Annotated in this window: 104 protein-coding genes (1 of these 104 running past the window's edge); 73 read left to right on the top strand and 31 right to left on the bottom strand. The window is 67.3% G+C overall.

Annotated features, from left to right (window positions below; all coding sequences use genetic code 11):
* A protein-coding gene (locus AVAK2825_RS14260) for a LysR family transcriptional regulator (RefSeq protein ID WP_284399837.1) crosses the window boundary here: on the top strand, positions 1-74 show its 3' portion. It extends 853 nt beyond the left edge of the window; only the last 74 of its 927 coding nucleotides appear in the window; its start codon lies off the left edge, out of view; the stop codon is at positions 72-74.
* Here the strand turns inward: AVAK2825_RS14260 and AVAK2825_RS14255 are convergent.
* On the bottom strand, positions 61-489 hold the full coding sequence (locus AVAK2825_RS14255) for a nuclear transport factor 2 family protein (RefSeq protein WP_284399835.1): 429 nt from the start codon (positions 487-489) through the stop codon (positions 61-63). The two genes, AVAK2825_RS14260 and AVAK2825_RS14255, sit on opposite strands and share 14 nt — an antisense overlap.
* Before the next feature lie 98 nt (positions 490-587).
* Here AVAK2825_RS14255 and AVAK2825_RS14250 point away from each other — a divergent pair, with 98 nt between their 5' ends.
* The 7 genes from AVAK2825_RS14250 (at position 588) to AVAK2825_RS14220 (ending at position 6,810) form a co-directional block, all read left to right on the top strand.
* Entirely contained in the window at positions 588-1,475 is an 888-nt protein-coding gene (locus tag AVAK2825_RS14250) for a LysR family transcriptional regulator (RefSeq protein ID WP_284399832.1), read from the top strand.
* Between the two features lie 90 nt (positions 1,476-1,565).
* Positions 1,566-2,855 (top strand): M20/M25/M40 family metallo-hydrolase, encoded by a 1,290-nt coding sequence (locus AVAK2825_RS14245; protein WP_284399830.1) that lies wholly within the window; start codon positions 1,566-1,568, stop codon positions 2,853-2,855.
* A gap of 114 nt (positions 2,856-2,969) precedes the next feature.
* A complete protein-coding gene (locus AVAK2825_RS14240; protein ID WP_284399827.1) occupies positions 2,970-4,283 on the top strand; it encodes a type II toxin-antitoxin system HipA family toxin in 1,314 nt (437 codons plus the stop codon).
* Between the two features lie 31 nt (positions 4,284-4,314).
* A complete protein-coding gene (locus AVAK2825_RS14235) occupies positions 4,315-4,638 on the top strand; it encodes a helix-turn-helix domain-containing protein (protein WP_284399824.1) in 324 nt (107 codons plus the stop codon).
* Positions 4,639-4,800: 162 nt separating this feature from the next.
* Complete coding sequence (locus AVAK2825_RS14230; RefSeq protein WP_284399823.1) at positions 4,801-5,361, top strand: sugar O-acetyltransferase; 561 nt, start codon at positions 4,801-4,803, stop codon at positions 5,359-5,361.
* A 77-nt stretch (positions 5,362-5,438) separates the two neighbouring features.
* On the top strand, positions 5,439-5,900 hold the full coding sequence (locus AVAK2825_RS14225; RefSeq protein ID WP_284399819.1) for an Rrf2 family transcriptional regulator: 462 nt from the start codon (positions 5,439-5,441) through the stop codon (positions 5,898-5,900).
* A complete protein-coding gene (locus AVAK2825_RS14220; RefSeq protein WP_284399816.1) occupies positions 5,890-6,810 on the top strand; it encodes an NAD(P)/FAD-dependent oxidoreductase in 921 nt (306 codons plus the stop codon). Before AVAK2825_RS14225 ends, AVAK2825_RS14220 begins: the two co-directional genes overlap by 11 nt.
* A 133-nt stretch (positions 6,811-6,943) precedes the next feature.
* Here AVAK2825_RS14220 and AVAK2825_RS14215 read toward each other — a convergent pair whose 3' ends face one another.
* Both AVAK2825_RS14215 and AVAK2825_RS14210 read right to left on the bottom strand, forming a co-directional pair.
* Positions 6,944-7,096 carry a hypothetical protein gene (locus AVAK2825_RS14215; protein ID WP_272569550.1) on the bottom strand — a complete coding sequence of 51 codons (153 nt, stop codon included), beginning with the start codon at positions 7,094-7,096 and terminating at the stop codon, positions 6,944-6,946.
* A 233-nt stretch (positions 7,097-7,329) separates the two neighbouring features.
* Positions 7,330-9,165 carry an ABC transporter ATP-binding protein gene (locus tag AVAK2825_RS14210; protein ID WP_284399811.1) on the bottom strand — a complete coding sequence of 612 codons (1,836 nt, stop codon included), beginning with the start codon at positions 9,163-9,165 and terminating at the stop codon, positions 7,330-7,332.
* Between the two features lie 261 nt (positions 9,166-9,426).
* Between AVAK2825_RS14210 and AVAK2825_RS14205 the strand changes: the two genes are divergently transcribed.
* Positions 9,427-10,692: an SLC13 family permease gene (locus AVAK2825_RS14205; RefSeq protein ID WP_284399810.1), complete on the top strand. Its 1,266-nt coding sequence runs from the start codon at positions 9,427-9,429 to the stop codon at positions 10,690-10,692.
* 45 nt (positions 10,693-10,737) lie between these two features.
* Here the strand turns inward: AVAK2825_RS14205 and AVAK2825_RS14200 are convergent, their stop codons facing one another.
* Complete coding sequence (locus tag AVAK2825_RS14200; RefSeq protein WP_284399807.1) at positions 10,738-11,409, bottom strand: hypothetical protein; 672 nt, start codon at positions 11,407-11,409, stop codon at positions 10,738-10,740.
* Between the two features lie 177 nt (positions 11,410-11,586).
* Between AVAK2825_RS14200 and AVAK2825_RS14195 the strand changes: the two genes are divergently transcribed.
* The 3 genes from AVAK2825_RS14195 (at position 11,587) to AVAK2825_RS14185 (ending at position 13,993) form a co-directional block, all read left to right on the top strand.
* On the top strand, positions 11,587-11,886 hold the full coding sequence (locus AVAK2825_RS14195) for an iron uptake protein (RefSeq protein WP_284399802.1): 300 nt from the start codon (positions 11,587-11,589) through the stop codon (positions 11,884-11,886).
* A gap of 87 nt (positions 11,887-11,973) precedes the next feature.
* On the top strand, positions 11,974-13,656 hold the full coding sequence (locus tag AVAK2825_RS14190) for a PepSY-associated TM helix domain-containing protein (protein WP_284399800.1): 1,683 nt from the start codon (positions 11,974-11,976) through the stop codon (positions 13,654-13,656).
* Positions 13,649-13,993, top strand: coding sequence for a DUF3325 domain-containing protein (locus tag AVAK2825_RS14185; protein ID WP_284399799.1), 345 nt, complete (start codon positions 13,649-13,651; stop codon positions 13,991-13,993). Before AVAK2825_RS14190 ends, AVAK2825_RS14185 begins: the two co-directional genes overlap by 8 nt.
* A gap of 215 nt (positions 13,994-14,208) precedes the next feature.
* On the opposite strand, the gene AVAK2825_RS14180 is transcribed toward AVAK2825_RS14185, so the two are convergent.
* Together AVAK2825_RS14180 and AVAK2825_RS14175 are read right to left on the bottom strand one after the other, a co-directional pair.
* Positions 14,209-14,607, bottom strand: coding sequence for a VOC family protein (locus tag AVAK2825_RS14180; protein WP_284399796.1), 399 nt, complete (start codon positions 14,605-14,607; stop codon positions 14,209-14,211).
* 60 nt (positions 14,608-14,667) lie between these two features.
* A complete protein-coding gene (locus tag AVAK2825_RS14175; protein ID WP_284399794.1) occupies positions 14,668-15,138 on the bottom strand; it encodes a CopD family protein in 471 nt (156 codons plus the stop codon).
* Positions 15,139-15,378: 240 nt separating this feature from the next.
* Between AVAK2825_RS14175 and AVAK2825_RS14170 the strand changes: the two genes are divergently transcribed.
* From AVAK2825_RS14170 to AVAK2825_RS14125, 10 genes are all read left to right on the top strand, one after another.
* Positions 15,379-18,531 (top strand): bifunctional diguanylate cyclase/phosphodiesterase, encoded by a 3,153-nt coding sequence (locus tag AVAK2825_RS14170; RefSeq protein ID WP_284399793.1) that lies wholly within the window; start codon positions 15,379-15,381, stop codon positions 18,529-18,531.
* Between the two features lie 76 nt (positions 18,532-18,607).
* Positions 18,608-18,940 (top strand): YnfA family protein, encoded by a 333-nt coding sequence (locus tag AVAK2825_RS14165; protein WP_284399792.1) that lies wholly within the window; start codon positions 18,608-18,610, stop codon positions 18,938-18,940.
* A gap of 210 nt (positions 18,941-19,150) precedes the next feature.
* Entirely contained in the window at positions 19,151-22,675 is a 3,525-nt protein-coding gene (gene smc, locus AVAK2825_RS14160) for a chromosome segregation protein SMC (protein WP_284399791.1), read from the top strand.
* Positions 22,676-22,703: 28 nt separating this feature from the next.
* On the top strand, positions 22,704-23,810 hold the full coding sequence (locus tag AVAK2825_RS14155; RefSeq protein ID WP_284399790.1) for a cell division protein FtsZ: 1,107 nt from the start codon (positions 22,704-22,706) through the stop codon (positions 23,808-23,810).
* Positions 23,811-23,842: 32 nt separating this feature from the next.
* Complete coding sequence (locus tag AVAK2825_RS14150) at positions 23,843-24,379, top strand: hypothetical protein (protein ID WP_284399789.1); 537 nt, start codon at positions 23,843-23,845, stop codon at positions 24,377-24,379.
* Positions 24,369-26,600: an NAD-dependent DNA ligase LigA gene (gene ligA / locus AVAK2825_RS14145; RefSeq protein ID WP_502870541.1), complete on the top strand. Its 2,232-nt coding sequence runs from the start codon at positions 24,369-24,371 to the stop codon at positions 26,598-26,600. The genes AVAK2825_RS14150 and ligA overlap by 11 nt, the downstream gene beginning before the upstream one ends.
* A gap of 96 nt (positions 26,601-26,696) precedes the next feature.
* Positions 26,697-29,273 carry a penicillin-binding protein 1A gene (locus AVAK2825_RS14140; RefSeq protein ID WP_284399788.1) on the top strand — a complete coding sequence of 859 codons (2,577 nt, stop codon included), beginning with the start codon at positions 26,697-26,699 and terminating at the stop codon, positions 29,271-29,273.
* A 96-nt stretch (positions 29,274-29,369) separates the two neighbouring features.
* Positions 29,370-29,900 (top strand): type VI secretion system amidase effector protein Tae4, encoded by a 531-nt coding sequence (locus tag AVAK2825_RS14135; RefSeq protein WP_272569527.1) that lies wholly within the window; start codon positions 29,370-29,372, stop codon positions 29,898-29,900.
* Positions 29,897-30,121, top strand: a complete 225-nt coding sequence (locus AVAK2825_RS14130) for a hypothetical protein (protein ID WP_272569525.1) — start codon at positions 29,897-29,899, stop codon at positions 30,119-30,121. Before AVAK2825_RS14135 ends, AVAK2825_RS14130 begins: the two co-directional genes overlap by 4 nt.
* A 187-nt stretch (positions 30,122-30,308) precedes the next feature.
* Entirely contained in the window at positions 30,309-31,091 is a 783-nt protein-coding gene (locus AVAK2825_RS14125; RefSeq protein WP_442867380.1) for a transporter substrate-binding domain-containing protein, read from the top strand.
* 135 nt (positions 31,092-31,226) lie between these two features.
* On the opposite strand, the gene AVAK2825_RS14120 is transcribed toward AVAK2825_RS14125, so the two are convergent.
* Both AVAK2825_RS14120 and AVAK2825_RS14115 read right to left on the bottom strand, forming a co-directional pair.
* The gene (locus tag AVAK2825_RS14120) at positions 31,227-31,775 is read right to left on the bottom strand and encodes an NUDIX hydrolase (protein ID WP_284399787.1); all 549 of its coding nucleotides are present in this window, start codon (positions 31,773-31,775) and stop codon (positions 31,227-31,229) included.
* Positions 31,776-31,869: 94 nt separating this feature from the next.
* The gene (locus AVAK2825_RS14115) at positions 31,870-32,565 is read right to left on the bottom strand and encodes a fumarylacetoacetate hydrolase family protein (RefSeq protein ID WP_272552681.1); all 696 of its coding nucleotides are present in this window, start codon (positions 32,563-32,565) and stop codon (positions 31,870-31,872) included.
* A 159-nt stretch (positions 32,566-32,724) separates the two neighbouring features.
* Between AVAK2825_RS14115 and maiA the strand changes: the two genes are divergently transcribed.
* Together maiA and AVAK2825_RS14105 are read left to right on the top strand one after the other, a co-directional pair.
* Positions 32,725-33,393, top strand: coding sequence for a maleylacetoacetate isomerase (gene maiA / locus AVAK2825_RS14110; protein WP_272569521.1), 669 nt, complete (start codon positions 32,725-32,727; stop codon positions 33,391-33,393).
* Positions 33,394-33,407: 14 nt separating this feature from the next.
* A complete protein-coding gene (locus tag AVAK2825_RS14105; RefSeq protein WP_284400102.1) occupies positions 33,408-34,304 on the top strand; it encodes a purine nucleoside phosphorylase YfiH/LACC1 family protein in 897 nt (298 codons plus the stop codon).
* Here AVAK2825_RS14105 and AVAK2825_RS14100 read toward each other — a convergent pair.
* Positions 34,212-34,559, bottom strand: a complete 348-nt coding sequence (locus tag AVAK2825_RS14100; protein ID WP_284399784.1) for a hypothetical protein — start codon at positions 34,557-34,559, stop codon at positions 34,212-34,214. The two genes, AVAK2825_RS14105 and AVAK2825_RS14100, sit on opposite strands and share 93 nt — an antisense overlap.
* A 133-nt stretch (positions 34,560-34,692) precedes the next feature.
* On the opposite strand from AVAK2825_RS14100, the gene AVAK2825_RS14095 reads away from it, so the two are divergent.
* The 3 genes from AVAK2825_RS14095 to phbB all read left to right on the top strand — a co-directional run bounded on the left by AVAK2825_RS14095 (position 34,693) and on the right by phbB (position 38,664).
* Positions 34,693-36,417 carry a PHA/PHB synthase family protein gene (locus tag AVAK2825_RS14095; protein WP_284399782.1) on the top strand — a complete coding sequence of 575 codons (1,725 nt, stop codon included), beginning with the start codon at positions 34,693-34,695 and terminating at the stop codon, positions 36,415-36,417.
* 109 nt (positions 36,418-36,526) lie between these two features.
* The gene (locus AVAK2825_RS14090) at positions 36,527-37,708 is read left to right on the top strand and encodes an acetyl-CoA C-acetyltransferase (protein WP_284399781.1); all 1,182 of its coding nucleotides are present in this window, start codon (positions 36,527-36,529) and stop codon (positions 37,706-37,708) included.
* A 218-nt stretch (positions 37,709-37,926) separates the two neighbouring features.
* Positions 37,927-38,664, top strand: coding sequence for an acetoacetyl-CoA reductase (gene phbB / locus AVAK2825_RS14085; protein ID WP_272569516.1), 738 nt, complete (start codon positions 37,927-37,929; stop codon positions 38,662-38,664).
* A 409-nt stretch (positions 38,665-39,073) separates the two neighbouring features.
* Here the strand turns inward: phbB and AVAK2825_RS14080 are convergent, their stop codons facing one another.
* From AVAK2825_RS14080 to dapC, 6 genes are all read right to left on the bottom strand, one after another.
* Entirely contained in the window at positions 39,074-41,122 is a 2,049-nt protein-coding gene (locus AVAK2825_RS14080; protein ID WP_284399778.1) for an ABC-F family ATP-binding cassette domain-containing protein, read from the bottom strand.
* Positions 41,123-41,266: 144 nt separating this feature from the next.
* On the bottom strand, positions 41,267-42,208 hold the full coding sequence (gene prmB, locus AVAK2825_RS14075) for a 50S ribosomal protein L3 N(5)-glutamine methyltransferase (protein ID WP_284399776.1): 942 nt from the start codon (positions 42,206-42,208) through the stop codon (positions 41,267-41,269).
* Complete coding sequence (gene dapE / locus AVAK2825_RS14070) at positions 42,205-43,380, bottom strand: succinyl-diaminopimelate desuccinylase (protein ID WP_284399774.1); 1,176 nt, start codon at positions 43,378-43,380, stop codon at positions 42,205-42,207. The genes prmB and dapE overlap by 4 nt, the downstream gene beginning before the upstream one ends.
* Positions 43,381-43,420: 40 nt before the next feature.
* Positions 43,421-44,581: a PilT/PilU family type 4a pilus ATPase gene (locus AVAK2825_RS14065; RefSeq protein ID WP_092745801.1), complete on the bottom strand. Its 1,161-nt coding sequence runs from the start codon at positions 44,579-44,581 to the stop codon at positions 43,421-43,423.
* 82 nt (positions 44,582-44,663) lie between these two features.
* On the bottom strand, positions 44,664-45,488 hold the full coding sequence (gene dapD / locus AVAK2825_RS14060; protein ID WP_272569511.1) for a 2,3,4,5-tetrahydropyridine-2,6-dicarboxylate N-succinyltransferase: 825 nt from the start codon (positions 45,486-45,488) through the stop codon (positions 44,664-44,666).
* An 8-nt stretch (positions 45,489-45,496) separates the two neighbouring features.
* Positions 45,497-46,699: a succinyldiaminopimelate transaminase gene (dapC, locus tag AVAK2825_RS14055; protein WP_284399763.1), complete on the bottom strand. Its 1,203-nt coding sequence runs from the start codon at positions 46,697-46,699 to the stop codon at positions 45,497-45,499.
* Between the two features lie 212 nt (positions 46,700-46,911).
* Here dapC and AVAK2825_RS14050 point away from each other — a divergent pair, with 212 nt between their 5' ends.
* Positions 46,912-48,408 carry a methyl-accepting chemotaxis protein gene (locus tag AVAK2825_RS14050; protein ID WP_284399760.1) on the top strand — a complete coding sequence of 499 codons (1,497 nt, stop codon included), beginning with the start codon at positions 46,912-46,914 and terminating at the stop codon, positions 48,406-48,408.
* Between the two features lie 64 nt (positions 48,409-48,472).
* On the opposite strand, the gene rsxB is transcribed toward AVAK2825_RS14050, so the two are convergent.
* From rsxB to AVAK2825_RS14025, 5 genes are all read right to left on the bottom strand, one after another.
* Positions 48,473-49,147, bottom strand: coding sequence for an electron transport complex subunit RsxB (gene rsxB / locus AVAK2825_RS14045; protein WP_284399757.1), 675 nt, complete (start codon positions 49,145-49,147; stop codon positions 48,473-48,475).
* Complete coding sequence (locus AVAK2825_RS14040; RefSeq protein ID WP_284399755.1) at positions 49,144-50,571, bottom strand: polyhydroxyalkanoate depolymerase; 1,428 nt, start codon at positions 50,569-50,571, stop codon at positions 49,144-49,146. Before AVAK2825_RS14040 ends, rsxB begins: the two co-directional genes overlap by 4 nt.
* A 214-nt stretch (positions 50,572-50,785) precedes the next feature.
* The gene (locus AVAK2825_RS14035; protein ID WP_284399750.1) at positions 50,786-51,856 is read right to left on the bottom strand and encodes a GTP pyrophosphokinase; all 1,071 of its coding nucleotides are present in this window, start codon (positions 51,854-51,856) and stop codon (positions 50,786-50,788) included.
* A gap of 125 nt (positions 51,857-51,981) precedes the next feature.
* Positions 51,982-52,977 carry a tRNA dihydrouridine(20/20a) synthase DusA gene (dusA, locus tag AVAK2825_RS14030; RefSeq protein ID WP_284400100.1) on the bottom strand — a complete coding sequence of 332 codons (996 nt, stop codon included), beginning with the start codon at positions 52,975-52,977 and terminating at the stop codon, positions 51,982-51,984.
* Between the two features lie 211 nt (positions 52,978-53,188).
* Positions 53,189-53,641 carry an Lrp/AsnC family transcriptional regulator gene (locus AVAK2825_RS14025; protein WP_272569505.1) on the bottom strand — a complete coding sequence of 151 codons (453 nt, stop codon included), beginning with the start codon at positions 53,639-53,641 and terminating at the stop codon, positions 53,189-53,191.
* Positions 53,642-53,802: 161 nt separating this feature from the next.
* Here AVAK2825_RS14025 and AVAK2825_RS14020 point away from each other — a divergent pair, with 161 nt between their 5' ends.
* Together AVAK2825_RS14020 and xopAP are read left to right on the top strand one after the other, a co-directional pair.
* Positions 53,803-54,924 carry a saccharopine dehydrogenase family protein gene (locus AVAK2825_RS14020; protein WP_284399742.1) on the top strand — a complete coding sequence of 374 codons (1,122 nt, stop codon included), beginning with the start codon at positions 53,803-53,805 and terminating at the stop codon, positions 54,922-54,924.
* 382 nt (positions 54,925-55,306) lie between these two features.
* Positions 55,307-56,335, top strand: a complete 1,029-nt coding sequence (xopAP, locus tag AVAK2825_RS14015) for a XopAP family type III secretion system effector (RefSeq protein ID WP_284399740.1) — start codon at positions 55,307-55,309, stop codon at positions 56,333-56,335.
* Here xopAP and AVAK2825_RS14010 read toward each other — a convergent pair.
* Positions 56,332-58,410, bottom strand: a complete 2,079-nt coding sequence (locus tag AVAK2825_RS14010) for a sensor domain-containing diguanylate cyclase (protein WP_284399736.1) — start codon at positions 58,408-58,410, stop codon at positions 56,332-56,334. The two genes, xopAP and AVAK2825_RS14010, sit on opposite strands and share 4 nt — an antisense overlap.
* A gap of 158 nt (positions 58,411-58,568) precedes the next feature.
* A complete protein-coding gene (locus AVAK2825_RS14005) occupies positions 58,569-59,204 on the bottom strand; it encodes a GntR family transcriptional regulator (protein ID WP_284399734.1) in 636 nt (211 codons plus the stop codon).
* A 124-nt stretch (positions 59,205-59,328) separates the two neighbouring features.
* Between AVAK2825_RS14005 and scpA the strand changes: the two genes are divergently transcribed.
* From scpA to bioB, 8 genes are all read left to right on the top strand, one after another.
* The gene (gene scpA, locus AVAK2825_RS14000) at positions 59,329-61,494 is read left to right on the top strand and encodes a methylmalonyl-CoA mutase (protein ID WP_284399732.1); all 2,166 of its coding nucleotides are present in this window, start codon (positions 59,329-59,331) and stop codon (positions 61,492-61,494) included.
* A gap of 61 nt (positions 61,495-61,555) precedes the next feature.
* On the top strand, positions 61,556-62,020 hold the full coding sequence (locus AVAK2825_RS13995) for a GNAT family N-acetyltransferase (protein ID WP_349817172.1): 465 nt from the start codon (positions 61,556-61,558) through the stop codon (positions 62,018-62,020).
* A 128-nt stretch (positions 62,021-62,148) separates the two neighbouring features.
* Positions 62,149-63,186: a methylmalonyl Co-A mutase-associated GTPase MeaB gene (meaB, locus tag AVAK2825_RS13990; RefSeq protein WP_502870544.1), complete on the top strand. Its 1,038-nt coding sequence runs from the start codon at positions 62,149-62,151 to the stop codon at positions 63,184-63,186.
* A 33-nt stretch (positions 63,187-63,219) separates the two neighbouring features.
* The gene (locus AVAK2825_RS13985) at positions 63,220-64,752 is read left to right on the top strand and encodes an acyl-CoA carboxylase subunit beta (protein ID WP_272569492.1); all 1,533 of its coding nucleotides are present in this window, start codon (positions 63,220-63,222) and stop codon (positions 64,750-64,752) included.
* Positions 64,753-64,766: 14 nt separating this feature from the next.
* Positions 64,767-65,306 (top strand): NYN domain-containing protein, encoded by a 540-nt coding sequence (locus tag AVAK2825_RS13980; RefSeq protein WP_272569491.1) that lies wholly within the window; start codon positions 64,767-64,769, stop codon positions 65,304-65,306.
* A 75-nt stretch (positions 65,307-65,381) separates the two neighbouring features.
* Positions 65,382-67,430: an acetyl-CoA carboxylase biotin carboxylase subunit gene (locus AVAK2825_RS13975; protein WP_284399726.1), complete on the top strand. Its 2,049-nt coding sequence runs from the start codon at positions 65,382-65,384 to the stop codon at positions 67,428-67,430.
* Between the two features lie 170 nt (positions 67,431-67,600).
* Positions 67,601-68,077: a VOC family protein gene (locus AVAK2825_RS13970; protein WP_284399723.1), complete on the top strand. Its 477-nt coding sequence runs from the start codon at positions 67,601-67,603 to the stop codon at positions 68,075-68,077.
* 353 nt (positions 68,078-68,430) lie between these two features.
* A complete protein-coding gene (gene bioB / locus AVAK2825_RS13965; protein WP_284399720.1) occupies positions 68,431-69,489 on the top strand; it encodes a biotin synthase BioB in 1,059 nt (352 codons plus the stop codon).
* Positions 69,490-69,508: 19 nt separating this feature from the next.
* Here the strand turns inward: bioB and ligD are convergent, their stop codons facing one another.
* Positions 69,509-72,058 carry a DNA ligase D gene (ligD, locus tag AVAK2825_RS13960; protein ID WP_284399718.1) on the bottom strand — a complete coding sequence of 850 codons (2,550 nt, stop codon included), beginning with the start codon at positions 72,056-72,058 and terminating at the stop codon, positions 69,509-69,511.
* A 284-nt stretch (positions 72,059-72,342) separates the two neighbouring features.
* Here ligD and AVAK2825_RS13955 point away from each other — a divergent pair, with 284 nt between their 5' ends.
* From AVAK2825_RS13955 to AVAK2825_RS13940, 4 genes are all read left to right on the top strand, one after another.
* Positions 72,343-74,865: a type VI secretion system Vgr family protein gene (locus tag AVAK2825_RS13955; protein WP_284399714.1), complete on the top strand. Its 2,523-nt coding sequence runs from the start codon at positions 72,343-72,345 to the stop codon at positions 74,863-74,865.
* Positions 74,866-74,902: 37 nt separating this feature from the next.
* Positions 74,903-75,334 carry a DcrB-related protein gene (locus AVAK2825_RS13950; RefSeq protein ID WP_284399712.1) on the top strand — a complete coding sequence of 144 codons (432 nt, stop codon included), beginning with the start codon at positions 74,903-74,905 and terminating at the stop codon, positions 75,332-75,334.
* Positions 75,335-75,399: 65 nt separating this feature from the next.
* Positions 75,400-80,295 (top strand): RHS repeat-associated core domain-containing protein, encoded by a 4,896-nt coding sequence (locus tag AVAK2825_RS13945; RefSeq protein WP_284399709.1) that lies wholly within the window; start codon positions 75,400-75,402, stop codon positions 80,293-80,295.
* Positions 80,296-80,721, top strand: coding sequence for a hypothetical protein (locus tag AVAK2825_RS13940; protein ID WP_284399707.1), 426 nt, complete (start codon positions 80,296-80,298; stop codon positions 80,719-80,721).
* A 7-nt stretch (positions 80,722-80,728) separates the two neighbouring features.
* Here AVAK2825_RS13940 and AVAK2825_RS13935 read toward each other — a convergent pair whose 3' ends face one another.
* The 3 genes from AVAK2825_RS13935 to AVAK2825_RS13925 all read right to left on the bottom strand — a co-directional run bounded on the left by AVAK2825_RS13935 (position 80,729) and on the right by AVAK2825_RS13925 (position 85,345).
* The gene (locus AVAK2825_RS13935) at positions 80,729-81,739 is read right to left on the bottom strand and encodes a Bug family tripartite tricarboxylate transporter substrate binding protein (protein WP_284399705.1); all 1,011 of its coding nucleotides are present in this window, start codon (positions 81,737-81,739) and stop codon (positions 80,729-80,731) included.
* Between the two features lie 352 nt (positions 81,740-82,091).
* Positions 82,092-84,692, bottom strand: coding sequence for a MobH family relaxase (mobH, locus tag AVAK2825_RS13930; protein WP_284399703.1), 2,601 nt, complete (start codon positions 84,690-84,692; stop codon positions 82,092-82,094).
* Between the two features lie 65 nt (positions 84,693-84,757).
* Entirely contained in the window at positions 84,758-85,345 is a 588-nt protein-coding gene (locus tag AVAK2825_RS13925) for a hypothetical protein (RefSeq protein WP_284399700.1), read from the bottom strand.
* Between the two features lie 145 nt (positions 85,346-85,490).
* Here AVAK2825_RS13925 and AVAK2825_RS13920 point away from each other — a divergent pair, with 145 nt between their 5' ends.
* From AVAK2825_RS13920 to AVAK2825_RS13780, 29 genes are all read left to right on the top strand, one after another.
* A complete protein-coding gene (locus tag AVAK2825_RS13920; protein WP_284399698.1) occupies positions 85,491-85,883 on the top strand; it encodes an XRE family transcriptional regulator in 393 nt (130 codons plus the stop codon).
* A gap of 35 nt (positions 85,884-85,918) precedes the next feature.
* Entirely contained in the window at positions 85,919-86,185 is a 267-nt protein-coding gene (locus tag AVAK2825_RS13915; RefSeq protein WP_284399696.1) for a hypothetical protein, read from the top strand.
* 64 nt (positions 86,186-86,249) lie between these two features.
* Complete coding sequence (locus AVAK2825_RS13910; protein ID WP_284399694.1) at positions 86,250-86,570, top strand: hypothetical protein; 321 nt, start codon at positions 86,250-86,252, stop codon at positions 86,568-86,570.
* Positions 86,570-86,848 (top strand): hypothetical protein, encoded by a 279-nt coding sequence (locus AVAK2825_RS13905; protein WP_284400093.1) that lies wholly within the window; start codon positions 86,570-86,572, stop codon positions 86,846-86,848. Before AVAK2825_RS13910 ends, AVAK2825_RS13905 begins: the two co-directional genes overlap by 1 nt.
* Before the next feature lie 50 nt (positions 86,849-86,898).
* Positions 86,899-87,423, top strand: coding sequence for a hypothetical protein (locus AVAK2825_RS13900; protein WP_284399691.1), 525 nt, complete (start codon positions 86,899-86,901; stop codon positions 87,421-87,423).
* Positions 87,420-87,680, top strand: a complete 261-nt coding sequence (locus tag AVAK2825_RS13895) for a hypothetical protein (protein ID WP_284399687.1) — start codon at positions 87,420-87,422, stop codon at positions 87,678-87,680. The genes AVAK2825_RS13900 and AVAK2825_RS13895 overlap by 4 nt, the downstream gene beginning before the upstream one ends.
* Before the next feature lie 790 nt (positions 87,681-88,470).
* Entirely contained in the window at positions 88,471-89,031 is a 561-nt protein-coding gene (pilL2, locus tag AVAK2825_RS13890; RefSeq protein ID WP_284399686.1) for a PFGI-1 class ICE element type IV pilus protein PilL2, read from the top strand.
* Complete coding sequence (locus tag AVAK2825_RS13885) at positions 89,015-90,022, top strand: hypothetical protein (protein WP_284399681.1); 1,008 nt, start codon at positions 89,015-89,017, stop codon at positions 90,020-90,022. Before pilL2 ends, AVAK2825_RS13885 begins: the two co-directional genes overlap by 17 nt.
* Before the next feature lies 1 nt (position 90,023).
* On the top strand, positions 90,024-90,590 hold the full coding sequence (locus tag AVAK2825_RS13880; RefSeq protein ID WP_284399679.1) for a hypothetical protein: 567 nt from the start codon (positions 90,024-90,026) through the stop codon (positions 90,588-90,590).
* Positions 90,590-91,348, top strand: a complete 759-nt coding sequence (locus tag AVAK2825_RS13875; RefSeq protein WP_284399676.1) for a transglycosylase SLT domain-containing protein — start codon at positions 90,590-90,592, stop codon at positions 91,346-91,348. Before AVAK2825_RS13880 ends, AVAK2825_RS13875 begins: the two co-directional genes overlap by 1 nt.
* A 25-nt stretch (positions 91,349-91,373) precedes the next feature.
* A complete protein-coding gene (locus AVAK2825_RS13870) occupies positions 91,374-91,901 on the top strand; it encodes a PFL_4695 family integrating conjugative element protein (protein ID WP_284399668.1) in 528 nt (175 codons plus the stop codon).
* Positions 91,898-94,189: a type IV conjugative transfer system coupling protein TraD gene (gene traD / locus AVAK2825_RS13865; protein ID WP_284399666.1), complete on the top strand. Its 2,292-nt coding sequence runs from the start codon at positions 91,898-91,900 to the stop codon at positions 94,187-94,189. The genes AVAK2825_RS13870 and traD overlap by 4 nt, the downstream gene beginning before the upstream one ends.
* A gap of 10 nt (positions 94,190-94,199) precedes the next feature.
* Entirely contained in the window at positions 94,200-94,994 is a 795-nt protein-coding gene (locus tag AVAK2825_RS13860; RefSeq protein ID WP_284399663.1) for a TIGR03747 family integrating conjugative element membrane protein, read from the top strand.
* Positions 94,995-95,013: 19 nt separating this feature from the next.
* Positions 95,014-95,352 (top strand): integrative conjugative element protein, RAQPRD family, encoded by a 339-nt coding sequence (locus tag AVAK2825_RS13855; protein WP_284399660.1) that lies wholly within the window; start codon positions 95,014-95,016, stop codon positions 95,350-95,352.
* A gap of 13 nt (positions 95,353-95,365) precedes the next feature.
* Positions 95,366-95,596, top strand: a complete 231-nt coding sequence (locus AVAK2825_RS13850) for a DUF3262 family protein (protein WP_284399655.1) — start codon at positions 95,366-95,368, stop codon at positions 95,594-95,596.
* 46 nt (positions 95,597-95,642) lie between these two features.
* A complete protein-coding gene (locus AVAK2825_RS13845) occupies positions 95,643-96,068 on the top strand; it encodes a DUF2976 domain-containing protein (RefSeq protein ID WP_284399652.1) in 426 nt (141 codons plus the stop codon).
* A gap of 18 nt (positions 96,069-96,086) precedes the next feature.
* Positions 96,087-96,578, top strand: coding sequence for a TIGR03750 family conjugal transfer protein (locus tag AVAK2825_RS13840; protein ID WP_284399649.1), 492 nt, complete (start codon positions 96,087-96,089; stop codon positions 96,576-96,578).
* Between the two features lie 29 nt (positions 96,579-96,607).
* Positions 96,608-97,423, top strand: coding sequence for a PFL_4703 family integrating conjugative element protein (locus AVAK2825_RS13835; protein ID WP_284399647.1), 816 nt, complete (start codon positions 96,608-96,610; stop codon positions 97,421-97,423).
* Between the two features lie 14 nt (positions 97,424-97,437).
* Positions 97,438-98,526, top strand: coding sequence for a TIGR03749 family integrating conjugative element protein (locus tag AVAK2825_RS13830; protein WP_284399645.1), 1,089 nt, complete (start codon positions 97,438-97,440; stop codon positions 98,524-98,526).
* 66 nt (positions 98,527-98,592) lie between these two features.
* Positions 98,593-98,805 (top strand): hypothetical protein, encoded by a 213-nt coding sequence (locus tag AVAK2825_RS13825; RefSeq protein WP_272563667.1) that lies wholly within the window; start codon positions 98,593-98,595, stop codon positions 98,803-98,805.
* A 14-nt stretch (positions 98,806-98,819) separates the two neighbouring features.
* Positions 98,820-100,391 (top strand): TIGR03752 family integrating conjugative element protein, encoded by a 1,572-nt coding sequence (locus tag AVAK2825_RS13820; RefSeq protein ID WP_284399630.1) that lies wholly within the window; start codon positions 98,820-98,822, stop codon positions 100,389-100,391.
* Positions 100,378-100,908 (top strand): TIGR03751 family conjugal transfer lipoprotein, encoded by a 531-nt coding sequence (locus AVAK2825_RS13815; RefSeq protein ID WP_502870540.1) that lies wholly within the window; start codon positions 100,378-100,380, stop codon positions 100,906-100,908. The genes AVAK2825_RS13820 and AVAK2825_RS13815 overlap by 14 nt, the downstream gene beginning before the upstream one ends.
* A gap of 49 nt (positions 100,909-100,957) precedes the next feature.
* Complete coding sequence (locus tag AVAK2825_RS13810) at positions 100,958-103,858, top strand: conjugative transfer ATPase (protein ID WP_284399627.1); 2,901 nt, start codon at positions 100,958-100,960, stop codon at positions 103,856-103,858.
* Positions 103,859-103,863: 5 nt separating this feature from the next.
* On the top strand, positions 103,864-104,379 hold the full coding sequence (locus AVAK2825_RS13805; RefSeq protein WP_284399624.1) for a TIGR03757 family integrating conjugative element protein: 516 nt from the start codon (positions 103,864-103,866) through the stop codon (positions 104,377-104,379).
* A gap of 47 nt (positions 104,380-104,426) precedes the next feature.
* Positions 104,427-105,776, top strand: a complete 1,350-nt coding sequence (locus tag AVAK2825_RS13800; protein WP_284399619.1) for a TraU family protein — start codon at positions 104,427-104,429, stop codon at positions 105,774-105,776.
* 40 nt (positions 105,777-105,816) lie between these two features.
* On the top strand, positions 105,817-107,208 hold the full coding sequence (locus tag AVAK2825_RS13795) for an integrating conjugative element protein (protein WP_284399611.1): 1,392 nt from the start codon (positions 105,817-105,819) through the stop codon (positions 107,206-107,208).
* On the top strand, positions 107,205-107,645 hold the full coding sequence (locus tag AVAK2825_RS13790; RefSeq protein WP_284399609.1) for a hypothetical protein: 441 nt from the start codon (positions 107,205-107,207) through the stop codon (positions 107,643-107,645). The genes AVAK2825_RS13795 and AVAK2825_RS13790 overlap by 4 nt, the downstream gene beginning before the upstream one ends.
* A gap of 118 nt (positions 107,646-107,763) precedes the next feature.
* On the top strand, positions 107,764-108,036 hold the full coding sequence (locus AVAK2825_RS13785) for a hypothetical protein (RefSeq protein ID WP_284399606.1): 273 nt from the start codon (positions 107,764-107,766) through the stop codon (positions 108,034-108,036).
* A 25-nt stretch (positions 108,037-108,061) separates the two neighbouring features.
* Complete coding sequence (locus AVAK2825_RS13780; protein ID WP_284399605.1) at positions 108,062-109,714, top strand: conjugal transfer protein TraG N-terminal domain-containing protein; 1,653 nt, start codon at positions 108,062-108,064, stop codon at positions 109,712-109,714.
* A 5-nt stretch (positions 109,715-109,719) separates the two neighbouring features.
* On the opposite strand, the gene AVAK2825_RS13775 is transcribed toward AVAK2825_RS13780, so the two are convergent.
* Positions 109,720-110,130, bottom strand: a complete 411-nt coding sequence (locus AVAK2825_RS13775) for a hypothetical protein (RefSeq protein WP_284399603.1) — start codon at positions 110,128-110,130, stop codon at positions 109,720-109,722.
* A gap of 160 nt (positions 110,131-110,290) precedes the next feature.
* Positions 110,291-110,506: a hypothetical protein gene (locus AVAK2825_RS13770; protein WP_284399601.1), complete on the bottom strand. Its 216-nt coding sequence runs from the start codon at positions 110,504-110,506 to the stop codon at positions 110,291-110,293.
* Between the two features lie 81 nt (positions 110,507-110,587).
* Here AVAK2825_RS13770 and AVAK2825_RS13765 point away from each other — a divergent pair, with 81 nt between their 5' ends.
* Positions 110,588-111,367 (top strand): SprT-like domain-containing protein, encoded by a 780-nt coding sequence (locus AVAK2825_RS13765; protein WP_284399598.1) that lies wholly within the window; start codon positions 110,588-110,590, stop codon positions 111,365-111,367.
* A 333-nt stretch (positions 111,368-111,700) separates the two neighbouring features.
* On the opposite strand, the gene AVAK2825_RS13760 is transcribed toward AVAK2825_RS13765, so the two are convergent.
* The 3 genes from AVAK2825_RS13760 to AVAK2825_RS13750 all read right to left on the bottom strand — a co-directional run bounded on the left by AVAK2825_RS13760 (position 111,701) and on the right by AVAK2825_RS13750 (position 113,091).
* Positions 111,701-112,270, bottom strand: a complete 570-nt coding sequence (locus tag AVAK2825_RS13760; RefSeq protein ID WP_284399596.1) for a GNAT family protein — start codon at positions 112,268-112,270, stop codon at positions 111,701-111,703.
* A 131-nt stretch (positions 112,271-112,401) separates the two neighbouring features.
* The gene (locus AVAK2825_RS13755; RefSeq protein WP_284399593.1) at positions 112,402-112,683 is read right to left on the bottom strand and encodes a hypothetical protein; all 282 of its coding nucleotides are present in this window, start codon (positions 112,681-112,683) and stop codon (positions 112,402-112,404) included.
* 18 nt (positions 112,684-112,701) lie between these two features.
* The gene (locus AVAK2825_RS13750; RefSeq protein ID WP_284399590.1) at positions 112,702-113,091 is read right to left on the bottom strand and encodes a hypothetical protein; all 390 of its coding nucleotides are present in this window, start codon (positions 113,089-113,091) and stop codon (positions 112,702-112,704) included.
* Positions 113,092-113,216: 125 nt separating this feature from the next.
* Between AVAK2825_RS13750 and AVAK2825_RS13745 the strand changes: the two genes are divergently transcribed.
* Positions 113,217-113,495, top strand: a complete 279-nt coding sequence (locus AVAK2825_RS13745; protein ID WP_284399588.1) for a hypothetical protein — start codon at positions 113,217-113,219, stop codon at positions 113,493-113,495.
* Positions 113,496-113,552 lie beyond the last annotated feature (57 nt).

Genomic DNA, 113,552 nt, shown 5'->3' with positions numbered 1-113,552 from the left:
ACTACCTGCAGGACTTCGTTGGCGTGATCCGCGAGACGAGCTTCGTCGCGCTCAAGGCCGTCACGCTGCTGTAGTCGGCGGCGGTGCCGGTGCGTATTTGTCGCCGACCTGTTCGCGCAGGGGATGCGTGTCGTAGACGATCTGCATGGCCCGGATGCGTGGGCTGCCTGGGTCAAAGGTGAAGACATCGACGCAGGTGAAGGTCACCTCGCGGCCGTCGCTCAAAGTCCAGTCGTAGCGGAAGTAGGCCGCGATGCGCACGGCGCCGCTGTCCTGCGGTGCCACCGAGGCAAAGAGGTCCAGCACGGTGATCACGCTGCCATTCGAGGCCTGCGCGAGCCGGTGGAAAAATTCGCGGGCGCCCAGGGTGCCGAGAAAAGGCGAGTGCACGAGCCCGTCGTCTTCGAAGCAGGCGATCAGGCCGTCGGTATCGCTGGCGTGGATGTGGCCCAGGTAGGCCTTGACGGTGTCGAGCGGGTGCGTTGTCATGCGGTGTCCTTGTTGGGTCGCTGGGGAGATCGCCGTAGCTTGGCGGCGCGGGCGCTGCCCGGCAAGCCACAATCGGTGCCAATACATAAAGGGTGCTTATGTATCTGCGCCATCTGCAATACCTTCGGTCGGTCGTCGAGCACGGCTCTTTTGCCCGAGCCGCACAGGCCTGTGGCGTCTCCCAGCCTGCCATCAGCCAGGGAATGAAGGCGCTGCAGGCGCACTTTCCCGCCCCTTTGCTGGTCCGTGCGGGGCGCCGCTATGTGCCGACCGAGCTGGCGCGATCGGTGGCTGCGCAATCGTCGTCGCTGGGGCAGCGCATGGGGGCGCGGGGGTTGGAGCCGCTGCCTGCGCCCGACCGGAATGTGCTGCGTGTCGGGCTGACGCCATCCGCCGCCCTGGTCTGGGGCCCCGTGCTGTATGCGCGCTGGTGCCTTCCCCATCCCCGGCGCTGCCTCGACATGGCGACGGCGGACGAGGGCGCGCTGCTCGCCGGGCTGCTGCAGGGGCGGTTCGATGCGGTCATCGCGCCCAAGCCGCGCCAATTTGCACACCCGGACCTGGCCGAGCGCCTGCTTTACGAGTTGCAGCCGCAGGTCTATGCCCGCCGCGGCCATCCTCTGGCACGGGCCCGAACGTTGGCAGAGCTGCAGGGTGCCGCGTGGGCCTGCGTCGGGCCCAGCGTCAAAGGTCCCGTCGATGTGCTCACCGAGGCGCACCGCGTGCGCCGCATGCCTACGCCCAAGATCGCGGTGCGCTGTCCTGATTTCGCCAGCATGCTCCATCTGGTGGGGCAATCCGATCTGTTGGCCGTCGTGCCCCATCCGGCACTGCTCGGCGCCGCAACGCCGGTGGTCAAGGCGCTTCAACTCACCGAGGCCTTGCCGCTGTATGGCATGTGGCTGTTCGAACTGCGTTCCCGGCCATCGCGCATCGATCCGCAGTGGGCCGTACCCGATCCCTCCTTGCCGCAGTCTTGGGCTTGAATGGGATATTGCAAGAAATCAGAGGGTGTGACGCTTTTGTTGCAGCGGCCCATAATGGCTTTTCTCCCATTCATGCCCACTGGTGCCACCATGCATTCCTCGCAGACCCCTCCATTGTTCGTGCGCCCATTGATCGCACTCCTGTCCCTGGCTTTCGCCGGCACCCTGGCGCAGGCCGCACCAGTGGCCGATGTGCACGCCCTGGCACAGAAAGAGCAGCAGCCGCTGCTCGACACGCTGCGCGACCTGGTGCACATCGAATCGGGCAGCAAGGACATCGAGGGCCTGAACCAGATCGCCGCGTTGATTGCCGGGCAACTCAAGGCACAGGGCGGCACCGTCGAGATCCTGCAGCCCACCGACATCTATCGTCTGGACGACACGCCCGAGAAGGTGGGCCCGGCGGTGCATGCCGAGTTCAAGGGCACCGGCACGAAGAAGATCCTCTTCATCGCGCACATGGACACGGTGTATCTCAAGGGCATGCTCAAGGACCAGCCCTTTCGCATCGATGGCGGCAAGGCCTACGGCCTGGGCATCGCGGACGACAAGCAGGGCGTGGCCACCATCCTGCACACCGTGGGCCTGCTGCAAAAGCTCGGCTTCAAGGAGTACGGCACGCTCACCGTGCTGATCAACGGCGATGAGGAAATCAGCTCGCCCGGTGCGCGCAGCACCATCACCCGCGTCGCGGCCGACCAGGATGCGGTGTTTTCCTTCGAGGGCGGCGGCACGGACGGCAGCCTGCGCCTGGCCACCAGCGGTATCGGTGCGGCCTACCTGACGGTGCAGGGCCGGGCCTCGCACGCCGGTGCCTCGCCCGAAAAGGGCGTGAATGCGCTCTACGAACTGTCGCACCAACTGCTGCAGCTCAAGGACCTGTCCAGGCCGGAGCAGGGCCTCAAACTGAACTGGACGGTGGCCCAGGCCGGCACCAACCGCAACGTGATTCCCGCCGAGGCCACGGCCCAGGCGGACGCCCGCGCCCTGCGCGTGTCGGACTTCGACGGGCTGGAAAAAGAACTGCAGGCCAAGGTGCAGACCAAGTTGCTGCCCGAATCCAAGGTGTCGGTGAAGTTCGAAGTGCGCCGCCCGCCGCTGGAAGCCAACGACGCCTCGCGCCGCGTGGCCGGCCACGGCAAGGCCATCTACCAGGAACTGGGCCTGCCCCTGAACGTGCTGGACAAGGCCACCGGCGGCGGCACCGACGCGGCGTTCGCCGCGCTGAAGACCCGCGGTGCCGTGGTGGAGGGCATGGGCCTGTCGGGCTATGGGGCGCATTCCAACAACGCCGAATACGTGCAGATCGACACCATCGTGCCCCGGCTGTACCTGGCCACGCGCATGGTGATGGACATTTCGCGCGGCGTGCTCAAGTAAGCCGATGGCGTCGCGGGGCAAGGAAGATTCCACTCCGCAATTCACAGTTTTTTGGTAGAAAACTATCCATATTGCATGGCTAAACGGCAGCAATATTGATATATTTCTGTGCATATGCAGCCGCAATGCACGCTCCAGATCCACGCCCAGGGCCGGTGGCACGACGCCGCCAGCGTCCTGCTGATGGGTGATCCCGCCCAGGGCTGGCGCACGCCCAGCTACACCGGCTATGCGGTGGAATGGGCTGTCGAGCACGGTGGCCGGCGCGATGCCTGGGCGCTGGCCAGCGGCTTTGCCACCGGGCTGGAGCCGCTGGAGCTGCGCCAGTGGCCCGGCTTTCTGGCGGACCTGCTGCCCCAGGGCCATGGCCGCGAAGAGCTGCTGCGCCAGCTGGGTCTGCCCGAGGCGTCGGAAGCCGTGGCCGACTGGCCGCTGCTGCTGGCCGGGGCCGGCAACCCCATCGGCCACCTGCGGGTGAAAGAGGCGGCCGACTGGCTGCAGGCGCGCACCGGACCGCGCCGCGGCTTCACCGATGCCGAGGTGGCCGAGCGGTCGTCCGACTTCATGGACTACCTGGGCCGCCACGGGCTTTTCGTGGCCGGATCGTCGGGCGTGCAGGGCGAATGGCCCAAGGTGCTGCTCACGCGCTCGGCCAGCGATGGCCTGCTGCACCTGGACCATTCGCTGCCCGACGGCGAGGCGGCGGCGCATTTCATCGTCAAGTTCGGCCGCGGCACGAACGAGCGGCTCGCGGCCATCCTGCGGCACGAGGCGCCCTACATGGACATCGCTCGGCACCTGGGGCTGCGCGTCCACGCGCCGCTGCTGCTGCGCGACCGGGCGCTTTTCATTCCGCGCTTCGACCGCATTGCCGGTGATGCCGCGCAGGGCTCGGGGCAGGGCCGCGGCGTGGTGCGGCTGGCGCAGGAAAGCATCGCCACGCTCACCGGCCGGGCGGGATTCGGCGCCGTGCCCTCGCACGAGGAGGTGTGCCGCCAACTGGCCCGCGTGTGCACCGATCCTGCTGCCGAAGTGGCGGAGTACCTGCGCCGCGACGTGGCCAACCTGGCGCTGGGCAACAAGGACAACCACGCGCGCAACACGGCCGTGCAGCGCGGTTTCGACGGGCGCATCGCCCTCACGCCGGTGTTCGACTTCGCGCCCATGTACCTGCACCCCGATGGCATCGCACGGCGCATGCGCTGGGCGGTGGGCGACGACGGTGCGCCGGACTGGCGCCGGGTGCTGGACACCGTCGCCGCCGAATGCGGACTGCCGCGCGCCCCGCTGGCCCAGGCCTTGCGGGACCTGGCCGGCCCCCTGGAAGCGGTGGCGCGCGACGGCGGTGGCTTCGGCCTGGAGCCGGAGGTGCACCGCTTTCTGCAGCCCGCCATCGCGGCCCAGCTGCAGGCACTGCAGGCCCTGTGACATCAACACTTGAAAAGCGGGCCCCTTTCGCATGGACAAACGCTACACCCCCCTTCCACTGGCACAGCAACTGCTGCTGCGCCGCCAGGCCGTGCAGGACCTGCTGGACCACCCGCAATGGACCTTGCGCGAGTCCATCCGCCATCTGCGCAGCACCTTGCGGCTGACCTCGGCCGAACTGGCGCGTCTGGCGGGCATCTCGCACCGCGCGCTGCAGGACATCGAGCAGGGCCGCAGCCCGGGCACGGTGCAGACGATGAACCGCATCCTGGGCGTGCTCGGTCTGCGGCTGGGGGTGGTGCGGGCACCGGTGGAGCCCGTGGCGCCGGACGACGGCGGTGGCCCCGTTGCCTGACGGGCCACAATGCGCGGCACACAACGCGCGGCATTCTGTTTGCTATCAATTTAATAGCTGTATGCCCTAGTGTTGATTGTGCTGGTGGCCATTTTGGCTTGAACCCCTCCACGGGGTCACCCGAGCGACCGCCTGCGCCTGCGGCGCCTTCACAATGGCCCGATGACCTCACAGAAAGAACACATGCTGGCCGGCCGGCTCTACCACGCCGGCGATCCCGAACTCCAGGCCGACATAGCGGCCAACAAACGCTGGCTCGTGCGCTACAACGCGGCACTGGCCGCAGACCCCGCCGAGCGGCGCGCGCTGCTGGCCGAGCACCTGGGCTTGGTGGGCGAGGGGGCCGTGGTGCGCCCGCCGTTCCACTGCGACTACGGCTTCAACATCCACCTGGGCACGGGGGTGTTCCTCAACTTCAACTGCGTGATCCTGGATGTGGTCGAGGTGCGCATCGGCGACGGCACGCAGATCGGGCCGGGCGTGCAACTGCTTGCGGCGGACCACCCGCGGTCGCCGCAGGAGCGGGCCCAGGGCCTGGAGTTCGGCCGCCCGGTGACCATCGGCCGCAACGTGTGGATCGGCGCCGGCGCCCTGGTGATGCCCGGCGTGACGGTGGGCGACGACGCGATCATCGGCGCGGGCAGCGTCGTCACGCGCGATGTGCCTGTCGGCGCCACCGTGGTGGGCAACCCGGCCAGGGTGCTGCCGCCGCGCCAGGGCTGAAACACCGGCGCAGGGAGACGCCCGCCTCGCATGCCCCTTCGCTTGCCAGATCTTTTTCATGCAACTAATAATGTTGCATGAAACAAGACAGCAAGCTATCCGGCGTTCTCCACGTGCTGCTGCACATGGCCGAGAACGACACCCCGTCCACCTCCGAATCGCTGGCGCAGGCCATGCACACGCATCCCGTCGTCGTGCGACGGGTGATGGCGGGCCTGCGCGAGGTGGGCTTCGTCGCCTCGGCCAAGGGCCATGGCGGCGGGTGGGTGCTGTCGTGCCCTCTGGAGGAGGTGAGCCTGGCCGACATCCACCGCGCCGTGGGCGAGCCGCCGTTCCTGGCAGTCGGCCACCGCACCGAGCGCCCGGAATGCCTGGTGGAGCAGGCGGTGAACGCCGCGCTCGACGGCACTTATCGAGAGGCCGAGGCGCTGCTGCTGGCGCGCCTGGAGCAGATCACCCTGGCCGATCTGTCGCGCGACTTCCACCGCCGCTTCGCCCAGAGCGGCCTGTCGATGAAGGAGGTGTCCCATGCGGTTTGATGCCTTGGTCATCGGCGGCAGCTTTGCCGGACTGTCCGCCGCCATGCAGATCGCTCGCGCCCGGCGCAGCGTGTGCGTGGTGGATGCGGGCGCGCCGCGCAACCGCTTCGCGGCGGCGTCGCACGGGTTCTTCGGCCAGGACGGCGAGCGGCCGCAGGACATGATCGCGCTGGCGCGCCGCCAGCTCCTGGCCTATCCGTCCGTCACGTTCAAGGCGGGAACGGCCACGCAGGCCCGGGCCATCGGCCCGGCAGGTGAGGGCGGTGACGGTGGATTCGCCGTGACGCTGGATTCGGGCGAGTCGCTGGCCGCCCGCAAGCTGCTGCTGGCCACCGGCGTGCGGGACGAACTGCCCGCCGTCGACGGCCTGCGCGAGCGCTGGGGTGCCACCGTGCTGCATTGCCCGTACTGCCACGGCTACGAGGTCGGTGGCCGACCGCTGGGCACGCTGTACGCCGCGCCCGCCTCGGTGCACCACGCGCTGCTCGTGGCCGACTGGGGCCCGATGACGCTGTTCCTGAATGGCCATGAAGCTCCCGATGCCGAATCGCTGGCGCAACTGGCTGCCCGCGGCATCGCCATCGAGCCGGCGCGCATTGCGGGCCTGGAAGGGGACGCGCCCGCCTTGTCGGGCGTGCGCCTGGAAGATGGCCGCCGGGTGCCGATCGAGGCGCTGTTCGTGCCGCCGCGCACGCACATGGCCAGCCCGCTGGCCGAGCAGCTGGGCTGCGCCTTCGACGAGGGGCCGGCCGGCCTGGTGATCCGCACCGATGCCACGCAGCAGACCACGGTGCCCGGTGTGTTCGCCGCGGGAGACGCGGCCATGCCGGGCCACAACGCGACGCTGGCATCCGCCAACGGGCTGATGGCGGGCGTGTGGCTGCACAAGGCGCTGGTGTTCGGGACGTGATGCCCGGGAGCCGGAAGACGGCCCGAAACCGCGGGAGGGAAGAGGGGAGGAAGAGGAGTGCGGCGGCGCTGTGGCGGCCGCCTCGCCATGGGCTGCAAGGCCCCGCTGCCGCAGCGCGGGGCCGCCGCGCCGCTCAGAGAATGATCTTGAGCAGCACGAAAACGACGACGCCGGCGCCCACGCACATGAGCACGCGCTTGCCCTGCGGCATGGGGTTTTTCTTGAGCGAAAAATAGGTGCCGACGCCTGCGCCGATCGAGATGCCGAGAATGGATGCAACGGACATGGGATTCCCTCTGAAGAGTGATGAATGGGTAGGAAGGGGAGGGAAGGTGCGGCCTGCGGCGTCAACCGCATTGCGCAAGGAAAGGCGCGAGTCTAAAGAGCACGGCGCCGCCGACCTGTAACCTCCGGTAATGCGCTCGGACATGGTTGCCAGATTGCTATATGAATGATAGCTATCTGCCGGCGTGGAATCTGCGCCGGGGCCCTGCCGAAGCAAGGCCCGCCGCGCCGCGTTCAGTCCTCTTCCGACTCACCCAGGAATCCGCCGCTCTGGTGGCCCCAGAGCCGGGCATACACACCGCCCTGTGCCAGCAGTTGTGCGTGCGTGCCTTCTTCGATGACCTGCCCCGCATCCAGCACGATGAGGCGGTCCATCGCGGCGATGGTGGACAGGCGGTGGGCGATGGCGATCACCGTCTTGCCCTGCATCAGCCCGTCCAGGCTCTGCTGGATGGCGGCCTCGACCTCGGAGTCCAGCGCGCTGGTGGCCTCGTCCAGCAGCAGGATGGGCGCATCCTTGAGCATCACCCGCGCGATGGCCACGCGCTGGCGCTGGCCGCCCGAGAGCTTCACGCCGCGCTCGCCCACGTGGGCGTCGTAGCCGCGACGGCCCTGCAGGTCGGTCAGCGTGTCGATGAAGTCCGCGGCCTGCGCCCGAAGGGCGGCCGCGTGCAGGTCCTGCTCGCTCGCGTCGGGCCGGCCGTAGAGGATGTTGTCGCGCATCGAGCGGTGCAGCAGGGAGGTGTCCTGCGTGACCATGCCGATCGCCTGGCGCAGGCTGTCCTGCGTCACGTGGGCGATGTCTTGCCCGTCGATCAGCACACGGCCGGTCTGCACGTCGTGAAAGCGCAGCAGCAGGTTCACCAGCGTCGATTTGCCGGCGCCCGAACGGCCGATCAGGCCGATCTTCTCGCCCGGCCGGATGGTGAGGTTCAAGCGGTCGATGACCGGCTTGCCGCCCTGGTAGGCGAAGGTCACGTTGTCGAACCGCACCTCGCCGCGCGGCACGGCCAGGGGGCGCGCATCGGGCGCGTCCACCACCGTGCGTGGCCGGGTGAGGGTGTTGATGCCGTCCTGGATGGTGCCCACGCTCTCGAACAGCGTGGTCATCTCCCACATCACCCAGTGGGCATGGCCCGACACGCGCAGCGCCATCGCGGTGACGGCCGCCACCGCGCCCGCGCCCACCTGGCCCAGCGACCACAGCCACAGGGCCGTGCCGCAGGCGCCCATCATCATGGCCACCACCAGGAGGTGGTTCACGATCTCGAACCGGCTCACCAGGCGCATCTGCGCGTAGCCCGTGTGCTTGAACGCATCCATGGCCGCGCGGGCGAACTCGGCCTCGCGCCGGGTGTGGGAGAACAGCTTGACGGTGGCGATGTTGGTGTAGGCGTCGGTGATGCGCCCGGTCATCACCGACCGCGCGTCGGCCTGCGCCTTGCCCACCTGGCCCAGGCGCGGCACGAAGTACCAGCACGCCAAGCCGTAGCAGACGATCCACAGCAGAAAGGGCACCAGCAGCCGCAGGTCGAAGCCGGCGGCCAGCAGCAGGATGGTGAACAGGTACACCCCCATGCCGATCACCACGTCGGTCGTGGTGAAGATCATGTCGCGCACGGCCAGGGCCGTCTGCATGATCTTGGTGGTGATGCGGCCCGCGAACTCGTCGGCATAGAAGGCCATGCTCTGGCCCAGCATCAGCCGGTGGAAATTCCAGCGCAGGCGCAGCGGGAAATTGATGGCCAGCGTCTGGTGCTTGACGCTGGTCTGCACCGCCACCAGCACGATGCTGCCCAGCAGCATGCCGATCACCAGCGCCAGCGTGCCCCGGCGCTCGGCCCACAGCGCCGCGGGGCTGACCTGGGTGAGCCAGTCCACCACATGGCCCAGCACGGCGAACAGCAGGGCCTCGTACACCGCGATGGCGGCCGACAGGCCCGCCATCATCACCACGTAGCGGCGCAGCCCGCGTGTGCCGGACCACACGAAGGCCATGAAATCCTTGGGGGGCAGGGTGGGTTCGTTGCCGGGGTAGGGGGGAAGTCGCTTTTCGAAAAACTCAAACACAGGCTCAACTCCTTGGGCCGCCATCGTAAGGGGCCGCGGTCGGCCGTGTGCCCGCGGGGTCTTGGCGCGGCCGTTTCGCCATCCCGATCCTTCGATCGTGTCCGACGTGTTGCGCCTTGTGCCGCTGCATAGAATCCCCCCGCAGGGCGGCCGGGGCGGCCGGGGCGGCCGGGGCGAACGGCAGGCGCGCCGCCCGTGTCCTGGGCGCTCTTTCTTTTGCGCTCTTTCCGGCGTCGATCAATCTTTGGAACAAAGGCTTTCATGCTTGCACCGCAGCAGTGGATTTGGGGCGTGGTCGCCGTGGCGACCAGTGCGGTCATCCTTCGCCCCTGGCGCCTGCCCGAAGCGGTGTGGGCCGTGGCGGGCGCGCTGGCGCTGGTGGGTTTCGGGCTGCTGCCGGCCAGCCAGGCCTGGAAGGGCGTGCTGCGCGGCGAAGACGTGTACCTGTTCCTGGCCGGAATGATGCTGCTGTCGGAGATGGCGCGCCGCGAAGGCGTGTTCGACTGGCTGGCGGCCCTGGCGGCCCGCCGTGCCGGCGGCTCGGGCAGCCGGCTTTTCACCTGGGTCTATCTGGTGGGCACGCTGGTCACCGTGTTCCTGTCCAACGACGCGACCGCGGTGGTGCTGACCCCCGCGGTGTTCGCCGTGGCCCGCGCGGTGGGTGCCTCGCCGCTGCCCTACCTCTTCATCTGCGCCTTCGTCGCCAATGCGGCGAGTTTCGTGCTGCCCATCTCCAACCCGGCCAATCTGGTGCTCTGGGGCGGGCATATGCCGCCGCTGCCGCAGTGGCTGGCGCTGTTCGCGCTGCCTTCGCTGGCGTCCATCGCCGCGACCTTTCTGGCGCTGCGGTTCGCGCTGCGCCACCGCATCGACGCCACCATCCGCACCGAAGTGCCTCCCAGTCCCTTGAGCCGGGGCGGCGCCCTGGCGGCCGCCGGTCTGGCCGTGTCGGTGGTGGTGCTGGTGGCCTGCGCGTGGCTGCGGGTGCCGCTGGGCTGGCCCACGCTGGGGGCGGCCCTGGTGACCTTGGCGCTGCTGCGCATCGGGTGCGGCAGCGCTGTCTGGCCCACGGTGCGCTCGGTGTCCTGGAGCGTGCTGCCGCTGGTGGCGGGGCTGTTCGTGTTCGTGCAGGCCCTGGAGTACACCGGCGTGGTGGGGCTGCTGGCCGATGCCTTGCGCAAGGCGGCCACGGCTTGGCCGGGCGGCGCGGACGTGGGGGTGGGCGCCTTGCTGGGCATCGCCGCCAATCTGGTCAACAACCTGCCCGCCGGCCTGCTGGCGGGGGCGGCGCTGGATGCCGCGAACGCCTCGCCGTCGATGCGGGCCGCGGCGCTGATGGGCATCGACATCGGGCCCAACCTGTCGATCACGGGTTCGCTGGCCACGCTGCTGTGGCTGGCCGCATTGCGGCGCGAAGGCCAATCGGTGAGCGGCTGGCAGTTTCTGCGGCTGGGCGCCTGGGTGATGCCCCTGGGGCTGGGCGCGGCGCTGTTCACCCTGTGGATCACGCAGGTCGCGCTGCGCTGATCGATTGGCTGTGTCAACGCGGCCCTTCGGCCGATGCCCGAAGGCCTATCGGTACACCACGGTGATGCGCGGCACGGCCTTGACCCCGGGCTGGCGCGAGAGGAAATCCGACAGGAACGCGATCAGGCTCTTTTCGCACAGCGCCATCACGGCCGGGTCCGATGCCATGGCCGCGCCTTGCTTGGCCGCGCGCTGCGACGCCTCCTGCGTGAGGCGGATGACCGCGCCCTTGTTGTCGGTCAGCAGGCCGCCCGACAGCACGCGGTGGCGCAGCTGGCTGATGGCGGGGGTCGCCACCAGCGTCGGCTTGGCCAGGTGGATCTCGATGCCGGCCGGGGTGCTGCGCAGCTCGTAGCTCTGGGGCCGCAGGTCGTAGCCGAACGAGTATTCGGCCGAGTACCAGATCGCCACCACGCCCGTGGAGGCCAGGCCCAGCACGGATTTTTCGACGATCTGGGTGGTGCCTTCCTCGCGCACCACGGTGGCCGCCATGAGCTTCATCTGCTCCGACAGCGATTGCTTGCCCACCGTGAGGTAGTCGGTGTAGCGCGTGTAGCCCAGCAGTTGCTCGGTCTTCTGGCTCACCTCCTGCTGCAGCTGCGCGACCTGCGCGCGTGCGGCGCGCATGCGGCCCTGCGCCACCCACCAGGCCGTGGCGGCGATGGCGGCCAGCATGGCCAGCAGCAGGGTCAGGAAGGTGAGGCGGGCACGTGACATAAGCAAGGAAGAGGCGAAGAAGGTGCGAAGAAGGCGGGGCAGGGCAAGGCGCAGAGCATAGCCGGCTGGCGCGACAGTCCGGTCCGGCAGGGTGGGCCCATGTCGCGCATGGGTTTTCGGGGAAAACATCCGCAGGCATAATTGAGAACTAATCGCATTTTGAAATCAAGGCAAACGATGGCTGGCAGCACTGCAGCGTCCCGCCTGCATGTGGTCTCGCGCATCGCGGCCGGCATGCTGGGCGGCTACGCGTTCACCTGGGGGTTCATCGCGCTGTGCGTGGGCCTGGCATTCGCGGCAGGCATGCCGTTCCACGATGCCGAGGCCATGGGCTACATCGTGGGCTTCATCGTGTTTTTGGTGGCCTTCCTGTGGGCCTTTTCGGATTCCCGGCTCGGCCGCGTCTGGCTGGTGCTGGCGGGGGGCGGCGCCCTGATGGCCGGCACCGCGTCGCTGCTGCAGATGGCCCTGATCTGACCGGCCCCTGTGCCGGCGGTTTTCGTGTCCGTCCCGTTGCCGTGTCGGTCCTGTCTGTGCTGTCTTTAGCGGAAAGGCATTTGTCCCGTGTTCCAGAATTTTCGGCTCACCATGGCCTGGCTGCACACCTGGTTCGGCCTGGTGCTGGGCTTCGTGCTCATGGTCGTTTTCTTCTTCGGCTCGCTGTCGGTGTTCGACCGCGAGATCGACCGCTGGGCCATTCCTGAAACCCGGTTCGCCCCGCAGCCCATGCCGTCGTTCGACCGCGTGCTGCAGCCAGCCTTCCAAACCATGACGCGGCCCGATGCCGCCAACCTCGAGGCGGCGCGCAGCCGGGTGAACGGCCCGCTGGCCGACACCTTCCCCGTCGTGAACAGCTGGGGCGCCTACACCACCCACCGCGATCCGGTGCTCGGCATGTTCGCCAGCTTTGCCCTGCCCAACGCCAAGGACGCGGACGACCAGGTCTGGGGCACGCGCACCATCGACCCGCGCAACGGCCAGCCGCTGCCGGACGACCACCTCAAGATCGGCAGCCGGTTCTTCTACCCGCTGCACTACAGCCTGCACCTGGAATGGAAGAGCCTGGGCTACTGGATCGTGGGCTTCGCCGCGCTGATGATGCTGGTGGCGCTGGTCAGCGGCGTGGTCATGCACCGCAAGATCTTCCGCGAGATGTTCACCTTCCGGCCGCGCAAGCACACCCAGCGCAGCGCCCTCGATCTGCACAACCTGACCGGCGTGGTGGCGCTGCCGTTCCATTTCATCTTCGCGCTGTCGGGCCTGGTGATCTTCGGCGGCATCTACTTTCCCGTCACCGAAACCCAGCTGCATCCGCTGCACGAACTGCATGAACAGCACGAAGCGCTGGAGACCGGCCTGCCGGCCAAGCGCGCGGGCACGCCCGGCACGCTCGCCTCGGTGGACGCCATGGTGGCCGAGGCCCAGCGTCGCTGGGCCGCCAAGGGCATGGCGGGCGAGGTCGGCTACCTGAACGTGCAGCACGTGGGCGATGCCAATGCCTACGTGAGCGTGTTCCGCGCAGGCACCGACCGCGTCACGCTCACGGGCGAGGGCATCCACTTCAAGGGCGCCACCGGCGAGGTGCTGCGCGAAGACCCGCCGCCCACGGCGGTGGCGGGCATCAACAATTTCCTCACCGGCCTGCACCTGCAGCATTTCCGGCACTGGCTGCTGCGCTGGCTGTACGTGCTGGGTGGCCTGTCGGGCTGCGTGTGCATCGCCACCGGCTTTATCTTCTTCGTGGAAAAGCGCAAGCGCCAGCACGCCAGGCAAGGCCTCTCCGGCGCGCGCTGGGTGGACGCCTTCGCGGTGACCACCGTGACCGGCATGCTCATCGCCACCTTTTCCATGCTGATCGGCAACCGGGTGCTGCCGACCGATCTGCCGGGCCGGGGCAGCTGGGAGCAAGCCGTGTTCTGGGGCGCCTGGGTGCTGGCTTTCCTGCATGGCGTGTGGCGCACGGCCCCGGTGGCGCAGGCCCGCATGGCGCCGGCCTGGAGCGAGCAGTGCTGGGCCGCTGCTGCGCTGGCGGTGGCGGCGGTGCTGCTGAACTGGGCGACGACCGGGGACCACCTGCTGCGCACCATCGCCAACGGCTACTGGCCCGTGGCCGGCATGGACCTGGCGCTGCTCGCCAGCGCGGCCCTCGCCGTGGTGGCCGCGCGCAGGCTTCGCCGCCGCGCGCTGGGCGCCGCCGCGCCGCAGGCCCGCGCCGCGCAGGGCGTGCCGGAGGCCACCCGTGCTTGACGCGCTGCTGTTGCTGGCTGCGCTGGCCGCCAATGGGGCCGGTCTGGGCTGGCTGGCCCTGGCCATGGGGGTGCACTGGGCACAGGCACTGGGCGATGGCGTGCCGCAGCCCCGGCGCACCGTGGCGCAGTTGCGCTGGGCTGGCGTTGCCGCGCTGGCGGGATCGCTGGCCTTGTGCCTGAGCGTGGACCACGGCTCGATGGCCTCGCTGGTCTGGGTGATGGCGCTGGCGGGCGCGGCGCTGTGCATCGCCTTCACGCTGGCCTGGCGCCCGCGCGTGCTGGGTCTTCTGGTTCCGTGGGTGCGAGCCCGCGGGGCAGACGCCGCCAGGGGCTGACCGGGGAGCGCAGGCTTCCTGCCTGTTTCACGCTCGCGCGCGGGTGCCGTGCAAAAAAGAAAACCCGCCGAAGCGGGTTGGAAAAAACAGCCCAGGAGGGAGGAGGAGATCAATCAAAGCGGGCTGCCTGGGTGCCATGATTGCGGCGCCAACTTAGGCGTGGCTTAAATCCCTCGGGGCTTTTCTTTCTTTCTTTTGCCTGCCGGCATGCCACGCTATTCGGCGCTTTCCCTGAACTGCACCACGTTCCCTTCCGGATCGTGCCCGTCGCAGGCCCGGAAGCCGCGGGCTTCCCACTCGCGCTGCGCGGGGCTCAGCCCGCCACCCAGTGCCACTGCGGCGTCGCGGGTGGCGGCCAGGCTGTCAACGGCAAAGAACAGCTTGACGGGCACTTCGGTTCTGCGGGCCGGGGGGGTGGACGCCGAGGCCGCCCCCGCAGCGGACCGTGCCGCCGCGGGCATGCTGTGCACCACCAGCTGGACATCGTCCGACTCCAGCACGATGTGGCCGGGCTGCCGCTCGACCAGCCGCATGGACAGCAGCACCTCGTAGAAACGGGCGACCTTGGGCAAGTCCCTGGCGAAAATCACGGCGCCGGATTTGGGTCGGCTCATCTCGGGCTCCCTCTGTGTGGTTATGGGCAGCGGCGATTGTGCCGGGCAGAGGGGCGGCTGTCACCGCACCAGGAACACTACCGCCACCACGACCACCCCCAGCGCCAGATTGATCCCCACCCAGGTGCGGATGGAAGCCAGTGCCTTGCCGCCGGCGGCCCAGTCGCTCGCCGCCACCGCGCGCTGCAGGCGCTTGAACAGCGCGAACCGCACGTGGCCGAACAGGGCCATCATCACGATGCCCAGCGTGGCCATGATCGTCCACGACAGCGGCATGGAAAACCGGCCGCCCGACTGCGCCGCGGCGCGGGCGACGTTGCCGATCATCCACAGCCCGCTGGACAGCACCAGCACGACGGCCACCAGCACCGCCCCCAGAAAACGCTGCAGCACGCCGTGCATCAGCGCCACGCGCTGGGCAGGCTCCAGCGCCTGGGCCGCCGGGCGCAGGAAGAAATGGGCGAAGGCCATGCCCCCCAGCCAAACGATGATCGCCAGGACATGGACCAATTGGAGCGCGTTGTACAGCATGGGGCAACTTTCTGAGGGGTTCGGGAGCCGGGACGGGCGCCCAGGCAGGGCGCCAGGGCGAGAGGATAGGGCGCCAACACCGGTGCGCGCACGGCAATGGCTATGGAAAACGGCCAAGCCATTGTTACAAAAAAGAACATCAAGGCTATTGACGCCAAAACCGACGTCGATTGTGGCTATCCTCGTGGGTTATCGTGGACGGATTCCCCGCGCCGCGCCCGGGATTTCCTCCATCTGCCCATGACGCTTCCGAAAGCACTGCGATTGCAACGCTGGCCTTGGCTGCCAGGGCTGCTCTGCGCGCTGGTCGGCACCGCCGCCAGCTGGGCGCTGTGGCAGCAGCAGAGCGACTCGGTGGCGCGCATCGCACGCGAGCGGTTCACCCAGGAGGCGCGTTCGTTCACCACGGCGCTGGAGAGCCGCATCGCCTCGCACACCGAACTGGTGGTCGGACTGCGCAGCCTGTTCCTGGTCAACCCGCGCCTGGGGCGCGCCGATTTCGAGCACGCGGCGCGCGAGCTGCGCCTTGCCCAGCACTATCCCGGCGTCAAGAACGTGGCCTTCACCCGCTTTGTGCCGCATGCCGACAAGGAGGCCTACGAGGCCCGGGTGCGCGCCGATGACCTCGCGCGAACGGGCGCTCCGTCCACGTTCGCCATCCGCCCGCCCGGAGACCGGCCGGAATACCACGTGGCCGACTACATCTGGCCCATCGCGGGCAACGAGTACGTCGTGGGCCTGGATGTCGGCTCGCTGCCGGCCACCATGGCGTCCATTCGCTACAGCCGCGACACCGGGCAGATCGTGGCCTCGGAGCCGTTCGACCTGCTGCAGGAGCGCGACAACCGCGCCGGCTTCGTGATCCGGCTGCCCGTGTTCGACGACGGCGCGGGCGGCGTGCGCCGCTACGTCGGCTCGGTGGCCGCCACGATCCGCTTCTACGACATGGTGAAGGCCCTGCAGTCCGAAGGCCAGTTGCGGGGCGTGGGCATGTCGGTGCGGGACATCGGCTCGGTGCGCGATGCTTCTGCGTCCTCCGAGCGGCCGCTGCTGGCGCTGGAAAGCGGCGTGCGGCCCGCCTTGGAGCGCTACGAACGCGAGCTGCGCGTGCACGACCGGCGCTGGCGGCTCACCTTCCAGCCCCTGCAGCCCTTCCTGTCGCGGTCGGAGGCGCAGTTGCCGGCGATCATGGGCGGTGGCGGATTGCTGGTGACGGCCCTGCTGTCCGCGCTCATCACGCTGCTGGTGCGCCGTCGCACCCAGGCCGTGAGTTTTGCCACCGCCGCCGGCTCGGCCTTGCGCGAGAGCGAAGAGCGCTTTCGCGCGCTGTTCAACCAGGCCGCCGTGGGCGTGGCGCAGGTCGAGGCCGACAGCCGCCGCTTCGTGCGGGCCAACAGCAAGTTCTGCGACATCCTGGGCTACACCGAGGCCGAGCTGTCTTCCAAGGCGGTGGGCGACATCACGCACCCCGACGACCTGGCCGCCGGCGAGTCGCTGATGCAGCAGATCGCCGCGGGGCTGATCGAAGAGTTCCGCTACGAAAAGCGCTACTTCCACAAGGACGGGCGCGTCATCTGGGCCGACCTCACCGTGTCGCCCATGCGCATGCCCGGCGACCCGGCCCACCACTGCATCGCCGTGGTGCAGGACATCACCGAGCGCAAGCAGATGGAAGAGAGCCAGCGCGACAGCGAGCTGCGCCTGCGCGGCATCCTGTACCGCCTGCCAGTGGGCGTGTGCCTGGTGCGCAAGGACGGCGTGGTGAGCTTTCGCAACGAGCGCTTCGTGCAGATCTGCGGCTACACCGCCGAGGACGCCCCCACGGTGGACGACTGGTGGCGCCTGGCGTTTCCCGATGCGGCGCAGCGCGAGCGGGCCATCGCCGACTGGCTGGCCGTGTGCGCCGAGCCGCCCGGCAAGGAGGCCGTCGCGCCGCGCGAGCACGCCATCACCTGCAAGGGCGGGCAACTGCGCACGGTGGACCTGGCCGGCGTGGCGCTGGGCGACGACCGCCTCATCACCGTGGTGGACATGAGCCAGCACAAGGCGGCCGAGGAAGAGATCCGCTACCTCGCCTACTACGACCCGCTCACCCAGCTGCCCAATCGCCGGCTGCTGCTCGACCGGCTGCAGCAGGCCCTGGCCGCCAGCACCCGCAGCCAGCGCTGCGGCGCGGTGCTGATGCTCGACCTGGACAACTTCAAGACCCTGAACGAAACCCAGGGCCACGAGCGCGGCGACATGCTGTTGCGCCAGGTGGCGCTGCGGCTGCGCGACTGCGTGCGGACCGAGGACACCGTGGCGCGCCATGGCGGCGACGAGTTCGTCGTGGTGCTGGAAGACCTGGGCGACAGCCCCGAAGACGCCGCCGCGCGCGCGGAGGAGATGGGCCAGAAGATCCTGGCGGCCCTGCGCCGCCCGTTCGTGCTGGAGGGCGAGGCCCACCACAGCACGCTCAGCATGGGCGTGACCATCTTCCAGGGCGTGCGCGAGACGGTGGACGAACTGCTGCAGCGCGCCGACCTGGCCATGTACCAGGCCAAGGCCGGCGGGCGCAACAGCCTGCAGTTCTACGATCCGCAGATGCAGGCGTCGGTGGCGGCCCGCGCGGCCCTCGAATCGGACCTGCGCGAGGGCATCGCGCTCCAGCAGTTCGAGCTGTTCTACCAGCCGCAGATGGACAACGGCCGCATCACCGGCGCCGAGGCGCTGCTGCGCTGGCGCCACCCGGTGCGCGGCTTCGTCTCGCCGGCCGATTTCATTCCCCTGACCGAAGAGACCGGACTCATCCTGCCGCTGGGCGAATGGGTGCTGCAGGCGGCGTGCGCTCAGCTGGCGCGGTGGGCGCAGCGGCCGGCGCTCTCGCACCTGGGCCTGTCGGTCAACGTGAGCGCGCGCCAGTTCCACCAGAGCGGCTTCGTGGGCCAGGTGCTGGCGGCGCTGGCGAGCACCGGGGCGGATGGCCGCCGGCTCAAGCTGGAGATGACCGAAAGCCTGCTGCTGCAGGACGTGGAGGACACCATCGACAAGATGGCCCAGCTGCGCGCCTATGGCGTGGGTTTTTCGCTCGACGATTTCGGCACGGGCTATTCCTCGCTCGCCTACCTCAAGCGCCTGCCGCTGGACGAACTGAAGATCGACCAGAGCTTCGTGCGCGACGTGCTCACCGACCCCAACGACGCCGCCATCGCGCGCACCATCGTCGCCCTGGGCACCAGCCTGGGCCTGCGCGTGATCGCCGAGGGCGTGGAGACCGAGGCGCAGCGCGCCTTCCTGGCGCGCAACCAGTGCTACGTGTGGCAGGGCTACCTGCTCAGCCCGCCGCTGCCGGTGGACGGCTTCGAACGCCTGGTGATCGACCACGCCGCGGGCCAGAGCCCGCTGATCGTGTGATGGGCACCGGCCGGCGCCCGCCACGCCGTAACGCCTGCGGGTCCGCTGGCCCCTGCCGATCGCTTCGAGCCCTTCCATGTTCGAGCTGAAAACCCTGGCGCTGTACGCCGTCACCGCGCTGGCGGAGATCGTGGGCTGCTACCTGCCGTGGCTGTGGCTGCGCCAGGGCGCGAGCCCCTGGCTGCTGGTACCGGCCGCCGCCTGCCTGGCGCTGTTCGCCGGGCTGCTCACCCTGCATCCGGCCGCGGCCGGGCGGGTGTATGCGGCCTATGGCGGCGTCTACGTGGCGGTGGCCATCGGCTGGCTCTGGGCGGTGGACGGCGTGCGCCCCAGCGCGTGGGACCTGGCGGGCGTGGCCGTCACCCTGGCCGGCATGGCGATCATCGCCTTCGCGCCCCGCGCTGGCTGATGCTACTTTTTTGATAGCTATATGCCCTAGTACTGATTGCGCTGGAGGCCTTTTTGGCTTGAAGCGGCGGCGGCTGTAGGAGCGGGCCGTTTCCCTGGCAGTCGCGCCACCCCGGCACGGTATCATCCGGGGCTTGGCCACGCTGGCCCGCCCGGCGGCGCGGCCGCGCCGTTTTGAGCGCTCCAACGCCCCCAGCCCGCCCACAGACCCGTGCGTCTCAACTCCATCAAACTCGCCGGCTTCAAGTCGTTCGCAGAACCCACCAACTTCATGCTGCCGGGCCAACTGGTGGGCGTGGTGGGCCCGAACGGCTGCGGCAAGTCCAACATCATGGATGCGGTGCGCTGGGTGCTGGGGGAGTCCAAGGCCAGCGAGCTGCGCGGCGAGTCCATGCAGGACGTGATCTTCAGTGGCACCACCAGCCGCAAGCAGGCCAGCCGCGCCAGCGTGGAGCTGGTCTTCGACAACGCCGACCACCGCGCCGGCGGGCAGTGGAACCAGTACGGCGAGATCGCCGTCAAGCGCGTGCTCACCCGCGACGGCAACAGCAGCTACTTCATCAACAACCAGCCCGTGCGCCGGCGCGACGTGCAGGACGTGTTCCTGGGCACGGGCCTGGGGCCGCGGGCCTACGCGATCATCGGCCAGGGCACCATCAGCCGCATCATCGAGTCGCGCCCCGAAGAGCTGCGCCTGTTCCTGGAAGAGGCCGCAGGCGTCTCCAAGTACAAGGAGCGCCGCCGCGAGACCGAGAACCGGCTGTCGGACACGCGCGAGAACCTCACGCGGGTCGAAGACATCCTGCGCGAGCTGAACGCCAACCTGGAGCGCCTGGGAAAGCAGGCCGAGGTGGCCGCCCGCTACAACGCGCTGCAGGCCGACGTCACCCTCAAGCAGCACCAGCTGTGGTTCTTGAAGCGCGCCGATGCCGAGGCCGAGCAGGCCAAGGTGCGCGCTGACGGCCTGCAGGCCGTGAACGACCTCGAATCGCGCATGGCCGACCTGCGCTCGGTCGAATCCGACCTCGAAACCATCCGACAGGCGCACTACGCCGCGGGCGACCACGTCAACCAGGCCCAGGGCAAGCTCTACGAGGCCACGGCCGAAGTGGGCCGCCTGGAGGCCGAGATCCGCTACGTGGTCGAAGGCCGCCAGCGCGTGGAGCTGCGCCTCGCCCAGCTTGCCGAGCAGATCGCGCAGTGGTCGGCCCGCAAGGAAGAGGCCGAGCACGAGATGGAGAACCTTGCCGGCGCCGGCGTGGACGCCGACGAGCGCGCCGAACTGCTGGCCGCCCAGGTCGAGGAACAGGCCCTGCAGCTGCCCGACCTCGAAGAGGCGCTGCGCCAGGGGCAGCAGCGCGCCAACGAGCAGCGCGGCGCCGTGGTGCAGGTGCAGCAGCAGATCGGCGTGCTGGCCGCCGAGCAGCGCAGCATCGACGAGCAAAGCCGCCAGCTCGATGCCCGCCACGAACGCCTGCGCACCGACCGCAACGCGCTGGCCGCGCCCGACGAGGCCCGGCTGGTCAACCTGCGCGGCCAGCTCGATGCCGCCCAGGAGGGCGCCGAAATGGCCGAGGCCCGGCTCGCCGAACTGCAGGAATCCGTGCCGCAGCTGGACGAAGACCGCCGCACCCGCCAGCAGGCCGTGAACGTGGAAAGCGCCCGCCAGGCCGACCTGTCGGCACGCATGGAGGCGCTGAAGGCGCTGCAGGAAAAGGTCAAGACCGATGGCAAGCTGCAGCCCTGGCTGGCGCGCCACGGCCTCGACGGCCTGCAGGGCCTGTGGAGCCGCATCCACATCGAGCCCGGATGGGAGAACGCGCTGGAGGCCGCGCTGCGCGAGCGCCTGGGCGCCCTCGAAGTCAGCCGGCTGGACAGCGTGCGCGGCTTTCTCGGCGCCGGCGGCAACGATGCGCCCCCGGCCCGGCTGGCCTTCTACACCGCGCCGCCCGCCGGCATCCCGGAGCCCACCGGCGCCGCCACCCGCCTGTCCGACCTGCTGCGCCTGGGCGATGCCGGCCTGCGCGCCGTGCTCACCGACTGGCTGCAGGGCAGCTACACCGCGCAGACGCTCGACGAGGCCCTGAACCGCCGCCCCACGCTGCAGCCCGGCGAGGTGGTCTACGTGCCCACGGGCCATGCGGTCAGCGCGCACAGCGTGAGCTTTTATGCCCAGGACTCCGAGCAGTCCGGCCTGCTGGCCCGCGCGCAGGAGATCGAGCACCTCGAAAAGGAACTGCGCGCCCAGGCCCTCATCAGCGACGAGTCGCGCACGGCCCTGGTGCGCGCCGAGTCGGCCTACGCGGACGCCTCGCAGCGCCTCGTGGCCGCTCGCCGCGAAGCCAGCGAGGCGCAAAGCCGCGCCCACGAACTGCAGGTGGAAACGCTGCGCCTGACCCAGCTGGCCGACCAGGCCCGCGCGCGCAGCGAGCAGATCGGCGCCGACCTGGCCGAGGTCGAGGCGCAACTGGCCGACCTGCAGGAGCGCCGCGTGACGGCCGAGGCGCGCTTCGAAGAGCTGGACATGCAGCTGGCCGACAGCCAGGAGCGCCACGCGCAACTGGACGAGCGCGTGATCGCCGCCGAGCGCAAGCTCGCCGAATGCCGCGAGCAGCAGCGCAGCCTGGAGCGCCAGGCGCAGGAGGCCACGTTCTCCCGCCGCAGCCTGGAGGCGCGCCGGGCCGAACTCGCCCGCACGCTGGACACGGCGGGCAGCCAAACCCGCGCGCTGGCCGACGAGCAGCAGCGCGCCCGCGACGAGATGGCGCGGCTGTCCGACGCCGCGGCGCAGGGTGGCCTGCAGCAGGCGCTGGACCTCAAGATGGAGCGCGAGAAAGCCCTGGGCGCCCAGCGCAGCGAATACGACGACCTCACCGCCAAGCTGCGCGCGAGCGACGAGCGCCGCATGCAGCTGGAGCGCGCGCTCGATCCGCTGCGCGCCCGCATCACCGAATTCCAGCTCAAGGAGCAGGCCGCGCGCCTGGGCCTGGAGCAATACACCACGCTGCTGGCCGATGCGCAGGCCGACCTGGAGGCGGTGGCGCAGTCCATCGAGGCCGGCGGCGTGCGCTCGGCCGGCCTGCAAAGCGAGATCGACCGCCTGCACCGCGAGATTGCGGCCCTGGGCGCGGTCAACCTCGCCGCGCTGGAGGAGCTGAACCTCGCGCGCGAGCGCAAGACCTTCCTCGACTCGCAGACCGCCGACCTGACCGAGGCCATGAACACGCTGGAGGACGCGATCCGCAAGATCGACGCCGAAACCCGCGAACTGCTCTCGGGCACCTTCGAGACGGTGAACGGCCATTTCGGGCGCATGTTCCCCGAGCTGTTCGGCGGCGGCAATGCGCGCCTCATCATCACCGGCGACGAAATCCTCGACTCCGGCGTGCAGGTGATGGCGCAGCCGCCGGGCAAGAAGAACCAGACCATCCACCTGCTGTCCGGCGGCGAGAAGGCCCTGACCGCCATCGCGCTCGTCTTCGCCATCTTCCAGCTCAACCCCGCGCCGTTCTGCCTGCTGGACGAAGTGGACGCGCCGCTGGACGATGCCAACACCGAACGCTATGCCAAGCTCGTGTCCAGCATGAGCAGCGGCACGCAGTTCCTTTTCATCAGCCACAACAAGATCGCCATGGAAATGGCCGAACAACTGATCGGCGTGACCATGCAGGAGCAGGGCGTCTCGCGTATCGTGGCCGTGGACATGGAGTCCGCGCTGTCCATGGCCGATGCCTGAACCCCCAGAAGCCGCACGTTTTTTCACCATGAGCAACTTCCAACTCGGCCTCATCATCGCGGGCGGCGTCGTTCTGGCGGCCATCGTCGCCTTCAACGCCTGGTCCGCCCACCGCAACGCCCCCAAGCGCGCGAAACCGCCCGAGCCCGACGGCGCGGCCGAGCCCGCGCTGCGCCAGGAGCCCGCCTTCGATGCCGGCGGCGCCCCGGTCGAGGGCGCCGATGTGCCCGGCGCAGGCACGGACCCGTCCTTCGACGGCCACACCGTGGACCTGCGCGATGCGATGCAGCTGCCCGTGCCGCCGTCCGAGCGCCGCGGCGGGCTGGACCCGCTGATCGACGCCATCGCCCCGCTGGTGGCCGAGCAGATCGTCTCGGGCGACGCGGCCCTGGCGGCCCTGCCGCCCACGCGCCGTGCGGGCAGCAAGGCCTTCGCCATCGAGGGCTTCAACGAATCCACCCAGCAGTGGGAGACGCCCGTGGCCGGCCAGCGCTACAGCCACTTCCAGGCCGGCGTGCAGCTGGCCAACCGCGTGGGTGCGCTCAACGAGATCGAGTTCTCGGAGTTCGTGGTCAAGGCCCAGGGCTTCGCCGACGCCATCAACGCCGCGGCCGACTTTCCCGACATGCTGCACGAGGTGGCCCGCGCCCGCGAGCTGGACCAGTTCGCGGGCGATCACGACGCGCAGCTGGCCTTCGTGCTGCGCGCGCGCCATGCGGCCTGGAGCCCCGGCTACGTGCAGCAGAACGCCGTGCGCCTGGGGTTCACGCCGGGCGCCATTCCCGGCCGGCTGGTGCTGCCCGCGAGCGGCCCGGGCCTGCCGCCGGTGCTCACCCTGGCCTACGACACGCAGTTCGCCCTGTCCGACGACCCGGAGCAGTCGGCCATCCGCGACATCACGCTGAGCCTGGACGTGGCCCAGGTGCACCGCTCCGAGCAGCCGTTCGCGCGCCTGCGCGAGGTGGCCGCCGCCCTGGGCGAGGCCATGGACGGCGCGCTGTGCGACCAGAACGGCACGCCGCTGCCCGCCATGACCATGGACCCCATCGCCGCCGACCTGGAGCTGCTGTACGACAAGCTCGACAGCCGCGAGCTGTCGGCCGGCTCGCTGCTGGCGCGCCGCCTGTTCAGCTGAGTGGCCGGTCATTTCGGCCGAAAGGACACCCCATGCGCTGGTGGCACGTGCTGTTTCCCCCGGTGGTGGAAACACCCCAGGGGCTGTTTCGCCCCTCGAACGCCGTCCTGGACCGGTGGTTGCCAGCCATCGGGTGCCTGGTGGTCGCGGGTGTTGCGCTGTGGCAGTACCGGACGATCGGCCGGTTCAACTACTTTGGGCTGGTCTACCTGGGGTTGTTCATCGCCCCCGCCATCGCCGGTTGGCGTGCCCGGCGCCAATTCGGCCGCATGGGCAAGCCCCTGGTGCGCATCGACGGTTCGGAAGTCTTCCTGAGCCTGCCCCAGAACGTGCGCCCCGGCCACGTGCAGGTGCCGCTGGCAGATGTCCGGGCCATCGTGGTCAAGGGTACGCCGGGCCAGCGCAGCTACGTGTTCGAGCGCCACGCGGGCGAGCCCATCGAGGTGCGCCCCGGGTTCGGTCGGCTCGATGCGCGGGTCGTGGATTTCCTGCAGCGCGCCATGCCCGCTGCCATTCCTGTGAACGTGCAGGAGCCTCCTACTTTTCTGGGTTCCATCCGTGGTGACTGATTCCAAACCTTCCGCAGCCGGAGCGCTGCCCCTGCAAGCCGCCGAGGCCGTCGACGCGCTGCGCGCCCAGTTGAACCGCTGGGCCCACCAGTACTACGTGCTCGACGAGCCCACGGTGCCCGATGCCGAGTACGACCGGGTGTTCCGTGAGCTGCAAGCGCTGGAAGAGGCCCACCCGGACCTCGTCACCCCCGACTCGCCCACCCAGCGCGTGATCGGCGCGGTGATGGAGGGCCTGTCGCCCGTGCGCCACCGCGTGGCCATGCTCAGCATCCGCACCGAGACCGACACCGAAGCCAGCGGCGCCCGCACCTTCGATGCCCGCGTGCGGCGCGAGCTGAAGCTGGCCGAGGGCGATGCCCCCGTCGAATACGTGGCCGAGCCCAAATTCGACGGCCTGGCCATGAGCCTGCGCTACGAAAACGGCCGCCTGGTGCAGGCCGCCACGCGCGGCGACGGCGAGGTGGGCGAGGACGTGACGCACAACGTGCGCGCCATCCGCCAGATTCCCCTGACGCTGCCCACGGGCGGCAAGAACGGCGCCCCCCCGGTGCTGGAGGTGCGCGGCGAGGTCTACATGCGCCGCGCCGACTTCGACCAGCTCAACGAACGCCAGCGCGAGGCCGGCGGCAAGACCTTCGTCAATCCGCGCAACGCGGCGGCGGGGGCGGTGCGGCAGCTCGATTCGGGCATCTCGGCGCAGCGGCCCCTGAGCTTTTTCGCCTACGGGCTGGGCGATGTCACGCCAGCCGGCGAGGGCGGGCCCGACTTCGGCACGCACTACGACATGCTGCAGGCGCTGAAAGGCTGGGGATTCCCCGTGGCCGCGCAGGTGCGCGTGGCGCACGGCGCCGACGAACTGATTGCCTTCCACCAAGCGATCGGCGCGTCGCGCGACCGCTTGCCCTACGACATCGACGGCGTGGTCTACAAGGTCAACCGCCTGGACCTGCAGCGCCAGCTGGGCTTCGTCACGCGCGAGCCGCGCTGGGCCGTGGCGCACAAGTACCCCGCGCAGGAGATGGTCACGCGCATGGACGGCATCGATGTGCAGGTGGGCCGCACCGGCAAGCTCACGCCCGTGGCGCGGCTGGCACCGGTGTTCGTGGGCGGGGTGACCGTCACCAACGCCACGCTGCACAACCTGTTCGAGCTGCGCCGCAAGAAGGCCCGCGTGGGCGACCAGGTGATCGTGCGGCGCGCGGGCGACGTGATTCCCGAGGTCGTGGCCGTGGTGCCGCCGGCGCTGGGCGCGGCCATGCCGGCGCCCGAGCCCGTCCGTGAAGACGCCGCCGCCGCGGCGGCCACCGATGCGCTGGTGGACCTGGTCGATCTGGCCGACGCCGCCGGCAGCGATGCGCCCGTCAGCCTGCCGGCACCGCCGCGCCATCCCTACGTGCCCAACTTCCGCATGCCCCGCCAGTGCCCCATCTGCGGCAGCACCGTGGTGCGAGAGAAGGGCGAAGTCAACCACCGCTGCTCGGGCGGCCTGTTCTGCGCCGCACAGCGCAAGGAAGCCATCCTGCACTTCGCCGCGCGCCGCGCCATGGACATCGAAGGCCTGGGCGACAAGCTGGTGGACCAGTTGGTCGAGGGCCAGGTCATCCGCACCTTGCCCGACCTGTACCGCCTGGGCCTCACCGCCCTCAGCAGCCTGGAGCGCATGGCGGAAAAGTCGGCCCAGAACGTGCTCGCCGCGCTGGAGAAATCCAAGCAGACCACCTTGCCGCGCTTTCTGTTCGGCTTAGGGATTCGCCACATCGGCGAGGCCACCGCCAAGGACCTGGCACGCCACTTCGGCGGCCTAAACGCGATCATGGACGCCAGCGTGGAGCAGTTGCTGGAGGTGAACGACGTCGGTCCCATCGTGGCCGAGTCCCTTCGCACCTTCTTCGACCAGCCGCACAACCGTGAGGTGGTGGAGCAACTGCGCGCCTGCGGCGTCACCTGGCCCGAGGGCGCGCCGGCCGAGCGGGCCGTGCTGCCCCTGGCTGGCCAGACCATCGTGCTCACCGGCACCTTGCCCACCCTCAGCCGCGACGAGGCCAAGGACCTGCTGGAGGCGGCCGGCGCCAAGGTGGCGGGCTCGGTCAGCAAGAAGACCAGCTACGTCGTCGCCGGCGAGGAGGCCGGCAGCAAGCTGGTGAAGGCGCAGGAGCTGGGCGTGCCCGTGCTCGACGAGGCCGGCATGCTGGCCCTGCTGGGCCGCGAGAGCGCATGAGCATGCGCGGTCGCTACTGTGCGTTTGCTATGTATTTGATAGCTTTCAAGGCATATAAATCTAGGGCATAAGCCCTTTTCGACCATTGAGCCCCCGATGCCCCCTGTGCTTGCTTCCCTCCGCGCGCGCCTGACGGCCGCGTGGCGCGGCCACGTCGCGCCGCTACTGGCGCGCGCCTGGGCCTTCGCCGCCCGCCACCTGCGGTCCCGCCGCGCGGTGCTCTGGGCGTTGCTGGCCGTGCCCCTGGCCCTGCTGCTGTACGTGCTGGCCCTGATCCCGTTCACTCCGGCCATCAGCGACATCCGCAAGGCCAAGACCGAGCAGCCCGCGCAACTCGTCTCGGCCGATGGCCGCCTGCTGGCCGAATACAAATGGGTCAACCGCGAATGGGTGGCGCTGGAGGACATCGCCCCTTCGGTGAAGGACGCGCTCATCGCCACCGAGGACCACCGCTTCTACGACCACTTCGGCCTCGACTGGCGGCGCACCGGCTCGGCGCTGATCCGCACCCTGGGCGGCGACAAGCAGGGCGGCTCCACCATCACGCAGCAGCTCGCGCGCAACCTCTACCCCGAGGACATCGGCCGCGCGCCCACGCTCACGCGCAAGCTGAAGGAGGCCATCACGGCGCTCAAGATCGAGGTGCTGTACTCCAAGGACGAGATCCTGGAGACCTACCTGAACACCGTGCCGTTCCTGTACAACGCCTACGGCATCGAGATGGCCGCGCGCACGTACTTCGACAAGTCGGCCGGCAAGCTCACCGTGCTGGAGAGTGCCACGCTCATCGGCATGCTCAAGGGCACGAGCTACTACAACCCCGTTCTCAACCCCGAGCGCGCGCAGGAGCGGCGCAACACCGTGCTGTCGCAGATGAAAAAGCGCGGCAAGCTGTCCGCCGCCGAGTACGACGCCTTGTCCAAGCGGCCGCTGCGCATCCGCTTCGAGCGCCAGATCGAAACCGCCGGCCCCGCGCCGCACCTGGCGCAGCAGCTGCGCAAGCAACTCATCGACTGGGCCGACCGCAACGGCTACAGCCTGTATGCCGACGGGCTGGTGATCCGCACCACCATCGATTCGCGCCTGCAGACCCTCGCCAACCAGGCGGTCGCCCGCCAGGGCCGGCAGTTGCAGGGCGTGGCCGACGGCGCCTGGGCCTCGCGCAGCGCTTGGAACCCCAAGGGCCCGCTGGTGCAGGCGCTGGTGCGCGAATCGGCGCAGTACGAGGCCGCCGTGGCCAAAGGCGCCACACCCGACGAAGCCCTGCAGGGCCTGCTGGACGACGCGCCCTTCCTGCGCCAGTTGCGCCAGCAAAAGACGCGCGTGCAGGCCGGCTTCCTGGCGCTGGACCCGCGCAGCGGCGAGGTGCGGGCCTGGGTAGGCAGCCGCGATTTCGCCACCGACCCCTTCGACCACGTGCAGGCCGCGCGCCGCCAGCCGGGCTCGACCTTCAAGCCGTTCGTGTACGGTGCGGCCTTCGCCAACGGGATGCTGCCCACCGACACGCTGATGGACGAGGCGGTGGAGATTCCCCTGGGCGGCCGCCAGGTCTGGCGCCCCACGGATGAAGGCCCGCCCAGCAACGCACCCATGACGCTGGCCGACGGCCTGGCGTACTCCAAGAACACCATCACCGCGCAGGTCATGCAGAAGGTCGGCCCCGAGCGCGTGGCGCGGTGGGCGCAGGCCATGGGCGTGCGCGAGTCGCGCCTGGATGTGGTGCCCTCGCTGGCGCTGGGCACCAGCCCCGTCACGCTCAAGGAAATGGTGGCCGCCTACGGCACCATCGCCAACGGCGGCCAGTACCGCGCGCCCATCGTCATCACGCGCATCGAAGACAAGAACGGCAAGGTGCTGGAAGACTTCGCGCCCGCCGACCCCGAGCGGGCCGCGGGCCTTTCGGCCGTGCAGACCCTGCGCGACGCCATGCGCGGCGTGATCGACAAGGGCACGGGCGCCGCGATCCGCACCCGCTACGGCATCACCGCCGACGTGGCGGGCAAGACCGGCACCACGCAGGACAACACCGACGGCTGGTTCATCCTGATGCACCCGCAACTGGTGGCGGGGGCCTGGGCCGGCTTCAACGACGGCCGCATCACCCTGCGCAGCGATTACTGGGGGCAGGGCGCCCACAGTGCGCTGCCCATGGTGGGCGAGGTGTTCCAGCAGGCCCTGCGCACCAAGGTGATCGATGCACGCGAGCGGTTCATCGACGAGGAGGAGAAGAGCGGCTGGGTGGACAACGCCGTGGGCGGCGTGCGCACCTGGGTCTACGACCTCTTCGGCCGCCGCACCGGCCCGGCCGCCGACACGCCGCCGCCCGCGCAGGGCATGGCCCCGGTCGAGCCCGCGATGCGTCCGGCCTCCGAGGCGTCGGCACCGCAGAACCTGCCCGAGGCCCCGGACATTTCCGAGGCGCCGCTCAAGCCGCTGCAGGATGCCACGCCCGACGCGCCGCCCGTGGCCACGCCGATCGAGGGGGGCGGCAGCCTGCCGGGCGCGAGCTTCGGCGGGCAGCCGACCGTGCCGGCGGTGCCGCAGTCACCGGGGCAGCCTGCGGCGCCGTCACCGGCCTCTCCCCAAAGTGGCGGTACCGGCGATGCCGCCGCGCCCATAGCGCCGGCCTCGGCGGGCGGCGGGCTGCCGTTCTTCATCGAATCCAAGCCTTGAAATCTTGAATCAGTCTTGCACAAGCGTGCGTTCCTATAATGCCCGACTCCAAGGGAAAGCCACTGGCCCGTATTTGCCGGTGGGCAATACAAACGCATGACCGTCAGCGCAATGCCAAACTTTCAAGATATCTGGAAAAACCATCCAAACGTCAAAGGCGATGCGCCTCTGCTGAACAAAGCGGCCTACGAAAACCAGTGCGCTATTAATTTTTCAGCCGCCCTCATGCGTGCCGGCGTGGACTTCAAAACATTTCGAGGGGTGCGATCCTGGCAACAGGGTACGGAGAAGTATCCGATCCGTGCGCAGGAGGTGGCCGACTGGGTGGCGGCTGGAGGAACCCGCTTGCCGATCCGCATAGAAAAGTTCACAGGCGCACAGGCATTCGGTCACGCAGAGAGCAGTGCGGGCATGAAGGACCGCACTGGGCTCGTATTCTTTCAAAACTACTGGGGGCCAGGAATGCAGGGGGACCACATCGACTTATGGAACGGTAGCCGGTTGAGCGACCGTGGGTCATGGCTGCGCATTCACTTACGCATCGGCGGTTTTGGCGTCCACAGCATTTTTAGCGACGTTTCCGATATGGAAAAAGCCCAGGCCGTATGGTTCTGGCAACTCGCATGAAAGCCGCTCTCCACGTCATTTTCGGGGCACTGTTGGGCGCGGCCTTCGGCGTGCTGGGTTCTGTGACTTACGACCGCCTGTTTGGGGCGGGTTACCCCCTCAATGATGAGCAATCCAACACGTTGGCAATCGTGTTGGTGTTCGGGGTTTTGCCGGCATCCACGCTGGTTGGCGCGATCACCGGCTATGCACTGCATCGGCGGCGCGTGCGCAAGATTTGATCGCGATAGCTTTCGAGGGTGCCAACGTGTTGTTGACGGGTACGGGTGTCGCATACACGCGCTTTCCGCACGCCATGCACCGCAGCGCGACCGCTCTCCGCTATGCTTGCCGGCGGTGCGTTCGCGGCCGGTGCCATGGCCGCCGCGCCGTTGCGATCCTCTCCCTCAACCTCTGGATACCCTTGCCATGATTGCTCGAAAAATGCGTTCCCTGGTCGCCGCTGGCGCCGTGATCTGCCTGTCGCTCGTGACCGCTGCCCACGCCGGCCCCCGGCTGGACAAGATCATGGAAAGCAAGGTCCTGCGCGTGGGCACGCCCGGCGACTACCGCCCCTTCGCCATCAAGACCGATGCCGGCTACAGCGGCCACGACATCGACGTGATCGAGCTCATGGCCAAGGAGCTGGGCGTGAAGGTCGAATACGTGGCCACGAGCTGGCCCAACCTCATGAAGGACCTGCAGGGCGACAAGTTCGACGTGGCCGTGGGCGGCATCACCCGCAACGTCACGCGCATCCGCCAGATCGAGATGCTCCCCGGCTACGCGCCGTTCGGCAAGGTGGCGCTGGTGCGCACGGCCGACAAGGCCCAGTACCAGACGCTGCAGGACCTGAACAAATCGTCCGTGCGCGTCATCAAGAACCCCGGCGGCACCAACGAAACCTTCGTGCTGCAGAACCTGACCGCCGCGCAGGTCAGCACGCACGACAAGAACGCCGAAATCCCCGCACTCATCGCGGAAGGCAAGGGCGACGTGATGATCACCGAAACCTACGAAGCCCTGCACTACGCCAAGGCCGACCCGCGCCTGACCGCCGCATTCATCGACGCGCCGCTCACGCCCACCAACACCCTGGGCTTCATGCTGCCCAAGGACGATGCCGACTATTCGCGCGTGATGGAGTTCGTCTGGGGCCTGCTGGATGCCCGCGGCACGCTCAAGCAGTCGGCCGACAAGTGGCTCAAGTGATCGGCTGAGGCCATCTTCGGGCGACCGCGCCGGTAGCGGCCCCCCGAAAAGCCAAAGGGCGCAGGCCACGGTGACGTGGCTGCGCCCTTTTTCCATGGGGCAGGCGGCAGGGCCCGGCCCGCGAAGGCAGGCGGGTCAGTCGATGTCCACGCAGTGCAGCCCGAACCTGCCCGCCTTGCGGTCGGCGAAATAGCGCTCCAGCGTGGTCTTCACGGTGCGAAAGGCGATCTCGTCCCAGGGCACCTCGTCCTCGGTGAACAGGCGCGCCTCCAGGGTTTCGTAGCCCGGATCGAAGGCGTCGCTGAGCAGCTGGGCCAGGTAGAAGAAATGCACCTGCCCCACGTGCTGCACGTTCAGCAGGCTGAACAGCGGCCCCATCTGGATCTGCGCGCCGGCTTCCTCGTCGGTCTCTCGCTCTGCGCCCTGCGCGGTGGTCTCGTTCAGTTCCATGAACCCCGCGGGCAGGGTCCATTTGCCCCGGCGCGGTTCGATGGCGCGCCGGCACAGCAGCACCTGATCGTGCCACACGGGCACGGTGCCCACCACGTTCAGCGGGTTCTCGTAGTGGATGGTGTGGCAGGCCGGGCAGACGGCGCGGTGCTTGGTGTCGCCATCGTCGGGAACGCGGTACACCACGGCCGTTCCACATTCGCGGCAGTGCTTGATGGGGCTGCGGGAGGTCATTCGTTTTTCTGAAAATGAAGCGTCGTGGGGCGGTGGAGCGGGAACAACGGCCCCGGCCGATGGCCGCGAGGCCAGGGCGGGGCCCGAGGGGCTGTCAGGCCACGGCCAGGCGCAGCGTGCCCAGGCCGTCCACGCCGCCTTCGAGCGTGTCGCCGCGCACCACGGCGGCCACGCCCTCCGGCGTGCCCGTGAAGATCAGGTCGCCGGGCTGCAGCTCCCACGCGGCCGACAGGTGCTCGATCGTTTCGGCGATGTTCCAGATCAGCTGCGAGACGGTGCTGCGCTGGCGGTCGGCGCCGTTCACCTGCAGCCAGATCGCGGCCTGCGCCACGTTGCCTGCCTGCGCGGCCGGGGTGATGGGGCCGATGGGAGCGCTGTGCTCGAATGCCTTGCCGATCTCCCAGGGGCGGCCCTGCTTCTTCATGTCGTTTTGCAGGTCACGGCGCGTCATGTCCAGGCCCACCGCATAGCCATACACGTGCTGCAGCGCGTCGGCCGCGGTGATGCCCTTGCCGCCCTTGCCGATGGCCACCACCAGTTCGATCTCGTGGTGCAGGTTGGCGGTGAGCGTGGGGTAGGGCAGCGTGCCCGTCTGGCCGGCATCGACCACGACCAGGGCATCAGCGGGCTTCATGAAGAAGAAGGGCGGCTCGCGGCCGGTGAAGCCCATTTCCTTGGCGTGTTCTTCGTAGTTGCGGCCCACGCAGTAGATGCGGTGCACGGGGAATCGGTCGCCGGTGCCGATGACGGGCACGCTGGCCACGGCCGCGGGAGGAATCACATAGCTCATGTCTGCCTTTCGTCGAAAAGGGACGGCGTGGGGCTGGCCGCGCCGGGTGCAGGGAGGGCCGCGCGGCGGCATCGTGCCGGCGCGGGCGCAAACCGGCAGTGTGCCACGGGGCCGGCGTGGTCGCTGTCCCCGGCGGGGCGGCGTTATGCTCGCCGCACCATGAAGCTGTTCAACTACTTCCGTTCATCGTCCTCGTACCGCGTGCGCATCGCCCTGGGGATCAAGGGCCTGCCTTACGACTATGTGCCGGTGCACCTGGTGCGTGCCGAACACCGCCTTCCCGCCTATGCCGACCGGCTGGGCGATCCGCTCGTGCCGGCGCTGGTCACCGACGACGGCCACACCCTGGCGCAGTCGCTGGCCATCATCGAGTACCTCGACGAGACGCACCCCGAGCCGCCCCTGCTGCCCGCCGACCCGCTCGGCCGCGCCCAGGTGCGGGCGCTGGCGCAGATGATCGCCTGCGAGATCCACCCCATCAACAACCTGCGCGTGCTCAAGTACCTCACGCAGGAGCTGCAGCAGAGCGAAGACACCAAGACCGCCTGGTACCACCACTGGACGCGCAACGGCCTGGCGGCCTTCGAACGCCAGCTGGGCCTGCTGGCGCAGGAGCGGCAGGCGGCAGGACTGGCCCCCTCGCAGTTCTGCTGGGGCGACGTGCCCACGCTGGCCGACTGCTGCCTGGTGCCGCAGATCTTCAATGCCCAGCGCTTTCGCGTGAACCTGGACGGCCTGCCGCTCACCATGGCCGCGTGGGAAGCCGCCATGGCGCTGCCCGCCTTCCAGGGCGCGCACCCGTCCGCCTGCCCGGACCACGAAGCCTGACCGCGCCGATGTCCATGCCACCACCGGGCCACGATTGGCTGGTGCCCGACTGGCCAGCGCCCGCCCATGTGCGCGCGCTGTGCACCACGCGCTCGGGCGGCGTGAGCGCCGCACCCTACGGCGCCCTCAACCTGGGCGACCACGTGGGGGACGATCCGCAGGCGGTGCAGGCCAACCGGCGCATCCTGGGCGACGCGCTGCGCTGGGGCGGCGGCCAGACGGCCCGGCCCGTCTTCCTGCGCCAGGTGCATGGCTGGCAGGTGGCCGCGCTCGGCCCCGACACCCCGGACGGCACCGAGGCCGATGCCTGCACGGCCACCGGGCCGGGTGTGGCCTGCACGATCATGGTGGCCGATTGCCTGCCGGTGCTGCTGACCGATGCGCGCGGCACCCGCGTGGCGGCCGCGCATGCGGGCTGGCGGGGGCTGGCAGGGCAGGACGGCCGCGGCGTGCTGGAAGCGGCTTTGGAGTGTTTTAGGCCTCCAGCGCAATCAGAACTAGGGCATATTGCTATGAAAAAAGTAGCATCTGCCTCGCAGGCGCTGGAATCCGTGGCGGAGCCTGCGGCGGATTCCTGGGGAGATTGCATCGCCTGGCTGGGCCCGTGCATCGGCCCGACGGCGTTCGAAGTGGGCCCGGAAGTGCGCGCCGCGTTCTGCGACGCGCTGCCTGCGGCCGACCGGCATTTCAGCCCGCAGGGCGGAGGCAAATACCTCGCCGATCTGGCCGGCCTGGCGCGGCAGCGGCTGCAATCCCTGGGCGTGGACCGCGTCTACGGCAATGACGGCAGCGCCGCGTGGTGCACTGTGGGCCAGCCTTCACGGTTCTTTTCGCACCGGTACGGCAGCGCCTTCGGCGGCAGCGGGCGCTTCGCTGCCTGCATCTGGCTCGACCGCGCCGCCGGCGGCTGATGGCGGCGATGGCGTGGGGGCGGGCGTCTGCCCTGCGGCTGCCGCCTGTGCGGCGTCGCGCTCGGCCAGCTGCCGCGCATGGATCGCGCGTTTGCGGCCCGGCGTGCCCAGGATGTACACCACGATGGACATGGGCAGCAGCCCGTAGAGGGCAAAGGTGATGATGGCGCCGAGCACCGTGCCGTTCGGGGCCATGGCTTCGGCCACCGCCATTAGCAGCGTGACATACAGCCATCCAATGACAACGAGATACATGTGAGGGCCTGGGTTGGAAGGCAGTTGGTGAAAAAAGGCAAGCGGCGTTGCCACGGTGCTCGCCGCTCGGCAACAATGGCCGCAATGGTCCGCCCCTGACGCGGCCATGCATATTCTTGTGGAGGAGACGAACATGGCGGATTCTGAAGCACCCTGGGGAGCGGACACCCAGGCATTCCAGCAGTTCCAGCAAATGCTGGGCAAGGGCTGGACCCAGGCGATGCAGGCTTTCCAGCAGGCCGCCCCGGCGGGCGCTGCAGGCGCCTTCGCCAAGGCGCCTACTGCTTCGGTGCAGTTCACCCCCGAAAAGCTCGCGGCCCTGCAGCAGCAGTACGTGAAGGAGGCCACCGCGCTGTGGACGCAGGGCGCACAGGCCAACGCCAGCGCGGACCGCCGTTTCAGCGGCGAGGCCTGGGCCCAGAACCCCGTGGCCGCCTTCTCGGCGGCGGCCTACCTGCTCAACGCGCGCACCCTCATGGGCCTGGTCGATGCGGTCGAAGCCGATGCCAAGACCCGTGCGCGCATCCGGTTCGGCGTGGAGCAATGGATGGCCGCCATGGCACCCAGCAACTTCCTCGCCTTCAATGCCGAGGCCCAGAAGAAAGCCATCGAAACGCAAGGCGAGAGCATCGCCAAGGGCGTGGCCAACCTGCTGCACGACCTGCGCCAGGGCCATGTCTCGATGACCGACGAAAGCCTGTTCGAGGTCGGCCGCAACGTGGCCACCACCGAGGGCGCGGTCGTGTTCGAAAACGCGCTGTTCCAGCTCATCGAATACAAGCCGCTCACGGACAAGGTGCATGAACGGCCCTTCCTCATGGTGCCGCCGTGCATCAACAAGTTCTACATCCTCGACCTGCAGCCCGAGAACTCGCTGATCCGCCATGCCGTGAGCGAGGGGCACCGCACCTTCGTCGTGAGCTGGCGCAACCCCGACGACTCGCTGGCCCATAAAACGTGGGACGATTATGTGGAAGAGGGCGCGCTGGCCGCCATCGGCACGGTGCAGGACATCACCGGCGCGGCGCAGATCAACGCCCTGGGTTTCTGCGTGGGAGGCACCATCCTGAGCAATGCGCTGGCCGTGCTGGCCGCGCGCGGCGAAGAGCCGGTGGCGAGCGCCACCTTCCTCACCACGCTCATCGACTTTTCCAACACCGGCATCCTGGACGTGTTCATCGACGAGGCGTTCGTGCAGTTCCGCGAGCTGCAGATGGGGAAGGGCGGCATGATGAAGGGGCAGGATCTGGCCTCCACGTTCAGCTTCCTGCGGCCCAACGATCTGGTGTGGAACTACGTGGTGGGCAACTACCTCAAGGGCGAGACGCCGCCGCCGTTCGACCTGCTCTACTGGAACAGCGACAGCACCAATCTGCCCGGGCCCTTCTATGCCTGGTACCTGCGCAATTTCTACCTCGAGAACAACCTGGTGCGCCCCGGCCGGCTCACGGTGTGCGGCGAGGCCATCGACCTGAATCTCGTGGATTTGCCGGTGTACATCTACGGCTCGCGCGAGGACCACATCGTGCCCATTGATGCGGCCTATGCCTCCACCCAGGTGCTGCCGGGCAAGAAGCGCTTCGTCATGGGCGCGTCCGGCCACATCGCCGGCGTGATCAACCCGCCCTCCAAGAAAAAGCGAAGCCACTGGCTGCGCGAGGACGGCCAGCTGCCCGGCACGCTCGACGAATGGCTCAAGGGCGCCACCGAGCATCCCGGCAGCTGGTGGATCGACTGGTCGCGCTGGCTCAAGGGCCATGCGGGTAAGCTGGTCGCGGCGCCCAAGGCCTATGGCCGTGGCACGCGTTTCAAGGCCACCGAACCGGCGCCGGGGCGCTACGTCAAGCAAAAAGCCTGACGCCGCAGTGTGTGCGCCGGGCGGCTGACACAATCGGCCGCACGGGCGCGCCGCGGCCCGCAGGGCTCCCCGATTTCAAGATTCCCGTTTCTGCACAAAAAGGACTGATATGGAAGACATCGTCATCGTTTCCGCCGTTCGCACGGCCGTGGGCAAGTTCGGCGGCGCGCTCGCCAAGACCCCCGCCACCGAACTGGGCGCCATCGTCATCAAGGAGGCCCTGGCCCGCGCCAAGGTACCGCTGGACCAGGTCGGCGAAGTCATCATGGGCCAGGTGCTGACGGCCGGCGTCGGCCAGAACCCCGCACGCCAGGCCATGATGAAGGCCGGCGTGGCCAAGGAAACCCCTGCCCTCACCATCAACGCGGTCTGCGGCTCGGGCCTGAAGGCCGTCATGCTGGCGGCCCAGGCCATCGCCACCGGCGACAGCGAGATTGTGGTGGCCGGCGGCCAGGAGAACATGAGCCTGTCGCCCCACGTGCTCAACGGCTCGCGCGAAGGCCAGCGCATGGGCGACTGGAAGATGGCCGACACCATGATCGTCGACGGCCTGTGGGACGTGTACAACCAGTACCACATGGGCATCACCGCCGAGAACGTGGCCAAGGAACACGGCATCACCCGCGAGCAGCAGGACGCGCTGGCCCTGGGCAGCCAGCAGAAGGCCGCCGCGGCGCAGGACGCCGGCAAGTTCGCCGATGAGATCGTGACCGTCAGCCTGGCGCAGAAGAAGGGCGACCCCGTGCTCTTCAATGCCGACGAATACCTCAATCGCAAGACCAATGCGGAGGCCCTGTCGGGCCTGCGCCCGGCCTTCGACAAGGCCGGCTCCGTCACCGCGGGCAATGCGTCGGGCCTGAACGACGGCGCCGCCGCCGTGGTCGTGATGAGCGCCAAGAAGGCCGCCGAACTGGGCCTGGAGCCGCTGGCACGCATCGTGTCCTACGGCACCAGCGGCCTGGACCCCGCCACGATGGGCATGGGCCCGGTGTCTGCCACCCGCAAGGCCCTGAAGCGCGCCGGCTGGACGGCGGACGACGTGGACCTGTTCGAGCTGAACGAGGCCTTCGCCGCCCAGGCCTGCGCGGTGAACCAGGCCTTGGGCCTGGATGCCGCCAAGGTGAACGTGAACGGCGGCGCCATCGCCATCGGCCATCCCATCGGGGCGTCCGGCTGCCGCGTGCTCGTCACGCTGCTGCACGAGATGAAGCGCCGCGGCGCCAAGAAGGGTGTGGCCGCCCTGTGCATCGGCGGCGGAATGGGCGTGTCGCTGGCGGTCGAGCGGGCCTGAACGGCGCGCGGTCCCTTGACCGCGGCCCTTCTGCATGAAGACAAAAGCCGCACTTCGGTGCGGCTTTTTTTCGCCCGCGGCATGGCTGCTGCGGTTCTGATAGCACGCGGGGCCCGCATGGCTTTGTCAAAATTTGTGTGGCTCGGTGTTTTCCTCAGCGGCCGGGCGTGGAATCTTGGTTAGAGTGCTCGCGTGAATCGTTGATAAGGAGAACTCACATGAACCAGAAAGTAGCGTATGTCACAGGGGGCATGGGTGGCATCGGAACGGCCATCTGCCAGCGTTTGCACAAGGATGGTTTCAAGGTCATCGCGGGCTGCGGGCCCACGCGCGACCACGCCAAATGGCTGGCCGAGCAAAAGGCGCTGGGCTATACCTTCCATGCCTCGGTGGGCAATGTCGGCGACTGGGATTCCACCGTGGATGCCTTCACGGCCACGAAGGCCGATCACGGCACCATCGACGTGCTGGTGAACAACGCGGGCATCACGCGCGACCGCATGTTCCTCAAGATGTCGCGCGAAGACTGGGACGCGGTCATCGAAACCAACCTCAACAGCATGTTCAACGTGACCAAGCAGGTCGTGGGCGACATGGTGGAAAAAGGCTGGGGCCGCATCATCAACATCAGCAGCGTGAACGGCGAGAAGGGCCAGGCCGGCCAGACCAACTATTCCGCCGCCAAGGCCGGCATGCACGGCTTCTCGATGGCACTGGCGCAGGAACTGGCGACCAAGGGCGTGACGGTGAACACCGTGAGCCCGGGCTACATCGGCACCGACATGGTGAAAGCGATCCGTCCCGACGTGCTGGAAAAGATCGTGGCCACCGTTCCGGTCAAACGCCTGGGTGAACCGAGCGAGATCGCATCGATCATCGCCTGGCTGGCCTCGGAAGAGGGCGGCTACGCCACGGGGGCCGATTTCTCGGTCAACGGCGGCTTGCACATGGGCTGAACGGCGGATGCCGCTTTGCGCGGCACCCGTCAAGGCAACAAAAACCCCGCCGAGGCGGGGTTTTTTCAATTGGGGGGAGGAAATGTGGGAGAAGGGAAGGAGGCGCTGGCGGAGGCTGTGGTGTCGAAGTGACCTGAGCCTTCTGGGCCGAAGCGCCAGCCCTCAGAGGCGGGCCGGTGCGCGCTTGCGGTCGCGTTCGTCTTCGGGCCAGGCGGACATGATAGCGGTGGTAGTCATACGGTTATCTCCTGTGATGGATGAACAACGCCCCGCCCGGAAGGCCCGTTGACAGAAGAATGCAAAAAAACGCAACCAGTTGACGGCGATTTTTTTGCTCCTAAAAACATAGCTAATCAATGAGTCCCCATTTGACACTGAATCGGAATTCAGTGGCAATGGTTACATGGTTTTACGCTTCGCTGGCTTGAGATTCGAGAGCTTCCACCTCGGATGAAATTTCCAGCCAGCGCTCTTCGAGCTGGTCGGTTTCATCGGCACAGGCTTTCAGCCGGCGCCCGTTTTCCGCGATTTCGGCCGGCGGCAGGGGTTGGGTCAGGCGTTCCTCGATCTCGGCTTTCTCGGCGGTGAGGGCGGCCAACCGTTGGTTGACCTTCTCCAGCTCGCGCTTCAAGGGGCGGGTTTTCTCGGCCAACTGCTGCCGGGCCTGGGCACCCAGCTTGCGTTGCTCCCGGGCATCGCGCGCCACGGGCGCAGCGGCCACTGGCGCGGACGTCACCGAAGGCGCAGGGGCAACGGGGGCCGCCACCGGCGCGGCAGTCACCACCGCTGGCGCCAAGGGTGCCGACGAAGCCGCGGACTCGGCCGCCTTGGCCTGCTCGCGCAGGCGTTTGGATTCCTCCAGCAGGTAGCGCTGGTAATCGTCCAGATCGCCGTCGAACGGGCCGACCCCACCCCGTCCCACCAGCCAGAATTCATCGCACACCGCCCGCAGCAACGCCCGGTCATGGCTGACCAGCATCACGGTGCCTTCGAACTCGTTGAGCGCCATGGACAGCGCCTCGCGGGTGGCCAGGTCCAGGTGGTTGGTGGGCTCATCCAGCAGCAGCAGGTTGGGGCGCTGCCAGACGATCATCGCCAGCACCAGGCGGGCCTTTTCGCCTCCGCTCATCGTGCCGACCGATTGCTTGACCATGTCACCGGAGAAGTTGAAGCTGCCCAGGTAGCTGCGCAGGTCCTGCTCGCGGCTGGGCTCGCGGGCATTGGGGCCCAGTTCCTTGGCCAGGCGGATCATGTGCTCGAGCGGATTGTCGGAAGGCCGCAGCACGTCCAGTTCCTGCTGCGCGAAGTAGCCGATCGACAAGCCCTTGCCCTCGATGACCGAGCCGGCCAGCGGCTTCATCTCGCGCGCGATGGTCTTGACCAGCGTGGACTTGCCTTGGCCGTTCGCGCCCAGAATGCCGATGCGCTGGCCTGCCAGCACGGAGCGGCTCACGTGCCGCAGGATGGTCGTCGGCTCGCCTTCCTCGGGCGTGTACCCGAACGACGCGTCGCTGATTGCCAGCATGGGGTTGGGCAGGTTGACCGGTTCCTTGAATTCGAACGTGAATTCCGCCTCGGCCAGCAGGGGTGCGATCTTTTCCATGCGCTCCAGCGCCTTGACCCGGCTCTGCGCCTGCTTGGCCTTGCTGGCCTTGGCCTTGAAGCGGTCGATGAACTTCTGCAGGTGGGCGATCTTGTCCTGCTGCTTGGCGAACGAGGCCTGCTGCAGTTCGATCTGCTGGGCACGCAGTTCCTCGAAGCGGCTGTAGTTGCCGCCGTAGCGGTTCAGCTGGGCGTTCTCGATTTGCAGCGTGACGTTGGTGATGGCATCGAGGAATTCGCGGTCATGGCTGATCACGATCAGCGTGCCGGCGTAGCGCTTGAGCCAGGCTTCCAGCCACACCAGGGCGTCCAGGTCCAAGTGGTTGGTGGGTTCGTCGAGCAGCAGCAGGTCGCTGGGGCTCATCAGCGCCCGCGCCAACTGCAGACGCATGCGCCAGCCGCCCGAGAAGCTGTTCACGGGGTGTTCCAGTTCGGACACGCGAAACCCCAGGCCCAGGATGAGCGCCTGGGCGCGTGGCACGGCGTCGTGGTCGCCGGCATCGGCCAGGTCGGAATAGGCATGCGCGATGGCCATGCCGTCCTCGTCCTTCTCGGCCTGGACCAGGGCCTGGCGCAGTTCGGCCAGGCGCGTATCGCCGTTCAGCACGAATTCGGTGGCCGACTCCGAGGTCTCCGGCATGTTCTGCGCGACCTGGGCCATGCGCCACTGCGGCGGAATGAAGAAGTCACCGCCATCCTCGTGCAGCGTGCGGTTGAGCAGTGCGAACAGGCTGGATTTGCCCGCGCCGTTGCGCCCGACCAGGCCCACGTTCTCTCCGGGGTTGATGGTGACGGAGACGCGGTCGAGCAGGACCTTGGCGCTGCGGCGCAAGGTGACGTTTTTGAGTGTGATCATCGATAAGAACCAGCAAGGGCGTTCAAAAAACGCCCGAAGAAAAAACGGGGGCTGGATGGCAAGCACCAGCCCGGCACGCGCCGCAAACGGCGGCCCGCGCGAAGGGAGCAGGGCGCCTGGGCGCCCCCGGTCGGCGGCGCGAAATCAGGTCGGGTGTGCCACCAGTGCCTCACGGGTGATCAGCAGCACCTGGTCCTCGCCGGCGCTCGTGTCGAGCCAGAACACGGGCAGGTCCGGAAAGGCGGCCTCGAAATGGCTGCGCTCGTTGCCGATCTCCAGCACCAGCACGCCGTCTTCGCTCATACAGCCGGGCGCCTGTGCCAGCAGGCGGCGGACGAAGTCCATGCCATCCGGACCACCGGCCAGGGCCAACGCGGGCTCGGCACGGTACTCCTGGGGCAGCGCCGCCATGCTCTGGGCATTCACGTAGGGAGGGTTGCAGAGGATCAGGTCCCACGGGCCCGGCACAGCGTCCAGTCCGTCGGACTGTTGCAATGCCACGCGCTCTTGCAGGCCGTGCTTGTCCACATTGATGCGGGCCACGGCCAGCGCTTCGGGCGAGATGTCGGCCGCGGTGATCTGTACGTCCGGATAGACCATGGCCGCCAGGATGGCCAGGCTGCCGTTGCCGGTGCACAGGTCCAGCACGGCTCGCGTCTGCTCGCCCAAAAATCCGTCGATGCCTCCATCCGGTGGCGGGTTCACCAGCAGTTCGGCGATGAAGCTGCGCGGCACGATGGCCCGCTCGTCCACGTAGAACGGAACGCCTTGCAACCACGCTTCGCGCGTCAGGTAGGCCGCGGGTTTGCGGGTAGCGATGCGCTCTTCGAAGAGCGCGGCCACGCGGGCTTGATCGGCCGCAGCCACGGGTCGGGCGGAAACGGGCTCCAGGCCATCGTCCAGCGGCTCGTCCAGGGCAATGCCCAGGCGCCACAGCACCAGCCACACGGCCTCGTCGCGCGCATTGGCGGTGCCGTGCCCGAAGGCCACGCCCGAGGCCTCCAGCCGCGCGGTCCCGGAGGCGATCAGGGCGCCGACCGTGTCGCCATGCACCGGAGCCCGGGTGGTTTGCGCCGTTTCGCTCATGCGGCCGCCTGTGCGTTCAGATGCTCGAGCGTGCGGCGGTAGATGTTCTTCAGCGGCTCGATGTCGGCCACGACCACGTGCTCGTCGATCTTGTGGATGGTGGCGTTGGGCGGACCCAGTTCGATCACCTGTGGGCAGATCTGCGCGATGAACCGGCCGTCGCTGGTGCCACCGGTGGTGGACAGCTCGGTGTCCAAGCCCGTTTCATCCTGCACCGCCTGCTGCACGGCCCGCACCAGTTCGCCGGGCTCCGTGAGAAAGGGCTGCCCGCCCAAGGTCCAGGACAGGCCGTATTCGAGGCCATGGCGGTCCAGCAGCGCATGCACGCGCTGCTTCAGGCCCTCGGCCGTCGATTCGGTGGAAAAGCGGAAGTTGAAGTCGATCACCACCGCGCCGGGGATGACGTTGGTCGCGCCCGTGCCGCCGTGCATGTTGCTGATCTGCCAGCTGGTGGGCGGAAAGAAGGCGTTGCCCTCGTCCCAGCGGATGGCGGCCAGTTCAGCCAGCGCCGGCAGGGCCTGGTGGATGGGGTTGCGCGCCAGTTGCGGGTAGGCGATGTGGCCCTGCACGCCCCGCACGGTGAGCCGTCCGCTGAGGGTGCCGCGGCGGCCGTTCTTGATCATGTCGCCGGTCTTCTCGACCGACGTGGGTTCGCCCACGATGCAGTAATGCAGCGCCTCGCCACGCTCGCGCAGCCGATCGACCACGACCTTGGTGCCGTCCACCGAGGGGCCTTCTTCGTCGCTGGTGAGCAGGAACGCGATCTGCAGGTCCGGCTCGGGCGTGGCCGCCAGGAACTCTTCCACGGCGACGACGAAGGCGGCGATCGAGGTCTTCATGTCGCTCGCGCCGCGGCCATAGAGCTTGCCGCCGCGGTGCATGGGCGTGAAGGGATCGCTGCCCCATTGCTCGACGGGGCCGGTCGGCACCACATCGGTGTGGCCGGCGAATACTACGGTTTTGATAGCGCCATGCCCTAGTGCTGATTGCGCTGCGGGCCGTTTTGCCCAAAGGTTGCTGACGCGGAAGTCCTGCGGCCCGCTGTCCATGCGCTCGCATTCGAAACCGAGCGGCCGCAGGCGGTCGGCCAGCAGTTCCAGGCAGCCCGCGTCGTTCGGGGTGATGGAGGGGCGGGCAATGAGCTGTTCGGCCAGGTGCAGGGTTCGGGACATCGTTTGGGCAGGCGGTTCGGGCGAAGGAGGGCGGGGCAGGTCAGGACGGCTTGACGTCCAGCACGATCTCGGTGAAGGACGGCTGGTCTTCCTCTTCCCGCGCGGCCTCGCTCTGGGCTTTGGCGTTCTTGGAAGCCAGGGAGAAATCGTTCTGCAGCCGCCACATCAGGTTGGTGGGCGAGTCGGCATAGGCCATGCCTTCCTTGCGGTCGATGCGGCCTTCGAGGATGAGCTGGGCCAGCGCCTCCTCGAACGTCTGCGAGCCTTCGGCCATGGACTTCTCCATGGCCTCGCGCACGCCCGAGAAGTCGCCCTTCTCGATCAGGTCGCCCACCAGCTTGGTGTTGAGCATGACCTCGACGGCGGGCACGCGCTCGCCTGCCGGGGTGCGCACCAGGCGCTGCGAGACGATGGCCTTGAGCGCCGAGCCCAGGTCGCCCAGCATGGTGGGACGCACCTCGACGGGGTAGAAGCTCAAAATCCGGTTGAGCGCGTGGTAGCTGTTGTTGCCGTGCAGGGTGGCCAGGCACAGGTGCCCCGACTGCGCATAGGCGATGGCGGCGGACATGGTCTCGCGGTCGCGGATTTCGCCGATCAGGATCACGTCGGGCGCCTGGCGCAGGGCGTTTTTCAGGGCGGTCTGCAGCGACTGCGTGTCGGCGCCGATCTCGCGCTGGTTCACGATCGACTTCTTGTTGCGGAACTGGTATTCCACCGGGTCTTCCACGGTCAGGATGTGGCCGGTGAGCTGCTCGTTGCGGCTGTCGATCATCGAGGCAAGCGTGGTGCTCTTGCCCGAGCCCGTGGCGCCGACGACGAGCAGCAGACCGCGCTTTTCCAGGATGAGGTCGCTCAGCACCGGCGGCAGGTTCAGCGAGGCGAGCGGCGGAATGTGCTGCGCGATGAAGCGGATCACCACCGCGTAGCTGCCGCGCTGGCGCATGGCGCTCACGCGAAAGCGCCCGACGCCGGTGAGCGGCACGCCCATGTTGAGTTCGCCGGTTTCCTCCAGCTCCTCAATGCGGTCGGGCGGGACGATCTCGGCCAGCAGGTTCTTCGGCGCGTCGGCCGGAAGCACCTGGCTGTTGATCGGCACGCACTCGCCGTTGATCTTGATCAGCGCCGGCGCGTTGGCCGACAGGTACACGTCCGACGCCCGCTTTTCGGCCATCAGTCGAAGAATCCGTTCCATCGTGCTCATGGGGATTGCTCTTTCGTTCGTCGGGTGCGGGTCGCGGGTGGACGGGCGGATCAGATCTGGGGCGGTGCGGCGTGCGGTGCGGTCAGTCGCGCAGCAGGTCGTTCAGGCTGGTGGTGGAGCGGGTCTTGGCATCCACCTTCTTGACGATGATGGCGGCGTACATGCTGTAGCGGCCATTGTCCTTGGGCAGGTTGCCGCTCACCACGACCGAGCCGGCCGGCACGCGGCCGAAGCTGGTCTCGCCGGTGGCGCGGTCGTAGATGGGGGTGCTCTGGCCGATGTACACGCCCATCGAGATGACGGAGTTCTCTTCCACGATCACGCCTTCGACGATCTCCGAACGAGCGCCGATGAAGCAGTTGTCCTCGATGATGGTCGGGTTGGCCTGCAGCGGCTCCAGCACGCCGCCCAGCCCCACGCCACCGGACAGGTGGACGTTCTTGCCCACCTGGGCGCAGCTGCCCACGGTGGCCCAGGTATCGACCATGGTGCCTTCGTCCACGTAGGCGCCGATGTTCACGTAGCTGGGCATCAGGATGGCGCCCTTGGCGATGTAGCTGCCGCGCCGCGCCACGGCGGGGGGCACCACGCGCACGCCGGTGGCGGCCATTTCCTGGGCCGACAGGTGGCCGAACTTCGTGGGCACCTTGTCGTAGAAGCCCAGTTCGCCGGCCTTCATGATTTCGTTGTCCTTGAGGCGGAACGACAGCAGCACGGCCTTCTTGATCCACTGGTGCACCGTCCACTGGCCCACGCCTTCGCGCGTGGCCACGCGCAGCTTGCCGTTGTTCAGCTCGGCGATCACGTGTTCCACGGCATCCTGCACCTCCTTGGGGGCCGCGGCGGGCGAGAGGCTGGCGCGGTTGTCCCAGGCGTTGTCGATGAGGGTCTGAAGTTGTTGGGTCATGGGTCGGTTCAGGGATGGGATTGGATGAATTGCACGATGCGCTGGGCTGCCTCCACGCATTCTTCGGCTTCGGCCACCAGGGCCATGCGGATGCGTTGCGCGCCAGGGTTGACGCCGCCGGCCTCGCGGGCGAGGTAGCTGCCGGGCAGCACCGTCACATTGTATTGAGCGAGCAGTTCGCGGGCGAACTGCGCATCGGTCAGGCCCAGGGCGTCGGGCACGCGGGCCCAGAGGTAGAAGCCCGCGTCGGGCAGCGCCACGTCCATCACGCGGGCCAGCAGCGGCGTGACCTCTTCGAACTTGCGGCGGTAGAGCGCGCGGTTCTCGTTCACGTGCTGCTCGTCGTTCCAGGCTGCGATGCTCGCGCCCTGCACGGCCGGGCCCATGGCGCTGCCATGGTAGGTGCGGTAGAGCAGGAAGGCCTGGATCAGCCGGGCATCGCCCGCCACGAAGCCGCTGCGCAGGCCGGGCACGTTGCTGCGCTTGGACAGGCTGGTGAAGGCGATCAGGTTGCGGAAGTCGGCGCGGCCGAGCTGGGCCGCGGCCTCCAGCCCGCCCAACGGCGGCTCGCCCTGGAAGTAGATCTCGCTGTAGCACTCGTCCGAGGCGATGACGAAGCCGTGGCGGTCGCTCAGCTCGAAGAGCTTTTGCCATTCGGCCAGCGGCATGACCGCTCCCGTGGGGTTGCCGGGGGAGCACACGAAGAGCAACTGCGTGTTCTGCCAGACGCTCTCGGGCACGCTGTCCCAGTCCACGGCGAAGTTGCGGGCCGGGTCGCTGGGCGCGTAGTAGGGCGTGGCGCCCGACAGCAGCGCCGCGCCTTCGTAGATTTGATAGAAGGGATTGGGGCAAACCACCGTTGCGCCCGCGCGCGTTGGGTCGATGATGGTCTGCGCGAAGGCGAACAGCGCCTCGCGCGATCCGTTGATGGGCAGCACCTGGGTGGCGGCATCCACCGCCAGGCCGTAGCGCCGCTGCATCCAGTCGGCGCAGGCCTGGCGAAGGCGTGGCTCGCCGGCCGTGGCAGGGTAGCTGGCCAGGCCCGACAGGCTTTGGGTGAGCGCTTCCTTGATGAAGGCGGGCGTGGGGTGGCGGGGTTCCCCCATGCCGAGGCTGATGGCGCGGTGCGACGCCGGGGGCGTGACCCCCGCGAAGAGCTGTCGCAGCCGCTCGAATGGGTAGGGCTGCAGGTGGGAGAGCAGGGGATTCATGGGCCGCCATTATGGTGGATGGAGCGCGGTCTTCCGCCGGGCACGCGCCCACCAGCAGTGGCCCGGGGACGGCTCGGGCAGGGCGGTGGTGGCGGGCCGGCGCGCACCGTGTTCGTCGCCGTAAGCGCCGTTTCGCGCTTGGCGTGTGTCAATCGTGCGTAAGTCGCAGCCTCTAGCATTCGCGCACTAAAAGCGCTTGGGGAGACATCGGAATGGGTTCATTTTCGCCAATGGGGCCGGGCGTGCGGCTGATGCGCCGCCTGGCGTTGCCCGCCAAGATGGCGCTGCTGTCGGGCACCGCGTTGGCATCGATGCTGGCCGTGGCGCTGGCCACACAGGGCCGGTGGTGGTGGTTCGCTGCCGGAAGCGTCCTGGTCGCCTACCTGGCGGCGGCGATGCACCGCGGCATGGCGGACGACCTCGCGGTGCTGGCCCATGCCATGGACAGCGCGGCGCGCGGCGACCTGGGGGCGCGGCCGCGCATCGCGGGGCAGGACGAAATGGCCCGACTGGGTGGCCTGCTGGAGCGCATGGTGCTCATGCTGTCGTCGATGGTGGCCGACATCCGCAGCAATGCCGCGCTGGTGGCGCATGCCGGCGAGAGCCTGGCCGCGGACAACCGGGCGCTGGCCGAGCGCACCGAGCAGCAGGCCGCCAATCTGGAGCAGACCGCCGCGAGCGTCGAACAACTGTCCTCCGCCGTGCAGCAGAACGCCGAAACCGCCCGCTCGGCGGACCAGCAGGCGGCCCAGGTGCGCACCTCGGCCGATGCGGGCGCGCAGGCCATGGGCCGGGCGGTGCAGTCGGTCGAGGCCATCCAGCAGGGGGCCAGCCGCATGGCCGAGATCACGGCGGTGATCGACGGCATTGCCTTCCAGACCAACATCCTGGCGCTGAACGCGGCGGTGGAGGCGGCCCGCGCGGGTGAGCAGGGCCGGGGATTCGCCGTGGTGGCGTCCGAAGTGCGCTCGCTGGCCGGGCGATCGGGCGCGGCGGCGCGCGAGATCCGCGACCTCATCGGCGACTCGGTGCGCCAGGTGGAGACCAGCGCGCAACTGATCCGGGCGGCGGGCTCGGGCATCGCCGAGATGGCGGGCGGCGTGCGCAGCGTGGCCGCCAACGTGAGCGAGATATCGGCCTCCAGCGCCGAGCAGAGCACCGGCCTCAGCGAAATCAGCGCCGCCGTGCAGCAGCTCGACCAGATCACCCAGCGCAACGCCCAGATGGTGGGCCAGGCCGTGCACCAGGCCGAGGCGCTGGAACACCGCGCCTCCACGCTCTCGCGGGCGGTGATGTCGTTCCGCCTGCAGCAGGGCACGGCCGACGAGGCCAAGGCGCTGGTGGAGCGGGCTGCGGCCCTGGCGCGCACGGCGCCGCAGGCCAGCCTGCTGCGCACGCTGACGGACCCGGCCCAGCCTTTCCACGACCGGGACATGTATGTGTTCGCGCTGCGTCCGGACGGCACCTACCTGGCCTTCGGTGGCAATCCGGCCAAGGTCGGGTCCCGCGTGCAGGACATTCCCGGCATCGACGGCGCGGCGCTGATGGCGTCCATCGCGGGCCAGGCCGAGCAGGGGCCGGGGTGGGTGGAGTACAACATCACCAACCCGGCCACCGGCCGGGTGCAGACCAAGATGTCGTTCGTGTGCAAGGCCGGGGAGATCTACCTGGGCTGCGGCGTCTACAAGTCGCTCATCGCTGCGGCCTGACCCTGGTCGGGCGCTTCCACCCGCAGGAGAAAAGGGCGGCGAGCCAGCGTTGCCGGCGCTCGCGTCAGCCGGTGGAACGCCTGGCGCGGGCCCGGGCCATGGCGGCGGCGATGGCGGCCTGCTTGGCATCTCCGGGCGGCTCCGAGGATGCGGCCGCCCCTGCGTCGGCTGAGGCCGTAGCGGGCTCTGGGGTCGGCAGCAAGGCGGGTGCCGCCTGTGCGTCACGGGCCAGCCGCTGGGTGCGGGCCGCGTAGCGGTCCCGGGCGTGCCCGGCCTGTGCCGCGGACCAGGCGGTCCACCCGGTCGCGCTGCCGCTGGCGTTCTCCAGCACGATGCAATCGACCGGGCACACGGGAATGCACAGTTCGCAGCCCGTGCAATGGTCCTCGATCACTGTGTGCATCTGCTTGTTGGCCCCCAGGATCGCGTCCGTGGGGCAGGCCTTGAGGCACAGCGTGCAGCCGATGCACCAGGCCTCGTCGATGAATGCCACGGCGCGCGGCCCTTCGGTGCCGTGGTCGGGCGAGAGCGGCTGCACCGGCCTCTGCGTGAGGGCGGCCAGGCGTTCCACGCCCTCGGCGCCACCGGGCGGGCATTGGTTGATGCCGGCCTCTGCCGTGGCGACCGCCAGGGCATAGGCCGCGCAATCGGGGTAGCCGCAGCGGGTGCACTGCGTCTGCGGCAGCACCGCATCGATGCGCGCCGCGAGCGCGCGGACGGTGTCCGCGGCGGGGGTCAAGCCTTGCGGGGCGCGCGCTTGGCGCGCGGCGCGCTGGCGGCGGCCGTGGCCGCTGCCTTCAGCCCGGCCGTGTCCGCGTGCACGGCCGCCGCAGCGCCGGTGCGGCGGCGCGGTGCGTCGTCGCTGGGCAGGGGCGTGGTGCCGGTGTCGGCCACGTGGGCGGGCTCATGGGCCAGGATGAAGTCGCGCACCTGGGGGTACACCAGATCGCGCCAGCGGCGGCCGCTGAAGATGCCGTAGTGGCCCGCACCCTTCACTTCGTAGTGGCTGCGGTTCTTCTGGGCGATGCCGGTGCACAGGCTGTGCGCGGCCTCGGTCTGGCCGGAGCCGGAGATGTCGTCCAGCTCGCCTTCGACGGTGAGCAGCGCGGTGGTGTGGATGTCCTGCGGGCGCACGCGCTCGGGCTGGCCCTCGGGGGCGCGCACATCCCAGGTGCCGTGCACCAGGCTGTAGTCCTGGAAGACGGTCTTGATGGTCTCCAGGTAGTAGTCCGCGTCCATGTCCAGCACGGCGTTGTATTCGTCGTAGAACTTGCGGTGGGCCTCGGCGCTGGCGTCGTCGCCCTTGATGAGGTCCTTGAAATAGTCGTAGTGGCTGGTGGCGTGGCGGTCGGGGTTCATCGCCACGAAGCCGGTGTGCTGCAGGAAGCCGGGGTACACGCGCCGGCCCGCGCCGGGGAAGCTGTCGGGCACGCGGTAGATCACGTTGTTCTCGAACCACTCGTAGCTGCGGTTCGTGGCCAGGTTGTTCACCGCGGTGGGGGATTTGCGCGCGTCGATGGGCCCGCCCATCATGGTCATGGACAGCGGCGTGGTCTCGCCGCGGCTGGCCATGAGCGACACGGCAGCCAGCACCGGCACCGTGGGCTGGCACACGCTGACCACGTGGCAGTTGCCGTAGCGCGACTGCAGGTGGCGGATGAACTCCTGCACGTAGTTCACATAGTCATCCAGATGGAAGGCGCCGTCGGCGAGCGGCACGAGGCGGGCATTCTTCCAGTCGGTGATGTAGACCTTGTGGCCCTGCAGCATGGTGCGCACGGTGTCGCGCAGCAGCGTGGCGTAGTGGCCCGACAACGGTGCCACGATCAGCACGGCGGGCTGCTGCTTGATGTGGGTGAGGGTGGCGGGGTCGTCCGAGAAGCGCTTGAAGCGGCGCAGCTCGCAAAAGGGCTTGTCGATCTCCACCCGTTCGTGGATGGCGACATCGGTGCCCTTCACGCTGACGGTGTGGATGCCGAACACCGGCTTCTCGTAATCCTTGCCCAGGCGGTACAGCAGGTCGTAGCCCGCCGACATGCGCTGGGCGAAGACCGTCTGGCTGAAGGGGGACACGGGGTTGCTGTAGAGCTTGGAGGCGGTCTGGGCAAAGTCCGCGAACGGCTCCATGAGCGAACGCTGGGTTTCGTAGATGTTGTAAAGCATTTGGCGCGAAACTCCGGATATGTTGCAGTGCAATATAGCAGTACAACGCAACCCCTGTATGGCGTGAAAGTACTGACAACGAGTCACCTATGCGACAAATGGAAACAATTGTCGCGTGACGGAAGGCTGTTTGTTTGCTATTAAAAATATAGCACTATGCCCTAGTGATGATTGCGCTGAGGGCTGCTTTAGTGGTCGGTGCCGGAACGCGTCGTCAGGCTTGTTCTTTCAGCCACGCCTCGAACGCCTCGCGCGAACTGTTGCGCAGGGCCCGGCGGAACGTGGTGCGGTCGCCCAGGTAAAGGCAGTGCCGGATGACGGTGTAGGCGTTGAAGCTGCCCTGAGGGTTGTGGTCCTCGAAGTGCTGCTTGTAGCGTTTGACGGTGCCGATGGTGGCCCGCATCAGGGTATTGAAGCGAGCGCGTGTGATGGTGGGCGACCACGCGCGGATGTCCTCCACGAACAAGTCCACCTTGTGCGGCTCGAAGTCCTGGTCCTTGAAGAAGTGGTTCGCGATCTTGAGGAACGTGAACGCATTGAGCTCGCTGCCAGGCGCCTGCGCCTGCTCGGCGGGGGCCGACTCCAGGTCGGAGCCCTCGTCGGGTTCGGCGGTTTCGTCAGGTGCCTGCCGCAGTTCGGCCTCGGTCGCGTCGCGGATCTGCAGGAACTCGCGGTCGGCCAGCTCGAACAGGGCCGACAGCACGTTGATGCGCCGCTTGAGCTGCCCGGGGATCGATTTCTTGTACTTGATCTTGTGGTCCAGCACGCTCCAGGAGTCCTGGATGATCGTGCGCACCTGCAGCTCGAACGGCTGGTGGGCATAGGCCGCGTGTTCGGCCAGGGCCGCCTGGGTCGGCGTCAGCCGCAGGTCCAGGTGCAGGCCCTTGTAGCCGAAGGAGTCCTCGGTGCTCTCCACCGCCGTCACCTTGTCGGTCACGTCGATCACGTCGAAGTGCGATCGCACGGCCTGCGCCACCTTTTCCAGCTCGTCCTCGTACAGGCACACCACCCGCACGCCGATCAGGTCGGTGATGTAGGGGCGGATCTCGTAGGGGGTATTGCTTTCTTCCAGCGCCGCACGGTACTTGCGCGAGAACTTGTTCACGCATTCGCGGCGGTCCTTCACGCGCCCCTCGACCTTGGTGATGTCCAGGTGGGGCGTGCGCGAGAGGATGGCCTGCAGCAGCGCCATATAGGAGGCGCAGGCGTACTGCAGCGCAGGCAGTTCCTGGGCATAGGCGGCTTCGAAGCCTTTTTCTTCCCGGGAGAAATCGAGCGAGGGCATGGGCAAAAGAAACGGTGCTTGAGGGCGATGGCCTCCAGGGCGGGCCAGCGTCCGAGCCGCCATCGTAGTCCAACTGCATTGCCCGGGCCCGGTGCACGGAACGGCGCCGGCCGTGTCGGCCGGATTTACCGTGTGGCTGCCAGTTCGGCCGAGGCGTCCAGGGCGGCCGGGGTGTCCGAAGGCGCGCCGCGCTGCGGCGCCTGCGCCAGGGCCATCACCTCGTGCGCGGGCAGGCCCTTCAACCGGTGGTCGCTCCACACCTGCCGCCAGCGCCGCGCGCCCGGCAGGCCGTGGCGCAGCCCCAGCATGTGGCGGGCGATCGAATACCAGTGGGTGCCGTGCAGTGCCGCCTCGCGTGCCATGTAGTCCACCATGGCGGCCTCGACCCCCTCGCGTGTGAGGATGTTGTCAGCGGCGCCGAAATAGAGCGCGTCCCAGCGCGCGAGCCACCAGGGGTTGTGGTACGCCTCGCGCCCCACCATGGCGCCATCGACCCGGCCCAGCGCATCGGCTACGGCCTCGTCGGTGGCCAGGCCGCCGTTCAAGGCGATGGTGAGGTGCGGAAAATCCGCCTTCAGGCGTTGCACCACGTCGTACCGCAGCGGCGGAATCTCGCGGTTTTCCTTGGGCGACAGGCCCTTGAGCCAGGCGTTGCGCGCATGGACGATGAACACGTTGCAGCCCGCATCCGCCACGGTGCCGATGAAGTCGCGCACGAAGCCGTAGTGTTCGCTCTGGTCGATGCCGATGCGGTGCTTGACCGTGACCGGCACGTCCACCACATCGACCATGGCCTTCACGCCGTCGGCCACCAGTTGCGGCTCGTTCATGAGGCAGGCGCCGAAAGCGCCGCGCTGCACCCGCTCGCTGGGGCAGCCGCAGTTGAGGTTGATCTCGCCGTAACCCCACTGCGCACCCAGCCGCGCGGCCTGGGCCAGATCGGCCGGCTCGCTGCCGCCCAGTTGCAGGGCCACCGGGTGCTCCTCGGCGTTGAAGCGCAGGTGCCGCTCCACGTCGCCGTGGATCAGCGCGCCGGTCGTCACCATCTCGGTGTAGAGCAGCGCATGGCGGCTCAGCAGGCGGTGCAGGTAGCGGCAGTGGCGGTCGGTCCAGTCCATCATGGGCGCGACGGACAGGCGCCAGGGGCTGTGGGGTGCGTTGGACATGGGCACGGGCAGAAAAAAGCGGCAGGCGGAGGGGAGACAGGGCAGGGGGAAGGGCAGGGCGCATTATCCCATCGGGCCCGGGAAGACGGATTCGAAGGGAAATGTGCCCATGCCGGCGGATTGATTGCCTGTGTTGCTATGTAATCAGGAGCAAGCGGCAGCGCCTTCAGTCGCCGGCGCCCCGCCGGTCGATCTTGCGGCTGAGCACGATGCTGGTCTGCGTCTGGTGCACGCCCTCCAACTGGCCGATGCGGTCGAGCAGCGCATCGAGCTGTTCATGGCTGGTGCAGCGCAGGAACACGAGGTAGTCGAACGCACCGCTCACGGCCGAGACCTCTTCCACCTCGGGCAGCGCACCGAGCATGCGCAGCACCGCCGGCGAGGCCTTGGGCAGCACGCTCAGGCTGCACCAGGCGCGCACGGCCTGCGCCTGCAGCGGCGCGCCCAGCCGCACGCCGTAGCCAGCCACGATGCCTTCGCGCTCCAACCGGGCGATGCGCGCGACGACGGTGGTGCGCGCCAGGCCCAGGCGGCGAGCAAGCAGCGCGGTGCTTTCGCGCGCGTTGGCCTGCAGCAGGCTGAGCAGGCGGCGATCGGTGTCGTCCATTTCGGTGGCCATGGCGGGTCCTTTGGAGCTTGGGATGCGAATGCGTCAGGCATTTTCGCCGGTTCGGCGAATATTTTGGGAAAATGTGACGTTTTGCACGCTACACATCGACAGCATCGGCACCTAGCATGGCTGCATTCATCCCTTCATCACAACCCCCTGAGGAGACCGCCATGCTTTCCACCCCATCGACCCATCGCATCGCCATACTGGGCGCGGGCCACATCGGTTTTGCCATGGCCGTGCTGCTGCAGGAGGTGGGCGAATACCGGATCACCGTGGCCGACCGGGACCCCGAGGCGCTGGCCCGGGTGGCGGCGCTGGGCGTCGGCACCGTGCTGCTGCAGGACGATGGCGCCCTGGAGGCGGCCGTCGCCGGGCAGTTCGCCGTATTGAATGCGTTGCCGTTCCACCGCGCCGTGCCGGTGGCCACGCTGTGCGCCCGCCACGGGGTGCATTATTTCGACCTGACCGAAGACGTGCGCAGCACGCAGGCGATCCGCGCCCTGGCGCAGGACGCCCGCAGCGTGCTGATGCCGCAGTGCGGGCTGGCACCAGGCTTCATCGGCGTGGTGGGCAACGATCTGGCGCAGCGCTTCGACACACTGCACGACCTGCGCATGCGCGTGGGTGCGTTGCCGCGCTACCCGCTGGGCGCGCTGCGCTACAACCTGACGTGGAGCACCGAAGGCCTCATCAACGAATACTGCAACCCCTGCGAAGCCATCGTGGACGGCCAGCCCACCACCGTGGCGGCGCTGGACGGGCTGGAGACCTTCGCGCTCGACGGGGTGGAGTACGAGGCCTTCAACACTTCGGGCGGGCTGGGCACCCTGCCCGAAACCTGGGCCGGCAGGGCCCGCCGCATGGATTACCAGTCGATCCGCTATCCGGGGCACTGCGCCATCCTGAAGCTGCTGCTGAACGACCTGCGCCTGCGCGACCGGCGTGACCTGCTCAAGGACATTTTCGAGGCCGCCATTCCGGCCACCGAGCAGGACGTGATCGTGGTCTTCGCCAGTGCAGCGGGCCTGCGCGGCGGGCGGCTGGTGCAGGATGCCTATTCGGCACGCATCGTCGGCGCCACGGTACGCGGGCATGCGCTGAATGCCATCCAGCTGACCACGGCGGCCAGCATCTGCGCGGCGCTGGATCTGGTGGTGCAGGGGCGGCTGCCGCAGTCGGGGTTCATCCGGCAGGAGCAGATCGCGCTGGGGGATTTCCTGGGCAATCGCTTCGGCCGGGCCTATCGCGATCACGCGCTGGCGCAGGCGGAAGGGGTGGCTGCCGCCTGAACCGGGGCGAAGATGGACCGGGCACGGGGAGGGCTGCGCGGTTCGCGGGACGGCATCTCGGTTCGCCCACGGTCGCGCCGGACCGCGGCGTGCGCAGTGGAATACCGGCCTCGGTTTCCACCCCCATTCCATGCGCCGGTGCCAGGGTCTGCGCCCAACCCCCCGCCCGCGTGCGTCACCCGCGCACCTCTGATCGATGACCACGGCATTTTTCCGACAGCCCCTTCCAGCGACGGCGCCGCCGCATTCCGTGGGCGTCCCCAGCCGGCCAGGCCATCCGGCCGGTGTCCCGGTGCGCGTCCCGATGCGGCACAGCACGGCAGGGCCGTTGCACGGGTTGGCCGTTCAACGGCCGCCACGCCTCTCTCCGGGCTCCGCGCCGATGCGGGCCCGTCCGGCGGCCCCGGTGGCCGTCGACATGGCTTCGGTGGACATCGCCGAGGCCCTTTGGGCGGTCGATCTGCCGCAGGCCGGCGGTGCCCGTGGCCTGCCGTCCAGGACCAGGCAGGCCCTGCAGCGGGCCGTGCTGGAGGGCATGCGGGATTTCGCGGGGCAGGCGTACACCGTGGATTTCGACGAGATCACCGGTCGGGGCGGCATGCGTTTCGCGGCCGACCAGTCCAGCGCGGCCACCAAATGCTGGGACCACCTGGAGCACCCGCAGGTCCTTGCCGTCGTGCTGGGGTTTGCCGGCACGCGCATGGAGGACCCCGACGATCTGATGTGCGACCTCAAGTCGCAGATTCCGCGGGCCCATGCCAACCCGCTGGCCGCGGGCCTGCCCGATCTGGGACGGGTGGGCAGCGGCTGGCAGGAACGGTGGCACGCCGAGGCGATGGCGCCGCGCGCCAACGGGCTGGATTTGGCCGGCCTGCTGATGCGCTATGCCGCGATGGCGCGGGACAGCGACAAGACGCTCTCGGTCTCGGTGGTAGGCCACAGCCTGGGCGCGGCGGTGGCCACCCTGGCCAGCTTCGACATCGCGCATTTCCTGGACGCCAACGGCGCGCGTGGCAAGGTCAGCACCTACGCCTTCAACCCGCCGCGCCTGGGGATGGAGGCCGTCGCGCAGCGCTACGTCGCCCCGAAGACCGCAGGGGGCATGGCCTTTGCGCTGCGCCAGTTCACCCGGTCGCTGGACCCGATCCAGTCCATGCCGATGCTCATGCACCACCCGGGCTGGGTGGCGTCGGCACAGCCAGGGACCTACTCCGCGGCAGGTAATCCCCGGATCGTCACTTACCAGGACCGATGGGCGGATCGGATCAACCTGTCCGACAACCACGAGCTGCCCCAGTGGCAGCCCGTGATCGCATCGGCCATGCATCCGTCGGACCTGGAGCACCTCTTCGGCGCCGTGGCGCAACAGGTGCAGGCGCCTCCACCGCGGCCCGAGGCGCTCGGCACCTAGCGGCCGGGCCCATGCAGCGGAGCCTGTACCATGGGTTCGGCACCCGCGAACCGGCGGCAGTGGTTCTTGCCGTTCTGCTTGGCCTCGTACATGGCGTGATCGGCCTGGCGCAGCAGCAGGTCGGGGGTGTCGCCATCCAGCGGGTAGATGCTCAGGCCGATGCTGGCCGAGACGAATCCCTGACCGCGCGGCAGCGGCACGGGCTGGTGCACGGCCTGCAGCACCCGCGCCAGCAGGGGCGCGCAGTCGTCGGGGGATTGCAGCCCGCCGATCAGCAGCACCATCTCGTCGCCGCCCAGGCGCGCCAGCGTGTCCTCGGCGCGCAGATGCGACTGGATGCGGCGGCCCACCTCGACGAGCAACTGGTCGCCAGCGGCATGGCCGTGCTGGTCGTTCACGCGCTTGAAGCCGTCGAGGTCGAGGTAGCACACGGCCAGCAATTCGCGGTGCCGTTGCGCATGGGCGATCGCCAGCACCAGCCGGTCGGCGAGCAGGCGCCGGTTGGGCAGGCCGGTGAGGCTGTCGTACAGCGCGATGTGCTCCAGCTCCTGCTCGTGCGCCTTGATCTGGGTGATGTCACTGATGACCACGATGTAGTGGTGCGGGTAGCCTTCGTCGCCCAGCACCGCCGCGATGGACACGCGCTGCGGCACGGCACCCTGCGGACTGCGCCCGAGCAGTTCCCCCTGCCAGTAGCCCTGGGCCTGCACCGCATGCCACACACCGGGAAAGTCGAGATGCGGGGCGGCGGCGTAGAGCGTCTGCACGTGGCGCCCGAGGACATCGGTGCGGGACTCGCCCATCATCCGCTCGAACGCGGGATTGGCATCCACGATGAGGCGTTCGGCGTCCAGGATGAGCACCGCCTCGTAGCTGTGCGCGAACACGCTGGCGGCGATGCCCAGCCGCATCTCGGCCTCCTTCACGCCGCGCAGGTCGGTGACGAATCCCACGAACATCGGCCCCCCCGGCGCATCGGCGCGGCCGATGGCCAGCCGCAGCGGGAAGGTGCTGCCGTCGCGGTGCAGCCCCAGCACTTCGCGGCCCGTGCCGATGATGCGCGCCTCGCCGGTCTCCAGGTAGCGGCGCAGGTAGCCGTCGTGGGCGGCGCTGTCCGGCTGCGGCATGAGCATGCGGATGTTGCGGCCCAGCACGTCGGCGGGCGGCCAGCCGAAGATGCGCTCGGCCGAGCGGTTGTAGCTCTGCATCGTGCCTTCATGGTCGATGGTGATGATGCCGTCCACCGCCGTGTCCACCAGGGCGCGCAGGCGCGATTCGCTGCGGCGCACCTTGCGGTACATGTCGCGGTAGCGGATCAGTCCGTTGGACACGCCCGCGAAGATCCCCACCCCGGCCGTCACCAGCGCCACCGTCACCGCGAGCGCCTGCGTCCAGGCGTGGCTGTCCTGTAGTTCCGGGTCGGCCTGCCCGACGAAGCGGGCGGCCGCCATGGCGGTGTAGTGCATGCCCGAGATCGCCATGCCCATGATGCTGCCCGACAGCAGGGTGGCCTGCCAGTTGGACATGCCGCTGCGCTGGTGCACCGTGAAACGCACCCACAGCGCCAGCACGGCCAGGACGACCGCCACCACGATCGATGCGGCGAACCAGGCCGGGTCGTAGCGCAGGTCCGGTGCCATGCGCAGGGCTTCCATGCCGGCGTAGTGCATGGCGCCGATGCCCGCGCCCACGAGCAGTCCGCCCATGGCCAACTGCCGCCCGGTGACTTGCTGACGGACCAGCACGTTCAGCGCCACCCAGGAGGCGGCCAGGCCCGGCAGCATCGACAGGAGGGTGATGCCCACGTCGTAGCGCACCGCCACGCACAGGGTGAAGGCCAGCATGCCGATGAAGTGCATGGCCCAGATGCCCGCCCCCAGCGCGACGGCGGAGGTGGCCAAGGCCATCGTGCGGTGCACCGGTTCGTGGGTCAGCCGGGCTTGCCCCGCCAGGTGCAGGGCAAGGGTCGACGTGGCCACGGCCACCGCCACCGACAGCAGCACCAGCCACGGATCGTGCTGCGCCACCAGCAGGTCGGCAGGGGACTCTCCCAGCAAGAAAAACCGCTCCAGCATGCAAGCTCCTCCCGTGTGTCACCGGCCTTGGCCGTGGGGGATGGCTACCGCACGCGCGCGGTGCCATCGTTTATGGACAGGTGCATCATGAAGGCGATATCCCTGCGGGGCAAGCGCCGGATGTCTCTGGGGGTGCGGCCCACGGGCCGCGGCGCGGCTCAGGCGGCGGCCTGCAGCCCGTTGGCGAAGTGCTCGCGCATGGCGCAGGCGGCGGCCTGTGCGTCGTGCGCCTGCAGCGCGGCCAGCACCCGGCCGTGTTCGCGCAGCGATTCATCGATGCGGCCCTGCTTGAGCAGCGAGTTGTGACGGTTGAGCTTCATCACCTTGCGCAGGTCGGCCACCATCTGGTTGCGCCAGCGGTTGTCGGCCAGTTCCAGCACCCGCATGTGAAAGCGCTCGTTCACCGCAAAGAAGCGCTCGCGGTCGTCCACGCTGGCGGCCAGTTCGCGGTGCAGTCCTTCCAGCTCGCGAAGTTGCTCGGCCGTGGCGCTGGCGGCGACCACGCCGGCCGCATCGCTTTCCAGCAGCGCGAGCAGGTGGTACACGTCGCGCAGGTCCTTGTCGGACACCTCGGTCACGTAGGCGCCGCGGCGCACCTTCATCGTGACCAGCCCTTCGGCCGCGAGCACCTTGAGGGCCTCGCGCAGGGGCGTGCGGCTGATGCCGAACTCCTCGGCGATGCGCAGTTCGTCGATCCAGCTGCCGGGCTGCAGTTCGCGCCGGAAGATGCGCTGGCGCAGTTGCTCCGCCACCTCTTCGTAGAGGGCGCGGGGGGTGAGGGTGGCGGCTGACATGGCGGGAATGTACCGCAGAAAAACTATAAATTAATAATTACAGATTGGGTTAGACTCGCTTCACTGTGCCAAATCGTTGCAGCGCCACCGCGCTTTTCTCGCCACCCGTGAAGCCTTCCCAGATATGAGCAGCAACACCCAATTCCCCTCTTTTGCCCCCGCAGACCTCGCCGCGTGGACCCGGGCTGCCGCCAAGTCGGCCCCCGGTGGCGATGTCGCGGCGCTGAACTGGGTGACGCCCGACGGCATCACGGTCAAGCCGCTCTACACGGCCGAGGACACGGCGAACCTGCCTTACGCCAACACGCTGCCGGGTTTCGAGCCCTACCTGCGCGGCCCGCAGGCCACGATGTACGCGGTGCGGCCCTGGACGATCCGGCAGTACGCCGGCTTTTCCACGGCCGAGGAGTCCAACGCTTTCTACCGCAAGGCGCTGGCCGCCGGCGGACAGGGGGTGAGCGTGGCGTTCGACCTGGCCACGCACCGCGGCTACGACAGCGACCACCCGCGCGTCACGGGCGACGTGGGCAAGGCCGGCGTGGCGATCGATTCGGTGGAGGACATGAAGATCCTCTTCGACCAGATTCCGCTGGACAAGGTGAGCGTCTCCATGACGATGAACGGCGCCGTGCTGCCGGTGCTGGCCGGCTACGTGGTGGCCGCGGAAGAGCAGGGCGTGCGGCAGGACCAGCTGTCGGGAACCATTCAGAACGACATTCTGAAAGAGTTCATGGTGCGCAACACCTACATCTACCCGCCCAAGCCATCGATGCGCATCATCGGCGACATCATCGGCTATACGGCGCGGAACATGCCGAAGTTCAATTCCATCTCCATCAGCGGCTACCACATGCAGGAGGCGGGCGCCAACCAGGCGCTGGAGCTGGCCTTCACCCTGGCCGACGGCAAGGAGTACGTGAAGACGGCCATCGCCTCGGGGCTGGACGTGGACGAGTTCGCCGGGCGCCTGTCGTTCTTCTGGGCGATCGGCATGAACTTCTACCTGGAGGTGGCCAAGATGCGCGCCGCGCGCCTGCTGTGGTGCCGCATCATGAAGGCCACCGGCGCCAAGAACCCCAAGAGCCTGATGCTGCGCACCCACTGCCAGACCAGCGGCTGGAGCCTGACCGAGCAGGACCCCTACAACAACGTGGTGCGCACCACCATCGAGGCCATGGCCGCGGTGTTCGGCGGCACGCAGAGCCTGCATACCAACGCGCTGGACGAAGCCATCGCGCTGCCCACCGAGTTCTCGGCCCGCATCGCCCGCAACACGCAGCTCATCATCCAGGAAGAGACCCACATCACCAACGTGATCGACCCCTGGGCCGGCAGCTACATGATGGAAAAGCTCACGCAGGACATGGCCGATGCCGCGTGGACCATCATCGAAGAGGTCGAAGCCATGGGCGGCATGACCCAGGCGGTGGACAGCGGCTGGGCCAAGCTCAAGATCGAGGCCGCGGCCGCCGAGAAGCAGGCCCGCATCGATTCCGGCAAGGACGTGATCGTGGGCGTCAACAAGTACAAGCTGCACAAGGAAGACCCGGTCGACATCCTGCAGATCGACAACGTGAAGGTGCGCGACGGGCAGATCGCTCGCCTGAAAGCCATCCGCGAAAAGCGCGACGCCGCGCTGGTGCAGCAGGCGCTGGACGCGCTCACGGCCGCGGCGGAGAGCGGCGAAGGCAACCTGCTCGACCTGGCCATCCAGGCGATGCGCCTGCGCGCCACGGTGGGCGAGGTGTCCGACGCGCTGGAGAAGGTCTATGGCCGCCACCGCGCCGACACGCAGAAGGTGACAGGCGTGTATGCCGCCGCCTACGACTCGGCCGAAGGCTGGGAGCAGCTCAAGGCCGAGATCAACGAGTTCGCCGAGGCCGAAGGCCGCCGCCCGCGCGTGATGATCGCCAAGCTCGGCCAGGACGGGCACGACCGCGGCGCCAAGGTGGTGGCCACGGCCTTCGCCGACCTGGGGTTCGACGTGGACATGGGCCCGCTCTTCCAGACCCCCGAGGAATGCGCCCGCCAGGCCATCGAGAACGACGTGCACGCCGTGGGGGTCTCCACCCTGGCGGCGGGGCACAAGACGCTGGTGCCGGCCATCATCCAGTCGCTCAAGGACCAGGGCGCGGACGACATCATCGTCTTCGTGGGCGGCGTGATCCCGGTGCAGGACTACGACTTCCTATACGAAGCGGGCGTGAAGGGGGTCTATGGCCCCGGCACGCCGATCCCGGCCAGCGCCAAGGACGTGCTGGAGCAGATTCGCAAGGCCTTCGCGGCATGACGACGGCGACCGTCGGCCGGGCGCCTGCGCGCATGGCATGGCGCCGCGTGGAGGTGCCGCATTGACCGCCCCCGCATTCACCTGGCATCCGGTGGCCGAAGCGGACTTCGAGCCCATGCTGGCGCTGCGCATCGCGGCCATGCGCGAGAGCCTGGAGCGCGTGGGCCGCTACACGCCCGAGCGCTCGCGCGAGCGGCTGCGCGCGGCTTTCACCCCCGAGCACATGCAGCACCTGGTCGCATCCGACGGGCGGCGCATGGGCTTCGTCACCGTGCGGCCCGAGGGCGACCGGGCGCTGCGGCTGCAGCACCTGTACCTGCACCCGGACTGGCAGGGCGCCGGCGTGGGCGCCGCCGTGCTGGCCCAGGTGCAGGACCGCGCGCGCCGCGAACGGGCCGTGCTGCGCGTGACCGCGCTGCAGCGCAGCGATGCCAACCGCTTCTACCAGCGCCACGGCTTCGTGCAGACGGGCGAGGAAGACGTGGACGTGCACTACGAGTGGCGGCCCGAGGAGGGTGCCGAATGAGCGCGCCCCTGCCTTCGCCCGCTTCTTTACCCGCTTCTGCGGCGGTGGCTTCGCCCCATCGGCCACCTTCGGCCGGCGGCTGGCTGGACGGCATCCTCCACGGCGCCCAGGCCGTGCAGCGCCGGGCCATGTCCAAGGCGATCACGCTGCTGGAATCGACCCGCGCCGACCACCGCGCGCAGGGCGACGAGCTGCTCACCGCCTTGCTGCCGCACACCGGCCAGTCGTTTCGCCTGGGGATCAGCGGCGTGCCCGGCGTGGGCAAATCCACCTTCATCGAAGTGCTGGGCCTGCACCTCATCGGCCTGGGCCACCGCGTGGCCGTGCTCACCATCGACCCGTCGTCCACCGTGTCGGGCGGCTCCATCCTGGGCGACAAGACCCGCATGGAACACCTGTCCATGCACGAGAAGGCCTACATCCGTCCCAGCCCGTCCAGCGGCACCCTGGGCGGCGTGGCCGAGAAGACGCGCGAGGCCATGCTGGTGTGCGAGGCCGCCGGCTACGACATCGTCATGGTGGAGACCGTCGGCGTGGGCCAGAGCGAGATCGCCGTGGCGGGCATGACCGACATGTTCGTGCTGCTGCAGCTGCCCAACGCGGGCGACGACCTGCAGGCCATCAAGAAGGGCGTGATGGAGATCGCCGACCTGGTCGTCATCAACAAGGCCGACATCGACCCGCATGCCGCCACCCGGGCCGAGGCGCAGATCACCTCCAGCCTGCGGCTGCTGAGCCAGCACGGCAACCCCGAGCGCTCGCTGGGCCACCCCCGCCACGCGCCGGCAGCGGGCCACGGCGCGGTGCCGGCCGAAAGCGAACCGGCACCGGTTCAGGCCGATGCCGCCCCGTGGCAGCCCAAGGTGCTGCAGATCAGCGCGCTGCAGGGCCAGGGCCTGCAGGCCTTCTGGGCCGCCGTGAGCCAGTTCCGCCAACTGCAGACCGCCAGCGGCCGGCTCGCCCGCCGCCGCGAAAGGCAGGCCCTGGCCTGGATGTGGGAACGCATCGAGGCGGGCCTGCGGCATGCGTTCCGCCAGCACCCCGAGGTGCGTGCACTGCTGCCCACGCTGCAGGCGGACGTGGCGGCCGGGCGCATCGCCGCGTCCACTGCCGCACGGAATCTGCTCGCAGCACAAGAAAACTCCCGGCATACTGCTATTAAATAAATAGCAAAAGAATCACCACCGAAAGAGCGACCCATGCAAGACATCCTCGAACAACTGGAGCAAAAGCGCCAACTCGCCCGCCAGGGCGGCGGTCAAAAGCGCATCGACGCGCAGCACAAGAAGGGCAAGCTCACCGCGCGCGAGCGCATCGAGCTGCTGCTGGACGACGGTACGTTCGAGGAATGGGACATGTTCGTGGAGCACCGCTGCACCGACTTCGGCATGGAAGGCCAGAAGATTCCCGGCGACGGCGTGGTGACCGGCTACGGCATGATCAACGGCCGCCTCGTCTTCGTCTTCAGCCAGGACTTCACCGTGTTCGGCGGCGCGCTGTCGGAAACGCATGCCGAGAAGATCTGCAAGGTGATGGACCAGGCCATGAAGGTGGGCGCGCCGGTGATCGGGCTCAACGATTCGGGCGGCGCGCGCATCCAGGAGGGCGTGGCCTCGCTCGGCGGCTATGCCGACGTGTTCCAGAAGAACGTGCTGGCCAGCGGCGTGATCCCCCAGATCAGCATGATCATGGGCCCCTGCGCCGGCGGCGCCGTGTACTCGCCCGCCATGACCGACTTCATCTTCATGGTCAAGGACAGCAGCTACATGTTCGTGACCGGCCCCGAGGTGGTCAAGACGGTCACCCACGAGGAGGTCACGGCCGAGGAGCTGGGCGGCGCCGGCACCCACACCACCCGCAGCGGCGTGGCCGACATGGCGTTCGAGAACGACGTCGAGGCGCTGATGATGCTTCGCCGCCTGTACAACTACCTGCCGCTCAACAACCGCGAAAAGCCGCCCGTGCGCCCGAGCAACGACCCGGCCGACCGCATGGACCGCAGCCTCGACACGCTGGTGCCCGAGAACCCCAACAAGCCCTACGACATGAAGGAGCTGATCACCAAGGTGGTGGACGACGGCGACTTCTTCGAGCTGCAGCCCGACTACGCCAGGAACATCGTCATCGGCCTGGCGCGCATGGAAGGGCAGACCGTGGGCATCGTCGCCAACCAGCCGCTGGTGCTGGCCGGCTGCCTGGACATCAAGAGCAGCATCAAGGCCGCGCGCTTCGTGCGGTTCTGCGACGCGTTCAACATCCCCGTGGTCACCTTCGTGGACGTGCCCGGCTTCATGCCCGGCACGTCGCAGGAGTACGGCGGCATCATCAAGCACGGCGCCAAGCTGCTGTACGCGTATGCCGAGTGCACCGTGCCCAAGATCACCGTCATCACCCGCAAGGCCTACGGCGGCGCCTACGACGTGATGAGCTCCAAGCACCTGCGCGGCGACGTCAACCTGGCGTGGCCCAACGCCGAGATCGCGGTGATGGGTGCCAAGGGCGCTGTGGAAATCATCTTCCGCGAGGACAAGAACGACCCCGCCAAGCTCGCCGCCCGCGAGGCCGAGTACAAGCAGCGCTTTGCCAACCCCTTCGTGGCCAGCGCCCGCGGCTTCATCGACGACGTGATCCTGCCGCACGAGACGCGCAAGCGCATCTGCCGCAGCCTGGTGATGCTGCAGGGCAAGAAGCTGGAGAACCCCTGGCGCAAGCACGGGAACATTCCGCTGTGAGCGATGCCCGCCCCATGAAAACCGTCTGGATCGTCGATGGCGCCTACCTCTTCAACTACGGCAAGGGCCGGCCCTTCGACTACCTGAAGCTCAAGAACGAGATCACGCGCCTGAACGGCGGGCCGATCCACGAGAGCTACTACCTGAACTCGGCGAGCGATCCGTCCACCGACGCCCAGAACGCGTTCCACTCCTGGATCAAGACCGCGCCGCCCATCGGGCCGAAGTTCCGGGTGCAGCTCTACAAGCTCAAGCGCATGCACGCCAACTGCCCCAACTGCAGCCACCAGTTCGACCGCTCGGTGCAAAAGGGCGTGGACGTGGGCATCGCCACGCTGATCATCAAGCTCGCGGCCCAGAACGTGTACGACCGGCTGATCCTCTCCGCCGGCGACGGGGACTTCGAAGACGCCATCTCCTACGTGAAGTCCGAGCTGCACAAGGAGGTGTGGGTCTCGGGCTCCACCTCCAACCTCTCGCCCGACCTGCAGTCGTACTCGGACAACGTGCTCTGGATGGAAGACATGAGCCCGGCCATCGACCGGCACGCATGAGCCCCGTGCCGCGAGACAGACAGACAAAAAAGACGCAAGACACCGCCCGTTAGAACACCTCCACTCCCCAACACCATGTTCACCAAAATCCTGATCGCCAACCGGGGCGAAATCGCGTGCCGGGTCATCGCCACCGCCAAGAAGATGGGCATCGCCACCGTGGCCGTGTATTCCGACGCAGACAAGGAGGCGCGCCACGTCAAGCTGGCCGACGAGGCCGTGCACATCGGGGCGGCGCCCAGCCGCGAGAGCTACCTGCAGGCCGACCGCATCATCGCCGCCTGCAAGCAGACCGGGGCGCAGGCCGTGCACCCGGGCTACGGCTTCCTGTCGGAAAACGAAGCCTTCGCCAAGCGCGTGGAGGAGGAGGGCATCGTCTTCATCGGCCCCAAGCACCATTCCATCGCCGCCATGGGCGACAAGATCGCCTCCAAGAAACTGGCGAACGAGGCGCAGGTCAGCACCATTCCGGGCTGGAACGACGCCATCGAATCGGCCGAGCGCGCGGTGGAGATCGCCCGCGACATCGGCTACCCCGTGATGATCAAGGCATCCGCCGGCGGCGGCGGCAAGGGCCTGCGCGTGGCCTACAACGACAAGGAGGCGCTGGAGGGTTTCACCTCGTGCCGCAACGAGGCGCGCAACAGCTTTGGCGACGACCGCATCTTCATCGAGAAGTTCGTGCAGGAGCCGCGCCACATCGAGATCCAGGTGCTGGGCGACAGCCAGGGCAACGTGATCTACCTGAACGAGCGCGAATGCTCCATCCAGCGCCGCCACCAGAAGGTGATCGAGGAGGCGCCGTCCCCCTTCATCTCCGACGCGACGCGCAAGGCCATGGGCGAGCAGGCCGTGGCCCTGGCCAAGGCGGTGAACTACCAGAGCGCCGGCACGGTGGAGTTCGTGGTCGGCAAGGACCAGGACTTCTACTTTCTGGAGATGAACACGCGCCTGCAGGTGGAGCACCCGGTGACGGAATGCATCACCGGCCTGGACCTGGTCGAGCTGATGATCCGCGTGGCCGCCGGCGAGCCGCTGCCGCTCACCCAGGCCGACGTCCGGCGCGATGGCTGGGCCATCGAGTGCCGCATCAACGCCGAAGACCCGTTCCGCAACTTTCTGCCCTCCACCGGCCGCCTGGTGCGCTTTCAGCCACCGGAGGAGTCGATGTTCCAGGCCGACACCACCAAAAAGCTGGGCGTGCGGGTGGACACGGGCGTGTACGAGGGCGGCGAGATCCCCATGTACTACGACTCGATGATCGCCAAGCTCATCGTGCACGGCCAGGACCGGGAGGACGCCATCCACAAGATGCGCGCCGCGCTCAACGGGTTCGTGATCCGCGGCGTGGGCAGCAACATCCCGTTCCAGGCCGCGCTGCTGGCCCATCCGCGTTTCGTGGCGGGCGACTTCAACACCGGCTTCATCGCCGAGAACTACAGCCAGGGCTTTGCCTCGCAGGACGTGCCGCACGACGATCCGCTGTTCCTGGTGGCGCTGGCGGCGTACATGAACCGCCGCTACCGCGCGCGTGCCTCGGGCATCAGCGGGCAGCTGGCCGGCCACAACGTGAAGGTGGGCGAGCAGTTCGTGGTGGTGGTGATGGGGCAAGAAGGGCGCAACGAGCACCACGCGGTGTCGGTGACGGACTTCCAGGGCAGCTCGGGCTCCAGCGCCGTGTCGGTGGGCGGCAAGAGTTACCAGATCGGCAGCGCGGCCACGCTGGGCCAGATCCGCGTGCAGGGCCAGTGCAACGGCGCGGGCTTCACGGCGCAGGTCGAGCGCGGCACGCCGCGCAGCCCGCTCGCGCTGCGCATCTCGCACAACGGCACGCAGATCGATGCCATCGTGCTGTCGCCCCTCGGCGCTCGCCTGCACCAGCTCATGCCGTACAAGGCGCCGCCGGACCTGAGCAAGTTCCTGCTGTCGCCCATGCCCGGGCTGCTGGTCGACGTGGCGGTGCAGCCCGGCCAGGCGGTGCAGGCCGGTGAAAAGCTCGCGGTGATCGAGGCCATGAAGATGGAGAACATCCTGTTCGCCACCCAGGACGGCATCGTGGGCAAGGTGGTGGCTGGCAAGGGCGAGTCGCTGGCGGTGGACCAGGTGATCCTGGAATTCCAGTGATCCCCGTGCGCGGTGGCGCGGGCGGGGCGGGCAAGGCCCGAACCGGCCGGCACCGCGTGGCGCATGCCTGTGGATGGCACGCTATGGATCAGGCCCATTTTGGCCTGCGGCGCATATTCCACTAGGGCATATTGCTATAAAAATCATAGTAAACCGTTTTTGGAGCCTGCATGGCAAATCCCATCACCGCACGTCCGTTCAAGGTTCTCGGCATCCAGCAAGTCGCCATCGGCGGCACCGACAAGGAGCGCATGAAGGCGCTGTGGGTGGATATGCTGGGCCTCGAACAGACCGGCACCTTCCGCAGCGAGCGCGAGAACGTCGACGAAGACATCCTGGCCATGGGCCGGGGCGCGCATGCGGTGGAGGTGGACCTGATGCAGCCACTGGACGTGGACAAGAAGCCGGCCGTGCACACCACGCCGCTCAACCACATCGGCCTGTGGATCGACGACCTGCCGCGCGCGGTGGAATGGCTCACGGCCCAGGGGGTGCGCTTCGCGCCCGGTGGCATTCGCCAGGGTGCGGCGGGGCACGACATCACCTTTTTGCACCCCAAATCCAGCGCGGAGTTTCCGATCGCGGGCGAGGGGGTGCTCATCGAGCTGGTGCAGGCCCCCAAAGACGTGATCGCGGCGCTGGGCTGACGAATCGGCAGGTATTGCCTGCCGCCCTCCAGCGGCACTGGCGCCAACTGCATGCAACTCCGGGCATGGCTGCACAGTCAGGCGAGGTGTTTTCGGAAAGATGGCCATGGTTTCGCGACAGAAGGCGACACGGGTTTTGCGCCTGTGCGATCGTGCGGGCAATGTCGCGCAACCTCGGTTAAAAAGCCCGATCACTGGCCGGCCGTTGACTGCAGATAACGGCACTCCATTCCGCTCGGGTTTGTGAGGCATGGATCTGGATTTGCGCCGCCGGCTCCGCCAGAATCTGCGCCTGCCACGACCGGCCAGATGCCGGACTGCCGAAAAACCAGACGAGAAAGGGCCCGCCCACCATGCCAACCACCGCTGTCCCACCCACCCCCGCCGCGGCGCAAGCCGTGCAACTGCATCGCCGTCCGCCGGTCGCGCAGGTGCCCGCCGGGCCCTGGTCCGTCGAGGCCATCCAGGCGCTGCTGGACAAACCGTTCATGGACCTGATGTTTCAGGCCCAGAGCGTGCACCGCGAGCACTGGCCTGCCGGCGACATCGAACTGGCCACGCTGCTGTCGGTGAAGACCGGCGGCTGCCCCGAGAACTGCGGCTATTGCCCGCAGTCGGCCGAGTTCGACACCGGCGTGAAAGCCGAGAAGCTGATGAGTGTGCAGGAGGTGACTGCCGCGGCCCAGGCCGCCAAGGATGCCGGTGCCACCCGCTTTTGCATGGGCGCCGCCTGGCGCGCCCCCAAGGACCGCGACATCGAGAAAGTGAGCGAGCTGATCGGCGCCGTCAAAGGGCTGGGCATGCAGACCTGCGCCACGCTGGGCATGCTCGAATCGCACCAGGCGCAGGCGCTGAAAGACGCCGGGCTCGACTACTACAACCACAACCTGGACACCGCGCCCGAGTACTACACCGACGTGGTCAGCACCCGCGCCTACCAGGACCGGCTCGACACCCTGCAGCACGTGCGCGGCGCCGGCATCAGCGTATGCTGCGGCGGCATCGTGGGCATGGGCGAGGCGCCGGTGCACCGGGCCGGCCTGCTCGCCCAGCTCGCCAATCTGAATCCTTACCCCGAATCGGTGCCCATCAACAGCCTGGTGCGCGTGCCCGGCACCCCGCTGGCCGACAGCGAACCGGTGGACCCGCTGGACTTCGTGCGGGTGATCGCCGTGGCGCGCATCACCATGCCCAAGGCCCGCGTGCGCCTGTCGGCCGGCCGCCAGCAGATGGGCGATGCCGTGCAGGCGCTGTGCTTCATGGCGGGCGCCAATTCGATCTTCTACGGCGACAAGCTGCTGGTCACCGGCAACCCGGAGGGCGAGGCCGATGTGAAGCTGCTGGCCAAGCTTGGGCTGAAGGGCCACCGCACCACCCGCACCGAAACGGACGAACTGCCACTGCAGGCCTGACCGGCCCTGCCGCCGCAGCTCACGCCTTCGGCGTGAACTGCAGCAGGCGCATGGCGCCCGCGATCGACACCGCCGCGCCGGCATAGCCCTCCCAGGGGGTGTTGCCGGTGCGCAGCCGCTCGTCCACATTGCGCACGGTCCACTCTGCGCTGCCCGTCAGGGTTTCCAACTCCTTCCAGGCCAGCGGCACCGAGATGCCCAGGCCCGGCCGCGAGCGCGCCGACCAGGCGCAGACCGTGGTGGCGCTCAATCCGTTGCGCAGGTAGTCCACGAACACCTTGCCCACGCGGTTGCGGGGCCCGCTCTTGGCCACGAACAGGGCCGGAATGGTGCGGGCCATGTGCTGCACGATGGCTTGCGAAAATGCCTTGACCGTATCCCAGTCGTGCCGGCGCTGGATGGGCACCACCACGTGCAGGCCCTTGCCGCCGCTGGTCTTGAGGAACGACGGCAGGCCGAGTTCGGTGAGCATCACGCGCATCAGGGTGGCCGCCTCCTGCATGCGGTCCCAGGCCAGGCCCTCACCGGGATCGAGGTCGAACGTCATGCGGTCGGGCCGGTCGATGCGGTCCTTGCGGGCATTCCAGGTGTGGAACTCCACCGTGTTCATCTGCGCAGCGGCCAATAGGCCCTCCGGCCCCACCAGCTCCAGCAGCGGCGGATGGCCGGGGTAGAGCGAGGCCTTGAGCGGCTGCACGCCCTGCAGGCTGCCTTGCTCCTGGTGGCGCTGAAAGAACAGCTCGCCACCGACACCGGCCGGCGCCCGCACCAGCGAGACCGGGCGCAGGTGCAGGTGCTCCATCATCAGCGGCGCTACCAGCGCGTAATAGCGCACCAGATCGATCTTGGTGGTGCCCGATTCCGGGTCGATGACGCGGTCGGCATGGGTCACGCGCAGGGTGTCCGCTCGCGCGGTCGAGGGCTTGGCGTGGGTGGCGGACTTGGCCAGCGCCTTGGCGGGAAGAGGGCGCTCGTGCACGATGTCCTTGGCGGGCTTGTCGTGCCGCAGGCCTCGGAACACGGCGTGGCGGATGCGTTCGCTGTGCGTCCAGTTGGCGAAGGCCACCTCCGCCAGCAATTGCGGCCGCACCCAATGCACCTTGGCCGCGCCCCGGGCTGCGTTGGCGAACGGGCTCTTGGAAGTCGTCAGCGCCTCCAGGCGCTCGCGCAACTGCGCCAGGCTGCGCTCGTTGAACCCAGTGCCGACATTGCCCACGTAGCGCAGGCTCCCGTCTTCGTCCTGCACGCCCAGCAGCAGCGCGCCGATGCCGTTGCGCGTGCCCCTGGGCTCGGTGTAGCCGCCGATCACGAACTCCTGGCGCTGGCCGCATTTGAGCTTGATCCAGTCCGCCGAGCGTTGCGAGACATACGGCGCGCTCCTGCGCTTGCCGATCACCCCTTCAAAGCCGAGTCGGCAGGCCGAAGCGATGAGTTGGCCCGGGGCCGCATCGAAGGCCTCGCTGAAGCGCACGGTCTGGCCCTCGCCCCCGGGAAGGATGGCGCGCAGGGCCTCGCGGCGGTCCGTGACGGGCAGCGCGCGCAGATCCGCCCCGTTCACGAAAGGCAGGTCGAACGCATAGAAAACCAGCCCTGCCGCGGTGCCGTTCTCGAACGCATTCTGCAGCGCCTGAAAGTCCGGCATGCCCTGGCGGTCCATCACCACGATCTCGCCATCGATCCAGCCGCTGTCGATGGGAAGCGCCTTCAGGGCCTTCACGAGGTCGGGCATCTTGTGGCCCCAGTCGTTGCCATTGCGGGTGAACAGCCGCACCTTGCCATGGTCGATACGCGCGAGCAGCCGGTAGCCGTCGAACTTGAGTTCGAACAGCCAGTCGGCCAGATCGGGCGGCGGGCCCTGGACCAGCGTGGCGAGCTGGGGTTTGAGCTCGGCCGGCAACGGGGCCTTGACCGCTTGGGCGGCTTTGGCGCCTCGGGCGGCCTTCGTTGCCCGCGTCTTGCCGGGCCGAGGCGCTTGGTCTGGCACGCCAGGGAGATCGGGCAGGGCGCTCACGCTGTCGGGCATGTCTTGCACCACGTCGAACTCGGCCGCCGGGCGCTCCAGGCCGTCGTGCTCCTTGATCAGCAGCCATGCGGGCTGCCGCTCCTGCTTGGCCCCCCGGGAGCGCATTCGCACCAGCGTCCACCGCCCCTGCAGCTTGTGGCCGTGGATCTCGAACTTGAGCTTGCCGGCCCGGTAGCCCTTCACCGGATCTTCCAGCGGCACCCAGTAGCCCTTGTCCCAGATGATGACCTTGCCCGCCCCGTACTGCCGCGCCGGGATCTGCCCTTCGAACTGGTTGTAGGCGATCGGGTGGTCCTCCACCTGCACCGCCATGCGCTTGTCGGCCGGATCGAAGCTGGGCCCCTTGGGCACGGCCCAGCTTTTCATGGTGCCCTCCAGCTCCAGGCGCAGGTCGTAGTGCAGCCGGGTGGCCCAGTGCTTGTGGATCACGTAGCGCAGCGCATCGGCGGGCGCCTCGGCCCCTCCGCGCGGTTCGGGGGTGATCGAGAAGTCGCGCTTTTGTTCATACAGCGCGAGGGCGTCGGGGGTGATGTGGGGGCGGGCCATGTTCAGTAACCTAGCAGCGGCGTGCCGATAAAGAATGTAGGAAGCCAACGCCAGCCCGAAGAAAAATGATATTTTTATTAAATTCTGCGAAATTAAATCAAAAACTATTTGAATTCAATGAATATTAAGTATTTATACCTATTGATTGAAATTGCGCAGATGGATAGTGCAAATAATTTTGCATATTACATTTTGAGTCAAATATCCAATAAGGTATTGGAAACAAGGGAATATCATTTGCGGACCCCATTTCCGTTACAAATCCGGCATGGCCGGCATTCCTCATGACACGCCGAGTCACCATCCAGACGCCCCTGGGCGAGCAGTTGCAGTTTCGCCAGCTGCAGGGCAAAGAAGCGCTCTCCGAGCTGTTCTCCTTGGACGTGGACCTGCTGAGCGAGAGCAAATCCATCGACCCCAAGGCCCTGCTGGGCAAGAGCGCCACCATCGTGGTGGAAACCGAAGGGGGCGGCACGCGCTACCTGGATGGCATCGTCACCCGCTTCGGGCTGCAGGGGCAGGACCACCGCTTCTACACCTACAAAGCCCGCCTGAGCCCCTGGCTGTGGCTGGCCACGCGGCAAAGCGACTTCAAGATCTTCCAGAACAAGACCGTGCCCGACATCATCGAAGAGGTGCTCGGCAAATACGGTTACCCGCTGCAGCGCAAGCTCACCCAGAGCTACCGCACCTGGGACTACTGCGTGCAGTACAACGAGACCGACTGCGCCTTCGTCTCGCGCCTGATGGAGCACGAGGGCATCTACTACTTCCACGAGCACAGCGCCGGCCAGCACGTGCTCACCCTGGCCGACGACATCGTCGCCTCGCACAGCCCGCTCGCGGGCGCCGCCGTCATCCCGTTCTACCCGCCCGAGAAGGCCGCCGTCGCCGACAAGGAGAACATCCACGCCTGGCAGTTGGCGCAGGAGATCAAGCCCGGGCGGCACTACAACGACGACTACGACTTCAAGAAACCCAAGGCCGACCTGTCCAACATGCGCCAGACCCCACCGGGGCACGCGCACGACAGCCACGAGATCTACGAGTGGCCGGGCGGGTACACCGAGTTCGGTGATGGCGAGGCCTACGCGCGCTCGCGCCTGCAGTCCAGCCTGACCGGGCACAGCACCGTGCGGGGCGAGTCGCGCCACCGGGCGCTGGCGCCCGGCTACACCTTCACCCTGGAGAACCACCCGCGCGAGGACCAGAACCAGCAATACCTGCTGACCGGCCTGGAATACCACTTCAAGGAAAACCCCCAGGTCAGCGCCGTGGCGCCCGGCACCAAGGGCACGCCGCAGGAAGAGGGCTCGTTCCAGAAGTTCACCCTGCAGGCCCAGCCCACCAGCCTGCCGTACACGCCCGCGCGCACCACCCCGAAGCCCAAGACCACCGGCCCGCAGACCGCCGTGGTGGTGGGCCCGCCGGGCGAGGAGATCTGGACCGACCAGTACGGCCGCGTGAAGGTGCAGTTCCACTGGGACCGCATCGGGGCCATGGACGAGAACTCCAGCTGCTGGGTGCGGGTGTCGCACCCCTGGGCGGGCCTGAACTACGGCAGCATCCACATCCCGCGCATCGGGCAGGAAGTCATCGTGGACTTTCTGAACGGCGATCCGGACTACCCCATCATCACCGGGCGGGTGTACAACGGCATCCAGATGCCGCCGTGGAAGCTGCCGGACAACAAGACGCAGTCGGGCACGCTCACGAACTGGAGCAAGGGCGGGGGCGGGGCGAGCATGCTGCGCTTTGAGGACAAGAAGGGCATCGAGCACCTGGAGTTGTCCAACACCTACGGCAACACGTACCTGAACATGGGGTACCTGATGCACCAGGGCAGCGGCTCGCAGCGCGGGTACGGGTTCGAGCTGCGCACGGACCTGTGGGGGTCGATCCGGGCGGACAAGGGCCTGCTGATCACCACGTACCCGCAGGACTTCACCTCCAAGGTGGCGAGCAACAATCCTGATGGGTTCGATCAGCTGGGTGCGACCCTCGCCAACACCTCTTCACTCATGCAGGAGGCCGGGCAGGCGGTTTCGTCGGTGAACGCCACCATCGGTGCATTGGCCGATGCCAAGTCTTCGCAGATCGCCAGCATGGGGGCGGGCATCGCGGCCATGACGGGGGGCGCGGCGGGCGGCTTGACCTCGCTGGCCAAGATGGCAAGTTCCCGCTCGGGTGGCGATGGAGGAGGGGGCGCGGAAACGGCCATGCCCACCAACACCGACCCAGCCATGCCGGATGCGCGTGGCCTGATGGATTTGTCCAAGGACATCACCAAGCCGATCATGTCCATCGTGAGCCCGGAAGGGCAAAGCATGATCAGTCCCAAGCCCATCGTCGTCAGCTCGGGCCAGAGCACGTCGGTGCATGCACAGCAGCACGTGACCATCTCCAGTGGCGCGCAACTCACGCAGTTGGCCAAGGCCGGCATGCTCACGCATGTGACTTCGGGCGGGCAAAGCAACATGGTCTCGGGCGGTGACGTGGCCTCCGTGGCCCAAACCGGCAACATGAACCTGGTGGCGGAGCAGAACATATCGCTGTCCTCCACCAGCCTGAACGCCAACGTGCTGGCCAAGGAAAACGTGGTGGTGAACGCGCAGAGCGACACGGTGTTCGTGAACGCGGGCAAGAACATCACGCAGGTGGCGGGAGAGAGCGTGACCCTGGTTTGCGGCGCGGCCTCCATCACCTTGAAGGCCGATGGCACGATCGTGCTCAATGGCGTGAAAGGCGTCTTCAACTTCCAGGACGACCTCGACCAGTTCGGGAAAAAGATCAACCTCAATTGCTGAGGCCCTCCGCCTGCGGCCTCATTCCATAAGAAAAACCATGCTTTATCACTTCCAAGAAGGCCACATCACGGCACCGCCCCATGTGACGGACCGCACCATGCACCTGCTGGCGCCCGAGCCCGGCTCCGGCGGCATGACCATCGCGATCTCGAAGGACCCGCTGGAGGCGGACGAAACGCCTCCGGAGTTCTTGAAGCGCCAGTTGAACGATCTTTCCCGGCAAGTGAGCAAATTCACCCGCAGTGAGATCGAGCCCGCATTTTTGGGGGCCGGCCAGAAAATCGGCGGCTCGAAGTTTTCGGTGAGCTACAAGCAGCAGGGCAAAACGGTTTACCACGTGCAGTCGCTGTTCCTGCTGCCGGACACGCGCCAGGTGCTGAGCCTGACGTTCTCGCTGCCTGTCCCTTTCACCGATGAGCACCACAAGATGGTGAGCGATGTCTTGGGGAGTTTCGTCTTGCGTGAGTGACGACGGGGCGACGACCCGAACGCACGTGCCTGAAGGCACGGCTTGAAAAAAGATGGAGACAAAACATGGGTGGACTGGCGGCGGCGAGGCTGGGCGACGACATCGGGCACGTGTCGGTGTGGTCGAGGCTGGCGCGGGTGGGGTTGCGGCTGGCGTCGGGGATGGTGGAGACCTTGCTGGTGGCAGGTGCGGTGGCGCTGTTGGCCGGGGTATCGGTGGCCACCATGGGCTGCGGGGCGATCCTGGCGTGCGGCCTGCTGGCCGGCTTCATCGGAGGGGCGACCGGCTGGAGCAGCTACAAGGAAAAGAAGATCCAGGAGATGACCGAGGACATCGGTGAGCTGGAGATCACGGGCAAGCTGGGCACGCAGGGAGCGGGCACCGTTCTCATCGAAAAACGCCTGGCCATGCGGGCCGTCGCCGACTTCACCGCCTGCACCAAGCACTCCTCACCCAACCCCAACTTCATCGCCGAGGGCACCGACAGCGTCTTCATCGAAACCTTTCCTGCCGCGCGCAAGGGCGACAAGCTCATGTGCGCCGCGCAGATCGCCACCGGCGCGGACACCGTCTTTTTCGGCGGCAACAAGACCGCCTACCTCAACGTCGCCGACGACAAACTGTGGTGGGAGACCGCGCTGGAGATCGGTGTCGGCCTGGCCATGGGGCGCGGCAACTTCCTGGGGCGAGTGGGGTGCCTGGCCATGGGCGCCGTCGTCGGCATGGCCGGCGAGTGGCTCGGGCGCGGGTTCCGGTCCCTGATCGGCTACCCCGTGCACCCCGCGACGGGCGGCAAAGTCCTGGACGGCAGCCGTGACACCGACTTCGTGCTCCCCGGGCCGTTGCCCATCGAATGGCGGCGCTTTTACAGCAACCACGATCATCGTCAGAACACCGTGCACGGAGAGGGCTGGAGCGTGCCCTACGACATCGAACTGCATGTCGTGCGCCCAGCGCCCGGCAGCGGCCAGACCGGGCGCCTCGTTTACGTCAATCCACAGGGGCGGCACATCGAGCTGCCCTGGGTCGAGCCAGGCAACGCCCTCTTCAATACCGGCGAGGGCTTCATCGTCGGGTGCACTGCTGGAGGGCACTTCGAAGTCAGCGGCCTCGACCACATCCACGAGCAATTCGGCCCGGCGCCCGAAGAGCCCGGCACCCATGTCCTCAAGCTCCTGCGCCTGCGCGACCGTTTCGGGCACTGGATCGCGCTGCGCTACGACAGCGCGCGGCGCCTGGCGGGCCTCACCGACCACCTGGGGCGCGTGCTGCGGCTGGACTATGCGGGGCAGGCTCGCCAGGTGCAGTCCATCCACCTGGTACAGGCCGCCCCCGGCGAGCAGCTGGGCCTGCTCGCCAGCTACCGCTATGCGGCCGAGAGTCCCCATCAGGATCGCCAGGGCCCCGGTCATTCGCCCGAATACCCCGTGCCCGGCCAGCTCACCGAAGTGCTCGACCGCACGCGCAGCCTCATCCGGCGCTTTGCCTATGCCGAACGACTCATGGTCCTGCAGGTTGATGCCGGCGGCTTTGCGTGCCACTACGCCTGGGAGAGCGCCGCGCAGGCCAGCGGCCCCGAGCGCCAGGACGGCGCGCGCGGCCCCCAGGGCCAGTGCCTGCGCGACTGCCGCGTCGTGCGCCACTGGACCGAGGACGGCGAAACCTACGACATCGCCTACACCCTGACCGGCGAGGACGTCATTGCGAACGGGGGGGCGCAATCCGGCGGCGGCGAAACGACCGCCACCGACCAGCTGGGCCGCTGCCAGCATTGGCGCTGGGACCGCCACCACAACCTCACCCGATACCAGAACCCCCTGGGCCACACCTGGCAGCTGCGCTGGAGCGAGCGGCGCGAACTGCTCGCTTGCACCCGGCCTAGCGGCGCCACCACCACCTTCCAGTACGACGAGAACGCCCTGCAGATCGGTGTCATCGACCCGCTGGGCCACCTTACGCGCACGCTGTGGGACAGCCGCTGGTTCGTGCCCCTGCGCGTGACCGGGCCCGACGGCGCCACCTGGCGCTGGGAATACGACGACCGTGGCCTGCCCACCACCGAGACCACGCCGGACGGCCGCACCACCGAGACCGCCTGGGACGCCAGCGGCCTGCCCGTGCAGATCACCGACGCGCGAGGCGGGCGCAACAACCTCGTGTGGAACGAGCGCGCGCTGCTCACGCGCCACACCGACTGCTCCGGGCAAAGCACCCACTACGCCTATGACGGCCAGGGACGACTGCAAAGCGTCACCGACGCGCTCGGGCAGGTCACCCGCAGCACCTTCGATGCGCGCGGGCGCCTCGTGTCCGTGGCCCTGCCCGACGGCAGCAGCCAGACCTTCGCGCACGACAGCGCCGGGCGCCTCGTGCAACACACCGATGCACTCTCGCGCGCCACGCGCTATGGCTACAACACGCGGGGCCAGCGCCTGTGGCGCGTGGACGCCGAGGGGCGGCAAAGCGGCGTGCGCTACGACGTGGCGCACCGCATGGCCGAGTTCACGACAGAAAACGGCGCCAGCTATCGCTTCGGCTACGACGCTGGCGACCGGCTCATCGAAGAAGTGCGCCTGGACGGCACGCGCATCGCGCTCGAATACGACCCCGACGGCCAGGTCGCCGCCATCACCCATCACGCGGGCGGGGGCGATGACGTGTTCGGGGACATCGAAGCCCAGGCCGCCGAAGGCACCTTGGCACAAGGCGCCAAAGCGCAGAGCGCCATGCCTGTGCGGCGCACCGAGCTCGTGCGCGACGCGCTCGGGCGCCTCATAGAAAAGCGCTGCCAGGGCCAGATCTTGCGCTACCGGCACGATGCCGCGGGACGTGTGGTGGAGGCCGCGCGCCTGCGTGTGGTGGGAGCAGGAGAGGGCGAACATGGCCACCAGGATCCCGCCCGGGAAGCACTGCTGCACACCGTGCGCTTCGAATACGACGCCGTGGGCCATCTGGTGGCCGAGCACGCCACGGATGCGGTCACTGAGCACACTTACAGCCTGCGCCATGCGCACGACGCACTCGGGCACCGCACGCGCACCGAACTGCCTGCCGTCGCCCAGTCCGGCGGCCGGGTGCTGCAGCGCAGCCTGAACTACCTGCGCTACGGCTCGGGGCACTTGCACCGCATCGACCTCGGTCTGCGGGAATCGCTGGCGGCCGAAGAGGTTGAAGGGGCCGAAGCGGCAAGAGAAGAAGGCGATGACCTGACTGCCGTGCCGGCGAGCGAGGCGCACCGGCTGATCGCCGACTTCGAGCGCGATGCGCTGCACCGCGAAGTGCACCGCAGCCAGGGCAGCCTGGGAACGCGCTATCTGCTCGATCCGCTCGGACGGCGCGTTGGCAGCTGGACGCGCTCGGATGCGGGCCTGCAGGCGGCGGGCTGGGAGCGCGAGTGGCATCAGCAGCAGGTGGATTTGGCCGAGCGCGGCCCCAGCCATGCCACCGGCCTGCTCAAGCAATACCGCTACGACGCGGCGGGCGAGCTGCGCGACAGCGTGCACAGCCACAAGGGGCTCAGCAGCTTCCAGTACGACGGCACCGGGCGGGTGCTGCAGGCCTTGCGCCTGGGGCCGGGGGCCGGGCAGGGCGCGCCGAATGCATCGGGCGCCTCGGGCCCCGAGCGCACGCAGGAGCGTTTCGACTACGACCCCGCCGGCAACCTGATGGACTCGCAGGCAAGTCACGGGGTGGAAGCGGGACCGGCGGGCGCCGGTTCGCGCGGCTACCTTCGCGACAACCTCGTGCGCGTGTACGAAGACAAGCGCTACGCCTACGACGGCCTGGGCCGTCTGATTCAGAAAAAGAGCGGGCGGCACACGCTGCAGCACTTCGAATGGGATGCGGAGGACCAATTGGTGGCCGTGACCACGGTGCGCCGCCCGGGCACGGCCGAGGCAACGCGCCAGGTCACGCGCTACCGTTACGACGCGCTGGGGCGGCGGGTGGCGAGCGAGGACGCTTTCGGAGTGACGGAGTTCGTGTGGGAGGGGATGCGGCTGATCGAGGAGCGCCGCGGGACGCGGGTGACCAGCTATGTGTATGAGCCGGGCGGCTATGTGCCGCTGGCGCGCATCGATGCGCAAGGGGGCAGGGTGGCCGAAGCTGTGCAGGCGGCTGTGCCAGCCACGGTGCGGGCCTGGGAACAGGCCGCGCCACGCGAAGAGGCGCCGGACAGCGCGCAGATCTACTACTTCCATGCCGACCCCTCCGGCGTGCCGGAGGAACTGACCGACCCCGAGGGTCAGGTGCGCTGGCGTGCCAGCTACCGCACCTGGGGCGGGGCGCTCAAGGAGCAGTGGGAGGCGGTGCGCATCGACGGCAGCGCCATCCCCGAGGCGCAGGCGCACGGCCGGGGCGAGGCGATCGAGCAGAACCTGCGGCTGCAGGGGCAGTATCTGGACCGTGACACAGGGCTGCACTACAACACGTTCCGCTTCTACGACCCGGACATCGGGCGCTTCATCAGCGCCGACCCCATCGGACTGGCGGGCGGCAGCCATCTGCATCTCTATGCGGACAATCCATTGCGGTGGATCGACCCTTGGGGCCTGGAAAAGTACGTCATCATCGGCGAGGGTCAGGGCGCGGTGGAGGCCTATGCCAAGGCGATGAGAGACAACCCGCGGCTGTCGGGACACGAGTTCAGAACGATCAAGAAGGACTGGCCTGGAGTCATCCGTTCCAGTGGCGCCTCCACGGAAGCCATGAGTTCCTACGAATGGGAGCGCAAGGCCGTGCAAGGCAATATTGACTGGATCAATGATCGCCATGCAGAAGGTTATAAATTCATCGATATCGGGGCCGATGGAGCAGAAAATCGAAGCTCTTTTTACCTTGCGGAGAAACAGGCCTTGACGGACCTTGGCGTTAAACCAGCGAGAGGGAATGCGGCGGCCATTGCTGCCGCGCGAGCAACGGCGCCTGTGAGCGGCCGGCCAAAATCCAAATTGGGATGCTGAATGGATTCTTCTTTTTCCAACGAGTACATCGCCACGTGGATCCATGTGCCCATACCGCGGCGTGGCGAAGAACGAGCGCGAAATTTCTACGAGAAAGACCTCGGGTTCAAAAGAAGCTACAGCGAGTTTTGGGTGGCAGAAGACGGCTTGGTGCGTTTGCAACTCAAGTTCGTGGAGCACGTTGAACAAATCAACGCGCTCCAGCCGTCATCGCTGTGCAGCATCTTCCTGAAGGGCGACTTTCTCTCGCTGTGCGAGCGCTGGGTGCACCAAGGCGTGTCCATCGAATTGCTGCAACTCGATCCTGGAGGCTTCACCGCAGTCGTTTTGGACCCCTTCCTCAATCGCCTTGAGTTTCGTGGTGATGAAGAGTCCAGCGATTTCTCGATCGACACGGGCCAGTGGTCTTTTTTTCGCCGCGCTTAGCCGATCTTCAGCCCATTCCTTCGGGTTTGATCTGAGCGCGCGCAATGACGGGTTTCCAGCGCGCCTGCTCTGATTTGATGAAGGCGTCGAATTCCACACTGGTGTTTCCAACCGCCAAAGCCGTTTCCTGAGACAGCTTTTCCTTGACCAGAGAGCTTCGCGCTGCCTTGACGGCCTCGGTTTCCAGTTTGGCCAGATTGGCTTTGGGCCATTTGCTGGGGGCCATCAACCCGTACCACTGGGTCATTTCGAAACCTTTGAACCCCTGTTCAGCCACCGTGGGCACATCCGGCAATTGGGGAAGCCGTTGTGCAGTCCCCGTGGCAATGCAGCGCAATTTCCCGGCCTTGATGAAAGGCAGCAGGGCCGGTGCGCCCACGGCTGCGGCCTGCAGACGTCCGGCCATCAGGTCAGTGAGCATGGGGCCCGTTCCCCGATAAGGCACGTGCAACATGAACGTGTCGGTCACCATCTTGAGATATTCGAATGCCAGATGGCCAGCGCTGCCATTTCCCGCCGAACCGTAATTGAGCTGGCCCGGACGGGCTTTTGCATAGGCAATGAATTCCGAAAGACTCTTGATCGGCAAATCCGGATGCACCACGTACAAGCTCGGCACTTTGGATACCAGCGTGATGGGAGCAAAGTCGCGGTTGGCGTCGTATGCCAGCTTCGGAAAGATGTAGGGGTTAACGGCCAGCGTACCGATGTGGCCCAGGATCAACGTGTGCTCATCGGTGCTGTTTGCGACTTCCTGCATGGCGATGTTTCCTGCAGCGCCCGGCTTGTTGTCCACGAACACGTTCTGACCGATGGTCTTGGACATTTCTGCAGCGACCGCGCGGGCTACGATTTCGGAGCTGCCGCCTGGCGCAAATGGGACCACCAGTCGCAGTGGTTTCGTGGGCCAGGTGGATTGGGCACTCCCGATGCGCCATGGCAGAAGCGAAACGGCTGCGGCAGAGCCCGAGAGGACGAGGCGACGGCGGCTGAGTACCGCCGGATGTGAAATGCGCATGGCTTGTCTCCATATCGTTGTGGTCAAGCAAACTGCGGGTAGTGCAGATGCAGGGGCTTGCTCAGCTTAATGCAAGGCGGGCGTAGCATGGTGAGACTCAAAGCAGATCACGCAAGTATCGTGTTTTAGTGATTTTACATAATATACATCGTATCTAGTCAGGAGATATAAAAAAATGAGATCAATATCCCGACAGATAAATGCACTTAGACGATTTTTCGGCGTTCACCCGCTGAATCGCACGGTGTGGACTGTAGGTGCATCCAGCTAGCTGTGTCAATCGTCGAACCGCCGGCTTTGTGTCAAGACGATTCTTTTCTGAATTCAAACTTACTCGATGTGGGGTGGTTGATCATTCCAGCTTCAAGACCGGGTTGGCCGGCGGTACGGGCAAAACCCAGCGGTCGGGCTCGGCCAGCACGACGGCAGCGAGCCGCCCGACGCTGGCGCCGCCTCGGCCCATGACCTGGTAGCGCAGGATGTTCACGCGGCCCTTGCCCTGGCCCGAGGTCATGCGGTGCCAGCCGGCCTTGATGACCTCGCGCTGCACCTGCAGGCCCGTTGCGTCGGCTTGATCGGCGGGCCCGGTCTCTCGGGCGTAGAGCTTGAAGATCAGCGGCGACACCAGCGCCATGCCTTCTTCCACGAAATGCACGGCGGCGCCGGTCTCGTTGTGCTTGATCTCGCGGCTGGCCAGGCCGTTTTGCAGCCAGCGCATGAAGGCGATGGCGACCTCGCTGGGCTCGACCTTGCGGGCGGCTGCTTCGTGGGGCAGCTCGGGCAGGTGCGGCGCCAGGACCACGGGCGTGGGCGGCGTGCGCGCAGACGTTTCTGGGGTCACGCCAAAGAGCGGACGCACGAAGCCGGGCTCGGGTCGCGCCGGCGGCGTTACCGTGGATGGAGCCGTGGTGGGTGCTGGCGTTGGCGACGACGCCGGCGCGGGCGCCCTCGTTGTTGATGCAGCCTTGGGTTTGGGCACGGACTGTTCCGGTGTCGGCGCTGCAGGTGCTTTCTTGCCGTTCGGCGTTGGCGCATTCTTGGGCGCCACCAGGGGTGGCCTGGATGGCGCTGCCGGCATGCTGGGCCGCACCGGCGCGGGCGCGGCGGTGCGCACGTCGTCGTCCTCGTCCAGCCATCCGTCATCGACGTCGAAGCCATCGTCCTTGCCCCCGATGCGGATCACATCGTCCAAGGGCGGGAACGTGGGCTCAATGCGTTGGGGTGCCTTCGCCTGGGCAGGCGGTTTGGCGGGTACGGAAGCGGCGGGTGCCGGCACTGATGCCTGGGCCGGGGCGGCGAATGCTGGCGCAGTTGATGGCGCAGCATTTGCAGAATTTGCCGCAATCTCCTGCGCGTTGCCGCTCGACCCTGCCGCAGGCTTGGGCTTGGGCCGATTGAACGCTGGGGCCTTAAGCTGGTTCTCGTTGGGCTTTTGAGAAGTTGCCGCAGCCTTGGACTTGTTGCGGTTTGCTCCAGCCTCCTGGGCGTGGGATGCTGCAGGTTGGGGCGCTGGCGCGAGAGCTGCCGCATCCTTGTCGGGTTGCCTCGATGCACGCGCTGCATCAGCGCTTTCGGCGCCCTGCTGCACCGACACCTGCCCTGCCCCATCCTCCTGGTCGCCCTCTCCTGCTGCTTCATCCTTGCGTTTGTCCCGCACCACGATGCGGCCGGCCATCGGCTGGGGGTACTGGCTCGGATCGTCATAGAGCTTGGCCAATGGAAACCTCAGCATGGTCAGCGAGTGGCTGTAGCCTGCTGCAACCGTGTCCTGATGCGTTGCGGCAGCTTCCTGCGGGCCTGTTGCACTGTCGGCACTGCCTGCTGCATCCTGGGCCTGACCCTGCACCGTCACGTACCAGATCGCCTGGCCGCTGTGCGGATTCACCTCGATGCAGCCGTACTCCTGCCAGGTGTCGAACAGCCGGTCGTTCTTGGCCTCGCCCGGTACGGCTTCCTCGGGGGCATGGTCCTTGATCCAGGTGCGCACGCCATCGGCCAGGCGCTTGGCCACGAACCACATCGAGCCGTCATGCACCCAGCCCGCCGCGCCCGAGCGGTTCAGCGGCAGCGCGGTGCCCGCGCGCAGCATGGCCTTCACCGCATTCATCAGCAGGTCGATGAGCGGGATCGCATTGCTGGTGGTGAACCGCGCCCGGCTGCCGTGCAGCAAAGCGCGCTGGGTCGATGCCTGATCGGCGCGGCCGACGATGCTCGCCACCAGCCCATCCTTGGTGCCCGAAAGGAAGCGGGTTAGCGCCTCCAGCGTGTGCGGCCGGCGTGCGAGAAACGTCACCGCCGTGGCCGGTGCGATCTGACCCAGCAGCGTGACCGCCAGGCGCGAATGCGCGCCATAGTCCCTTGCGGATTTGGGGGCGAACTCCACGAGGTACTCTGCCGCCCTGCCCGGCTCGATCCGCGTCATCGGTCCCCCGATCGGATTCCACCGGGTGCGCTCCGCCGCCCCAGGCGTGCGCCATGTGACGCGCAGATCCGTCAGTGGCTTTGCGATGTCGTGCAGAAGCGCGGCGAAGAACACCACGTAGGTCCACTCGTCGCGCTCGGCATCGATCTGCTCGATGGGGGCGCCCTCTGGAAGGAAGTGCCCATTGCGCCAAGTCATGGCCGCCAGGAGCATTTCCAGGGTGTGGGCCAGCAGCCCGCCCACGTGCGCGTGGTGATGGGCCTCGGACGCCGGCATTAGCTGCACCATCTCTGCGTAGCGGTGGATCGCGGGCAGCAGATCGCGCAGCCATACGCTTTGCGCCAGGCGCGACTGGCGCCACATGTCCTGCATTGCCTTGTCCGCGTTCACGCACACCAGCAACTCGTCGGCGGGCAACAGACGCAGCCACCCCTGCTCCGAGCCCTCCACGGCGATGCTCCGCGGCGTGGTGGGTGGGTTGGGTGTGGTCGGTGTGGGGGCCGTGGCGGGAAGGGTTGCACGAGCGGGCACGCCCTGACGCCCAAGCATCCGGCCTGCATCCACCCACCGGCTGCGAAGCCATTCGAGCGATCGCTTCATGCGGGTGCCAGCAGGTAGCGGGACAGTTGCTCCAGCCATGGCTTGGATGCCGGCCGGCTGTCATCGACGCAAAGCCAGTCCTCGTCTCCATGCGGCATCTCGATGAAGTCCAGCCAGCATTGCTCCAGCGGACTCCACAAGCAAGCGGATGCCTCGGGCCGATGCTCGTTGCCCCACCAGGCGCGCACGCGCACCAGGTCCAGGGTCAGCAGATCCTGCACGATGGCAAGCCGGCGGGCGTGGGCCACCCGAACATCCAAACTTGCGGCAGCTTCACCGGGGATGCGGCAGACATGCCGGAGCAACACGTCGCGAACGCAGATGTTGGGTGCTTGCCAGTCCTCCAGGTGGCGCTCCAGCCCGTCGTAGCGGCCCAGCCATTGCAGCAGCCTTGATGTCCAGTTGGCCAGGCCCAGCGAGGACAGATGCTGCACGATCGCGTAGACCGCGTGGGCGTGATCCAGCGCATCGCGGCCGGAGTGCGGCCATCCCGCGTTGGGGGCGGGGTTGCTGTGCTGCGCCCTCAGTCGCGGTTGCCGCGCAGGGCTGGGCGGCGAGAATTCGGGGTCCAGTGCTTCTTCCATGATGGCGCAGCACTGTATTGACGACGGGCCAGGCAGGCCAGCGAGAACCCTGCGCGACATGGCGGAGGGTTTACGCTTGCCCGCTTCGCCGCGATCTGATAGGCAAAACGAAAAAAGGGAATCCTCGATGAAGCAGCAGCCAGACATGAAACAGCAATTCGCCCAGAGACTGCGAGAGGCGATGGAAAACGCTGGCTACGACGCCAAGTCCGCCGTGCTCCAGCGCGAGTTCAACAGCCGACGCCCGGGCGCAAAGCCCATCACGCTGCACGGTGTGCGCCGGTGGCTGATGGGCGAGACCCTTCCGAGCTACCCCAAGCTGCAGGCGCTTTCCGATTGGTTGGGAGTGCCGGTGCACGAACTCATGCATGGGGCCAAAAGCCCTTCGATCCCAACATCCAAACCGCCACGACCCATGGCAACTGACGATCGCATCGCGGTCGAGGCATTTCTCAATCTGCCAGCTGCGCCGCGACGCATTGCACGGGATGTGATACTCGCCATCGCCCGTGCAAATGAGGCAGGACGGTCCTCCTGATCTGCGCGGGACATATCAACACAAAGGGAGTTTTTATGAAGTTGAATCGTCTCGATCTGGTGGGTTTCCTGGGCGGCGCAATGCGGGCTGGAGCCGACATCGGCCCCGCAGATCCGCAGTCGGAGGGCACATACCGGCGTGGGTATCACCAAGCCATCGCTGAGGTGGCCGCTCAACTGCGCGCTGGCCAGCCTGTCACAGCCGACTCTTTGGATGCGTGGGTTGAAAACACGGGCATGCAATGGCGTCACCACGCTCCGCTCGATCGCAAGATTCTGGCCCCTGCATTGATCGAGGCCTGAATGTCGGTGCCGCCGATAGGTGGCATCGATATACTGATGATTCATACAGTTATTTGAGAGCGCCATGAACGCCATCGAAACCCGATACACGGTTGCCCTGCGCGACTGCCCCACCCTGCCTGCGAGCGAGCGCATTGCGGCTGAGGCCGCCTACGCCCGCTCATTGGAACGCCTGCTTGGCGGACCGGAGGGCGTCGTGGGCACCCTCGCATCCGTGCAACGCATTCAGGAGCAGGAGGACAATCATGCCTCGCCCGAAGCCCAGGCGCGGGCCATGGCGACGATCAACCGCTGGGCGAAGGCGGCTGCGGCAGCGCGCCAGGCCGGTTTCGCCGAGTTGCAAGGCGAGGCCGAGGAAGGTTACTTCGACGTTCGGCTGGACTGATTGCCATGGACCAGATCGCCATCGCCATTCTGGGCGCGGCCGCCGCCTGGCTCTCGCAGTCGCGTGATCCAGCGCAGGCACGATGGGCTTGCATCTTCGGGATGCTGGACCAGCCCTTCTGGTTCTATGCCGCCTGGAAAGCCAGCCAGTGGGGCATCTTCGTGGTGTGCGTGCTGTATGCGATCGCCTGGATGCGGGGACTGTGGGTGCATTGGCTCTCGCCTCGGCGAGCAACAGGCGTGGGGACGATCCAGATTGCTCCAGGGCGGGAGCGCTGATTGCAGAGAAATGGCTCTCCACCACGCCGAACCAATATCATCCCCAACCGATGATCGCCAACAAAAATGAAGTCCTCGCGGTAGCGCTTGATCAAACCAACAACTGGCTGGCATCGGAGGCCTTGGGGCCGACAGCATTCCAGATCCAACTGGTCACCCAAGCGAGCGTCAGGAATCTTGCCAGTCAGTTCGAGGCCGTTGCTGGTGACCGTCATGTGAATTGGGATTGGGAAAGCATATTTTTCAAGAAGGTGCGGCACAAGAATGCGTGGATGTACGCGGTCATTCATGGCACCTCACCAAATGGGTTTTGCTACGGCAAGATCGAGGTGAAGGAAAAGTACGTGTCTTTGGAGTACCTGGAACGCGCTGTCCCTATCGCTGATTTGCAAGGCAGGATGCTTCAGATCGCGTTTCAGTTTGCGCGGACTGTCGCCTTGCTTCTGGACATCACGGAAGTTCGCTTGAATGAACCTTTTCCAGCTCTCGTCACCTACTACGAAGAGGCTTTGGGCGCGATTCGACATCCCGCCTCCGGCGAAGTACAGTACATGACAGTAGAGGTGCAACCATGAAGCGAGTGCAAATATCACCTGGCGAGTTCGTCAACGTCTCCGATGCGATGGCGCAGAAAGCTGCGCGCATCTTTGCCTCGGGCGCCTCGGTGCAAGCACGGATGCAAGCTACGAAATTCCCTGAAGCGGCCCGCTCAGCTACAGCCTTGCTAGGTCGTGGGCGTGTGATGTTGCGAGAAGATGAGTCAATCGATCAGACCTCCACCAACGGTCGGTACTATGGCGTTCACACGGCCAAACTTCCCGGCCAACACTGATTTCAGGTTACTCCACCCCTTTAGCCCGCCTCGTGCGGGCTTTTTTCTTTCTGCTGCGACAGTGCCACTGGCCAAAGCTGAGGCAGGTCCCGACGCTTGGCGCCGAGGCAATTCGACGGCGGCCCGATCAGCCGGCGAAAGGCTGGTCCGCCGCTACGGCGTATGGCTGAAATTTGCACATGTTGTATGTAGTATTTTTATACAACATACAAGTAATACATGGCAGCCTCCAACTCGGCAGGCCGCGCAAGCCCTTTCACTCGCCGCCCACAAACTGCGTAACCGCCTTGCTGCCCGGGCTGTCGCAGGGTCTATCGGGATCATGGGCCGGCGCCCCGCCGCCGGCCCATGACTCCTCGCCCGTAAAAGCCCTTTCCCCCGTCCCCGTAGGCCCTGTCGTGCGTCCGACGATTTAGGAGGACGCACGCCCTTTGGATAGGCCCCTTCACCCCGTAGGAAGCCCTTTGCCCGTAGGCCCCCGCCCTCGGGGGGCGCCTTTCTCCTGCATGCGCCTTTCACCCACGGTATTTCACGGAATTCCGCAGCTTTTCTTGCCTACCATCTGGTGGAACGCCCGTCAAGCGTAAACCGTCCGCCACGTAGCGGAGGGTTTCGGCTTGAGGCCACTCCCCACAAAAAAGACACTGCCGGCCATTGGCGACGTTTGCCCGGATAGGTGACGTCTTTGGCCCGCAGTCTCTTTTGGCTTGCGGGCGTTTTCTCTACAGGTGGTGGATTCATGGGGCAGGCGCACGCAAGGGCGGCAGGTGCAGCGGCAAATGCAGTGGCATTGGCAACTGCGGTAGGGGTGCTTGGCTGGCTGGCGATGCCGGCCAACGCCCAAGTCGTTGGGGATGGTTCGGTGCGCATCGGCCGCTACAGCACGCAGCAGGCGGCGCCGGTGGCAAGCGCCAGCGACCCGCTCACCGTGTTCGCCACCATCACGTTCCCGCGACAGCAGGTACGCACGGTGGGCGATGCCGTGCGGCACACGCTCCTGCGCACGGGCTGGCAACTGGTGGACGTCGCCGCGCTCTCGCCCGAGGCGGCGCGCTTCCTGGCACTGCCGCTGCCCGAGTCGCAGCGGGTACTGGGACCCTACCGGGTGCAGGACATCCTGGATCTCCTCTTGGGCACCACCTGGCAGTGGCACCACGATCCGGTGCAGCGGCGCCTGTGGTTCACCGTGACGCCGGCCTATGCCCAACTGACGCAGGCCAGCCCTGCCGAGGCTTCGGCCGGTGCGGCCAGTCAAGCCGTGGCCGACCGGGATGCTCGGTCTGCACCGGGCGTGCCGCTGGACACAGCACCTGCCAATGCCAAGGAGGCCCGCGATGCAGCAGCACGTTGAACCGCACATGGCCCGCGATACGGCGCAAGATCCTGGCCAGCACGCCCATCGGGATCACGAGATCGACCTCCTGCTGGACCACCAGGACGACGTGCATCGTCAGGACGGCCAGCCGATCGATGGCCAGGATGCCGCCAGGGCATGGCACCCCGACACCGCTGCGATGCCGTTGGCGGAAGACCCGCAAGCGCCAGCGGATGCCGATGCTCGCCGGCGCCGGCCGTTCGGCAAGGCCACGACCCCGATCCTGGTCCTGCTGCTGGCCCTGATCGCCTGGATGGCCTACGGCCGCTGGATGCGCTCGGATGTCCCGCTGGCGCCCGAACCGGCCCAACCGGCCGCACTGGCCCAGCCGGCCGAACCTGCGGCCACCACCGATGCCGCCCAGGCCGATCCGGCCTCGACTGCGGCCAGCCTCGCCGCGGCGGCGCCGCCGCCGGCATCGGCCCCGATGGCGACCGCGAGCGCGGCGCCGCCGCAGGCCTTGCCGGAGCCGACGCATCCGGAACTGCCCGCGATCGACGCCGCACCTACTTTGGCCAGCATGCCGAGACCCGGCACCGTTGAAGCCGGCGCGGCGGCACTCACCGACGCCCAGGACCAGCGCCTGGATCGCCTGGAGTCCCAGCTCGCCCGCATCGAAACGCTGCTGACGCAGCGCACTGCGAACCAGGCACCGCCTACCGCCGCTGCCGCCGTTGCGGCCACACGCCAACTGGTCCGGCCCCGCGCTCCAGCCGCCAAGCCTGCCGCCGCTGCTCCTCCAGAGGATCCGAAGCTCGCCGGCCAGCTGCTGTCGGTGGACATTTGGGACGGGCGTCCTTCCATCGTCGTGGGCACCGGAGAGACCGCGGACCAGCGCGTGCGGGTGCTGCAACAGGGCGACTCCTACAACGGCATCACCCTCAAATCCATTGACGTGGCCGCGCGCCGCGCCACGTTCGACGTGGGCCAGGGCCGTCTGGTCCAGCTGTCCGTGGAGGGTCAGTGACATGCTGGTGATCCATTCGCGTGCTGCCATCGTTCATTGGTTCCTCGCCTTCCTGATCACGCTGGGTGCTGCGGCGCCCGCCGTCGCCCAGCCAAAGACCCAGCAGCAGCGCACGCAGGAGGTGACGAGCCAGCGAGGCGGCGCCGACCGTGGGGGCACAGTGCTGGACGAGAACGACCAGCTCATCGCCTCCATCTGGGGCCTCTCAAGCGAGGAGATGCTGCGCGCCAAGGTGCTGCTGCAGGGGCCGCGCAAGTCCTTCTCCGTGGAGAACCTCTCGCCCGTCGAGGCATTGGGCATCCATGCCCGCAGCGATGCGGAGCGCCGCAAATACGCAGAGATGTTCGCGCGCACCTTCCACGCGGACGTGGAGCGCTCGCTCGCCTGGAATGCCGCCTTCACGGAGGCCATGGCCCGGATGTATCCCAATGAGCCTGTCATGGACTTCAGCGGCCAGGCCAAGGTGGCCGCGCCCATCGGCACGGCTGACGTGCTCAATGTGCCGCGCTCCTTGGTGGTCGATACCGCGCCAGGCGCCAGCGCACCGAAAGCGGCAAAGGTCCGCTGATGCAGACGATGCTGCCACGTCGATCCATGGTGCTGGGGTTGCTGGCAGGCATGCCCGCTTGTGTCATGGGTGCAGAGCCCAACGGCCCATGGTTGCCCTACCGGCTCGAGGATGTGAAGCGGATCGAGCCGACAGGCGCGCAGATCTCGCGCAGGCCGACCGCTGCGATGCGCCGCATCGAACCCGTAGTACAGGACATGCTCTCCGCATCCATGGTGCAGACCCATCCACCGAAGGCCTACGCGGTCACCGCAGTGCGCATGGGCGTCCCGCCCTGGCTGCTCTTCGGCGTCGCCCTGCAGGAGTCCAAACTCAAGTTCGGCGAGCGCACCCTGCCCTACCCCTGGACGCTGTGTGTGCGTGGACAGGGACTGCGTTACGCCGACTACCCCGAGACGCTGGCCGCACTCAAGGGCTTCATCGCCCGGCGCGTGACCAACATCGACATCGGCGCGATGCAGGTCAACTGGCACTGGCATGGCGACAAGCTCCAGCAGCCCGAGCGCGCCCTCGATCCCTACCCCAACCTCGCCGTGGGAGCGCAGATCCTGCGGGGCCACTTCGAGGCGGGCGGCAACTGGCGCCGCGCCATCGCGCTCTATCACACGGGCTCGGACAACACCCACGAGACCCTCTCGCGTGGCGCGCGCTATGCCGACCAGGTGCTCCAGCGACTGGGGCGCATGGGCGTGCCCGTGGCCGCAATGCTGCACAGCGTGCCGCGTCCATCTTCGGAGGCCTCGCGTGCACAGGCTTGATCCAATTCTTTTGGCTTCTGCACTGATGTGGACTGCTACAGCGAGCGCTGGCCAGCCTGCACTGCAACAGATCCATGGCAGCGATGCCACCGTGCCGGTGGCTCCCTACCTGGCCGCGATCGTGGGCGGCCAAGACCAACAAGGCGTGATGCAGGGCGTGGCATTCCCGCTTCGCACCCAGCTGCGCCAGGGCGTGCTGACCACCGAGGGAGTGGCCGTGTTCAACGCCCGCTGGATGACCCAACCCATCGTGGTGATGGGCACCGACTGGGCATCACTGCAGTGGCTGCAACTGCACCAGGACCGTCTGCGTGGCCTTGGTGCCGCGGTAATCGTCGTCGCCGCAGACAGCGAGGACCAGTTCAAGGCGCTGCAGCGCGCCGCAGCCGGCGTGCCGGTTGCGCCCGCGCAGAGTCGATGGCTGGAGTCCCGCATGCGGGCGGCCGGCGTTGCCATCTACCCCGTCCTCATCGACCTCGATGGCCGGGCGCGCCAGGTCATCTTCGACGGTGCCGAGGACGATCTCGGGAAAATCGGGAAAGGCACGCCATGAAGAACCACGCGGTCCTGGAGGCGCTGCTGCGCCCGCCCATCGAGTTGTGGAGCGTGGCCATGGCCTGGGGCGTGGCCCTGGTGGCGGTCGTCGCGCCGTGGGCGCTCATGATGCCGCCCCTGCTGGGCTGGGTGGCGGCAGTGATCGCCTTCGCGTTCGGCTACCAGCGCCTGCGCCAGGCGCTGCAGATCCTGCGCTACCAGCACTACATGAAGTATTACAAGGTCACGCGCATCTCGCCGTCCAAGATCCCGGTGGGCAAGGATGAGTATTACCTGGGAGAAGGCTTCGAGTGGACGCAACTGCACACCCAGCGCAAGCGGGATGCCACGCGCACGGAAGCCGAGCCGTTCGTGAAGCCCAGCGCCACAGAGGTCGCCATGCGCCGCTGGGGCACGAAGCTCAACGAGGACATGCAGGCGAAGCTGCGCAGGAATCCCTCCGAGCCCACCTTGCTCGTGCGCGCCCTCGCGGGCGCCCTGGCCAGCGAAGCCTGGTTCAATCCCCTACGCTCCTATCCTGACCTGGGCGGCTCGCCCATCCTGCACGGCGTGGGTGCGCTGCAGGAAGGCCCCGTCAAGATGCGCCAGTCTTCGCGCTCCGGCCACATGATCGTCATGGGCACCACGCGTGTGGGCAAGACGCGCATGCTGGAGATGTTCGCCACCCAGGACATCCACGCCGGCCACGTGACCATCGTGATCGATCCCAAGGGTGACGCGGAATTGATGCTGCGTCTGTACGCGGAAGCCGCCCGCGCAGGTCGGCTGGACCAGTTCTACCTGTTCCATTTGGGCTACCCCGAGATTTCCGCGCGATACAACGGCATCGGCAATTTCGCGCGCATCACCGAGGTGGCCACGCGCGCGACCAATGCCCTGCCGTCCTCTGGCAACTCGGCCGCGTTCAAGGAGTTCTCCTGGCGCTTCACCAACATCGTGGCGCAGGCCCAGGTGGCGCTCGGGCGCGTGCCGACCTACGAGACGCTGCTCAAAGACGTGACCGGCATCGACGGGCTGTTCATGGACTACGCCCGGATGATCTTCACGCGCCTGGCACAACAAGGTCAACACACCGACTGGGAGAAGCGGGTCGCCGCCCTCGAAGCGGTCGTGGGCACCAAGGGTGGGCCGGCCGTGCCGCGCAGCCTGGCCGACCGCACGCCCGATTTGGTGGCGATGTTCCTCTGGATCAGAGACTCCAAGGTCGAGGACACGGTATTGCGAGGCTTGGCCGCCGCGTTCAGCTACGAGCGATCGTTCTACGAGAAGATCATCGCCAGCCTCGGGCCCTTCCTCGAAAAGCTCACCACCGGCGCCGTGGGCAAGCTGATCTCCCCGGACTACTTCGATGCCAGCGACAAACGGCCGGTCTTCGACTGGATGACCGTGATGCGCCAGGGCGGCATCGTCTATGTGGGCCTGGATGCCCTGTCCGACTCGGTGGTGTCCTCGGCCGTGGGCAATTCCATGCTGGCCGACCTCGTGAGCGTGGGCGGCAAGCTCTACAAGACCGGGCTCGATCCGCACCACCCGGATGGCAAGCTGCAACTGCCCACCGTGTGCTGCCACTTCGATGAGGTCAATGAGATCGCAGGCCCCGAATTCGTACCCATGGTCAACAAGCTGGGCGGGTCGGGCTTTCGGATCACGGCCTACACGCAGTCGATGTTTGACATCGAGGCGCGCGTGGGCGACAAGGCCAAGGCCGGGCAGATCCTGGACAACTTCAATCACCTGGTGATGCTGCGGGTGCGTTCGGTCACCACGGCCAACCTGCTGGCCGAGCAGGTGCCGCAAGTGGAGGTCGTGCACCTCACGCCCATGTCCGGCGTCACAGACACGGCGGCGCAGGGCACGGGCGTGGACTTCACGTCCCGCAACGACGACATCGTGACCACCACCAAGGTGGCGATGATCGAGGCGGCCGACCTTCTCAGCCTGCCGCAGGGCCAGGCGTTCGCGCTGCTGGAGGGCAACCGGCGCTTCAAGATTCGCATCCCGCTGGCGGACTCCACCAACGATCCGTTCGTTCCCGAGTCGCTCAAGAAGGTGGCCAGCGACATGCGCAACCGCTACCGCACCAGCGAGCAATGGGCCAAGGAGACGGACTGGATGGGCGACTGGATGGCCGCGCAGCCGTTGGGCGCCGCGGCCGCGGACCTGATCGCCACCGACCTGGCGCACGAGGACTCGGATGCAGGCGGAGACGGTTTGGGTGCAACGGGTGCAAACGAAGCCGCGATGACCGGCACGGCCCTGGGTCAGATCATGAGGCACGGATCATGAAGGAGCTGCCATGAGCGACGCGCCTCCCAAGGGACCGGTGCGCCCCCGCACGCGCGGCCCCGTCGAACTCGTGCTGGAGATCGGCATCGGCCTGACCTTCGTGGCGTTGTTCTCCTGGTTCGTGGGCATCCTCATCGAGATCGGCGGGATGTACCTGCTGTGGAAGGACGAGGGAGTGGTCCATGCACGCACGCTGGTGGAGCAGGACCTGGGATACATCGCCGCCGCGCCGCGCAGCCTCCTGGTGCCCGACACGGTGGCGTTTTCTCGGCAGATCGTGCGATGGGTGCAGATTCCCTACGAGCGGCTCGGCGTGCTGCGCTGGTATGCGCGCTTCAACGGTCCGCAGGCGGCGCCTGAGCCCACGCCATCGCACGCCACCGCCGCAGTCGGTGGCAATCCGCGCGAGGGCAGTCCCTTGTCCAAGGGGGTGAGCCAGGTCAGCCGCTCCATGGGCAAGCTCCTGTCGCAATGGGCGCTGGTCTCGATGTACGTCGCACAGGACGTCCTGCTGCGCATGTCGGTGGCGCTGTTCGCCTTGCCCGCTTTCGTCCTCGCCTGCCTGGTGGGGGCCGTCGATGGCCTGGTGCGCCGCGACCTGCGCCGCTGGGGCGGCGGGCGGGAAAGCTCCTTCTTCTATCACCACGCCAAACGCTACACCGCCTGGTCGCTCACCGGCGGCTTCGGCCTGTATCTCACCTGGCCCTTCGGCGGCTTCAACCCCGCCTACATGGTCCTCGTCTTCACCGTCCTCGTCGCCGCCACCCTCTCGACCACCGTGGCGGCTTTCAAGAAATATGTCTGAACCCATCAGGAGAACCATGATGCAATCCCCGCCCTCCCACGAAACTGGCCAACGCTGCCGCAGTGCCTGGCTGATCGCCCTGCTGCTGGCGGCGGGCGCGGCCGCAACCGTTCCCGCGCACGCCGGCGACGAGGACACCGAGCGTGAGCACCTGGCGCGCATCGCGCACGAGATCGAGCGCGTGCAGGCCATGGTGGCCACCGCCGCGCAGGATGCGCCCACCGGCCAGCGCGTCAAGTTCCGCTACGACTGGCTGGCCAGCGACTTGCAGATGCTGCGCGAGGGCATCGAGCGGCACACCGACACCCCTCGCCAGCCGCGGCCCGTGGCGCCGCTGCGCGGCGACTACCGCCAGTGAGTCAGGTGACGCCATGAACCAGACCATGCGCGAGGCCTTTCGCACCGGCTCGGGCGCCGATCCTGCAGCCTTCAAGACCACGCTCACGCTCATCGTGAGCGCCGTGGTCCTGACCTTCTTCGCCTGGATCGTGATGCAGCTCATGGATGCCTACCGCCACGAGCGCGTGACCGCGGTGCAGGCCACCATCGCCGGCGTCAAGGCCATGGTGCTGCTCTCGCTCGTCCTCTACGTCGTGGTCTAGCCGCGACCTCTTTTTCCAACCCGTTTTCACCGAAGGACCCATCCACATGCCATCGTCCCCATTGCTCCGTCTGCAAAGCCTCCAGGCGCTCGCCCGCAACACCCTTTCCATTGCCCGGGACCGCGCAGCCCGTGCATTGCTCGCTCCTGCCGTGGCGCTGATATGCACTCCTGCCCTGGCAGCGCTGCCCACCATGCCCAAGCCCGGCGAGGCCATCGGCGGCGGCACGGTCGCCGAGGGCGACTGGCTGGGCAACATGGGGGCCTTGATGAAGGCCGGCCTCATCATTCTCGGCCTCATCATCGTGGGCTATGGATTCATCCATGTCGTTGCCGGTGCGATCGCGAAATGGCGCGCCTACACCGCGGGGAAAGCGGAAAAAGCCGACTTGGTGGAGTATTTCATCATGGCCGGCGTACTCGGTGGGTTCATGGTGATCATGGTGACCTACGCGCTGGAAACCATCAAGTGAACCGGCAAGTCGCGCTGAATGCCCCGCACTCCCGACAACCATCCAGACGCACCGCAGCAATTTGCAGCTTCGCGCGGGGCCCCGCTGACCGCTCACGTGAACGTCGAGCCATCGATCTTCAACGGGATGACCACGACCGAGGCCAAGGTGATCGCAGCCGCGGCACTCGCTGCCTGTCTGTTCATGGGCGCCATCGTCACCACGTTCACGGGCCTGTGGCAGGTCATGCTGATGCTCGCGATCTTCGGGCCCATGGCGGTGCTGTGGTTCTCCTCGACCTGGCTGGCTCGCATCAAGCGCGGCCGGCCCGATGGCTACTACACCCAGTACCTGCACCTGTGGGCCGCTCGCCGGGGGTGGGTCCGGTGCCGCTTCATTGGGCACGAGGGCTGGTGGGACCTGGGGCGCTCCTTCGAGGGCTCGCTCGCCTCTGCCTTGCGGCCACCGAGGGAGGTGCGCAGGGATTCGCACGGCCAGTCCCCTGCCGACACACATCACCGACCGGATTGATCCGCCCGATCAACTGAGCCACCGACACCATGAATCCCTACCTCGACGCCCTGGCCTCGGCCCGGGCACAGAACGCCACGCTGCGCCACGCGATCCTCATCGTCGCCGCCATGGGCGCCCTGGGCATGTACTACGCCCACTCTATGCCCAAGAACCTGGATCTGCACCTCGCGCCCAACGTCAAGGCCGGCGACAGTGTGCACGTGGAGAGCGGCAACGCGCCCGTGCCCGACACCAACGTCTATGGCTTCGCTTACTACATCTGGCAGCAGGTCAACCGCTGGCAGGCCGATGGCGCCAAGGACTATGGCTCGCAGATATTCTCCCTGCAAGCCTTCGTGACGCCAGCCTGCCGGGCCCAGCTCGAAGCGGACATGCAGTCGCGCTACAACAGCGGCGAGTTGCGCTCGCGCACGCGGCAGATGACGGAGATTCCCGGCTTCGGTTACTCCAGCGCGCGCGTGGTCGCGGACGGCCCGGATGCCTGGACCGTGCTGCTGGACATGCAGCTCATGGAGAGCTTCCGGGGCCAGCCCGTCAAGGATGCGTTCATCCGCTACCCGCTGCGCATCGTCCGCTACGACGTGGACCGCGAGAAGAATCCGTGGCGATTGGCCATCGACTGCTATGGCGCCAACCGGCCGGCGCGCCTGGAGATGAGCGAGGTGCAGGCGGTGCGCAGCGGCCAGGCCGCGCCCCGGCTGCCCACCACCCTTACGCCCGCGACCCTCCCGCGCACGGCCGACCAGCGCGCGGACCCCAACAGTCCCCAGGCCACGCCCCTGCAGGCCCAGGGCGGCGCTTCGCCCTCCGCATCCACCCCTTCGTCCCCTGCCCACCAATGATGGTCCACCACACCATGACCCGACTCCTGTTCCGACGCTCCGTGCTGGCCGCGGTCGCTGCCGTCTCGATGCTGCCCTGCCTGCCGCAGGCGCAGGAGGTCCGCCAGCTCTCCCTGGCCAACGTTCCACCGGACATGATCGATGCCGGGCCGCAAGGCAGTGCGCAAGGGGGCGGAAAGCCCGCCGGCAGGAACGACGTCGACCTGGGACAGGATCTGTCTCCCGAGGGGACCAGCCCGCAGCCTGGGTCAGTGGGAGCCGCCTCGCCCGCGCGGGCGGCCGCCCAGGCGGCACGCGCAGGGAGTTCCTCGGCTGCTCGCACTCGCCGCCCACCCGCCACGGGTGCCGCCGCCCGCGCCGGCGTGGAGCGCGCCGTCTTCGAGCGCGCGCCCATCGCCGTGCCCCTGCCCGTGGGCCGTGAGCGGCTCATCACGCTGCCGGCGCCCGCCGCCCTGCATGTCCCTCGCGACATGGAGTCGGTGGCCCGCCTGGAGGTGATCGACCGCACGCTGTATGCGACCGCCCTGGTCCCCTTCACCACCTTGCGCATCGTCGCGGAACTGGTGGACAGCGGCCAGCAGATCCCAATGGATCTCGTTGCGGGCGAGAGTACGGCTTCGGCCACTTCCGAGCTGGAGGTGTTCGTGGTCGAGCCGGGCAAGTCCGGCCCCGCGGCAACCGCCACCGCCGGTGCCGCAGGGGGCGTCACCGCGGCCAAGGAGGCCGAGCCGGAGCAGCCCGCCGCCGACATGGTGCAGCTCACCCGGTATGCGGCGCGGATGCTCTATGCACCGCGGCGCCTGGCCTACGACCTGCCCGGCGTGCGTCAGGTGGAGGTGGGAACGCAGCCCGTCACCGGCCTGCTGCGTGGCGCCCGGGTGGAGGCCGCGCCCCTGGGCCAATGGCGCTCGGGCAACCTGTACGTGACGGCCGTGCGCGTGACCAACCGCGCCAGGACGCCCCTGGAGTTGCCTTTGGAGGACATCCGGGGACGCTGGATCTCCGCGACCGCGCAGCACGGACGCATCGGCCCGGCCGGCAGCGACTGGGACACCACCGCCCTGTACCTAGTGTGCGAGCGCGCCTTCGAGGCTTGTCTTTAACGGAATTCGGCATGCACTTGCTCACGCATTTGCTGCTTTGCTAATTGAAGGGTACGAGCGATTTTTATGACTCCAAAGAACAGACTGCTCAGGGATGACAGGGCTATCAAGATGGGCTACAGCGCAGACAAGCGCAAGCGCAAAAACCAGCATCGCGTGAATGCAAAGCAGCTACTGCGCGAAGCTGGATTCTTTGCCCAAGGCGGGCAACGCGGCACCACGATGCACCAGGTTGCCAAGTGGCATCTGGACCAAGCGCGCATGCTCGCCCGGTCTTGACGCAAGGCAAGACGATGGCCACCACCAGCAACAAACTCATTCCCGTCCTGGGCACCGTCGGTGCCGCCGTCATCATCGGCGTGCTGTACCAGCAGTTCTCCGGACCCGCCCAGCCGAAGGCGGACGCCCCCATGAAGGCCGTCCCCGATCCCGCCAAGTCCAAGACCGCCCTACCCAAGGCGGCTGGAGCCGACAACGACACGCCGGCCGAGACCCTCGCCACCGTGGTGGCCAGCAACGCGCAGCTGCGCCAGGACGTTGCCAAGATCATCGAGACGAACAACCGCCTGACCGAAGAGAACCGGCGCCTGGGGGGTACGGGTGGTACTGCAGGCGCGGGTAGCCCGGCGCAGGCAAACAACCCCAGTGCCGCTTCATTGCCGGCACCACAGGCCACCGCCATCGATCCCCCCGCCGCCGAAAAATCCGCCCTGGGCAACGCGATCGACACCGCCGCAGAGGCTGCGGACACGCTCATGAAGGGCCTGCCTGGTTCGCCAAGTTCGTCCAGCTCGTCGACCACGCGCGGCCCGTCCACGGGACCGCAGGCCGTACCAGGTTCGCGTGCCGGCGCCGCGGGCTGGTCGGATGCCGGTGCCGCTGCCCAGGCTGATTCGGCCGCCGGTGTGGTCCAGTACAAGCTCATGACCCCCATGGGCTACGTCGCGCACGTGGACCCGGCGCGGGGATCGGGCGCCGTGGCCACGACGCGGTTCGTGCGCACCACGCAACCGAGCGGCGACGCCGGCGCCGCAGGCACTGCGGGGCCTGCCACGCAGGCCGCGAGAGCGGCTGCGCAGAAGGCCGAGGACATCCCCTTCTTCACGCTCCCCGAGAACTCCACGCTCGCAGGCGTCACCGCCATGACCAGCCTCATCGGCCGGGTGCCCATCGATGGCCGGGTGACGGACCCCATGCAGTTCAAGGCCATGGTCGGGCGCGACAACCTCGCCGCGAGCGGCTGGGAGCTGCCGCCCGACATCGCCGGCATGATCGTGACGGGGGTGGCCATCGGGGACATGGCGCTGTCGTGTTCCGAGGGCAAGGTGCGCTCGATCACCTTTGTCTTCAACGACGGCACCGTGCGCACCGTGTCTTCGCGCAACCGGGGCGGCGGGATTTCCACGGGGAGCGGATCGGGCGGTTCATCGGGCGGCGACATCGGCTTCATCTCGGACCTGCACGGCAACCCGTGCATCCCGGGCAAGTTCGTGACCAACGCGGCGAGCTACCTCACCGACATCAGCATGCTGCGCGGCCTCGGCGTGGCCGGCCAGGCCTTCGCCGACGCGCAACGCACGCAGCGCAACAACAACGACGGATCGACGTCCTCCTCGATCACGGGCGACCGAGGGCGCTTCGCCATGGGCCAGGCCGTGAGCGGCGCCACCGACGAGGTGACCCAGTGGATGCTCCAGCGCCTTCGCAACAGCTTCGATGCGGTGATCGTGCCCTCGGGTGCGCAGCTCGTCATCCACCTGGACCAGGAAATCCGCCTGGACAAAGCCGTCAACGCCCGCCGCCTGGTGCATCGCCAGCAGGGCGGCACCCAAATCGCACGAGGAGAACGCCATGGTCTCGAATGACCCCATCCCAACGACATCACGCCTGATGCCTGCAGCCTGCTTGTTCCTGGTCCTGCTGGGCTCCGGCTGTTCGGTCACCGGAAACCGGGAATCGCCCATCAACGAGGTCACCCGCGGCAGCCCGACCGTGCTGGACATCTACCGCGGCAAGGCCTTGGCTTCCAAGGAAGATGGAGCGGGCGAGTCTGCCCGCACGCAGACCGCGCAGGAACGCCTGCGCGGGGCATCGACCGCCAGGCCCATCGCCGCCGGCGACGCCGACGCCGACACACGCCGCTACTGGTCCGCCCTGGAGCCCATGCGCCAGCGCTTCGCCCGCGTGCCCAACCCCGATCTCGTCATGGTGGTCTATCCGCACCTGGCGCGCGGCACCTACCCGGTGCCGGGTTATGTGACAACGTTCCCGATGTACGAGCAGACGTTCTACGCGCTACCGGGAGAGGTCGAGCAGGACCTGCAGGTGGGGCGTGCCCTGCGTCCGGACGCTGGCGCGACGACAGCCAAGAGCACTCGCTGATTGCCTCAAGGCCGTTTTCACCGAGCCCACCACGAAGAACCTCCGACCCATGCTCCTCGATCTGATCCGACCCAAGCGCGCGCCCGGCTCCCCTGCCGAGGGCGCGGCCGCGACGACCACCGCTTCATCCTCCTCCAATGGCCAGACTGTGGCGCAACGCCGGCGCATGGCCCTGCGCCCGCCCTCCTTCACCGACATGCTGCCCTATGTCGCCTACGAGAGCGAGGACAAGGTGTTCGTGCTCAAGGACGGCGCCACCCTCGGCGCGATGTTCGAGCTGTCCGCCATTCCCACCGAGGCGCAGGCCGCGCACGTGCTCGCCGAACATGCTCTCAAGGTGCAGGAAGCCCTGCAGGCGCTCCCCGAGTCGGACGCCTCCCCCTGGATCGTCCAGTTCTTCGCCAGCGACGACCGCAATCTCGGCCCTTTGGCGGGGGTGCTGCGTGACTACATCGCCGAGCAGCACAAGGACTACCCCGAGCGCTGCCGCGCCATCCTGGATTCGCGCTTCACCCAGTCGGTCCTGTCGGAGATGTCCCGGCACCTGGATCTGGTATCCCGCCCGCAGGGCCTGTTCACAGACACCCTGGTGACGGGCCAGGTCTGGCGCGGCCAGATGCGGCGCGTGCGCTGCTGCATCTACAAGCGCTTCGCCGGGCTGGCCGACGACCCGGCGCCGCCCACCGCGCAGATCGAGTCGGTGGCGATCACCCTGATGTCCACCTTCAGCGAGGCGGGTGTCGCCGCGCGCCGCTGCACCGGCCGCGACCTCTACGAATGGCTGCTGCCGTTCTTCAACCGCGCCGTGCCCTGGGCTAGCACGCCCACCGACCTTTTGCGCCAGGCGCCCTACCCCACCGATGCGGGCACGGGGTGGCCCCAAGCGCCCCTGTTCGGCTGCGACCTGTCGGACCTGCTCAACCTCTCGCCCCCGAAGTCCGACCTGGCGGCCGGCACCTTCGAGTTCGATGGCTTGCCCGTCAAGGCACTGGCTCTGCAGAGCATGCGCAGTCAGCCGCAGATCGGCCACTTCTCGGCCGAACTGCAAAGCGGCAAGGAGAGCTTCGCGCGCCTGGACCGCCTGCCCGCCGGCGCCATGCTTTCCATCTCTCTCACCGTGCAACCGCAGCACCAGCTGGAGCGCCACATCGAGCGCATCCGCGATGCCTCTCGCGCCAAGTCCGCTGCTGCCATGGAGACGCACCGCGAGTGCGAGCAGGTCCTTGCCCGGATGGTGCAAGGGGACAAGCTCTACCCCATGATGATGACGCTCTACGTGAGCGGACACGACACCGCCGACCTGGAGCAGCAGATCTCCCAGGTCAATGCGCTGCTCGTGCCCTCGGGCCTGCGGTTCATCGATTCCAAGCACGACCTGGTGCCCCTGGACACCTTCATGCGTGGGCTGCCCTTCAACTTCGATCCGGCATTCGACAACCGTTCACTGCGCCGCTCACGCCTGACCTTCGCCTCCCACGCCGCCGCGCTGCTGCCCGTGTATGGACGGGCGCGCGGGACGCCCCACCCGGGCATGTGGTTCTGGAACCGCGGCGGCGAGCCGCTCTGGGTCGATCCGCTGAACCGGCGGGACCGCAAGAAAAACGCCCACATGCTCGTGCTGGGCCCTACGGGCGCGGGCAAGTCGGCCACGCTGAACTACCTGGCCATGATGACCATGGCCATCCACAAGCCTCGCCTGGTGATCGTGGACGCGGGCCGCTCCTTCGAGCTGCTGCTCGCGTACTTTAAGGGCATGGGCCTGTCCACCCACCATGTCACGCTCACGAGCGAAGCGGACGTATCGCTGCCGCCCTTCGTGCATGCCCTGCGGCTGCTGGACGATCCCGATGTCATGTCCTCCTACAACGCGGCCGAGCAGCAGGCCCGGGTCAACGCCGGCGTGCCGGACGACGAGGGCATCGACATCCTGATCGGCGAATTGGACGAGGAGCCCTCGGGCACCCAGGCCGCAACGGCCACGCCTGCAGAAGATCACGATGACGAAGGGACGGAGCGGCGCGATCTGCTGGGCGAGATGCTGATCGCCGCCATCATGATGATCACCGGCGGCGAGGAGCAGGAGGTCGCCCGCATGGGCCGCGCCGACCGCTACCTCGTCTCGCGGGCGATCATCCGCGCGTCCGTGCGCTGTAAAAGGGAAGGCCGCACGCACCCGCTGACCCAGGACGTGGCCATCGAACTCATGGGCATGCACCGCGACGAGACGCTCTCCGGCCCGCGCCAGATGCGCGCGGAAGAAATGGGCCAGTCCATGATGACCTTCACGCAGGCGCTGCGCGGCAAGCTCTTCAATCGCGAGGGACAGGACTGGCCGGACGCGGACGTGACCCTCATCGAGATGGGAACGCTCACGCAGGATGGCTACGGCGACGCCCTGGCGGTGGCCTACACCAGCCTCATCGACTCGGTGCAGTCGCGCGGCGAGCGCACGCAGGCCGAGGGCCGCCCCATCGTCTTCCTGACCGACGAAGGCCACTTGATCACCACCAACGAGTTGCTGGGCCCGAAGATCGCCAAGGGCACCAAGATGTGGCGCAAGCTGAACATCTGGTTCTGGCTGGCGACGCAGAATTTGCAGGATTTCCCGGACTCCATGGAGCGGGTGCTCTCCATGTGCGAGTACTGGATGCTGCTCACCATGGATCGCTCGGAGATCGCCGAGGTCGCACGGTTTCGGAGCCTCACGCCCGAGCAGCGCCATCTGATGGAGTCCGCCCGCAAGGAGCCGCCCAAGTACACCGAGGGCGTCATCATCTCGGCGCTCGGCCAGATGCTGTTTCGCAACGTGCCGCCTGCGCTGCCGATCGCCCTCGCCATGACCGAGGGCCACGAGAAGGCGCACCGGCGCCGGCTCATGGACCAGCACGGCTGCACCGAACTGGAGGCGGCCATGCTTGTGGCCGAGGAACTCGTGAAGGCACGCGGGTGAGCGCCATGCAAGCGATCCGCTCCAAAGCATGGTCCTGCGCGCTGGCCTTTCCGCTGCTCATGGGGGCCACCCTGTCCCCAGCACAAACCATCCAGGCGAACCAGGTCATCCTGGGCGATCACCTGTACCGCGGCGTCACCCAGGTGGAGATCTTCGCCAACTCGGCCATGCTGGTGACCCCGCAGCGCTCGGACCGGTTCAAGCTCGACATCTACCGCCTGGACGCCATGGCGCGCGTGCAGCAGTCCATCAACCAGGGATTGCCGCAAAACGAGGCCGATGCCCGCGCGTGGCTCGTTGCGAACGAAGCGCGCATCCGCCGGCAGGTGCAGCCCGTGGTCGCCAACGCGGCCAATGGCATCACCCTGGCGATGCACTATCGCATCGACCGGCTGCCGGCCATCGTCGTGAACCGCCAGACCGTGGTGTTCGGGATGACGGACGTGAATGCCGCGCTGGCCGCGTTCCAGCGCGCCCGGGCATCCTCTGTGTCGGCCTCTGGATCGAGGGGCGTGCAATGAATAGGCCATCACCTTTTCGCCGATCGATGGGCAACGCAAGGGGCCCCTTGGCAGCGCTGCGATCCGCCGCCGTTGCACTGGTCCTGTCCGGTTCCTTCGCCATGGCGCCCGGCACGGCCTTGGCGCAGACCACCAACACCGTGGCGATCCTGACCGCCACCTTGCAATCCTTCCCCAGCTGCCTGTCCTACCAGGTCAAGGGGATGTGCTTCTTCCTGCGCTGCAACATCAAGGGCTGCACGGTCCTCTATTCGATCCGCATGAGCCACTACCTGCCCGATGCGATCGTGAGCACCTACAACGATCCGCTGATGCACCCCTGGCTGGAGGTGGGCAAGCCGATCGCCGCCGCCATGGCGGGCGTGGGCTCGGCCATGGCCGGCATGCCCCTGGATTCCGCGGCCGATACCGCCCGCGACGACACCGAGATCACCACCTTCAAGGGAGCGGACGCCATCGGCAACCCCGTGGGCATGGTGGCGAGCGCGCTCTCCACCGGGACGCTGCCGAACGTGCCCTCCGTGTTCGGCATCCCAGGGATCTCGGAGTTGATGGAGTTCCCCACCGAAGAACTGCCCAACATCCAGCGCGAATGGATGTCCGTGCCCATGGATGCGGCCAATTCGGTCCTGCAGGGTGCGGCGAATCTTGCCAAGGCCCCCATGGACATCATCGGCAAGATCACGAGCCTGCCCGGGCGCCTGTCGCAGCTGCAGTCCGCGGCCGGCAACGTCGGCAGCTTCCTGGGCTCCAGCAGCGGTCTGGCTACCCTGGGCATGGATGCGGCCGCGCTTGCGGGCATCGACCTGGGGCCCTTGCAGCAGGTCGTGTCGATCGCATCGCTTGCCGGCGGCAGCATGGACCTGGGGCCGGGCGGTCTTTTTTGCCCGGGCGGCGCCTCCGCGTTCGGACTGCACTACCAGTCCGAACTGGATGCGCTGTTCTGGCGCGGCATCCTGCCGGTGGAGATGCTGTACGCATCCTCCTGGGTGCCCACCCACAACGAGGTGAGCCACTCGGGGATCACCAGTACCTGGGGCAGCATCTACCCGCGCACGGGCGAGGTGGTTCAGCAGCACCCGGTCAAGGCCTCGGCCGTACTGGCCGAGCGCGTGGCCAGCATCATCAAGAAGCGCGCCCAACCCCACATCTACAAGCGCCTGGAGACCAGCGGCAACTTCAAGTATTTTTCCTCCATCGAGGACTCCGACACTCGCTGGTCGATGGTCTATCCCCGCACCACCACGAACTGCGTGCGGTTCGGCGAGAACGACTCCCTGTCCCTGCTGTCCTTTGGTGATGGCCGCACCAGCGCCGTCAACGGCTACGTCTGGAACCTCTGGAACAAGTACGACTGCTGCCAGCGCCGCGGCATCTACCTGTTCTCGGTTCCCTGATCCATCGCTCGAACGCCTCCGCACATTTTTCAGCACTCTCATGCGATTCATCTCGATCTCGAAATCCCCATTGCGCCCCCACGCGCTGGCCGCGGCGCTTGCCCTGGCCAGCATGGGCACCACATCGGCCTTGCATGCACAGCCGGTGTCCAACTCCACCCTGTACTACCGCATGGGCGGCGGCACGCCGGGCGGCGCCGCCAACAACCGCGGGCAGACCTCCCAGGCCCTGGGCCTGCAGGCCAACCTGCGCCTGAACTATTCCTGCGGCAAGTTTGATGTGGGCATGTCCTGGGGCAACATCATGAACAACATCTCGCGGCTGGGTCAGCAGGTGACCAATGCCGTGCAGGCGGGGATCGCCTCGCTGCCGCTGTACGTCCTGCAGCGCGCCCAGCCGGGCCTGTACCAGCTCTTTCAGAACTACAGCCAGAAGGCGGATCTGCTGGTCGCCTCCTCGCTCAAGACCTGTGAGGAAACAGAGGCCATGATCCGGGCCGGCCAGAATCCCTACGAGGACTGGATCAAGATGGCCAAGGGCGATGCATGGAAGGTCAAGGCCAACACGTCCGGCGACATCGTGCAGGCCAAGATCGACATCAACAAGAACGAGGAAGCGCAGCGCACGGGTGTGAACTGGGTGTTCGGTCAGAAGGCCGGCGGCATCAACTCGCTTCCCCTTCGTCCCATCCGGGATCTCTCGGTGGCCGGATACAACGCGACGCTGAACAAGTCCGTCACGACCTCCTCCAGCACCAGCTATACCGCAACCAGTGACAAGTCCACGCGCTTGGTGCAAGCCTTCGCATCGCCAGACGACCTGGCCCGATTCACCACCGAGGTGCTGGGCGACAAGCGCGTCTATACCTGCTCGCAAAGCGCGGACTGTCCGGTCGCGACGGCGGTGACCACGGCGTCCGGCCTGGGCCCGAAGTACGAAGCGGAGGTGGACCAGGTGCTGCCGAAGCTGCAGGCCATGGCGGGCGCCCCCTCGGGCAGTCCCTACGCCGATCTGAACACGATCGCCGCGCCCGGCATGGCCATCAGCCCGCAGCTGCTGGACGCGCTGCGCAAGCTGCCTCCCGACACGCGCGGCATTGCTGTGACCCGGCTTGGGCAGGAGTTGGCGATGCACCGGGTCATCGACAAGGCGCTGGTGGCGCGCGCCGTGCTGCTCACGGGCCTGAGCCTGCCCGAGGTGACGGCTGCGGGCGACGCCATGCGGGACACGCAGTCGCAGATCGACCGGCTGACGCAATTCATCAACGACCTGATGTTCGAGGCCAGGATTCGCAAGGAACTGACCTCCGACACGGCCCTGGCCATCATGGGCAGCCAGTTCCAGGCCGACTCGCGCTCGATGCGCGTGCCCGATGGGCGGGCGGCCGATCCCCAGCCGATGGAGAACGGCCGCGTGAAGGTGACGCCATGAGCATGCAGCCTCGTGAAACCGAAACGGGAGAGCCAGTGGGTGGAGCGGAGACCGAGCGTCCGGGGTCATCCCGGCGCCGGCGGCTGCTGCGCCTGGCGTTCATCGGCCTGGCCTGGCTGGCCGGCGCAAGCGCCATGGGGTTCGTCCTGGTCGCGCTGCTGTCGCACCTGCAGGTGCAGCCCGAGACCCTGGCCACGCTCCAGGTCTGGGCGACCCAGATTCGGCACTACGGTGCGCTGGTGCAGTGCATGGTCGTCGCCGGCATCGGCATCTGGTGGCAGGCCATCGTGGCCTGGGGTGCGCGCCGCGGCATCGTGCGGCCGCGGGAGCATGCGCAGGTCATCGCCCTGCGGTGGAAGGTGATGGCGTTCTTGATCACCTACCTGCTGCTGATTCCGGTCGGGCCGGCCACGTTGCTGCGTTGGCTGCAGGCGTGACAAGCATCCAGGCGCGGCTTGATCTCACTGCTCCATTTGGAGCAGTGAGATCGCAGTGCGCGCAAGTCATTGAATCGAAACAGGAATCTCACTGCGCAAATTTTCGCAGTGAGAACCGATGAACCCAAACCAGATGAAGTCGATGTCGAAGATCCACCTCAAACCAGCCTCGATCCAATTGAGCGGAGCCGCGCCCCTGCCCTGTGTTTGCTCTCGTGCGGCGAGGCTGCGCCACGTCCACCGCCTGCTGGCGCAACTCGTCGATGCCCTGCAGGAGCCGGGTCGGCCGGCCTTGCCCGCAGCCCTCCTGGCCACGCTGCAGGAGCCGACGCTCGAAGACTCGCTCGCCGAGCCCGGCCAGCTGCCCGGCACGCCCCGCAGATTGCACTGATCCGAACTCACCTTTCGCCACCACCATGCAGCTCGACAGCTACCTCGAAATCTTCACCACCATGTACGGGTGGGCCTTCGCCAACATCATCGGCGAGGTGATCACCGGCACCGGCCTGATCATCGTGCCCTTCGCGGTCATCCTCTTCAACGCCTGGCGCGAGGCCAAGGAGCAGGGCCTGGAGAGCGCCGGCGTGCTGCCGCTCCTGGAGAGCGTGGGCACGAAGATCATCGTCGCACTGTTCGTGATGTCGCTGTGCTTCGCCACGACGCCCATCACGTCGCTCAGCTCCGTCAACCTGAGCTACTTGCCCGACGCGACCCCCCAGGAGCCCAACCCCACCATGGTCTCGCGCAACGGCGGCACGGGCTCGGGCTACGACGCGGCGATGAAGGATGCGTCAGACGGCACCATGAGCACGGCGGGCAACCTCTCCCAGGTGCCGGCCTGGTGGTTCTCCACCATGGCCATCTCCTCGGGCATCAACCGCGCCGTGCGCGCCGGCATTCGATCGGGCGACCGGCAGATCCGCATGGTCGAGGACATGGCACGCAACGCGACCATCCAGGACCCGCGCGTGCTCAACGCCATCCAGCGCTTCTACAGCGAGTGCTTCATCCCGGCCCGAAGCCGCTACCTGGCGGCCGCCAGCGGCGCCCTTTCGCCGACAGGGCAAAGCCTCGTGGCGGTGGACAACAAGGAGTACGGCCCCACGGACGTGGACTGGATCGGCAGCCAGCTGTTTCGCACGGAGCCGGGCTACTACGCCGACATGCGTTCGTACAACCCGGTGCCGGATTTCCCGGTGGATTTCTCCCGCGACATCGACTACTACAACCCCGCCAGCGGCATCGCCCCGCCCCACTCCGGCGTGGTCAATCCCGAGTGGGGCCGCCCAACATGCAAGCAGTGGTGGGAGGATGGCACCAACGGGGTGCGCGAGAAGATGGTGGGCCACGCCGGCAGCTTCGGCAAACTCGTGGAGGTGGCGAGCAGCGCCATGAACTGGAGCAGCATCGACCAGGCCAAAGATTCCTTCGCGCGCCTGGCGCAAAAGCGCGCCAACCCCCAGTTCGTGGACCCCGATCGCATCATGGGCACCGACTACGACACGGTGACCTCGTTCAGCCGGACCGTCGTGGGCGCGGCCACGGTACTCGGCGTGGGCTGGGAAGCCACCCTGGCCAGCCTGTCGATGCAGCCGCTCATCACCGGCCTGCCGATGATCCAGGCGCTGGTGCTGATGGCGATCTACATGTTCCTGCCGCTGATCACCTTCCTGAGCGGCTACGACCTGCGCGTGCTGTTTTATGGCGCGGTGGCGATCTTCACCGTGAAGCTGTGGGCGACCATGTGGTTCATCGCCCAGTGGATCGACGCCAGGCTCATCGACGCGATGTACCCTGGAGCGCAGGGCAACATCTTCGTGCAGGAAATCTCACAACTCGCCGGCTCCATGGCGTCGTCCGGCTACAAGCGGATGATCCTGAATATCCTGATGATTTCACTGTTCATCGGCTTGCCGTTGGTTTGGACGGCAATGATGAGCTGGGTAGGTATCCAAATTGGAGCTCAAATTGGTGACCTAATGAAAGTGTCTGAAGGATTAGCAAAAAGCAGTGCTGGGAAAACTGCAGGCCCTGTCAAAGCCATAGGCAAAGGAATCACAAAACTTTAATTAGATTACTTCCGCGGCCCGTAATAATGCTCCCACTGTGCGTCGGTCACGTTTGTGTAAGTTGGAGTGCCGTATCTGTCAAGGTATCCCTCCGGAACAGATGTTTCTGCTTCTTTTTCCTCTTCAAAATCTGGCGCCGTGGAAAGTATGAACAGGAAAATCTTTCCCATCACCGCCAAAGTGCCGAGGAGGAACGCGCCGATCTTGAAGGCGTTCTTCGGCCGGGCGCTGGCCCTGAGGCTGCCTGCGGCAGCGGCTTCACGGGCCTGCGACTCCACAGAGCGCAGCAGTGGCTTGAATACCGCGATGAACTCCTTGAGGGAATCGCGAACCCAGAGCGCGAGAATGACGCAAACCCGCAGCAGGAATTTGCCGCCATGAAAAAGCAATCGCCAGAAATAGTGGTTCGTTCGCATGGCCTGAAGGCTCCCTTGTTATTGGTGCCCGCGATCATCGACAGGCGCTGTTGGTGTGTCAATCCTTTGCGAGCGCAGGGCTTGTAACTTTCTGCTGAAACCCACATCCGTGCCGGTCTCGGCTAATGGGCGATCAGCGGCACGTCGATGCCGGAGGCAGTCACCAGGAATCCGGTCGCCGTCGCGTCGACGTCAATGGCCACTCCCAGAATCCCGTCGACCGGCCGCACGGAAATGCCCAGTTCCCTGCAGCGGCATGCTCGGCCAGCAATTGCCGCATCTGCACCGGATTCAGGACCAACCGAACAGGCGGCGATTGCCCTGCTCGCATTTGCCGGTAGATGACGCTGACGATGTTCTCGAACAGGTAACCCATTCCTTCTTTCTCCCTGATTGCAATTGTGATCCATTGTCTTTGTATTGCACAATACAAATCAAGATTCGAGTTCTACAAGCCATGAGCCAGCCCTCCAACACGACGCCCACACAGCAGACCTACACGGAACTGCAGCAGGCCTACAGCCACTTCAACGAGACGCTCTTCGGCGGTGCCCTGCCAGGCTGCCTAATCACGCTGCAGCGCGAAAAGCGCACGTGCGGGTACTTCTCGGCCCAGCGCTTCGCCAACCTGGAGGGCGGCATGACGGACGAGATCGCCATGAATCCTGCCTACTTCGCCGTGGTGCCGGTGGTGGAGACGATGCAGACTCTCGCCCATGAGATGTGCCACCTGTGGCAATCGCATTTCGGCAAGCCCGGGCGTGGCCGTTACCACAACGAGGAGTGGGCATCAAAGATGGAAGCCATCGGACTGATGCCCTCCTCCACCGGCCAGCCCGGAGGCAAGCGGACTGGGGACATGATGGCGGACTACGCCATCGAAGGCGGTCCGTTCCTTGCGGCCTGCGCCGAGTTGCTCACCCGCTCATTCCGGATCAGCTGGTACGACCGCTTCCCTGCGCCAGAGCATGTGCGCGCGGGCCAGGGCAGCATGGGCATGCACTTGGCTGCGTCAGTGGGCGGTGGCAGTGTGCCGGCGCAGTCCATCGCCGTGATGTCCAGCCTGGTCGATCCAGCGGCCATTGCAGGCCAAGACGGTGAGGGGAACCCCAAGCCGGCGGCGAACAAATCCAACCGCGCCAAGTACGTCTGCCCTTGCGAGAAACAGGTGTGGGGCAAGCCGGGGTTGTTGCTGATCTGTGGCAGTTGCCGGAAGGATTTCGAGATGCAGGGCTGAGTTTTTCTTTCACCAACCATCGCTGCGGTAGAGCCGGGTATTGCAGTGATTGCAAATAAAAACTCTTCGGTGGTCCGTCGCGCCAGTCACACCCCAATTCTTGATGCTGCGCGAATTGCAGCGAATGCACTTGATACCTCTGGGAGTTTGTGCCTCCGGATGGTTTTTCACGTATTGGGTGAATGTCAAGGTGTCTTTTTTGATGCGTCTGACGTGCCTCATCGTTCTGGTCAGGAAAAAGACGACCCCATACAGAAGCAGCACAACCCCTATCAAATCAAGTATCTTCTTCATATCAAGCCAACGGTGGAAAAGAGGTGGATGAACGAAAAATCAGACCTCCAGGCCATAGCTCTTCGCCTCGCTCCAAGACTGTTTGCCGGCAGCAACACGATGAAATATCGCGTCCTGCAATTTTTTTGCCTCTGGCTTTAAATGGGCCCACCGCTCCGCTTCGCACGCCATCCCCGACACAGAGAGTTGCTCGGTCAACTTGATCCCGGCACTGCCCAATCCCCTGGCAAATCGCCAAAAGCTGCACGCGCTGTAAAGCTCCTGAATGATAGTGATTGGTAGGTCGTAGGTCTGGGCTAGAAATAGCAGCAAGGCGGTTCCGTAGCCTTGCCGGCGATGTGTGTCGAGTATCTCCACTTTATAGAGATAGACCCGATCATTCAGTGGAGACACGGCGTAGCAAGCCCTTCCCACTTCGATATCTGCCTCGTTTTTGATGATTACGTTTACGTCCGGATTGGGTGATGTGAACGTCATGTAGTAATAGCGCGTGACGTCTACGGTGATTTTGGGGACATGTGCAAGCCGACGCTGTACAAGCCACCGAGAAAGAAAATTACTCACGGTACCTCCCTGTTTGAAATCTTTTTTGCACCAGGTGGCGGCCAATCAAGCAGTCAGCGTGCGCTCCGAATGCAGGCGAACTCGGGGGTGCGATCAACCGCGCACGAGCCGATTCACCGCGTGACCGGACAGGCCTCGGCTGGGCTCTGCAGTCTGGGAATCTACCTCCCCTGCAGTTAGCTGCACTCGGCAGCCAGGCTCTCGGTCTCCAGGACGATGGGTAAAGGCGTGTGGTCAGCATCGAACTGCCCCTGCCTCCAGCCCAGCATCAGCGTGGCCTCGTCCGAGAAAAACACCGGCGGAAGGTCTGCAGCCGAGTGCCGCAATCCCAGCGCATATGCCATCCACCAGGCACGACTCTCCTGCGCATTTCCCTGATCGGGATCGAAAGACTGCAGGACGCGCGCGTTGGCCAATACGCAGCGCGCATCGAGGGCTTGTTCGGGAAGGCTTTTCATGTTGTCTCTTCCGATCGATCAGCCGCGCACGAGCCGATTCACCGCGTAGCCGGACAGGCACAGCAGCGCGAACGCGCCCAGCTTCGTATACCACTCGGCCCACCATACGCTGAACAACTCCCGGTGCGTGGAGTCGGGACTGTTGCCGTAGGCCCAATGATCGATCGCTGGAAACCAGGCACACCACACGAGAGCCAAGAACAGTGGCCAGGTGTTTCGGATGCCGAAGACGGAATCTCTGTCGAAAAGAAAGATGAAGAAGCCGGCAAACAACGTCACCGCGAATGTATAGCCCGTCACCCTCACTGCGGTAGCTAGGTCCAGACCCGTCGCCCCTGCGATGGACGCGATGACCGCCATGCCAAGGATCATCCATCTGCCGTCGTCGCTTTCGTAAGCGTTCGCCATATGACCTCCCAGTCATTGATTTTTCGTTTGCCATGAGAACCGGTGGCTGTCAAGCCGAAACCGTGCGCCACGTGCCGGATGGTTTCCGGCTGACGTCCGGCCCGTGCCCACCTACATTGCTGCCGATGTCCAAGAACCATGCTTCCGATGCAGCCCGCATGGCGAGCCAAGCCGGCGTCCCCTCTGCCCACAAGGTCGAAACCCGCGTGCTCTGGTGCGCTGGCCAGGGCCAAGTCTGCAATGCCGGCGTGTTCGTGTTCGCCCTGCTCTTTTTCTGGCTGGTCCTGCCGGTCGGCTGGGCGCTGTATCGGTATTTGCGAACGGCGAATCACCATTGGGAGCCTCTCACAACCCCATGTTTGACGAATCCGAATAGGGAGGAGTGGGCGCCAGTAGCCGTTTGAGCGTGATGAGGCCCAGCAGCGGTCTGCGCCTGGGTGCATGAGGGGCCTTGCAGGCCC

This window comes from Acidovorax sp. SUPP2825 (assembly GCF_030158995.1).
Taxonomy (GTDB): domain Bacteria; phylum Pseudomonadota; class Gammaproteobacteria; order Burkholderiales; family Burkholderiaceae_C; genus Paracidovorax.
The sequence above is the reverse complement of the archived record's forward strand: the minus strand, read 5'-3'. Positions and strand labels throughout refer to the sequence as shown.

Excerpts from the sequence above, each read along its gene's own strand:
- AVAK2825_RS14255 (WP_284399835.1), bottom strand. The coding sequence starts at position 489 with ATGACAACGCACCCGCTCGACACCGTCAAGGCCTACCTGGGCCACATC.
- AVAK2825_RS14250 (WP_284399832.1), top strand. The coding sequence starts at position 588 with ATGTATCTGCGCCATCTGCAATACCTTCGGTCGGTCGTCGAGCACGGC.
- AVAK2825_RS14245 (WP_284399830.1), top strand. The coding sequence starts at position 1,566 with ATGCATTCCTCGCAGACCCCTCCATTGTTCGTGCGCCCATTGATCGCA.
- AVAK2825_RS14240 (WP_284399827.1), top strand. The coding sequence starts at position 2,970 with ATGCAGCCGCAATGCACGCTCCAGATCCACGCCCAGGGCCGGTGGCAC.
- AVAK2825_RS14235 (WP_284399824.1), top strand. The coding sequence starts at position 4,315 with ATGGACAAACGCTACACCCCCCTTCCACTGGCACAGCAACTGCTGCTG.
- AVAK2825_RS14230 (WP_284399823.1), top strand. The coding sequence starts at position 4,801 with ATGACCTCACAGAAAGAACACATGCTGGCCGGCCGGCTCTACCACGCC.
- AVAK2825_RS14225 (WP_284399819.1), top strand. The coding sequence starts at position 5,439 with ATGAAACAAGACAGCAAGCTATCCGGCGTTCTCCACGTGCTGCTGCAC.
- AVAK2825_RS14220 (WP_284399816.1), top strand. The coding sequence starts at position 5,890 with ATGCGGTTTGATGCCTTGGTCATCGGCGGCAGCTTTGCCGGACTGTCC.
- AVAK2825_RS14215 (WP_272569550.1), bottom strand. The coding sequence starts at position 7,096 with ATGTCCGTTGCATCCATTCTCGGCATCTCGATCGGCGCAGGCGTCGGC.
- AVAK2825_RS14205 (WP_284399810.1), top strand. The coding sequence starts at position 9,427 with ATGCTTGCACCGCAGCAGTGGATTTGGGGCGTGGTCGCCGTGGCGACC.
- AVAK2825_RS14200 (WP_284399807.1), bottom strand. The coding sequence starts at position 11,409 with ATGTCACGTGCCCGCCTCACCTTCCTGACCCTGCTGCTGGCCATGCTG.
- AVAK2825_RS14195 (WP_284399802.1), top strand. The coding sequence starts at position 11,587 with ATGGCTGGCAGCACTGCAGCGTCCCGCCTGCATGTGGTCTCGCGCATC.
- AVAK2825_RS14180 (WP_284399796.1), bottom strand. The coding sequence starts at position 14,607 with ATGAGCCGACCCAAATCCGGCGCCGTGATTTTCGCCAGGGACTTGCCC.
- AVAK2825_RS14175 (WP_284399794.1), bottom strand. The coding sequence starts at position 15,138 with ATGCTGTACAACGCGCTCCAATTGGTCCATGTCCTGGCGATCATCGTT.
- AVAK2825_RS14170 (WP_284399793.1), top strand. The coding sequence starts at position 15,379 with ATGACGCTTCCGAAAGCACTGCGATTGCAACGCTGGCCTTGGCTGCCA.
- AVAK2825_RS14165 (WP_284399792.1), top strand. The coding sequence starts at position 18,608 with ATGTTCGAGCTGAAAACCCTGGCGCTGTACGCCGTCACCGCGCTGGCG.
- AVAK2825_RS14155 (WP_284399790.1), top strand. The coding sequence starts at position 22,704 with ATGAGCAACTTCCAACTCGGCCTCATCATCGCGGGCGGCGTCGTTCTG.
- AVAK2825_RS14150 (WP_284399789.1), top strand. The coding sequence starts at position 23,843 with ATGCGCTGGTGGCACGTGCTGTTTCCCCCGGTGGTGGAAACACCCCAG.
- AVAK2825_RS14140 (WP_284399788.1), top strand. The coding sequence starts at position 26,697 with ATGCCCCCTGTGCTTGCTTCCCTCCGCGCGCGCCTGACGGCCGCGTGG.
- AVAK2825_RS14135 (WP_272569527.1), top strand. The coding sequence starts at position 29,370 with ATGACCGTCAGCGCAATGCCAAACTTTCAAGATATCTGGAAAAACCAT.
- AVAK2825_RS14130 (WP_272569525.1), top strand. The coding sequence starts at position 29,897 with ATGAAAGCCGCTCTCCACGTCATTTTCGGGGCACTGTTGGGCGCGGCC.
- AVAK2825_RS14125 (WP_442867380.1), top strand. The coding sequence starts at position 30,309 with ATGATTGCTCGAAAAATGCGTTCCCTGGTCGCCGCTGGCGCCGTGATC.
- AVAK2825_RS14120 (WP_284399787.1), bottom strand. The coding sequence starts at position 31,775 with ATGACCTCCCGCAGCCCCATCAAGCACTGCCGCGAATGTGGAACGGCC.
- AVAK2825_RS14115 (WP_272552681.1), bottom strand. The coding sequence starts at position 32,565 with ATGAGCTATGTGATTCCTCCCGCGGCCGTGGCCAGCGTGCCCGTCATC.
- maiA (WP_272569521.1), top strand. The coding sequence starts at position 32,725 with ATGAAGCTGTTCAACTACTTCCGTTCATCGTCCTCGTACCGCGTGCGC.
- AVAK2825_RS14105 (WP_284400102.1), top strand. The coding sequence starts at position 33,408 with ATGCCACCACCGGGCCACGATTGGCTGGTGCCCGACTGGCCAGCGCCC.
- AVAK2825_RS14100 (WP_284399784.1), bottom strand. The coding sequence starts at position 34,559 with ATGTATCTCGTTGTCATTGGATGGCTGTATGTCACGCTGCTAATGGCG.
- AVAK2825_RS14095 (WP_284399782.1), top strand. The coding sequence starts at position 34,693 with ATGGCGGATTCTGAAGCACCCTGGGGAGCGGACACCCAGGCATTCCAG.
- AVAK2825_RS14090 (WP_284399781.1), top strand. The coding sequence starts at position 36,527 with ATGGAAGACATCGTCATCGTTTCCGCCGTTCGCACGGCCGTGGGCAAG.
- phbB (WP_272569516.1), top strand. The coding sequence starts at position 37,927 with ATGAACCAGAAAGTAGCGTATGTCACAGGGGGCATGGGTGGCATCGGA.
- AVAK2825_RS14080 (WP_284399778.1), bottom strand. The coding sequence starts at position 41,122 with ATGATCACACTCAAAAACGTCACCTTGCGCCGCAGCGCCAAGGTCCTG.
- prmB (WP_284399776.1), bottom strand. The coding sequence starts at position 42,208 with ATGAGCGAAACGGCGCAAACCACCCGGGCTCCGGTGCATGGCGACACG.
- dapE (WP_284399774.1), bottom strand. The coding sequence starts at position 43,380 with ATGTCCCGAACCCTGCACCTGGCCGAACAGCTCATTGCCCGCCCCTCC.
- AVAK2825_RS14065 (WP_092745801.1), bottom strand. The coding sequence starts at position 44,581 with ATGAGCACGATGGAACGGATTCTTCGACTGATGGCCGAAAAGCGGGCG.
- dapD (WP_272569511.1), bottom strand. The coding sequence starts at position 45,488 with ATGACCCAACAACTTCAGACCCTCATCGACAACGCCTGGGACAACCGC.
- dapC (WP_284399763.1), bottom strand. The coding sequence starts at position 46,699 with ATGAATCCCCTGCTCTCCCACCTGCAGCCCTACCCATTCGAGCGGCTG.
- AVAK2825_RS14050 (WP_284399760.1), top strand. The coding sequence starts at position 46,912 with ATGGGTTCATTTTCGCCAATGGGGCCGGGCGTGCGGCTGATGCGCCGC.
- AVAK2825_RS14040 (WP_284399755.1), bottom strand. The coding sequence starts at position 50,571 with ATGCTTTACAACATCTACGAAACCCAGCGTTCGCTCATGGAGCCGTTC.
- AVAK2825_RS14035 (WP_284399750.1), bottom strand. The coding sequence starts at position 51,856 with ATGCCCTCGCTCGATTTCTCCCGGGAAGAAAAAGGCTTCGAAGCCGCC.
- dusA (WP_284400100.1), bottom strand. The coding sequence starts at position 52,977 with ATGATGGACTGGACCGACCGCCACTGCCGCTACCTGCACCGCCTGCTG.
- AVAK2825_RS14025 (WP_272569505.1), bottom strand. The coding sequence starts at position 53,641 with ATGGCCACCGAAATGGACGACACCGATCGCCGCCTGCTCAGCCTGCTG.
- AVAK2825_RS14020 (WP_284399742.1), top strand. The coding sequence starts at position 53,803 with ATGCTTTCCACCCCATCGACCCATCGCATCGCCATACTGGGCGCGGGC.
- xopAP (WP_284399740.1), top strand. The coding sequence starts at position 55,307 with ATGCGGGCCCGTCCGGCGGCCCCGGTGGCCGTCGACATGGCTTCGGTG.
- AVAK2825_RS14010 (WP_284399736.1), bottom strand. The coding sequence starts at position 58,410 with ATGCTGGAGCGGTTTTTCTTGCTGGGAGAGTCCCCTGCCGACCTGCTG.
- AVAK2825_RS14005 (WP_284399734.1), bottom strand. The coding sequence starts at position 59,204 with ATGTCAGCCGCCACCCTCACCCCCCGCGCCCTCTACGAAGAGGTGGCG.
- scpA (WP_284399732.1), top strand. The coding sequence starts at position 59,329 with ATGAGCAGCAACACCCAATTCCCCTCTTTTGCCCCCGCAGACCTCGCC.
- meaB (WP_502870544.1), top strand. The coding sequence starts at position 62,149 with ATGTCCAAGGCGATCACGCTGCTGGAATCGACCCGCGCCGACCACCGC.
- AVAK2825_RS13985 (WP_272569492.1), top strand. The coding sequence starts at position 63,220 with ATGCAAGACATCCTCGAACAACTGGAGCAAAAGCGCCAACTCGCCCGC.
- AVAK2825_RS13980 (WP_272569491.1), top strand. The coding sequence starts at position 64,767 with ATGAAAACCGTCTGGATCGTCGATGGCGCCTACCTCTTCAACTACGGC.
- AVAK2825_RS13975 (WP_284399726.1), top strand. The coding sequence starts at position 65,382 with ATGTTCACCAAAATCCTGATCGCCAACCGGGGCGAAATCGCGTGCCGG.
- AVAK2825_RS13970 (WP_284399723.1), top strand. The coding sequence starts at position 67,601 with ATGGCAAATCCCATCACCGCACGTCCGTTCAAGGTTCTCGGCATCCAG.
- bioB (WP_284399720.1), top strand. The coding sequence starts at position 68,431 with ATGCCAACCACCGCTGTCCCACCCACCCCCGCCGCGGCGCAAGCCGTG.
- ligD (WP_284399718.1), bottom strand. The coding sequence starts at position 72,058 with ATGGCCCGCCCCCACATCACCCCCGACGCCCTCGCGCTGTATGAACAA.
- AVAK2825_RS13955 (WP_284399714.1), top strand. The coding sequence starts at position 72,343 with ATGACACGCCGAGTCACCATCCAGACGCCCCTGGGCGAGCAGTTGCAG.
- AVAK2825_RS13950 (WP_284399712.1), top strand. The coding sequence starts at position 74,903 with ATGCTTTATCACTTCCAAGAAGGCCACATCACGGCACCGCCCCATGTG.
- AVAK2825_RS13945 (WP_284399709.1), top strand. The coding sequence starts at position 75,400 with ATGGGTGGACTGGCGGCGGCGAGGCTGGGCGACGACATCGGGCACGTG.
- AVAK2825_RS13940 (WP_284399707.1), top strand. The coding sequence starts at position 80,296 with ATGGATTCTTCTTTTTCCAACGAGTACATCGCCACGTGGATCCATGTG.
- AVAK2825_RS13935 (WP_284399705.1), bottom strand. The coding sequence starts at position 81,739 with ATGCGCATTTCACATCCGGCGGTACTCAGCCGCCGTCGCCTCGTCCTC.
- AVAK2825_RS13925 (WP_284399700.1), bottom strand. The coding sequence starts at position 85,345 with ATGGAAGAAGCACTGGACCCCGAATTCTCGCCGCCCAGCCCTGCGCGG.
- AVAK2825_RS13920 (WP_284399698.1), top strand. The coding sequence starts at position 85,491 with ATGAAACAGCAATTCGCCCAGAGACTGCGAGAGGCGATGGAAAACGCT.
- AVAK2825_RS13915 (WP_284399696.1), top strand. The coding sequence starts at position 85,919 with ATGAAGTTGAATCGTCTCGATCTGGTGGGTTTCCTGGGCGGCGCAATG.
- AVAK2825_RS13910 (WP_284399694.1), top strand. The coding sequence starts at position 86,250 with ATGAACGCCATCGAAACCCGATACACGGTTGCCCTGCGCGACTGCCCC.
- AVAK2825_RS13900 (WP_284399691.1), top strand. The coding sequence starts at position 86,899 with ATGATCGCCAACAAAAATGAAGTCCTCGCGGTAGCGCTTGATCAAACC.
- AVAK2825_RS13895 (WP_284399687.1), top strand. The coding sequence starts at position 87,420 with ATGAAGCGAGTGCAAATATCACCTGGCGAGTTCGTCAACGTCTCCGAT.
- AVAK2825_RS13885 (WP_284399681.1), top strand. The coding sequence starts at position 89,015 with ATGCAGCAGCACGTTGAACCGCACATGGCCCGCGATACGGCGCAAGAT.
- AVAK2825_RS13880 (WP_284399679.1), top strand. The coding sequence starts at position 90,024 with ATGCTGGTGATCCATTCGCGTGCTGCCATCGTTCATTGGTTCCTCGCC.
- AVAK2825_RS13875 (WP_284399676.1), top strand. The coding sequence starts at position 90,590 with ATGCAGACGATGCTGCCACGTCGATCCATGGTGCTGGGGTTGCTGGCA.
- AVAK2825_RS13870 (WP_284399668.1), top strand. The coding sequence starts at position 91,374 with ATGTGGACTGCTACAGCGAGCGCTGGCCAGCCTGCACTGCAACAGATC.
- traD (WP_284399666.1), top strand. The coding sequence starts at position 91,898 with ATGAAGAACCACGCGGTCCTGGAGGCGCTGCTGCGCCCGCCCATCGAG.
- AVAK2825_RS13860 (WP_284399663.1), top strand. The coding sequence starts at position 94,200 with ATGAGCGACGCGCCTCCCAAGGGACCGGTGCGCCCCCGCACGCGCGGC.
- AVAK2825_RS13855 (WP_284399660.1), top strand. The coding sequence starts at position 95,014 with ATGCAATCCCCGCCCTCCCACGAAACTGGCCAACGCTGCCGCAGTGCC.
- AVAK2825_RS13850 (WP_284399655.1), top strand. The coding sequence starts at position 95,366 with ATGAACCAGACCATGCGCGAGGCCTTTCGCACCGGCTCGGGCGCCGAT.
- AVAK2825_RS13845 (WP_284399652.1), top strand. The coding sequence starts at position 95,643 with ATGCCATCGTCCCCATTGCTCCGTCTGCAAAGCCTCCAGGCGCTCGCC.
- AVAK2825_RS13840 (WP_284399649.1), top strand. The coding sequence starts at position 96,087 with ATGCCCCGCACTCCCGACAACCATCCAGACGCACCGCAGCAATTTGCA.
- AVAK2825_RS13835 (WP_284399647.1), top strand. The coding sequence starts at position 96,608 with ATGAATCCCTACCTCGACGCCCTGGCCTCGGCCCGGGCACAGAACGCC.
- AVAK2825_RS13830 (WP_284399645.1), top strand. The coding sequence starts at position 97,438 with ATGACCCGACTCCTGTTCCGACGCTCCGTGCTGGCCGCGGTCGCTGCC.
- AVAK2825_RS13825 (WP_272563667.1), top strand. The coding sequence starts at position 98,593 with ATGACTCCAAAGAACAGACTGCTCAGGGATGACAGGGCTATCAAGATG.
- AVAK2825_RS13820 (WP_284399630.1), top strand. The coding sequence starts at position 98,820 with ATGGCCACCACCAGCAACAAACTCATTCCCGTCCTGGGCACCGTCGGT.
- AVAK2825_RS13815 (WP_502870540.1), top strand. The coding sequence starts at position 100,378 with ATGGTCTCGAATGACCCCATCCCAACGACATCACGCCTGATGCCTGCA.
- AVAK2825_RS13810 (WP_284399627.1), top strand. The coding sequence starts at position 100,958 with ATGCTCCTCGATCTGATCCGACCCAAGCGCGCGCCCGGCTCCCCTGCC.
- AVAK2825_RS13805 (WP_284399624.1), top strand. The coding sequence starts at position 103,864 with ATGCAAGCGATCCGCTCCAAAGCATGGTCCTGCGCGCTGGCCTTTCCG.
- AVAK2825_RS13795 (WP_284399611.1), top strand. The coding sequence starts at position 105,817 with ATGCGATTCATCTCGATCTCGAAATCCCCATTGCGCCCCCACGCGCTG.
- AVAK2825_RS13790 (WP_284399609.1), top strand. The coding sequence starts at position 107,205 with ATGAGCATGCAGCCTCGTGAAACCGAAACGGGAGAGCCAGTGGGTGGA.
- AVAK2825_RS13785 (WP_284399606.1), top strand. The coding sequence starts at position 107,764 with ATGAACCCAAACCAGATGAAGTCGATGTCGAAGATCCACCTCAAACCA.
- AVAK2825_RS13780 (WP_284399605.1), top strand. The coding sequence starts at position 108,062 with ATGCAGCTCGACAGCTACCTCGAAATCTTCACCACCATGTACGGGTGG.
- AVAK2825_RS13775 (WP_284399603.1), bottom strand. The coding sequence starts at position 110,130 with ATGCGAACGAACCACTATTTCTGGCGATTGCTTTTTCATGGCGGCAAA.
- AVAK2825_RS13770 (WP_284399601.1), bottom strand. The coding sequence starts at position 110,506 with ATGGGTTACCTGTTCGAGAACATCGTCAGCGTCATCTACCGGCAAATG.
- AVAK2825_RS13765 (WP_284399598.1), top strand. The coding sequence starts at position 110,588 with ATGAGCCAGCCCTCCAACACGACGCCCACACAGCAGACCTACACGGAA.
- AVAK2825_RS13755 (WP_284399593.1), bottom strand. The coding sequence starts at position 112,683 with ATGAAAAGCCTTCCCGAACAAGCCCTCGATGCGCGCTGCGTATTGGCC.
- AVAK2825_RS13750 (WP_284399590.1), bottom strand. The coding sequence starts at position 113,091 with ATGGCGAACGCTTACGAAAGCGACGACGGCAGATGGATGATCCTTGGC.
- AVAK2825_RS13745 (WP_284399588.1), top strand. The coding sequence starts at position 113,217 with ATGTCCAAGAACCATGCTTCCGATGCAGCCCGCATGGCGAGCCAAGCC.